The sequence below is a fragment of the Agrococcus phoenicis genome (assembly GCF_047302415.1).
In the GTDB taxonomy this organism is placed as follows: Bacteria; Actinomycetota; Actinomycetes; order Actinomycetales; family Microbacteriaceae; genus Agrococcus.
This window is the reverse complement of the sequence record NZ_CP154854.1, coordinates 1,170,522-1,280,936: the sequence shown is the minus strand read 5'-3', so window position 1 is coordinate 1,280,936 and position 110,415 is coordinate 1,170,522. Positions and strand designations below refer to the sequence as shown.

Below are 110,415 nucleotides of genomic sequence, written 5' to 3'. Positions count from 1 at the left end.
CGGCTACGTCGGCGAAGACGTCGAGAACATCCTGCTGAAGCTGATCCAGGCCGCCGACTTCGACGTGAAGCGCGCCGAGACCGGCATCATCTTCATCGACGAGATCGACAAGGTCGCCCGCAAGGCCGAGAACCCGTCGATCACGCGCGACGTCTCGGGAGAGGGCGTGCAGCAGGCGCTGCTGAAGATCATCGAGGGCACGGTCGCGTCGGTGCCGCCGCAGGGCGGTCGCAAGCACCCGAACTCCGAGTTCATCCAGATCGACACGTCGAACGTCCTGTTCATCGTGGCGGGCGCGTTCGCCGGGCTCGAGGACATCATCGCCAACCGCTCCGGCAAGCGGGGCATCGGCTTCGGAGCCCCGGTGGCCTCGCTGAAGCCCGACCTCGACGTCTTCCAAGACGTGCTGCCGGAGGATCTGCACAAGTTCGGACTGATCCCCGAGTTCATCGGCCGCCTCCCGGTCATCGCGACGGTCTCCCCGCTCGACCAGTCCGCCCTCGTCGAGATCCTGTCGGAGCCCAAGAACGCGCTCGTCAAGCAGTACCAGCGCATCTTCGAGATCGACGGCGTCAAGCTCGACTTCGAGCCCGAGGCGCTGCAGGCGATCGCCGACCTCGCGGTCGAGCGCAAGACCGGCGCGCGCGGGCTGCGCTCGATCCTCGAGACGGTGCTGGCGCCGGTGATGTTCGAGGTGCCCTCCCGCGAGGGCGTCGAGCGCGTGATCGTCACGAAGGAGTCGGTCACGGGGCAGGAGATGCCCGTCGTGCTCACCGCCGACGACATCGAGGAGCTCTCGGCGTAGGTCGCCACGCCTGCGTCGGCGATCGTCTGCTCCGAATTGCGAGGAGGCGAAGGTAAGGGTAGCCTTACCTTCGTGAACTCCGGCTTTCAGGCGCTGCGCGCGACCGACGTCTCGCTCGCCTACGGCCGCACGCCGATCGTGCACGGCGCCGACATCGCCCTGCGCGCGGGCACGGTCACCGCGCTCGTCGGCCCCAACGGCAGCGGCAAGTCGACCCTGCTGCGCGGGCTGACGGCACTGCACCGCCCCACGGGCGGCACCGTGGTGTTCGCCGACGGCGCCGACGCCTCCGCGCTGGGGGAGCGCGACCTCGCTCGTCGCATCGCGATGCTCGCGCAAGCGCACCCCGAGCCCTCCGGCGTGAGCGTGCGCGAGGTCGTGGCCTACGGCCGCTTCGCGCACCGCGGCCGGTTCCGCGCCGCCGACGTCGACGGCATCGCCGTCGTCGATCGCGCGATGGCCGCCACCGGCATCGTCGACCTCGCCGACCATGCCGTCTCGCAGCTCTCCGGCGGCCAGCGCCAGCGCGTCTGGCTCGCCACCTGCCTCGCGCAGCAGACCGGGATCGTGCTGCTCGACGAGCCCACCACCTACCTCGACCTGCGCTACCAGCGCGAGATCCTCGAGATCGTGCGCGACCTCGCCGACGAGGGCGTGGCCGTGGGCATCGTGCTGCACGACCTCGAGCAGGCCGCAGAGATCGCCGACGAGGTCGTGCTGCTCGTGCGCGGACGCATCGTCGCGACCGGCACGCCGGCGGAGGTGCTGACCGCCGAGCGGCTCAGCGCCGCCTACGAGGTCCCGGTCGAGGTCGAAGCCGTCGCCGACGGCCTGCGCATCCGGCCGACGCGACTGCGCCGCAGGCTCCCCGTCTCACGCGCCGCGTGAACCACCACCCCATCAGGCCCGCAGGCACCAGCGCCCGGGCCGAGGAAGGCTGACCATGACCGACTCCCTCCGCGCCACGGCGCGCACCCGCGCGACGCGCCCCCTCCTCGCCGGTGCCGCACTGCTGACCGCGCTGGCGCTCGCCGCCTGCGGCACCACCGAGGCCCCGGCCGAGAGCGCCGAGCCCGGCGCCGCATCCGGTGCCCCCTCCGACACCGTCACCGTGACGGACGCGCGCGGCGAGCAGGTCGAGATCCCGGCTGGGGTGGAGGACGTGGTCGCGCTCGAGTGGAACGTCGTCGAGCACCTGCAGACCGTCGGCGTCGCACCCGTCGGCGTCGCCGACGTCGAAGGCTACAGCGCCTGGGCGGGCCTCGGCGCGCCGCTCGAGGGCGAGCCGACCGATGTCGGCACGCGCACCGAGCCGTCGATCGATGCCATCGCCGGCCTCGCTCCCGACCTGATCGTCGCGACCTCCGGGCGCGACGCAGGCGCCTACGCCGACCTCGAGGCGATCGCCCCGGTCGTCGTCGTGCAGGGCGCCGACGCGGCCTCGCCCATCGAGACCATGGTCGCCGACCTGCGCCTGGTCGGCGAGGCGGTCGGCAACGAGGCGGCAGCCGACGAGGCCATCGAGGCCTACGAGGCGCACGTCGCCGAGGTCAGCGCGATGGTCGAGGAGCGCGGCCTGGCGGGCATCGAGCTCGCGCACATGGACGGCTGGGAGACCGGCGGGCAGGTGTCGATCCGCCCCTACGCCGAGGGTGCGCTGCTGCCCGCCGCGTTCGAGTCAGTCGGCTTCGTGAACGGCTGGCCGGGCGAGGGCGACCCGCAGTACGGCCTCGGCAGCACCGACGTCGAGGGCCTCACGGCGCTCGGCGACGACACCCACATCCTCTACACGACCGGCGGCGACGTGGACGTCTTCGAGACGGTGCTCGCCGACAACACGATCTGGACCGGGCTGCCGACGGTGCAGGCCGGCAACGTGCACCGCCTGCCCGACGGCATCTGGCTCTTCGGCGGCGTCGACTCGCTGACGGCCTACCTCGACGCGATCGTCACCACCCTCGCACCCACCCCGTGACGCAGGTGCGGCTGGGAGGGCTCGCGCTCGGCGCGGCCCTCCTCGTCGCCCTCGTCGTGCTCGCCGCGTGGCACACGACGCAGGGCACCACGGCGCTCGGGCTGCCCGAGCTGCTCGCCTGGCTCGGCGGCGACGCCGGCGGCAGCGCCGTCATCGTGGAGAGCCGCCTGCCGCGCGTCGCCGCGGCGATCGTCGTCGGGCTCGCGCTCGGTGCCGCCGGCTACGCCATGCAGACCCTGACCGGCAACCCGCTCGCCTCGCCCGACACGCTGGCCGTCAACGGCGGAGCGGGCGCGGCGATCGCGGTCGCCGCGGTCCTCGGCGTCAGCCTGCCCGGGATCGGCGGCGCAGGGCTCGCCTTCGCCGGCGGACTCCTCGCGGCGCTCGCCGTCGTCGCGATCGGCCGCGGTCGGGGCTCCACGACGCAGATGGTGCTCGTCGGCACCGCGCTGGCGCTCGCGTTGCAGTCGGTCACGACGGTCACGATCATCCTCGACGAGCAGGCGACCAGCGGCCTCTACGCCTGGGGCGTCGGCCAGCTCTCGCAGAACGGCATGACGACGGTCGCCCAGCTCGCGCCGCTCGTGCTCGTCGGCATCGCCGTGCTGCTGCTGCTCGCGCGCCGGCTCGACGTGCTCTCGCTCGGAGAGGAGGCGGCGACGACGATGGGCGTGAGCGTCGGGCGCCTGCGCTTCGGGACGCTCCTCGCCGCCGTCGCGCTCGCCGCGACCGCCGTCGCGATCGCCGGCCCGATCGGCTTCGTGGGCCTCGCGGCACCGATCGTCACCCGCATGCTCGTGCGGCGCATCCGCGGCGCAGCCCGCCACGTGGTCGCGATCCCGCTCTCGGCGCTCGCCGGCGCCGTGCTCGTGGTCGGCGCCGACGTGCTGCTGCGCGCCGTGCTGCCCGGTCGGGCGGCGCTGGACGTGCCCACCGGCGTCGTCACGAGCCTGATCGGCGCTGTCTGCATCATCGTGCTCGCCCGCACCATGGCCGGCGCCGCCGAGACCGAGTCGATGACGGTGCTCGGCGCCCGCACCATCGCCGCGCGCGCATGGCTCCCGATCGTCCTCGCCGCGGTGGTGCTCGCGACGCTCATGGTGGCCGCCGTGCTGCTGGGCGACCGGATGCTGCTGCTGGGCGACGTCGGCAACTGGCTGTCGGGGCGCGCGGGTGACGCCGTGCGGCTGACGCTCGACGCGAGGGCGCCCAGGGTCGTCGCCGCGGTGCTCGCGGGCGTCGCGCTCGCGCTCTCCGGTGCGCTCGTGCAGGCGGTCGCGCGCAACGCGCTCGCCGAGCCCTACCTGCTGGGGGTCGCGGGCGGTGCCGGGCTCGGCGCCGTCGGCGTCATCACGCTCGTACCGGTCGCGACCGGCTGGGTCGTGGCCGGCAGCGCGCTGGCCGGCGGCGGCCTCGCGGGCATCGTGGTGCTGCTGCTGGTCGGCTGGCGCCGGCTCGGCTCGCTGCGGCTCGTGCTGACGGGTCTGGCTATGTCGGCCGCGACCGCCGCCCTGACGAGCCTGCTGATCGTCACGACCGACCCCTTCAACCAGGGGAAGGCGATCGTCTGGCTCGCGGGCTCGACCTACGGCCGCGGCTTCGAGGATGCCGTGCCCGTCGCCGTGGTGCTCGTGGTCTCGGGGCTCGGCCTGGTGTGGCTGCATCGCGACCTCGACCTCGCGCAGCTCGACGAGTCGACGCCGCGACTGCTGGGCGTGCGGCTCACCGCGGTGCAGGTCGTCGCGCTCGCCCTCGCCGTCGCCCTCGCCTCCACCGCGGTCGCCGCGATCGGCGTCGTCGCGTTCGTCGGGCTCGTGGCGCCGCACGCCGCTCGAGCGCTCGTGGGTGCCCGGCACCGCGTGCTGCTGCCGCTCGCGGCGCTGCTGGGCGGCACGCTCACCCTGCTCGCCGACACGCTCGGCCGCTCGCTCATCGCGCCGGCGCAGCTGCCGGCCGGCATCATGACGGCGCTCGTCGGCATCCCGTACTTCATCTGGCTCGTGCTGCAGGCCGGCCGCGCCCGCTGAGGGCGCCCGCTCCAGCCGTTTCGCAGGTGATTCGGGTGCCGCGAGGGAGCATCTCCCTCGCGGTGCCCGAATCACCTGCAGAACGGGTGGTGGTGGAGGCTGTCTGCGCGCTGGTGGAGGCTGTGACTAGGGGGTCTCGAGACCGCGGCGCTCGAGCAGCGGCGCGATGTCGGCGTCGCGGCCCAGGAAGTCGCGGAAGGCCTCGAGCGGGTCCTTGGAGCCGCCGACGCCCAGCAGCCGCTCGCGGAAGCGCTGCCCCGCCTCGCGGATCGACGGCTGCTGCTTGAACCACTCGACCGTGTCGGCGTCCATGACCTCCGACCAGATGTAGGAGTAGTAGCCGGCCGAGTAGCCGCCGGAGAACACGTGCTGGAAGTAGCCGGTCGAGTAGCGCGTCGGCACCGTCTCGCTCAGCAGCCCGACCTCGGCCAGCGCATCGCGCTCGAAGGCCGCGACATCCGTCACGTCATCGCCGGCGGTGCGGGCGTGCCATGCCTGGTCGAGCAGCGCAGCCGCGAGGTACTCGCTCGTGTCGTGACCCTGGTTGAACGACTCCGACGCCTGCAGGCGCTCGATCACGTCGGCCGGCAGCGGCTCCCCGGTCTCGATGTGCTTGGCGTAGTTGTCGACGATGCCGGGCCACAGCATCCACATCTCGTTCACCTGGCTGGGGAACTCGACGAAGTCGCGGAACACGTTGGTACCGCCGAGCGAGGGGTAGGTGACCTGCGCGAACAGGCCGTGCAGGGCGTGGCCGAACTCGTGGAAGAGCGTGTTCGTCTCGTCGAAGGTCAGGAGCGTCGGCGTGCCGGCCGGGGGCTTCGGCACGTTGAGGTTGTTCATGACGACGGTCGGGTGGCCGAGCAGGGCGTTCTGCTGGATCAGCGGGTTCATCCAGGCGCCGCCGCGCTTGGAGTCGCGGGTGTAGAGGTCGAGCAGGTAGAGCCCGACCTCGCTGCCGTCCTCGTCGCGCACCTCGAACACGCGCACGTCGGGGTGGTACCCGACCAGGTCGGTGCGCTCCTCGAAGGTGATGCCGTAGACCTGGGTGGCGGCGTAGAAGACGCCGTCCCACAGCACCCGCTCGGCCTCGAAGTAGGGGCGCAGCGCGGCGGTGTCGACGTCGAAGCGCGCCGTGCGCTCCTTCTCGGTCCAGAAGTCCCAATCCCACGCCGCGAGCTCGTGGTCGTGCCCGGCGGCCTCGATCTGGGCCTGGAGCGCCGCTGCCTCGGCCTTCGCGTTGGCAGCAGCCGGTGCGGCGAGTCGCGTGAGCATCGCCATGACGCGGTCGGGCGATCCGGCCGTCTCGTCGGCGGTGACGGCGTGCGCGTGGGTGGCGAAGCCGAGCAGCTGCGCGCGCTCTGCGCGGGCAGCGGTGAGCTCCAGCACCGTCGCGCGGTTGTCGTGCTCGTTGCCACGGGTGCCGCGGGCCAGGGATGCCTCCATCACGCGGCGGCGCACGTCTCGGTCGGTGAGCGAGGCGAGCCACGGGTGGCCGGAGAACAGCGGCAGCGTGATGAGCCACGTGCCCTCGAGCCCGCGGTCGGCGGCGGCAGCGGCAGCGGCCTGGATCTCGCCGTCGGCGAGGCCGTCGAGCTGCGCGACGTCGTCGATCACGACCGCCAAGTCGTTCGTGTCCGCCTGCAGGTGCTTGTCGAAGCGCGTCGTGAGGGTCGCGATCTGCTGGTTGAGCTGCTTGAGGCGCTCGCGCGCTGCGTCGTCGAGCCCCGCGCCGGCGACCGTCATCTCGGTGAAGCGGCGCTCGACGAGGTAGCGCTGCTCCTCGGTCCAGTGCTCCTGCGGCTGCTCGTGCAGGGTGCGGATGCGCGCGTACAGCATCGGGTCGAGCGTGATGGAGTCGGCGTGGGCGGCGAAGCGCGGCGCGTAGCGCTCCTCGAGCTGCTCGAGGAAGGGGGAGGAGTCGGTCGAGGTCATGCTGAAGAAGACGTGCGCGACGCGCGAGAGGATGCCGCCGGAGCGCTCGAGCGGCTCGATGGTGTTCTCGAACGTCGGTGCCGAGCGAGCGACGACGATCGCGCGCACCTCCTGCGCCTGCTCGGCGAACCCGGCCTCGAGCGCCTCCTCGAAGTGCTCGTCGCGGATCTCTGCGAACGGGGGCAGCTGGTACGGGAGCGCGCTCGGCGCGAAGAAGGGATTGGTCATGTCGACCAGCCTAGGCGGCCAGCCGCTGCGAGCCCGCTCGTAGACTCGCCCCATGACCGCCGCCGAGTACTCCCACGGCCACCACCCCTCGGTCGTCGGCGCCCACGCCGCGCGCACGGCCGCGAACTCCGCCGCCTACCTCGTGCCGCACCTGCGGCCCGGCATGCGCGTGCTCGACGTCGGCTGCGGGCCGGGCTCCATCACGATCGACCTGGCGCGCCTGGTCGGGAGCGATGGAATCGTGGTGGGCATCGATGCGAGCGCCGAGGTGATCGAGACGGCGCGCGCGGCGGCAGCCGCGGCGGGAGTCGAGAACGTCCATCTCAGGGTCGGTGACGCCTACGACCCGTCGCCCGGGGAGCGGTGGGACGTGGTGCACGCGCACCAGGTGCTGCAGCACCTCGGCGAGCCGGTCGCGGCGCTGCGAGCGTGGCGCGCGGTGGGGGAGCTCGTGGCGGCGCGCGAGGTCGTCTACTCGGCGACCACGATCGAGCCGCTGACCGCGCCGCTGGCGCGCTGGCGAGCCCTCATGGGGCAGCTCCAGGGCGCGAACGGCGGCGATGGCGACGCGGGCGCGAAGCTCAAGCGCTGGGCGCGCGAGGCCGGCTGCGCCTCGATCGAGACCGGCGCCGAGACGTGGTGCTTCGAGTCGCCGGAGGGGCGCGCGTACTGGGGCGGCCAGTGGGTGCAGCGGGCGCTGCGCTCGGCCTTCGCCGACGGCACCGAGCGGCACGGGCTGGCGGATGCGCGAGAGCGCCAGGAGATCGCCGACGCGTGGGGAGACTGGTCGCGCGACGAGGACGGCTGGATGGCGATGCTGCACGGCTGGATCCTCGCTCGCGGCTGACCGCAGCCGGGCTCAGTCCGCGCGGGTGACCAGCACGTCGGTGCCGTCCAGGCGGATGGTCGTCCCGTCGTCCAGCTCCACGACCGGCAGGCCCTCGAGGAACGTCAGCGTCCACCGCCAGGCCGACGTGTCGGCGCCCAGCTCGACGAGGGTGCGCTCCTCGTCGTCGATCGCCGCCCGCATCTCGACCGGCACCGCGGTCGGCGGCTCGCCGCCGACCGCCCAGCGGGTGCCGATCTGCATCAGGACTCCTCGAGCACGATCTCGCGCACCGCGAGCTCGTCGGCATCGACCAGCGACAGCTCGCTGATGCGCCCGACGGCACGCAGGTCGCCCGCCGCCGCCTCGAGGTGCTCGCGCAGCGCCGACGGCACCGCGATGACCGCGGAGGCGACCGGCGTCTTCTGGCTGGCCTTCGCATCCGTCTTCGCACGGCGGATGCCGATCAGCGCCTGGCCGACCGAGGCGAGCATGCCCGTCGAGCCGATGCTGATCGCACCGGTCGCGAGCGCGCCGGCACCCATCGCGTCGCTGCCGTTGCCGAGCTCGTCGGGCGTGGGCCACGCGGCGACGTGGATCGACCCCTCGTGCGACCAGGACCAGACCTCCTCGGTGGCGAACGGGAGGAACGGCGCCAGCAGGCGCAGCTGCACGTCGATCGCCAGCCGCAGCGCGCCGATCGCGGAACCGCGGCCAGGCTCGTCACCCGTGTACGCGCGCTCCTTGACGAGCTCGAGGTAGTCGTCGCAGAAGGTCCAGAAGAAGGTCTCGGTGACCTCCAGCGCCTTCGCGTGGTCGTAGGCGTCGAACGCGCGGGTCGCCGTGCGCACCACCTGGGCGAGCTCGCCGAGCATCTCCCGGTCGAGGCGCTCGGTCACCTCGCCCGGTGCGCCCTCCATGGAGAGCACGAACTTGGCGGCGTTCAGCACCTTCATCGCCAGCCGGCGGCCGATCTTCACCATCTTCGGGTTCTGCGGGTCGAGGGTCGCGTCGACGCCGAGCCGCGACGATGCGGCCCAGTAGCGCACGCCGTCGGAGCCGTGATCCTCGAGCATGCCGAGCGGCGTGACGACGTTGCCCTTCGACTTCGACATCTTCTTGCGGTCGGGGTCGAGGATCCAGCCCGAGAGCGCGGCGTGCTTCCAGGGTGCGCGGCCGTCCTCGAACATCGAGCGCAGCAGCGTGGAGAACAGCCAGGTGCGGATGATGTCCTGGCCCTGCGGGCGCAGGTCGAAGGGCGTGATCTGCTGCCAGAGCGCCGAGTCGTCGGCCCATCCGCCCGCGAGCTGCGGCGTGAGCGACGAGGTCGCCCAGGTGTCCATCACGTCCACCTCGCCGACGAAGCCGCCGGGCTGCCCGCGCTGGGCCTCGTCGAAGCCCTCCGGAACGTCGCTCGTCGGGTCGAGCGGCAGCTGCTCGGGCTTCGGCAGCAGCACGCCGCCGGGCACGCGCTCGCCCTCGGCGTCCAGGCGGTACCAGACGGGGATCGGCACGCCGAAGAAGCGCTGCCGCGAGATGAGCCAGTCGCCGTTCAGCCCGTGCACCCAGTTCTCGTAGCGGGTGCGCATGTGCTCGGGGTGCCAGGCGATCTCGCGCCCGAGCGACACGAGCCGCTCCTGCAGCCCCTCGTCGCGGCCGCCGTTCTTGATGTACCACTGCAGCGTCGAGACGATCTCGAGCGGCTTGTCGCCCTTCTCGAAGAACTTCACCGGGTGCGTGATCGTGCGCGGCTCGCCGACCATGCGGCCGGCGGCCTGCAGCAGCTCGACCATCGTCTTCTTCGCGCTGAAGACCGTCTTGCCCGCCAGCTCCGCGTAGGCGGCCCGCGCTGCGTCGCTCTCGAGCGCGTCGGGCGCCTCGGCCACGAAGCGGCCGTCGAAGCCGATGACCGAGCGACTCGGCAGCTGCAGCTCACGCCACCAGATCACGTCGGTCACGTCGCCGAACGTGCAGATCATCGCCACGCCCGTGCCCTTGTCGATCTGGGCGAGCTCGTGCGCGACGAACGGCACCTCGACGCCGAACACCGGTGTGGTCACGGTGGTGCCGAAGAGGTGCTGGTAGCGCGCGTCGTCCGGATGCGCGACCACGGCCACGCAGGAGGCGAGCAGCTCGGGGCGCGTGGTGTCGATCCGGAGCTCGCCGTCCTCGCTCTCGAACAGCAGCGTGTGGTAGGCGCCCGGCTGCTCGCGATCCTCGAGCTCGGCCTGGGCCACGGCCGTGCGGAACGTCACGTCCCACAGCGTCGGCGCATCCGCCTGGTAGGCCTCGCCGCGCTCGAGGTTGCGCAGGAAGGCGAGCTGCGAGGTGCGACGGGCGTCGTCGGAGATCGTGCGGTAGGACTGCTGCCAGTCGACCGAGAGCCCGAGGGTGCGCCAGAGGTGCTCGAACTTCTCCTCGTCCTCCTCGGTGAGGCGCTCGCACAGCTCGATGAAGTTGCGGCGCGAGACGGGCAGCTGGTCGGCGGCCTTCGAGCCCTTGGCGTCGCCGCCCTCCTGCGGGGGCGTGAAGCCCTCCACGTAGGGAAGCGTCGGATCGACGCGCACGCCGTAGTAGTTCTGCACGCGGCGCTCCGTCGGGAGGCCGTTGTCATCCCACCCCATGGGGTAGAAGACGCGCTTGCCGCGCATCCGCTGGTATCGCGCGATGAGGTCGGTGTGCGTGTAGGAGAACACGTGGCCCACGTGCAGCGACCCGGAGGCGGTCGGCGGGGGCGTGTCGATCGAGTAGACGGCCTCGCGGTCGAGGGGGGTGCCGTGGGCGTCGGTGCCGGCGAAGCGGTAGGTGCCGGCCTCCTCCCATCGCTGGCCCCACTTCTGCTCGAGTCCTTCGAGGGCGGGGCGTTCGGGCATGGCGCTCATGGCGTCTCGCTTTCGCTGTGCGCGGCATCGTGTCTGCGCCGGTGGTTCCGGCGTGATGCCTGGTTGTGCTGGAGGAAGCCTACTCGGTGGGGCGGCGGCGGGCGGGCCGTCAGCGGTCGCGGCGCTGCATGCGCCACTGCAGCACGGCGGTGACGCCGAGCAGGACGGCGGCGACCCCCAGGAGGACGCGCGAGAGGGTGTCCGTCTGCAGTGCGGCCGCGAGGGCGAAGCAGACGGCGGCGACGATCGGCAGCCAGAGGGGCGTGGGCTTGCGGGTGCGGGCCATGCAGCCACGGTATCGGCGCGGCGCGGCTGCGCTCGTAGGCTCGGCGCATGGATGTCGAGAAGACAGGACGCGGCGGGCCCGCGGCGCTCGCGATGGAGGCGGCGGGCCTCGCGTGGCTCTCCGAGGCGGAGGCCGCGGGCGGCACGCGGATCGCGCGGGCCAGGCTGGAGGGCGAGACCCTGCGCGTCGCGCGAGTCGAGCCCGCGGCGGCGACGGATGCGCGGGCGGAGGCGCTCGGCCGCAGCCTCGCGCTGCTGCACGCGAGCGGAGCCGCCTGGCACTGCTGCCCGCCGCCGGGAGCGACCGCACCGTTCGAGGTGGGGTCGTCGCGCACACCGCTGGCACCGACGCCCGTCGGCGACGACGCCGGAGCCGGCTGGGGCCAGGCGTGGGCCGCGACCGCCGTGCGCCCCATCCTCGAGCGCTGCGCGGCGACCGGTCGGCTCGACGCCGATGACGCGCGCACCGTGCTGCGCGCTGTCGAGCGCATGGCTCGCGGCGACTTCGACGCGCCGCAGCCGCAGCTCGTCGGCGGCGGCGCCGCGCGCATCCACGGCGACCTCTGGAGCGGCAACGTGCTGTGGAGCGACGTCGACACGGGAGCCGTGCTCATCGATCCGCACGCGCAGGGCGGGCACGCCGAGACCGACCTCGCGATGCTCGCGCTCTTCGGCCTGCCGCGCCTCGAGCGCGTGCTCGCCGCCTACGACGAGCGCTCGCCGCTCGCCGACGGCTGGCGCGAGCGCATCCCGATGCAGCAGCTGCAGCCGCTGCTCGTGCACACGATGCTGTTCGGCGGCGGCTACGCCGAGCAGGCGGTCGCCGTCGCCCGCTCGCTCGCCTGAGCGGCATCGCGACGACGCCGCTATCGTGGCGGCGACAGCGCACGACGAGCGGGAGGCGCAGCCATGGCGGAGACGGCGACGAGCATCGACGAGTACCTCGCGGGCGTCGACCCCGCCTTCCGCGCCGAGCTGCAGCGCATCCGGAAGCTCGTGACCGAGCTGGTGCCGAGCGTCGAGGAGACGATCAGCTACCGCATGCCGACGCTCCGCTACCGGGGCCGCGCCCTGGTCCACTTCACCGCGTCGAAGCGGCACATGACCCTCTACCCGTCATCGTGGGCGATCGAGGAGCTCGCGGAGCGCCTGGAGCCCTACGAGACCACCGAGCACGGCATCCGCTTCACGGCGGAGCAGCCCTTGCCGACCGCGCTGATCGAGGATCTCGTGCGCTTCCACGCAGCGCAGATCGACGCCGACCGGCACTGACGCCGGCGACCCACCGAGGCCCGAGAGCGCTCCGCATGCGGTTCACCGTCTCGCTCGATCTCGCGCTGTCGCGCGAACGGGTGCTCGAGCTGCTCACGCGACCCGAGCACCGCCCCCAGTGGCTGCGCGGCCTGGTCCTGCACGAGCCGCTGCACGGCGAGGACGGGCACGTCGGCACCGCCTCGAGGGTGGTGATGGGGTCTGGGAAGCAGCGGATGGAGGCCGTCGAGACGATCACGCGCCGCGAGCCGACCGAGCTGCGCGGAGTGCCGTCGCACGTCGACGTGCGCTTCGAGCGAGAGATCGCCGCGCCAGGCATGTGGAGCGCCGCGCGCGAGCGGCTGATCGAGGTCGACCCCGGACGGACGCGGTGGGAGAGCGAGAACGAGTACCGCTTCACCGGCGCGATGCGGTTGCTCGCCCCCTGCATGCGCAGATCCTTCATCGCGCAGGCGCAGCAGCACATGCGCGACTTCCAGGCCTTCGCCGAGCACGGCGTCGACGTGCGCGAGGCGGGGCGCTGACCGATCCGTCGCGCGGAGCCCGGAGCCCGGCGCTCAGCGCGCGGGACGCTCGATCAGGCGCCCGCCGAGCGCCTCGTGCTCGACGCCCAGCTGCGCGAGCAGCGCCGTGGCGTCGCCGAGCGCCTCGTCGACGACCGTGCACCGCAGCCGGGCGCCGCTCGCGGTGTAGTCGAGCCTCGGCTCGTGTCCCGCGATGCGCAGCGCGTGCTCGACGCGCTGCGCATCGGCGAGGGGCAGGAGGCCGCGCAGCTCGCTCGCCTCCAGCCGGTCGAGCCTGCCCGCTGCGTCCAGCGCATCCGCCGCGATGCCGCCGTAGGCGCGCACGAGCCCTCCGGTGCCGAGCTTCACGCCGCCGAACCAGCGCACGACGAGCACCGCCACGTCCGTCAGGTCGCGACCGGCGATGGCGGCGAGCATCGGCGAGCCCGCGGTGCCGGCCGGCTCGCCGTCGTCGCTCGAGCGGCTCGACTCGCCGAGCGGGCCCGCGACGGCTGCGCTGCAGACGTGCCGGGCGCCCGGATGCGCGCGCCGCGCCGCGCGCACGAGCTCGGCCACGTCGTCCAGGCCGGCGATCTGGTGCGCGGTCGCCGAGAACCGGGAGCGCGCGATCTCCACCTCGGCGCTCGCGGTGCGCGCGATCGTCGACGTGGCCATGCTCCATCCTCTCGCGGTGCCCCCGGTGCCCGCGGTGCCCCCGGTGCCCGCGGTGCTCGCGGTGCCCGCGGCGCTCGCCGGCCCTGCCGCACGACGCACGCTCGCGCGGCGACCTCTGCGGCACGTCGGGCGGTCATGATCGCAGCGCCGCTGTTCGGCGTCCGCGGGCTTGCGTTGTGCGCGCCGGTGGTGGGCGTCGGCGGGTGGGAGCGTGCGGCTGCGGCGCCCGAGCTGCGGCGCCCGGGCTGCGGGCCCGGGCTGCGGGGCGGTCGTCAGGCGGGCTCTGGCACCGGCTCCCGGGTGACCGCCTGCGCGGCGTCGATGCCCTCGTCGCCGAGCCGGCGCATCCGCATCGCCATGACGGCACCGATGAGCGTGAGCGCCGACAGCGCGGCGAGCACGATGCCCGGGTGCCACCAGGCGCCGCCGGTGGCGGTGCCGAGCGCACCGGTGAGGTACGGGATGAAGCCCGAGAGCACGGCAGCGAGCGCATAGGCGACCGACAGCGCCGAGTAGGCGTGGCGGCCCTGGAAGAGCTCTTGCATCGTGCCGCCGAGCGCGGCCCATGAGGCGGTCGGCAGGATGCCGCCCACGATCATCAGCGTGACCAGCACGCCGAAGGTCGCGTCGCTGAGCAGCAGGTAGATCGGGAAGGCGATCAGCAGGGTGCCGAGCGCACCGAGGGCGACGACGCGGGCGGAGCCGATGCGGGTCGCCAGCCAGCCGAAGCCGGGCACGGTGACGAACTGCAGGAGTCCGCCGATCGTGGCGGCCGCGAGCAGCTGCATCTCGTCGAAGCCGAGCGACGCGACGCCGTAGCCCATCGTGTACGTGTTCATGAGCGAGTACGAGCCGATGCCGAGCAGCGCCACCAAGATGGCGACGCCGAAGGCGGCCGGCTGCGTGCGGATCGCGGCCCAGACCGGGTTCCGCTCTCGGGCGCCGCTGGCCTGGAGCTCCTTGAAGACGGGCGTCTCGTCGATCGACCAGCGCAGGTAGAGCGACACCGCGATCAGCGGGATCGCGAGCAGGAACGGGATGCGCCAGCCCCACGCCGCCATCGCCTCGGGACCGAGGCCGAAGAACATGATCAGCATGAGGCCGCCGGCTGCCACCGAGCCGATGGGGGAGCCCAGCTGCGGCAGCGAGGCGAAGAACGGCCGACGGCGGGCATCGGCGTGCTCGGTCGCGAGCAGCACCGCCCCGCCCCACTCGCCGCCGAGCGAGAGGCCCTGCACGATGCGCAGGATGACGAGCGCGATGCCGCCGAACAGCGCCCAGCCCTCGCCGGTCGGCAGCAGCCCGACGAGCCCCGTGGCGACGCCCATGAGCGCGATGGTGATCAGCAGGGTGGAGCGGCGGCCGATGCGGTCGCCCAGGTGCCCGAAGAGCACCGCGCCGATCGGTCGCACGACGAAGGCGATGCCGATCGTGGCGAACGACGCGAGCAGCGCGCCGGCCGGGCCGAGCGCCGAGAAGAAGAAGGGCCCGGCGAAGAAGGCCGCGAAGTAGGAGTAGGCGTAGAAGTCGTAGGACTCGAGCGCCGTGCCGACGGTCGCGGCCGCGGCGACCCGCCGGGTCGCGGTGTGCGTGCGCGGTGGCGCGGATGCCCGTGGCCCGGCCGGGGCGGGCGCAGGGTGAGTGGTCACGGTCGCTCCTCTGGTGCCTCGCACGTGCGTGCCGATCACGTGGTTGGCGATGACGGATGTGCCGGTCGCGGCGCGTGCCGCGTGTGGCGCTGTGGTGGCACGGGAATCAGTACCGAGTGCAACAATAGCTCGCGGGAGGGGATTCCATGGCGACCTCACGACGGCCCGGTCGGCCGCGAGCGTCGAGCGCCGCGACCATCCACGAGGCGGCGCTCGAGCTGTTCCTGGAGCGCGGCTACGACGCGGTGAGCATCGACGACATCGCGCGCCGAGCGGGCGTCTCCCGCGGCACGGTGTTCGCGTACTGCGACTCGAAGGCCGACGCCTTGTGGGCGAGCCTCGACGCCGCGATCGAGCGGGCGGGCGCCGCGATCGGCGCGAGCGCCGCCGACGTCGACGACGGCGACCGGGAGCGTCCTGCGCTCGGCAGGCTCGTCGACGCGCTCGCGCTCGCGGTCGAGCCCTGGGGCACCACGCCGCCGGCCGCCCTGCGCGATGCGCGCGCGATGGGCGCCGTCGCCGCGCTGCGCGACGGGGCTCCGGCGAGGCTGCAGCCGGTCGTCGACCGCGCGGCCCTCGCGCTCGCGCTCGAGCGCGACGCGCTGCCCGAGTCGGCGGATGCGTCGGTCGAGCCGATCGCGATCGTCGCGGCCGCGTGCGCTGCGCTCGTGGCGTGGACGCAGACGCCCAGGCGCCCGAGCGCGGCCAGCGCGGTGCGCGCCGCGACCGAACCGCTCGCGGCGGCGAGGCGCGCATCCCGCTCGCGCTGACGCCGCCTCGGCTCAGACGCCGAGCAGCCTCCGCAGGGTCGCATCGAGCGGCGAGACGGGCAGCTGCTGCCCGTCGACGCTCGTGATGCGCGCGAGCAGCCGGCCGGAGGAGAGCAGCCACGCGCCGTCGCTCGTGAGCAGGTCGTCGGGCCCCAGCGCGGCGAAGGCGACCGAGAGGCCCGCGGCCGGCGCCTCCTCCATGAGGTGCTCGAGGGTGATCGAGGCGAGGATCCCCTCCTGCTGGGGCGTCAGCAGGCTGCCGCCCCGGTCGATCACCAGCGTCGAGGTCGGCCCCTCGAGCAGCAGCCCTGCGGGCGAGACGAACACGACGTCGTCGAAGCCCTGCTGCGCTGCGTGACGCTTCGCCGCCATGTTGATCGAGTACGACAGGCTCTTGGCCCCCGGCAGCAGCCACGGCATCGCTGCGACCTCGTCGCCGTCGTGCCCGCGACCCAGCAGCGTGACGCTGACACCCTGCTCGCGCTCACGCACGACGGATGCGCTGAGCGCCGCCATGAGCGCGAAGGCCGTCGGCTCGCCACCGCCCTCGGGCCCGCGGGTGAGCACGAGCCGGATCACGGCCTCCGGGTGCGCGTCGAAGTCCCACGCGGCGACGAGGGCGTCGATCGCGCGGCCATAGCCGGCGCGATCCGGGGCGGGCAGCTGCAGGATGGCTGCGCTGCGCTCCAGCCGGTCGAGGTGCGACTCCCGATCCTCGACGCGGGGCGCGCCATCGCTGCCTGCACGCACGAGCGTGGCGTCGAAGACGCCGTCGCCGCGCACCACGCCCAGGTCGTCGGCCCGCACGATCGGGTGCGTCACGTCGACGATCGAACCGTCGAGGAGCGCGAGCAGGGGAGCGCTCATGCCGTGCCCGCGCAGAACTGCTGGAGGGCGGTGACCTGCTCGCCGAGGGCACCCATGGCGGTGATCGCGCGATCGATGCCGCTCGTGTCGCCCGCCTGCAGCGAGGCCTCGGCATCGGCGACGAGCGCCGCCCAGCCGGCCTGGATGGCCTCGATGCGCTCGATGAGCGCGGGATCGGTGACGCGGCCCTGCAGCTCGCCGACGCGCGACGAGATGCTGCCCAGCAGCGCGGCGCCGCCGAGCAGGTCGCCGCTGCCGAAGCGCTCGCCGAGCAGCGCGACGTCGAGCGCGATGCGCTGCACGTCGCTCAGCAGCTGCGCGCACTGCTCGGCCTGCGCGTCGCTGCCGGGCTGCGGCGCCTCGCCGGATGCGGTCGGCGCCGGCGCCTCGGTCGGAGCCGTGGCGCTCGGTGCGGGCGGCAGTGAGGGCGAGGGCATGAGGCCGCAACCGCTGACCGCGAGCCCGAGCGCCAGCACGAGGGCGGCGCCCGCCGTGCGGATGCTGCGGGCGGACGATCGCGGGGAGGGCATGCTCCCAGGGTACCGTCGGGTGCCGCGCAGCCGAGGTCGGGAGAGCGGGGGATAACCCCCGCGAGCGTTCCGGGCATCCGCCGGGTGCGGGCGCACCTCGCGTCCTAGCGTTGAGGCATGCACCGCATCCGCCCCATGCTCGCCACCGTCGCGCACCTCGCGCTCCTCGGTGCCGTCGGCATCCCAATCCTCTCCGTCATCGCCACGCTCGCCGCGACCGGCGCCGCGACGCTCATCGTGCTGATCGGCCTCCTGCCGCTCGCGCTCGCCCTGCTGTCGCTCGCCGGGCTCGCCTGGGTGGAGCGCGAGCGCATCGCCGGCCTCTACGGCGTCGACGTGCCGCGCGGGGTGCTGCGCACGTCACACCGCACCGACTGGCTGCGCCTCCCGCATCGCCTGCTGCGCATCCTCACCGATGGCCAGCACTGGCGCGCCATCCTCAGCTTCCTGCTCGCGAGCGTCTTCGGCGCCGTGACCCTGCCGCTGCTGTCGATGGTCGGCATCGGGATCCCGCTCGCGCTGGCCGGGCTGGGGGAGGCGGAGCGGATCACGATCCCGCTCACCTCCCTCTCCGTGCCCGTCGCGTGGGCGCCGCTCATCGGCCTGCTGGCGCTCGCGGCGGGCGTGGCGGGGACCATCGCCATGGCGCTCGCCCACCGCAGCGTCACCACGGGCCTGCTCGTGCCCGACGACCGGGCTCGCCTCGAGCAGGAGGCGCGCGACGAGCGCGAGCGCCGCCACGGCGCCGTGCGCGCCGCGGACTTCGACCGCACCCGCATCGAGCGCGACCACCACGACGGCGTCCAGCCGAGGCTCGTCTCGATCGCGATGCAGCTGGGCATGGCCCGCGACAAGATCGAGCAGGATCCCGCCGCGGCCCTGCGGCTGATCGACGAGGCCCACGCCTCCTCGAAGTCGGCGGTGACCGAGCTGCGGCAGGTCGCGCGCGGCATCCACGTCGCCGTGCTGGACGACCGGGGGCTCGACGCAGCGGTCTCCGCGCTCGCGGGGCGCAGCGTCGTGCCGGTCGAGGTCGACGCCCGCATCGAGGGGCGCTGCAGCCGCGACGCCGAGACCGCCGTCTACTTCGCCATCGCCGAGGCGATCACCAACGCGCAGAAGCACGCTCGCGCGAGCCGCATCCGCGTGGCGATCCGCACCCGCAGGCCCGCCGGCGGCCCCGCATCGCTCTGGGCGCGCATCGAGGACGACGGCATCGGCGGTGCCGAGCGCCAGTCCGGCGGCGGCATCGACGGCCTCGCGCACCGCGTCTCCGGCGTCGGCGGCACGCTCAGCGTCTCCAGCCCCGCCGGAGGCCCGACCGCGATCGAAGTGGACGTCCCGTGCGCATCCTGATCTGCGAGGACAGCGTCCTCCTCCGCGAGGGCATCGCCCGGCTGCTCACCGACGCCGGCCACGACGTCGTCGCGCAGCTGCCCGACGCGACCGCGCTCGAGGCCGCCATCGCCGCGCACGACCCCGAGCTCGCGATCCTCGACGTGCGCATGCCGCCGACCCGCACCAACGAGGGCATCCTCGCCGCCATCGCCATCCGATCCCGCTCCGCGCGGCTCGGCACCGGCGGCGACCGCCCCCGAGTCCTCGTGCTCTCGCAGTACGTCGAGGAGCGCTACGCGGCCGACCTCATCGCCAGCGGGCCCGCCGGCTTCGGCTACCTGCTCAAGGATCGCGTCGCCGACGTGCGCGACTTCCTGGCGGCGATCGAGCAGGTCGCCGCCGGCGGCACGGTGCTCGACCCCGAGGTCGTCAGCCAGCTGCTCGCGAGGCGTCGTCGCGACGCCCGCATGGAGCGGCTCACGCCGCGCGAGCGGCAGGTGCTCGCGCTCATGGCCGAGGGCTCGTCCAACCAGGCGATCGCCGACCGCCTCTACATCTCCGCCGGCAGCGTCGAGAAGCACATCTCTGCCGTGTTCCAGAAGCTCGAGCTCGACCCCGAGGACGGCAACCGCCGCGTGCTCGCGGTGATCGCCCACCTCGAGGCACCCACCACTCCCGACCCGACCAGCGCGCCCGACGCGACCGGAGGCATCCGATGACCACCTTCACCGATCAGCCCGCACCCGCTCCCGGCCCGCGCTCCAGCGGTCCGTCGTCCCGCCCCGGCCGCTGGATCAGCGTCCTCGTGATCGTGCTCGGCACCATCGCGGGCGTGCTCGCCCTCGGCGGCGGCGTCGTGCGCGGCGTCGCGGCGCACGCGTCGACCTCGAACGACTACGTCGCGGATGCCGCCGGGCTCGAGCAGCTGCGCATCGACAGCACCGCGGCCGCGTTCGAGGTGCGCTTCGCCGATGTCGAGCAGGCGCAGCTCGCCGTCTCCACCGACGGCGGGCCCGCGCAGGAGTGGCGCCTCGAGCGCGAGGGGTCGACGCTCGTCGTCGGCACCGACCGCCGCTGGCGCTGGTTCGGGTTCGGCTTCTCCTTCGGCGGCAACAGCGGCGAGCAGCTCGCCACCCTCACGCTGCCCGCTGCGCTCGAGCGCAGCGCGCTCGACCTCGACGTCGATGTCGCCGCCGGCAGCTTCGCCGCCACCGGAGCGTGGGGGGAGACCACCGTCGACCTGAGCGCGGGCGACGTCGACCTCGGCGGCACCGCAGCCTCGGTGGCCGTCGAGGTCTCGGCGGGGGAGGCCCGGCTCGACCTCTCGACCGACGGCGCCGTCGAGCTGGGGGTGAGCGCGGGTCGGATCCTCGGCTCGCTGACGGGCGAGCAGCCGTCCTCCATCACCGCGAGCGCCAGCGCCGGCAGCATCGACCTCGACATCCCCGACGGCGCCTACGCGGTGACGGAGCAGGCGTCCGCGGGGACCGCCGACGTGCGGGTCGTGGACGACCCGAGCGCAGCATCGACGATCGACGTCGACGTGAGCGCCGGCAGCATCACCCTCCGCCCCGCAGCGCGCTGACCCGCGCGTGACGACGGCCGGATCGGCGCGGTAGGATCGACCTACACGCACCGATCCGGCCATCACCGGGGAGCGGTCGGCAGAACGGCGGTCGAGCACCGAGAGGTGCGAGGCCGCTCAGTAGATCCGAACGGGGCAGGCCCGTCACAGCCGTTGCACGAAGCGGCGATCGCCGGGGCCACCCGGGGAGCGCAAGCGGGGTGGTACCGCGCGAGAGCGTCCCCGCATCCGAGGACCACGAGGATGCAGGAGACCCAGCGTGACCGAGACCCAGCGCTACCCGCGGAACGCCGACCGCCCCGTCGTGGCGAGCCCCGACCTGCCCGCCATCGAGACGGGCATCCTCGCCTTCTGGAAGGGCGACGACACCTTCCGCGCCTCGGTCGAGCAGCGCGAGGGCTGCCCCGAGTGGGTGTTCTACGACGGGCCGCCCTTCGCGAACGGCCTGCCGCACTACGGCCACCTGCTCACCGGCTACGCCAAGGACGTCTTCCCGCGGTTCCAGACCATGCGGGGCAAGCAGGTGCCGCGCGTGTTCGGCTGGGACACCCACGGCCTGCCTGCGGAGCTCGAGGCGATGAAGCAGCTCGGCATCACCGAGAAGGCCGAGATCGAGGAGATGGGCGTCGACGTCTTCAACGAGAAGGCGCGGGAGTCGGTGCTGCAGTACGTGGACGAGTGGCAGGACTACGTCACCCGTCAGGCGCGCTGGGTCGACTTCGACGGCGGCTACAAGACGCTCGACCTCAGCTACATGGAGAGCGTCATCTGGGCGTTCAAGGCGCTGCACGACAAGGGCCTCGCCTACGAGGGCTACCGCGTGCTGCCCTACTGCTGGCGCGATGAGACGCCGCTGTCGAACCACGAGCTGCGCATGGACGACGACGTCTACCAGGATCGCCAGGACACCACGCTCACCGTGACCTTCCCGCTCACGGGAGCGCGGGCGGATGCGCTGCACCTGTCGGGCGTCAAGGCGCTGGCATGGACGACGACGCCGTGGACCCTGCCGACGAACCTCGCGCTCGCGGTCGGCCCGGAGATCGCCTACGCGGTCGTGCCCGCGGGGCCGAGCGGCACCACTGCGCCCTCGACCGACGGCTCGCAGGGCTCGTTCCTGCTCGCCGCCGACACCGTCGCGTCGCACGCGAAGGATCTCGGCTACGCCTCCGCCGAGGAGGCCGTCGCCGCCGTCGAGCGCACGCTGGCCGGCAGCGAGCTCGCAGGCGTCACCTACGAGCCCATCTTCGACTTCTTCGCCGACGCGGCCGTGTGGGGCACCGAGCACGCCTTCCAGATCCTGGTCGACGACTACGTCGCCACCGGCGAGGGCACCGGCATCGTGCACCAGGCGCCGGCCTACGGCGAGGACGACCAGCGCGTCACGAACGCCGCCGGCATCCCGACGATCCTCTCGGTCGACGACGGCGGGCGGTTCCTCGACGTCGTCGCACCGGTGGCGGGCCAGCAGGTCTTCGACGCCAACAAGCAGCTCTCGAAGCTGCTGAAGGACGCCGGCCGAGTGCTGCGCCAGGCGAGCTACGTGCACTCCTACCCGCACTGCTGGCGCTGCCGCAACCCGCTGATCTACAAGGCGGTCTCGAGCTGGTTCGTCAAGGTGACCGACATCAAGGCCGACCTGCTGGCCGCGAACGAGCAGATCCACTGGGTGCCGGAGAACGTCAAGCACGGGCAGTTCGGCAAGTGGCTGGAGGGCGCGCGCGACTGGTCGATCAGCCGCAACCGCTACTGGGGCAGCCCGATCCCGGTGTGGAAGAGCGACGACCCGAACCACCCGCGCATCGACGTCTACGGCTCGCTCGACGAGCTGGAGCGCGACTTCGGGGTGCGCCCCACCGACCTGCACCGCCCGGCGATCGACGAGCTCACGCGCCCGAACCCCGACGACCCGACGGGGCGGTCGACGATGCGCCGCATCCCCGACGTGCTCGACGTCTGGTTCGACTCCGGCTCGATGCCCTTCGCCCAGTTCCACTACCCCTTCGAGAACGAGGGGTGGTTCGAGGAGCACAGCCCCGCCGACTACATCGTCGAGTACATCGGCCAGACGCGCGGCTGGTTCTACGTCATGCACGTGCTGTCGGTCGCGCTCTTCGGCCGCCCGGCGTTCGAGAACGTCATCAGCCACGGCATCATCCTCGGCGACGACGGCTTCAAGGCCTCGAAGTCGCGCCGCAACTACCCCGACGTGAACGAGTCCTTCGACGCCTACGGCTCGGATGCGGTGCGCTGGAACCTGATGCAGGGATCGATCCTCAGGGGCGGCAACTTCGTCGTCTCGGAGGAGGGCATCCGCGAGGCGCTGCGGCAGTTCCACCTGCCGCTGTGGTCGACGTGGTACTTCTTCGCGACCTACGCCAACCGCGCCGCCGACGGCGCGCCCTACCTCGCCAAGCGCTCCACCGCATCCGCCGATGTGCTCGACCGCTACATCCTCGCCAAGCTGCGCGAGACGGTCGAAGCGGTGACGGATGCGCTCGAGCGGCTCGACGCCACCGGCGCGACCTGGGCGGTGCGCGAGTTCCTCGACGTGCTGACCAACTGGTACGTGCGGCGCTCGCGCGATCGCTTCTGGGCGGGCGTGCGGTCGGACGGCTCGGGAGCCGAGGCGTTCGACACGCTCTTCACCGCGCTCGAGACGCTCACGCGCATCGCCGCCCCGCTGTCGCCACTGGTGGCGGAGGAGGTCTGGAAGGGCCTGACCGGCGGCCGCTCGGTGCACCTGACCGACTGGCCGGCGGTCGCCGACGGCGGCGCCGACGCGCTGCCCGCCGACCCCGAGCTGGTCGCGCAGATGGATGCCGTGCGCGCGATCGCGAGCGTCGGCAACGCCCTGCGCAAGCAGGCCCGCAAGCGGGTGCGGCTGCCGCTGCCGAGCCTCACGGTCGTCGGGGCGGTCGACGTCTCGGCCTTCAGCGGTGTGCTGCGCGACGAGCTGAACGTGCGCGACGTCGTGCTGGAGGAGGCGGGGGAGGGTGCGCTGGAGCGCTACGGCATCTCTCGCCGCCTGCAGGTCAACGCGCGCGCCGCGGGGCCGCGGCTCGGCAAGGACGTCCAGCGGGCGATCCAGGCTGCGCGCGCCGGCGACTGGTCCGTGGCCCCCGGAGCGGACGGCGAGGGCGACGCGGTGACCGCTGGCGGCATCGCGCTGGTCGAGGGGGAGTTCGAGCTCGCCCTCGAGGTCGCTGACGAGAGCGCTGCGGTCGGGTTCCTGCCGGGCGGCGGCTTCGTCGTGCTCGACACCGCGACGACGCCGGAGCTCGAGGCCGAGGGGCTGGCGCGCGATGTCGTGCGCGCCGTGCAGTCGGCGCGCAAGGACGCCGGGCTGGACGTGAGCGACCGCATCCGCCTCACTCTCGGCTCGGACGGGCACGGCGTCGCGGCGCTCGAGGCGAACGCCGCGCTCGTCACCGGCGAGACGCTGGCGCTCGAGCTGACGCTCGAGCGCATCGACGACAGCATGGGCGAGCTCGCCGACGGGCGCACCGCGCACCGCGTCGGCGACGGCTCGCCCCTCGCCATCGGGATCGAGCGGGCGGGCAGCGACCAGGAGGCAGGAGCATGAGCGACGAGCTCGCGGGCGAGGCGCCCGACATCGACGACCGCATCCTCGCCTCGCTCGAGCACGCCGACGCGGCCCAGGCGGCCTACCTGGCGCTGCTCGAGCGGGCGGGGGAGCAAGCGGTCGAGCCGCGCATCGAGGCGACCCGGCGCGCCGTCGAGCTGCTCGGCGACCCGCAGCGCTCGTTCCGCGTCATCCACATCACCGGCACGAACGGCAAGGGCTCGACCGCGCGCATCGCCGACGCGCTGCTGCGCGCGCACGGCCTGCGCACGGGCGTGCTGACGAGCCCGCACCTCGAGCGCGTCAACGAGCGCATCACGATCGACGGCGAACCGGTCTCCGACGAGGCCTTCGCGCGCGGCTACGAGGATGTCGAGCCGTTCCTCCAGATGGTCGACGCCGAGCTGGCGGAGCGGGGGGAGCGTCGGCTGACGTTCTTCGAGGCGTTCACGGTGCTCGCCTTCGCGGTGATGGCGGATGCGCCGGTCGACGTCGCGGTGCTCGAGGTCGGCATGGGCGGCACCTGGGACTCCACGAACGTCGCCGACGGCGATGTCGCGGTCATCACGCCCATCGCCCTCGACCACACGAACCGGCTCGGCTCGACGGTCGAGGCGATCGCGCGCGAGAAGGCCGGCATCATCAAGGCGGACGCGATCGTCGTCTCGGCGGCGCAGCAGCCCGAGGCGCTCGCCGTGCTCGAGGCGCGGGCCGCGGAGGTCGGCGCGCGGCTGCTGCTCGACGGGCGCGACTTCTCGCTCGAGGCGCAGTCGGTCGCCGTCGGCGGCCAGCTGATCGCCGTGCGGGGCCTCGCGGCCGAGTACCTGGACCAGCTGGTGCCGCTGATGGGCGCGCACCAGGGCCGCAACGCCGCGCTCGCGCTCGTCGCGGTCGAGGCGTTCCTCGGCGGCGGCACGCAGCCGATGACCGCGGAGGTGCTGGCCGACGGCTTCGCCGCGGCGACCTCGCCCGGCAGGCTCGACACCATCGGCGCCGAGCCGCTGGTGATCGCCGACGCCGCCCACAACCCGCACGGTGCGGCCTCGCTGCGCGCGGCGCTCGGGGAGTACTTCGGGCTCGAGCGCGTCACGCTCGTGCTCGGCGTGCTCGCCGGCAAGGACGCCGCCGGCGTGCTCACCGAGCTCGAGCCGGTGATCGACGAGGTGTTCGTGACCCAGTCGACCTCTGAGCGCGCGCTCGACGCGGACGAGCTGGCAGCGCAGGCGGTCGCGGTGCTGGGCGCCGAGCGCGTCGTGGTCGAGACCGACCTCGCGACGGCCCTGGAGACCGCGCGCGACGCCGCCGCCGACCGTCAGGGCGCCGTGGTCGTGACCGGCTCCGTGACGCTGCTCGGCGACGTGATCGGCCATGCCCGCGAAGCCGGCTGGTTGCTGCGGCCGGATGCGCGCCGCCAGGCGGCGACGGTGCAGCTGGACGCGCCGGAGCTGGAGGCCGAGGGCTTCGGCACCGCCGGCATCGATGCGGACGACGCTGCCGGCGCGCACGAGGAGGACGACCGATGAGCGACGAGAGCGCGGCACCCACCCCGGCCCGCAGACCCCGCCCGCAGCGCGGCGCGATGGAGGCGCTGCTGCGCATCGTGCACACCCTCGAGGTCTGCGCGCTCGCCTTCGGCGCGCTGGCAGCCTGGGGCGTCTCGCGCGACTGGCCGCAGCCCGTGGCCTTCGGCGCCGTCGCGCTGCTGCTCATCCTGAGCATGCGCGTGCTCGGGCGCCCCTGGGGCTGGATCGTGAGCCTCGTGGCGCAGATCGCGCTCGCCCTGCTGGTGCTCGTCGAGGTCGTGTGGGCCCTCGTCGCGCTCGTCTTCATCATCCTCTGGATCTTCTGCTTCGTGAAGGCGCGCGGCATCGAGCGCCGCCGCCGCGCGGCAGGCCTCGACCCGCGCGGCGCCCCCGGCACGTGACCCGCGCGTCCGCCCTCTGGGCCGGTGCCGCGCGCCGTCGCCCGGAACTCTTCCGGGCCTGAGCGGCGCCAGCTGGACTATCCAGCCGGCACCCCGCTCCGGCGGAGAAGTTCCGGGCGGTCGCGCGAGACGGCGCGCTCGGCCGCGGTCGGGGGCGGGTCGACGTGCTCGGTACGCTGGTGAGCATGCAGAGCACCCTCGTCCTCATCAAGCCCGACGGCGTCCAGCGACAGCTGACGGGCGCCATCCTCGCCCGCATCGAGGCGAAGGGCTACGTCATCGCCGACCTGCGCCTGGTGCAGCCGGATCAGGCGCTGCTCGAGGAGCACTACGCCGAGCACCAGGGCAAGCCCTTCTTCGAGCCGCTCGTCGAGTTCATGCTCTCGGGCCCCTCGGTCGCGATCCGCCTCGAGGGCGATCGCGTCATCGAGGGCTTCCGCTCGCTCGCCGGAACGACCGATCCGACGACCGCCGCACCCGGCACCATCCGCGGCGACCTGGGTCGCGACTGGGGCCTCAAGGTGCAGCAGAACCTCGTGCACGGCTCCGACTCCGAGGAGTCGGCGGCGCGCGAGCTCGGCCTCTGGTTCTCCTGAGCCGAGACGCGCAAGGACTCGCGGGCTGGCCTGAGGGCCGGCCCGCAGTCGTCCGCTAGAAGCCCGCGAGCAGGTAGCGGGGGATGCCCGGGAGCACGACCATGATCGTCACGACCATGATCACGGCGAGCGCGAGCGAGAGCACCCACCCCCACGACTGCACCTTCGCGAGCGAGCGGCGGAGGCCGGCAGGCGCCGGCAGCGCGCCGGAGCCGAAGCCCCAGACCCACAGGGGGAAGGCCATGGCGTACATCCCCAGCCACACGAGGAAGCACCAGGGGCACACGAAGCCCAGCACGAAGATCGACTGCTGCGCGAGCCACAGCACGAACACGAGGCCGACGAGCACGCCGATGGAGAAGACCGTCCACACCCAGCGCGGCAGCGGCACCCGCGCCAGCGCGAGCACGCCCATGAGGATCGGAGCGGGGAACGCCATGAGCCCGATGAACGGGTTGGGGAAGCCGAGGAGCCTGCCCTGCTCCGACTCCATCGCGCCCGAGCAGCTGAGGAACGGGTTCAGGTCGCAGCCGAGCGCCTCGTCGGGGTTGAGCAGCAGCTCGACGCGCTCCACCGAGAGCGAGAACGCCCCGAGCAGCCCCACGAGCCCGGTGACGATCAGCAGCACGCCGAGCCAGGCGGGCGCCGCGATGCGGGCGGGACGAGTGTCGGTCATGAGGCCTCCTGCTCCTCATCCAACCATTGCGGAGGGGGCCCGATGAGCCTCGACGGCGCGACTCTTGCCGCATTCACAGCCGGCGTGCTCGTCATCGTGCTGCTGCCGGGCGCCAACAGCCTCTTCGTCGTGACGACCTCGCTGCGCGCCGGTCGTCGCGCCGGCTTCCGCGCGACGCTCGGGGTCTTCCTCGGCGACGCCATCCTGATGGTGCTCGCCGTGCTCTCCGCGCAGGCCCTCTCGGCCAACCCGTTGGTGTTCCGCATCCTCACCTGGGCGGGCGCCGCCTACCTGTGCTGGCTGGCGCTCGGGCTCGTGCGGTCGGCGCTCGCGCGCATCCGCGCGAAGCGCCTGCGCACGGCCGAGCCCGAGCCCACCGAGAACCCGACCCACCCGCCCACGACGCCGAACCCGATCATCGCCCGGCCGAGGCTCGCGCCCTTCCGCACCGCGCTCGTCACGAGCCTGCTGAACCCGAAGGCGATCCTGTTCTTCGCCTCGTTCTTCGTGCAGTTCATCGACCCGGGCTCGCCCACGCCGCTCGCGGATCTGGTGGTGCTCATGCTGATCCTCGAGGTCGCATCGGCCGCCTACCTCACGGTGCTGGTGCTGCTCGGCTCGCGCATCGGCCGCCGCGTGCAGCCGCACGGGTGGCTCGCGATCGTCGCGACGCTGATCGCGGCGGCCGCCTTCGTCGCGCTCGCCGTGCGTGTCGTGCTCCCGTAGCGGCCCCTGCACAGGCGCCTGCGGTTCCCGAGCGCCGCGGGGTCTGTGGGGTAGACTTCCCCGCAGCGCGCCCGACGGGCGCACGCACAAGTTTCTCCAGGCGGTCCGACTGGCCTGGGCCGCCCCCGCGAGGGGGCGAGTGAAGAGGATTCGCGCCGGGGTGCGCCCCGGGCAGCGACAGATGTCGACCGGCAGCGCCGGTCGCGACAGGAGCACGCCAGCGATGGTGGAGAACACGACGACCGGCCCCGCAGCGGGCGGCGAGCAGCAGGCAGAGCACACGACGGCGGAGGCCGCCGGCGGCGCGGCGACCGGCACCGAGGCGGCAAGCACCGAAGCGGCAGGCACCGGATCGACCGGTACCGAGTCGACCGGCACCGAAGCGGCGAACACCGAGGCTGCTGCCGAGAAGCCCAAGCGCAAGCGCGTGGCTTCGCGGCGTGCGAGCTCGCAGCAGGCAGCGGATGCGTCGGTCGACGCGGCAGCGCCCGCCGCCACCGAGCACGGTGCCGAGCAGGCCGCCGCTCAGGATCCGGCCGACCAGCAGCCGACGGCTTCGCAGCCCGCCGCAGCGCAGCCGCCTGCCGCGCAGCCGCCTGGTGCGCAGCCTGCCGCGGAGCAGTCGACCGCCGAGCAGGCCGACGCAGCGCACCCCAGCGGCGAGCAGGAGCCCGGCCACGAGCCCGGCCTGGTCGACCCGGCGGCGGCAGCGCCCGGCGAGGCCGCCTCCGCCTCGACCGATCCGCTCGAGGCCGCGAAGGTGCTGCCGGTGGTGCCCAAGGGCCCGTTCGGCCTGGTCTTCCACGCCCCCGATCTCGAGAAGCTGCCGACGCTGCCCGCGGTCGATGCCTCCGACGACGACGAGGACGACGAGGACGACGACGAGTACGACGACCGCAGCAGCGGCCGCCGCTCGTCGCGCCGCAACCGCCGCACGCGCCGCCGCGAGCCCGAGGACGAGAAGCCGCTCATCACCGAGCCGCAGAAGGTCAAGGGCTCCACGCGGCTCGAGGCGAAGCGCCAGCGCCGCCGCGAGGGCCGCGACGCCGGCCGCCGCCGCACGGTGGTGACCGAGACCGAGTTCCTCGCCCGCCGCGAGGCCGTCGAGCGCCAGATGATCGTGCGCTCGAAGCACGACCGCGTGCAGCTCGCGGTGCTGGAGGACGGCGTGCTCGTCGAGCACTACGTCGCGAAGTCCTCCGAGTCGAGCCTGATCGGCAACGTCTACCTCGGTCGCGTGCAGAACGTGCTGCCGAGCATGGAGGCCGCCTTCGTCGACATCGGCCGCGGGCGCAACGCCGTGCTGTACTCGGGCGAGGTGGACTGGGACGCCGCTGAGCTCGAGGGCCAGCCGCGCAAGATCGAGCTCGCGCTCAAGCCCGGCGACACCGTGCTCGTGCAGGTGACGAAGGATCCGGTCGGCCACAAGGGCGCCCGGCTGACCAGCCAGATCTCGCTGCCCGGCCGCTACCTCGTGTCGGTGCCCGGCGGCTCGATGAACGGCATCTCGCGCAAGCTGCCCGACACGGAGCGCGCGCGCCTCAAGAAGATCCTCAAGCAGGTGCTGCCTGAGGGCGTCGGCGTGATCGTGCGCACGGCCGCTGAGGGCGCGACCGAGGAGCAGCTGACGAACGACGTCGAGCGCCTGACGCGCCAGTGGGAGCGGATCCAGCAGCAGAAGCAGTCGGGCAGCGCCCCGCAGCGCCTGCACGCCGAGCCCGACCTGCTCGTCAAGATCGTGCGCGACGTCTTCAACGAGGACTTCCACAAGCTCGTCATCCAGGGCTCTGAGGCCCTCACCACGATCCGCGAGTACCTCGAGGCCATCGCGCCGGACCTGCTCGACCGCGTCTCGGCCTACGAGGGCACCGACGACCCCTTCGACCACTTCCGCATCGCGGAGCAGATCGACAAGGCGCTCGACCGCAAGGTCTGGTTGCCCTCCGGCGGCTCGCTCGTGATCGACCGCACCGAGGCCATGACGGTCGTCGACGTGAACACCGGCCGCTTCGTCGGCGCCGGCGGCAACCTCGAGGAGACCGTCACGAAGAACAACCTCGAGGCGGCCGAGGAGATCGTGCGGCAGCTGCGCCTGCGCGACATCGGCGGCATCATCGTCATCGACTTCATCGACATGGTGCTCGAGTCGAACCGCGACCTCGTGCAGCGCCGCCTGATCGAGTGCCTCTCGCGCGACCGCACGAAGCACCAGGTGGCAGAGGTGACGAGCCTGGGCCTCGTGCAGATGACGCGCAAGAAGCTGGGCCTCGGCCTGCTGGAGTCGTACTCGGAGCCCTGCGAGGCGTGCGCCGGGCGCGGCATCATCGTGCACCACGAGCCCGTCTCCCGCTCGCAGCGCCAGAGCAGCGACCCCGGTCCTGCCGGCTCGTCGAACCGTCGCGGTCGCGGCAGGGGCGGCAAGCAGGGCGAGCCGTCGCAGCAGCCCCAGCACCAGCAGCAGCAGCAGGGCGGCAACGGCGGCACGCACGCGATCACCGACGACATGCGCAAGGGCCTCTCGCAGGTCGCGCTCGCCGCGAGGGGCAAGGCGGCGGATGCGGAGCACGCGGCAGAGGGCCAGCAGGCGGCTCCGGAAGCGGCGGATCGCCAGCCGGCCAGCGAGCGGCAGGGTGACGACGCGGAGCAGTCTGAGCACGCGCAGGCCCAGGCAGCACAGGGCCAGGCAGAGCAGGGCCAGCAGGAGCAGGGCGAGCGTCAGGGCCGTGGCCGAGGCCGTGGCCGAGGCCGCAAGGAGCGCGGCGGTCGCGATCGCGATGAGCGCGAGCCCGCGGGCGGCGAGCGGCAGAGCGGCGGCGAGCAGCAGGTCGGCGAGCAGCGCCGCGGCGAGCAGCCCTCGGGCGTCGTCCAGCCCTCGCGCGAGGCCGTGCAGGCGGTCGCTGCGGAGCCGGTCGTCTCCATCCTGGACATCCCGCTCGAGCCCAAGCAGGAGCAGCCCGCGCCGAAGGTGACGGAGAACGACCTCGACGGCCTGCTCGGTGGTGCGCTCGACGCGCTCGCGGCGCCGGCGCCCGGCACCGGCAAGGCCGCTCGCCGATCGCGCCGCGCATCCTCGGGCGTCATCACCGCGAAGCCCGATCAGACGGACTGACGCACCTCGCGCGCAGGGAGCGCGGCCGGCCAGCACCTCAGTGCGACCGGTCGCGCTCCTTCACGCGCAGGCCGCTCGCGATGAGGCGGCGCACCAGCTCCTTCGGGCTCACGTGCTCGGCGCCCATCGCCACGAGCGCATCGATGCGCTCGGCGGGCACGTCGTAGTGGTCGTGGTCGAAGCCGCACGCCGGCAGCCCCGCTCGCTCGGCGAAGTCGTGGAGCTCCTCGAGGCTCGTGTCGCTGACGAGGTGCGCCCACATGCGCTCGTGCGCGGGCCACAGCGGGTCGTCGACGAGGATCGCCATGCGGCAAACCTACTGCTCGTCGGCTGTGCGCGACGAGGCTCGAGCGCGTCCCGGCGGTGCGCGACGCGCGGTGCCGCGATGTTGCCCGAAGCTCCGATTGCCTGTATCGTTGTGCGCTGGCGCAAGTCGCATCTGTGCGCGCGCCACAAGCTTCGTCCCGGCCAAGTCGGGAGTCGTTCCAACAGTGAGGATCCAACGTGGTGTACGCAATCGTGCGCGCCGGCGGCCGGCAGGAGAAGGTCGAGGTCGGGACCATTCTCGTCGTCGATCGCATCGCCGGTGACGACAACGGCAACGTCGAGCTGGCCCCCGTGCTGCTCGTCGACGGCGACAAGGTGACGTCGGACGTTGCTGCGCTCGCCAAGGTCAAGGTGACGGCGGAGGTCGTGACCGACCTGCGCGGCCCGAAGATCCGCATCCAGCACTACCGCAACAAGACCGGCTACAAGCGCCGCATGGGTCACCGCTCGGAGCTCACGCGCCTCAAGATCACCGGCATCAAGTAAAGGGGACCGAGAGATGGCACACAAGAAGGGCGCATCGTCCACCCGCAACGGTCGTGACTCGAACGCGCAGTACCTCGGCGTCAAGCGCTTCGGCGGCCAGGTCGTGAAGGCCGGCGAGATCCTCGTCCGCCAGCGCGGCACCCACTTCCACCCCGGTGCCGGTGTCGGCCGCGGTGGCGACGACACGCTGTTCGCCCTCGAGGCCGGCGCGGTCGAGTTCGGCAAGAAGGGCGGCCGCAAGGTCGTCAACATCGTCGCGGCTGCCGAGTAGTCAGCGCACGAGCACCACGAGCATTCCGATGGACGGGGCGGGCTTCGGCTCGCCCCGTTCTCGTATCTGAAGGAGACCTCCCATGGCGACATTCGTCGATCAGGTGACGCTGCACCTGCGTGCCGGCAACGGCGGCCACGGCTGTGTCTCCGTGCACCGCGAGAAGTTCAAGCCGCTCGGGGGCCCCGACGGCGGCAACGGCGGCGACGGCGGCGACATCGTGCTGGTGGCCGACCCGCAGATCACGACGCTGCTGGGCTACCACCGCTCGCCGCACCGCTCGAGCGAGAACGGCCAGCCCGGTCAAGGCGACAACAAGTCGGGCACCACGGGCGGAGACCTCGAGCTGCCGGTGCCGATCGGCACGGTGGTGCGGGATGCCTCCGGCGAGCAGGTCGCTGACCTCACGCACCCCGGCATGCGCGTGGTGGTGGCGCAGGGCGGCCAGGGCGGCCTCGGCAACGCGGCGCTCGCCAACACGAAGCGTAAGGCGCCCGGCTTCGCGCTGCTCGGCACCCCCGGCACCGAGGGCGACGTCACGCTGGAGCTGAAGACGGTGGCGGATGTCGCGCTCGTCGGCTTCCCGAGCGCCGGCAAGTCCAGCCTCGTCGCCGCGATGTCGGCGGCGCGGCCGAAGATCGCCGACTACCCCTTCACGACGCTCCACCCGAACCTGGGCGTCGTGGAGTCGGGGCAGACCCGCTACACGATCGCCGACGTGCCCGGCCTCATCGAGGGCGCGAGCGAGGGCAAGGGCCTCGGCCTCGAGTTCCTGCGCCACGTCGAGCGGTGCTCGGCGCTGCTCCACGTCATCGACTGCGCGACGCTCGAGTCGGGTCGCGACCCCGTGAGCGACCTCCAGGTCATCCTGCGCGAGCTCGCCGCCTACCCGGTGCCCGAGGGCCAGCCGCCCCTGCTCGAGCGCCAGCAGATCGTCGCCCTCAACAAGATCGACGTGCCGGAGGCGGCAGAGCTCGCCGCCTTCGTGCGCGAGGACATCGAGGCCCTGGGCTTCCGCGTCTTCGAGATCTCCACGGTCGCGCACCGGGGCCTGCGCGAGCTGTCGTTCGCCCTCGCCGACATCGTGGAGGCCGACCGCCGCGCCAAGGCCGTCGAGCCCGAGCCCGAGCGCATCGTGCTGCGCCCGCGGGCCGTCGACGACGCTGGCTTCACGGTCAAGGTGGAGGGCACCCACGCCGGGCCGCTGTACCGGATCCTGGGCGCGAAGCCCGAGCGCTGGGTGCAGCAGACCGACTTCCGCAACGACGAGGCCGTCGGCTACCTCGCCGACCGGCTCGCGAAGCTCGGCACGGAGGAGGCGCTGCTGAAGGCAGGCGCCGTCGCCGGGGCCACGGTCGTGATCGGTCCGGGCGAGGGGATCGTCTTCGACTGGGAGCCGACCATCGCCTCGGCTGCCGAGCTCGTCGGCAATCGCGGCACCGATCCGCGCCTCGACCGCAACGACCGCCGCACCACCCAGGAGCGCCGCGAGCAGTACCACGCACTCATGGACGCCAAGCAGGCGGCCCGCGACGGCCTGGTGCAGGAGCGCGACGCCGGCATGTGGAACGACGACGAGGGCTTCGAGGTGCAGCACGGGGACGACCGCTCGTGACCGTGCTCGACCGTGGCGCCGGCGAGCTGATCGTCGTCAAGGTCGGCTCCTCCTCGATCTCGGGGGAGCGGCGCGCGCAGATCGAGTCGCTCGTGGACGGGCTCGCGAGCCTGCATCGCACGAGCCGGGTGATCCTGGTCTCCTCCGGCGCCATCGCGACCGGGATGCCGTTCCTCGGCCTCGACGACCGACCCGCCGACCTGCCCATGCAGCAAGCGGCGGCCGCGGTGGGCCAGAACGTGCTGATGAACCGCTACCAGCGCAGCCTCTCGCGCCACGAGGTGACGGCCGCGCAGATCTTGCTCACCGCATCCGACATGGACATGGACTCGCACCGGATCAACGCGAGGAACGCGCTCGGGCGGCTGCTCGAGCTGCGGATGCTCCCGATCATCAACGAGAACGACACGGTGGCGACGCACGAGATCCGCTTCGGCGACAACGACCGCCTCGCGGCGCTGGTGGCGAAGCTCATGCGCGCCGACCGCCTGATCCTGCTCTCCGACATCGCGGCGCTGCGCACGGCACCGCCCGATGAGCCGGGCTCGGAGCCGATCGAGCGCGTGCCCTACGGCGATCCGCTCGAGGGTGTGCGGCTCGGCGCGAGCGGCTCGCACATCGGCTCCGGCGGCGCGATGACGAAGGTGGATGCCGCGCGGCTCGCCGCGGACGCCGGGGTGCGCGTCACGGTGACGGCGACGCCCCTGCTCGAGCGCCTGATCGCGGGGGAGCGGCTCGGCACCGAGTTCGAGCCGAACCCTCTGCCCGCAGACGACGACGGCAGCGACGGCTGAGCGTGGCGGGCACCGATGCGCGCGCGATGCCGCAGGTCGAGCAGCTCGGCTCGGCGGATGCCGACGCGGCCATCGCCCTCTGGCACGCGACCGGCCTCACCCGGCCATGGAACCCCCCGCACGAGGACTTCGCCCGCGCGGTCGCGTCGGCCGGCTCCGCCGTGCTGGGCATCCGCGATGGCGACGAGCTGGTCGCGACCGCCATGGTCGGCCATGACGGTCATCGAGGATGGGTCTACTACCTCGCCGTCGACCCGTCGCAGCAGCGCGGTGGCCTGGGCCGAGCGCTCATGCGCGCGGCAGAGGAGTGGGTCGTCGCCGCATCAGGCGTGAAGCTGCAGCTGATGGTTCGCGCTGAGAACACCGCAGCCGTGGAGTTCTACCGGGCGCTCGGCTACGACGACCAGCAGGTGGTCGTGCTCGGCAAGCGGCTGCTCGGGCCGGCCTGACCACCATCGGCGGGAGCCTAGGATCGGGTCATGGCAGAGAACGGCACCGGTGATGACTTCGAAGCGCTGCTGCAGGGCGGGCAGCTCGCGTCGCGCGCTCTCGGTGTCGCGTCCGCCGAGCAGCGGCATGCGGCCATCCGCGCCATCGCAGACGCGATCGAGGTCGCGAGCGACGCGATCCTGGCCGCCAACGCCGACGACCTCCGGCGCGGCCGCAGCGACGGGCTCGCCGAGGGGATGCTCGATCGGCTGACGCTCGACGCCGCGCGCATCCAGGGCCTCGCCGATGCCGCGCGGGCGCTCGCGGCGCTGCCCGACCCGGTGGGGGAGGTGCTGCGCGAGCGCACGCTGCCCAACGGCATCGGGCTCACGCAGGTGCGCGTGCCCTTCGGCGTCATCGGCGTCATCTACGAGGCGCGGCCGAACGTCACGGTCGACCTGGCGTGCATCGCGCTCGGCTCCGGCAACGCTGTCGTGCTCCGCGGCGGCTCTGCTGCCGAGCGGACCAACGCCGTCCTGGTCGCCACCATGCAGGCTGCGCTGGAGGGCGCGGGGCTGCCGCGCGAGTCGGTGCAGACGATCGACGCGCACGGCCGCGAGGGTGCCGGGCGCCTCATGCGCGCCCGAGGCCTCGTCGACCTGCTCGTGCCGCGCGGCAGCGCTGCGCTCATCGAGCGGGTCGTGACGGAGTCGACGGTGCCGGTCATCGAGACGGGCGCCGGTGTCGTGCACGCCTTCGTCGATCGCGAGGCCGAGCTGCCCATGGCGGTCGACATCGTGCTGAACGCCAAGGTGCAGCGCACGAGCGTCTGCAACTCGCTGGAGACGCTGCTCGTGCACCGGGACATCGCCGAGACCGCGGTGCCGGTGCTCGCAGCTGCGCTGCGCGAGGCCGGCGTCACGATCCATGCCGAGGGCCCGCTGCCGGGCGTCGCCGACGCCGCGCCGCTCGGCGAGGCCGGCTGGGCGACCGAGCACCTCTCGATGGATCTCGCGATCGGGGTCGTCGACGGCCTCGACGCGGCGATCGAGCACATCAATCGGCACGGCACCCACCACACCGACACGATCATCACGGCCGACGAGGCCTCGGCGGCCCGGTTCCTGGCCGAGGTCGACTCCGCGGTCGTCATGCACAACGCATCCACGCGCTTCACCGACGGCGGCGAGTTCGGGTTCGGCGCAGAGGTGGGCATCTCGACGCAGAAGGCGCATGCGCGCGGGCCGATGGGGCTGCCGGAGCTCACGAGCACGAAGTGGCTCGTGCGCGGCACGGGCCAGGTGCGGCCCTGACGGCCGTGCCGCCACGGCGCCCGCCGTGGCCGCGCTAGGCTTGGTGCGATCGGAGGCCCCATGAACCTGCTTCACCTCGCTACCGCCGCTGCCGAGTCGGCCGAAGTCGAGCTCGCGCCCTACATCGCCGGTGGCATCGCCGCCGCGGTCTTCCTCATCTCTGCGATCGTCGTGCGGTCGTTCCGCGACGTGGCGCACCGCTCCGTGCGCCACGACGTGCACGGCAACGGCTGACCATCGTCGGCGCGCCCGGGCGCCGTCGCCGCCTCGGCATCATGGGCGGCACGTTCGACCCGATCCATCACGGGCACCTCGTGGCGGCGAGCGAGGTCGCGCAGCACTTCGAGCTCGATGAGGTCGTCTTCGTGCCGACCGGCGAGCCGTACCAGAAGCGCGACGTCACGCCGAGCGAGGACCGCTACCTGATGACGGTGGTCGCGACGGCCTCGAACCCGCGCTTCAAGGTCAGCCGCGTCGACGTCGATCGCGACGGTCCCACGTACACGATCGACACGCTCCGCGACCTGCGGGCGCAGCACCCCGATGCCGACCTCTTCTTCATCACGGGTGCGGATGCGTTCGCGTCGATCGTGGAGTGGAAGGACGTGGAGGAGCTCTGGCAGCTCGCGCACTTCGTCGCCGTCACCCGCCCGGGGCACCAGCTCGACATCGCGGATTACCCGAAAGAGCGCGTCTCGCTCCTGGAGATCCCCGCGCTTGCGATATCCTCGACCGATTGCCGTGCGCGCGTCCGCGCCGGCTATCCCGTCTGGTATCTCGTGCCCGACGGAGTGGTTCAATACATCACCAAGCACGACTTGTACCGGAGACTGACTGCATGACTGACGCGAACGAAGAGCGGCCGCTGACGCGGCGCGAGCTTCGCGCGCGCGAACGCGCGGCAGAGCTCGCGGCGACCGGCGGCATGCCCGCGGTGCCGACGGACGTGCCCGCGGGCGACGCGCCGAGCACCGAAGCGGTGAGCCCGGAACCGGCGAGCACCGCTCCGGCGAGCACGGCGTCGACGGAGTCCGCCGAGCAGCGGGAGGATCAGCCCGCTCGCCTCGGGCGCCACTCGACGCCCAGCGCGCCGTCCGCTCCGGCCGACCTCGACCTGCTCGAGGCCGAGCTCGCGCAGGGCGACGACGCCCTCCAGCCCGAGGCCGAGCCGGTCGCGATCGACCAGGCCGATGTCGAGCAGCCGACGACCGATCGGTCGGCCGCGGCCGCCCCCGCGGTCGCGACCCCCGCCTCCAAGCCCCTCGGCCGATTCTTCGGCCGCAAGAAGGGCAAGGCCGCGCAGGCCGAGCAGCCGGCGCAGTCCGACCCGTCGGCGACGACCGCGCAGGCCGACCTCGCAGCGCAGGCGGACGACGCCGCGGCCGCGTCGCCCGAGCCGGCCGAGACGGTGGCGATCGAGCAGGTCGAGGTCGAGAAGGTCGACGCCGCGTCGCCCGAGGCGGCGGACGCGATCGAGGCGGAGCTCGCGGAGCCCGGCCGGCCGAGCGCACCTGCGCCCGCAGATGCATCCGTGCCCGCCCCGTCCTCCGCCCGCCGCTCGAGCGCGCAGTTCGACGACGTGCAGGGCCTCGACACGGTCGACGACGCCGAGGTCGACGACGTCGAGATCGACGAGGTCGTCGTCGAGCAGCCGCGCGTCTCCTCGCGCCGCGTCGCCGAGGTCACGCCCGCAGAGCTCGAGGATCGCCGCAAGGCGCAGGAGGCGCCCGACGAGCTCATCGTCACGGGGCCCAGCCGCGGCCAGTCGCAGCGCCTGCCGGTGATCGTCAACGTGGTCTCCGACACCTCCGAGCACCACATCGCCGACCTGCGCGAGCAGGGCGTCGCCGGCAGCGGCGGCACCTCCACATCGTCCATCACGGCCAACGCGCTCGTGCTGCCCGCAGGCAGCGAGAGCCCCGAGTTCGCGCTCGAGGGCGCCGACGGGCTGCTCGTCACCGGCTCGATCGACGTGCCGGAGGGCTTCGCGTCGTCGGGCCGCGGCCGCGCGGCCATCGACGGCAACGACGTCGACGCCGACGTCGCCGAGGGCGAGGTGACGAGCCCGGAGACGGCGCCCGTCCGCGCCTCGAAGGCCGTCTCCTCCTATGCGAATGCTCGCGTGCAGATCGCGCCGAACAAGCAGCGCGCCAACGTGCTGCCTGTCGCCGTCGGTGTCGGCGCCGGCGGCGTCGCCCTGGCGATCGCGGGCTTCGTGGCTCTGGGATTCTCGCAGGGCTGGTTCTGATCTCGAAAGGTGCGCGATGAGCGCGGATGACAAGGCGATCGCGCTCGCGCGCGCTGCAGCACGGGCGGCCGACAAGGTGCTCGGCACCGATCAGGTGTGCCTCGACGTGTCTGGGCAGCTGCCGCTGACCGACGTGTTCCTGATCGTGACGGGCCGCAACGAGCGGCAGGTCAGCGCGATCGCGCGCGAGATCGAGGACGCGCTGCTGCCGGAGGGCGCGAAGCCCGTGCGGCGCGAGGGCCGAGCCGACGGCCGCTGGGTGCTGCTCGACTTCTCCGACATCGTGGTGCACGTCTTCCACGAGGAGGAGCGCACCTACTACCAGCTCGAGCGGCTGTGGCGCGACGCCGCCGTCATCGACCTGCAGCTGCCAGCGCAGCCGGCGAGCGACGCCGACGCGCCCTCGTCGCAGCGCTAGCCGCAGCTCGAGCGATCGCGCTGATGCCGCTGCGAGGCGACGGAGGCGCGGTCCGCCCCGGCTAGGAGGCGGTCGCGGGCGTGAGCGTGATGACGTTCGCCCACGGATCCTCGAAGCGCAGGCTGCGGCCGTCGTCGGCGACCGCGACGCCGCGCGCCGTGAGGCGCTCGCGCGCCGCGCCCAGCGCATCCGCCCCCTGGCCCTCCTGCGGTACCGCGATCTCGACGCGGCCGAGGCCGAGCGTGTCTGCCCGCCGCCCGGCGCCGCGGGAGTTCCAGACGTTCATCGCCATGTGGTGGTGGTAGCCGCCAGCGCTGACGAACAGCGCTGAGTCGCCGAGGGCTGCGGTCTCGGCGAACCCGAGGGCATGGACGTAGAAGGCGCGCGCCGTCGCGACGTCGCCGACCTGCAGGTGCACGTGGCCGACCTTCGCGCCGAGGGGCGCGGTGCTCGCCGTGCCGAAGGCGTCGCGGTCGAGGTGCTCCTGCACGAACCGGTTCGGATCGATGAACTCGGTGGTCATGTGCACGCTGCCGCCCTGCCAGAGCCACTGGTCGCGCGGCCGGTCGACGTACAGCTCGACGCCGTTGCCGTCGGGGTCGGCGAAGTAGAACGCCTCCGACACGTGGTGGTCGCCGGTGCCGGCGAAGCGGATGCCCGGCTGCTGCGACATGCGGACGACCGCCGCTGCGAGGGCTGCGTGCGTCGGGTAGAGGATCGCCGTGTGGAACAGGCCAGCGGCGGCCGGGTCGGGCCCGCGCAGCTCCGGCGCCTCCTCGAGCACGAGGATCGTGCGGCCGCCGACGCCGAGCTCGATCGCGCCCGGCCGCTCGGCTACGACCTCGAGGCCGGCGCCCAGGCGGTACCAGCGCTCGAGCTGCGCCAGCGAGGCCGTGCGCAGCATCACCGGACCCATGTCGGTCGCGTCGGGCAGCAGGTCGATCGGGTGCACGGTTCCTCCTGGGGTTCCCCTGGTGCAACGCGGATGCGCGGGCGGCATTCCGAGGAGCGCGGTACCGGGGCGTCCCAGGCACGGCGGCGCCCTAGGCTCGAGGCATGAGCGAGGGAGCGTCGGAGAGCCTGTGGTCGCTGCGGGTGGATGAGCTGCTGCGGCGCACCGCATCGGGCGAGCCCACACCGGGCAACGGCTCGATCGCCGCGGTCTCCGGCTCGTTCGGCATCGGCCTGGTGCTGATGGGGCTCGCGGTCACCGGTGACGCGCCGGAGCGCCTGAGTGCGCGCGGTGCAGCGCTGCTCGAGACGACCACGGCTGCGGCCGATCGCGATGTCGCGGCGTTCTCGGCACTCCTGGAGGCCCGCGGCATGCCCTCGAAGGGGGAGGAGGAGCGGCGCGCGAGAGAGGCAGCGGTGGCCGACACGACGCGGTCGGCGATCGAGGGCCCGCTGGAGCTCGCGGAAGCGCTGCGCCATGCGCTGGAGCTGGCCGCTGACGCTGAGCCGCACGTCAGGAGCGAGCTGATGAGCGATGTGCGCTCGGGCGCCGACCTCATCGCCGGTGCGGCGCGCGCCGCGCTCCGGGCGGCGGCGCTGAACGTCGAGTCGCTCGACGCGCTCGGGCGCACGGCCGACGCCGCCGCGCTGCGGGGTCGTGTCGACGCGCTGCGCGCCGCACTGCCGGGGCGCTGAGCCGCGCGCAATTCGGCGTCAGCGGCGCCCGAGGTCGCGCTCGAGCACCGGCGCGAGCCGGAAGGGGATGAGCTCGCCCATCGACAGCCACGTCTCGGTGCGCTCGACGCCGTCGCAGGCGAGCACGAGCTTGTTCACGCGGTAGAGATCCTCGGCATCGCGGCACACCACCCGCACGAGCACGTCGGCCTGGCCCGAGAGCCCGAAGGCCTGCACCACCTCGGGGATCTCGCGCAGCTGCTCGACCACCGAGTCGATGCGGGGCTGGTCGACGTGCGTCGCCATGAACACGGTCAGCGGGTAGCCGAGCGCTGCCGCGTGGAACCTGCGGTCGAAGCCCTGCAGCGCATCCGACGCCTCGAGTGCGGCGACCCTGCTCTGCACCGTGTTGCGGGCGAGGCCCAGGCGCTCGGCGATCGCGGCGTTCGTGATCCGGGGCTGCCGCGTCAGCTCGAGCAGGATCTTGCGGTCTGTGTCATCGACGATGCGCATGCTGCGCAATCTAGCGCACCGCGAGCGGGCACCGGATGCGCGCATCGCGCAGCATGCGTGTCGCTGATTGCGCGAGGTGCATTCCCGCACTAGCGTGAGACGACGATCGCGCGGCGACCAGCCACGTCGATCCGACAGGTGCCCACGAGGTGCTTCGAACAAGGAGGTTCGATCGTGTCGATCACTGTTCCCGCCCCCGACCCCGCGCTCGCCGTCGGACTGGACCACCCGCTGACCGTGCTCGACCTCGACGGCACCCGGCTGCCGAACGAGCTGCTGGATCCGCACCTGACCGACATCGACGAGTCGGCGCTCACGAACCTCTACGTCGACATGGTGCGCGTGCGCCGCCTCGACACCGAGGCCTTCGCCCTCACCCGCCAGGGCCAGCTGGTCCTGTGGCCGCCCCTGCTGGGACAGGAGGCCGCGCAGGTGGGCCCCGCCCGCGCGCTCGGCGATCGGGACTGGGTCTTCGGCTCCTACCGCGAGCACGGCTTCGCGCTGCTGCGCGGCGCCGACATGGCCGAGTTCGCGCGCATCTGGAAGGCCTACGCGCACAGCGGCTGGGATCCCCAGGAGATCCGCATGGCTCCCTCGCAGATCATCATCGGCGCCCAGTCGCTCCACGGCGTCGGCTACGCCATGGCGGCGAAGATGGATGGCGCGGACGAGGTCGCGCTCACGGCCTTCGGCGACGGCGCCACGAGCGAGGGCGACGTGAACGAGGCGCTGGTGTGGGCCTCGACCTTCCAGGCGCCCGTCGTCTTCCTCTGCCAGAACAACCAGTACGCGATCTCGGAGCCCGTCGCACTGCAGTCGGGCGTGCCGCTGGCGCTGCGCCCGACCGGCTTCGGCATCCCCTCCCTGCGCGTCGACGGCAACGACGTGCTCGCGATGCACGCCGCCGCGCGCATCGCCATCGAGCGCGCTCGCAGCGGCGGAGGCCCCACCTTCATCGAGGCCGTCACCTACCGGCGCGGCCCGCACACCACGACGGACGACCCGAAGCGCTACCGCGACGACGCGGAGCTCGAGGCGTGGGTGGCGAAGGATCCGATCGACCGGGTCGAGCGCGCCCTGGAGCGCATGGGCGCCAACATGGAGGCCGTGCGCGCGGAGGCGAAGATCCGCGCCGACGAGCTGGCCAAGGAGTTCCGCGCTGCGGCAGAGCACGCCGTGCCGCCGCGCGCGGAGGAGATCTTCGACAACGTCTACGCGCAGCCGTCGAAGCGCCTCGAGCGCCAGCGCCTCGAGCACCGCGCGTTCACGAGCAGCATCGAGGGGCAGGCATGAGCGCGACCATCACCGAGCAGGCGGCGCAGGGCACCGCGACCGAGACGCTGACGCTGGCCAGGGCCGTCAACGGCGCGCTCGCCGACTCGCTCGACGCCGACGACCGCGTGCTGCTGATGGGGGAGGACATCGGCAAGCTGGGCGGCGTCTTCCGCGTCACCGACGGCCTGCAGGATCGCTTCGGACCGCAGCGCGTGATCGACGCGCCGCTCGCGGAGTCGGCCATCATCGGCACGGCCATCGGCATGAGCTATCGCGGCTTCCGCGTGGTCGCCGAGATCCAGTTCGACGGCTTCATCTACCCCGCCTTCGACCAGATCGTCGCCCAGGTGGCGAAGCTGCGCTACCGCTCGGGCGGCCGCGTGCCGATGCCGCTGACGATCCGCGTGCCCTTCGGCGGCGCGATCGGCTCGGTGGAGCACCACTCCGAGTCTCCCGAGTCCTACTTCGCGCACACGGCCGGACTCCGCGTCGTGACGGCATCGACGCCGCAGGAGGCCTACTCGACGCTCCGCGCCGCCATCCGGAGCGACGACCCGGTGCTGTTCTTCGAGCCGAAGGGCAAGTACTACACGAAGGGCGAGGTCGACCGCTCGATCGTGCGCGACCTGGAGACGGCCAACGTCGTGGCGAGCGGTCGTGACGTGACGATCGCCGCCTACGGCCCGACCGTCGACACCGCGCTGCGCGCCGCGATCGCCGCCGCCGACGAGGGCATCGAGATCGAGGTCATCGACCTGCGCTCCATCTCGCCGCTCGACGTCGACACCGTCGTCGAGTCCGTGCGCCGCACCGGGCGCCTGATCGTCACGCACGAGGCGCCCGCCGAGTCGTCCGTCTCGAGCGAGCTCGTCGCCTCCGTCGCGGAGCGCGCGTTCCAGCACCTGGAGGCCGCTCCGGAGCGCGTCACCGGCTACGACACGCCCTACCCGCCGTCGGCCGTCGAGCACGACTACCTGCCGAGCATCGACCGCCTGCTGGACGCGGTCGATCGCACGCTCGGGCGCCGGAACTCGCGCACCGACCTCGACTACTCGAGCATCGCATCCGCCACCGACGCCGTGGGAGGCGCCCGATGAAGACCTTCCTGCTGCCCGACCTCGGCGAAGGGCTCGAGGACAGCGAGATCGTCGCCTGGCGCGTCGCCGAGGGCGATGTGGTCGAGCTGAACCAGCCGCTGGCCGACATCGAGACGGCGAAGGCCGTGGTCGAGCTGCCGAGCCCCTACGAGGGCCGCATCGCCAAGCTGCACGCCGGCGAGGGCGAGACGGTCGACGTCGGCGCGCCGCTGATCGACTTCGACCTGGGCGACGGCGGCGGCGGCGCGAGCACGGCATCGTCGGCGGATGCGTCGGGGGCCGTGAGCGAGCCGGTCACGGATGCGCGCGGCCCCGTCGGTGCAGAGCCCGACGTCGTGAGCGCGCCCGCCTCGGCGCCCGAGACGAACATCGCTGCGCAGGCGGAGGCGGCGAGCCCGAGCGCCGACGCGGCTGCCGACGCGAAGCCCGAGAAGGTCTCGGTGCTCGTCGGCCACATCACCGTGCACGGCGGCAAGCCCACGCGCGCGCGCCGCACGTGGGAGGTCGAGCCCTTCGAGCGCGCCGAGCGGCGCGGCCCCAACCGGGCGATGCCGCCGGTGCGCAAGCTCGCGAAGGAGCGGGGCATCGACCTGCAGGCGGTGCGCCCGAGCGGCGCAGGCGGCCTCGTGACGCGCGCCGACGTCGAGGCGGCGGGCACCGCATCCGCCGCCCCTGCGGCCCAGGCGGCACCGGCATCGACCCGCGAGCGGGTGACGGGCCTGCGCAAGCACACGGCCGCGGCCATGACGCGGTCGGCGCTCACGGTGCCGCACGCGGCGACATTCCACCAGGTCGACGTGACCGAGACGCTCGCGCTCGCCAAGAGCGGCGAGGCCTCGTTCCTCGCGCTCGCCAGCCGCGCCATCCTGCTCGCTGCGAAGCGCTGGCCCGACGTCACCGCGGCGTTCCACGCCGACACGAACGAGCTCGAGCGCTTCGCGCACGTGAACCTGGGCATCGCCGTCTCGACCGATCGCGGGCTCGTCGTCGCCTCCGTCGACCAGGCGGAGTCGATGGATGCGGTGGAGCTCACCGCCGAGATCAAGGACCGCGCCGCGCGTGCCCGCGAGGGCACGCTGTCGATGGCGGAGCTCAGCTCCTCGAACATCACGATCTCGAACGTGGGCGTCTTCGGCGTCGACGGCGGCATCCCCATCCTGAACCCGGGGGAGTCGGCGATCATCGCGCTCGGGGCGATCAGGAAGCTGCCGTGGAACCACGGCGGCGAGATCGCGCTGCGCGACGTGTGCACCGTGACGGTCTCCTTCGACCACCGCGTGCTCGACGGCCGCGAGGCGGCGGGCTTCCTCGCCGACATCGCCGCCGTGCTGGAGCGCCCGAGCCTCGCGCTCGCGCGCTGAGCCGGTGCGGACGACGACAGCCATCAGCATGAACGTGGCACGGTAGGGGCATGCAGCAGCTGACGACCAGCGTCGATCCGTCCTCCGAGGCGGCACGGGCCAACCGCGCCGCAATGGTGGCGCTCGTCGACGAGCTGCGCGAGCGGCTCGGGATCGCGGCGCTCGGCGGGCCGGCCAAGAGCCGCGAGCGGCACGTCGCGCGCGGCAAGCTGCTCGCGCGCGACCGCATCGACGCGCTGCTGGATCCGGGCAGCCCGTTCCTCGAGGTCGCGCCGCTCGCCGCGTGGGGCGTCTACGGCGCACCGGCCGAGGGCGAGGCGGGCGATGCGCCCTCCGCGGGCGTCGTCGCCGGCATCGGGCTCGTGCACGGCAGGCTCGTGATGGTGATCGCCAACGACGCGACCGTCAAGGGCGGCACCTACTTCCCGCTCACGGTCAAGAAGCACCTGCGGGCGCAGCAGATCGCGCGCGAGAACCGGCTGCCGTGCATCGCGCTCGTCGACTCGGGCGGCGCCTACCTGCCGATGCAGGACGAGGTGTTCCCCGACCGCGAGCACTTCGGCCGCATCTTCTTCAACCAGGCGCAGCTCTCGGCGCTCGGCATCCCGCAGCTGGCCGCCGTGCTGGGCTCGTCGACCGCCGGCGGCGCCTACGTGCCCGCGATGAGCGACGAGACGGTGATCGTGCGCGACCAGGGCACCATCTTCCTCGGCGGGCCGCCGCTCGTGAAGGCCGCGACCGGCGAGGTGATCGACGCCGAGTCGCTCGGCGGCGGCGTGCTGCACGCCGAGGTCTCCGGCGTCGTCGACCACCTCGCCGAGGACGACGCGCACGCGCTCGAGATCGTGCGCGACATGGTGGCGTCGCTGCCGCACGAGGATCGCGGCATCGCCGGCGTCCGTCCCGCCCCTCCGGCGACCCTCGGATGGACGGCCTACGCGCCGATCCCCGAGCAGGATGATCCGATCGCTCCGGCCGTGGACCCCTCGACGCTCTACGACGCCATCCCGCCTGACCTGCAGACCCCCTACGACGCGCACGAGATCATCGCGCGCATCGTCGACCGCAGCGAGTTCCACGAGTTCAAGGCCGGCTACGGCGACACGCTCGTGACGGGCTTCGCCGAGCTGCACGGCCACACCGTCGGCATCATCGCCAACAACGGCGTGCTCTTTTCCGAGTCTGCGATGAAGGGCGCGCACTTCATCGAGCTGTGCGACCAGCGCGGCGTGCCCCTCGTCTTCCTCCAGAACATCACCGGCTTCATGGTGGGCTCCGAGGCCGAGCGCGGCGGCATCGCCAAGCACGGCGCCAAGATGGTCACCGCGGTCGCCACGACGCGCGTGCCGAAGCTCACCGTCGTCGTCGGCGGCTCGTTCGGCGCCGGCACATACTCGATGTGCGGCCGGGCGTACGACCCCAGCTTCCTGTGGCTGTGGCCCAACGCGCGCGTCTCGGTCATGGGCGGGCCGCAGGCCGCCTCCGTGCTCTCGACCGTGAAGCGGGAGCAGATCGAGGCCGCGGGCGACGAGTGGTCGGCGGATGCGCAGGACGCGTTCGAGCGCCCGGTGCGCGAGCAGTACGAGCGGCAGGGCAACCCGTATTACGCCTCCGCCAGGCTGTGGGACGACGGCGTCATCGACCCGGCAGACACCCGCCGCGTGCTCGGCATGGCGCTCGACGTCGTGACCGCCGTGCCGCTGCCAGAGCCGCGCTTCGGCGTCTTCAGGATGTGATGGAGCCCGTGATGTTCACGAAGGTCATGGTCGCCAACCGCGGCGAGATCGCGATCCGCATCGCGCGCACGCTGCGCGAGCTCGGCATCGCCTCGGTCGCCGTGCGCGCCGAGGACGACCCCTCGCCCCACCCCGGGCACTTCGACGAGGTCGTCTCGCTCGGCTCCGGGCCGCTCCGCGAGACCTACCTCTCGATCGAGAAGGTCATCGAGGCGGCGCGATCGACGGGCGCGGAGGCGATCCACCCCGGCTACGGCTTCCTGTCGGAGAACGCGGCCTTCGCGCAGGCGTGCGCCGATGCCGGCATCGTCTTCATCGGCCCGCCCGCCTCGGCCATCGAGACGATGGGCGACAAGATCTCCGCCCGCCACGCCGTCGAGTCGCGCGGCGTCTCGACCGTGCCGGGCATCGCCGAGCCCGGCCTCGACGACGACGCGCTCATCGCGGGCGCCGAGCGCGTCGGCTTCCCGGTGCTCATCAAGCCGGCCGCCGGCGGTGGCGGCAAGGGCATGTACCGCGTCGACGACGCGGCGGAGCTGCCGCACGCGCTCGCCGCCGCGCGCCGCGAGGCCGCGGCGTCGTTCGGCGACGACACGCTCTTCATCGAGCGCTTCGTCACGAACCCGCGCCACGTCGAGGTGCAGGTGCTCGCCGACGGCCACGGCGGCGTCATCCACCTCGGCGAGCGCGAGTGCTCGCTGCAGCGCCGCCACCAGAAGGTCATCGAGGAGGCCCCGAGCGCCCTCCTGACCGAGGCGCAGCGCGCCGCGATCGGTGCTGCGGCGGTGGAGACGGCGCGCTCGGTCGGCTACGTGGGCGCGGGCACCGTCGAGTTCATCGTCGCGGGCGATCGCCCCGACGAGCCGTTCTTCATGGAGATGAACACGCGCCTCCAGGTCGAGCACCCCGTGACCGAGATGGTGACGGGCGTCGACCTCGTGGCCCAGCAGCTGCGCATCGCGGCAGGGGAGCCGCTCGCGCTGGCGCAGGATGCCGTGACGCTCACGGGTCACGCGATCGAGGCGCGCATCTACGCCGAGGATCCCGCGGCGGGCTTCCTGCCCACGGGCGGCAAGGTCATCGACGTCGTCTGGGCCGGCTCCGTCACCCCCGACGTCGAGGTTCGCGTCGACGCGGGCGTCGAGCATGGCACCGAGGTGGGCTCCAGCTACGACCCGATGATCGCGAAGCTCATCGTGCACGCGCCCACTCGCGAGGCGGCGATCGACGGGCTGCGCGAAGCGCTCGCCGAGTCGTCGGTCCTGGGCGTGACGACGAACCGTGCCTTCCTCCGCGCGCTCCTCGACGAGCCGAGCGTGCGGGCCGGCGAGCTCGACACGGGCTTCATCGATCGTGAGGGCGAGCGCATCGCCGCTGCCCGCGTGCCGAGCGCGGTGCTGGCCGCCGTCGCGGTGGGCGAGGTGCAGATCGGTCCGCAGCGATTCGGTGCGTGGCGGGCGGATGGCTGGCGCATCGGCGGTGCGGTCGGTCGCCGCACGCGGCTGCGCGACGGCGACGGCGTCGCCTCCGTGCAGGTGCTGGGCGATCGCACGCGCGTCGAGCGCGCCGACGGCACCGTCGACGAGCTGCGGACGCCCGCAGACGCCTGGGTGCGACCGAGCGCCGAGGGCACGTGGGTGCCAACCCGCGATGGCGACTTCCTGGTGGAGGCGCCCCCGCGCATCCGCCGAGGTCGCGGCGCGGCCGAGCCGACGCTCGCCTCGCCCATGCCGGGCACCGTCGTCGCCGTGCACGTCGCCGACGGCGACGCGGTCGCGGCGGGGCAGCCGGTGATCAGCGTCGAGGCCATGAAGATGGAGCACGTGCTGCGCGCGCCCGTCGCCGGCACCGTGCACCTGGCTGCCGCGAGCGGCGAGCAGGTCACGCGCGGGCAGGAGCTCGCGACCGTCACGCCGGAGCCCGGCGAACCGCAGCAGGAGCAGGCATGAGCGACAGCACCGCAGACCGGACGGAAGAGCACAGCGACGCGACCGAGCGCCGCATCACGCAGCGCGGCCGCTACTTCGACGAGCTCGAGGAGGGCGTCGTCTACGAGCACCGACCCGGTCGCACGATGACCGAGACCGACAACGTGCTCTTCACGACCCTGACGATGAACGCGCAGCCGCTGCACCTCGACCGCGCCTGGAGCGAGTCGAGCGAGTTCGGCGAGCCGCTCATGAACTCGATGCACACGCTCGCGACCATGGTGGGGCTCTCGGTCGGGCAGCTGACGCTCAACACGATCGTCGCGAACCTCGGCTTCAGCGAGGTGAGCTTCCCCGCCCCGGTGCGGCACGGCGACACGATCTACTGCGAGACGCGGGTGACCGGCAAGCGCGCGTCGCGGTCGCGCCCGGGGCAGGGCATCGCGACCTTCGAGCACCTGGCGCGCAACCAGCGGGGCGAGGTGGTGGCGAAGGCGGTGCGCACGGTGCTGATGCAGGTCTCGCCCGGCGCTGCCGGCGCGGCGGCGGCGACGAGCGGCGACGACGCCGCGGTCGGCGGCGAGGCGCGCGCATGAGCACCGGCGAAAGCACGGACCGTGGCACGAGCGCCGGCGCGGGGCTGGCGACGCTCGGCATGGGTCCGGCGCTGCTGTTCTGCCCCGGCGACAGGCCCGACCGCTTCCAGAAGGCTGCAGAGCGGTCGGATGCGGTGATCCTCGATCTCGAGGACGCCGTGGGGGAGAGCACCAAGGCGGCCGCCCGCGTCGCGGTGCGCACGGCCGACCTCGACCCGGCGCGCACCATCGTGCGCGTGCAGGACGCATCCGCCGCCGGGTTCGCCGACGACCTCGCCGCGGTCGCGCAGTCGGCGTTCCGCACCGTCATGCTCGCCAAGGCGGAGTCGGCGGCGCAGGTCGACCGCGTCGTCGCGGCGGTGCCCGGCGCACGCGTCGTGGTGCTCGTCGAGACCGCGCGCGGGGTGCTCGCCGTCGAGTCGCTCGTGGCGCACGACGCGGTCGTGGGCGTCATGTGGGGGGCGGAGGATCTCGTGGCCTCGCTCGGCGGCACGTCGAGCCGCGACGACGCGGGCGCCTATCGCGACATCGCCATGCACGTGCGCAGCCGGGTGCTGCTCGCCGCGGGCGCCTTCGGCGTGACGGCGGTCGACGCGATCCGCACCGACATCGCCGACGCGGAGGGCGCGCACGCCGAGGCGCTCGACGCCGCCGCGAGCGGCTTCGGCGCGAAGGCTGCGATCCACCCGAGCCACGTCGAGCCCTACCGCCGCGCGTTCGCGCCGACGCCCGCGCAGCTCGACCAGGCGCAGCGGATCCTCGCCGCGGCCGCGGCGACGCCCGGCGTGTTCTCCTTCGAGGGGCGGATGGTCGACGAGCCGATCCTGCGCCACGCGCGCAGCGTGGTGGCCAGGAGCGAGGGTGCCGCGACCGACCGCTGAGGTGCCGGGGCTCGTCGCCGACGATTGATAGCCTGGCGCTGACGAGCCTGGGAGAGGTGCAGTGGGACGACACCGGTCTGGCCCCGAGCCGGCGCAGCACCTCCGACGTGCCAGTGGCGGTGCGTCGCGGTGGCTGCCGGAACCGGATGAGGAGCTCGGCTCGGGCGTCATCGCGCGGCCCGCGGTGCGCGAGCGCGACGCGCGGCGCCGGCTCGGCGGCGGCCACGGCCACGCCCACGCCCATGGAGGAGGTGCCGACTCGCTCGTGCTCGGCGTGCGCCCGCGCCTGATGCTGTGGCTGGCGCTCGTGCCGCTGCTGCTCGTCACGGTCGTCGGGATCGTCGCGCTGTGGCCGAGCGCCGCGGCGCTGCCCAACCGCGTGCCCTACTTCGGTGAGGGCGTCAGCTCCACGCACGCCACCGCATCCGGCGTGCCCGACCCCGAGACCTCGCTCGTCGAGGCGCGGCTGGACGACGGCACGGGGATCCAGGTGGTCGTGCCGCCGGAGGCGATCGCCGAGGTGGGGGAGGGCGACCGGCTGCGCGTGTTCGACGTGCCGGAGGCCGCGGGCTACGGCAGCAGCTACATCTTCATCGACTTCGCGCGCGAGATCCCGCTGGGACTGCTCGCGCTCGCGTTCGTCGCCGTCGTGGTGCTCGTGGCTCGCTGGCGCGGCCTGGCCGCCATCGCGGGGCTCGCGGGCGCCTTCGTCGCGATCGGCGGCTTCACCTTGCCGGCGCTGCTCGCGGGGCAGCCGGCGCTGCCGGTCGCGCTCGTCACCGCATCCGTCGTGATGTGCATCGTGCTCTACGTCGCGCACGGCTTCAGCACGCGCACGACCACCGCGCTGCTGGGCACGCTCATCGGGCTGCTGCTGACCGGCGGCATCGCGTGGGCGGCGACCGCCGGCACCCGCATCCTCGGCACGAGCTCCGAGGAGTCGATGATCCTCTTCCAGCAGGTGGGGCTCGACCTGTCGGACGTGTTCGTCTGCGGCCTCGTGCTCGCCGGCATGGGCGTGCTGAACGACGTCACCATCACGCAGGCCTCGGCCGTGTGGGAGCTGCGCGCCGCGGCACCGGGCGCCAGCCGCCGCGACCTCTTCGGCCGGGCGATGCGCATCGGCCGCGACCACATCGCCTCGACGGTCTACACGATCGCCTTCGCCTACGTCGGTGCCGCGCTGCCGATGCTGCTGGTGCTGTGGATGATGGAGGCCCCCTTCGACGTGCTGCTCACGACCGGGGAGGTGGTCGAGGAGATCGTGCGCACGCTGGTCGGCTCGATCGGGCTCGTGCTCGCGATCCCGGTGACGACGGGCATCGCTGCGCTCATCGTGCCGGGCCCGAGCGAGGAGCGCGCCGGCGACGCCGAGACGGCCGCCGCGACCGCCTGAGCGCTGTGCTCAGCGCGCGGCTCGCTGCTTCGCCATCGCCGCCGCGAAGGCCTCGACCTTGCCCGTGGGCCCGTGCACGAGCACGGTGTCGCCCGGCTCGAAGCGCGTCTCGGCGTTCGCGAGCACCCAGGCGCCGTCGCGCTTGACGGCGCCGATGCCGACCCCGTGCGTCAGCTGCAGCCGCAGCTCGCGCAGCGGCACCGCTTCGAGGCTCGCGGGCATCTGCAGGCGGGCGGTGACGTACCCGGGCTCGATCTCGGTGAAGTCCTCGAGCGCGCCCCGCACCATGTGCGCGACGCGCCGGCCCATGTCGGCCTCGGGCCGCACGACGTGCGTCACGCCCAGCTGCTCGAGGATCAGGGCGTGGCGCTCGTCGCCAGCCTTCGCCCACACCTGCGCGACGCCGACGCGCAGCAGCTGGCTCGTCACGAGGATGCTGGCGGTCACGTCGCTCGAGATCGCGACGACGACGCGGTCGAAGTCGGCCAGGCCCAGCTGCTCGATCAGCTCCGGCCTCGTCGCATCGCCGGCGACGACGGCCGTGAGCCGCCCGTTCAGCTCGTGCACCACCTCCGGGTCGGTGTCGATGCCGAGCACCTCGGTGCCGTGCTGGGCGAGCTCGAGCGCGAGCGCGGTGCCGAAGCGCCCGAGCCCGATGACGGCGATGGACGCGGGGGAGCCGACCGCGGACGGGTCGAAGAGCGAGCGGAGCCTAGCCAATGACGGGCCTTTCCTTGGGCAGCTCGTACGCGAGCCTGCGCGGGCGGAGGGCGAGGGCGGTGGCGACCGTGATGGGGCCGACCCTGCCGAGGAACATGAGGAGCACGAGGATGAGCTGGCTCGGGGTGCCGACGGAGGCCGTGATGCCCGTCGAGAGGCCGACGGTGGCGAAGGCGGACACCGACTCGAACAGCACGCGGTCGAGCTCGAAGCCGCTGAGCGCCGTGATCGTGAGCGTCGCGAGGAAGACGAGGCCGACGGAGAGGAGCACGACGGTGATCGCCTCGCGGTGCACGGCGCGCGAGAGCCGCTTGCCGAAGAGCGTCACGGCCTGGTCGCCGCGCACCTCGGCGAGCACGATGGCTGCCAGCACGCCGAAGGTGGTGATCTTGATGCCGCCGGCGGTGCCCGCCGGGCCGCCGCCGATCAGCATCAGCACATCCATCACGAGCAGCGTCTCGGGCTGGAACTGCCCGATGTCGAGCGCGTTGAAGCCGGCAGTGCGGGTCTGCACGGAGTGGAAGAAGGCTTCGAGGATGCGGGTGTCGGCCGACAGCGGGCCGAGCGTGCCGGGCTGCTCCCACTCGAACAGCGCGATCGCGAGCGTGCCGACGAGCAGCAGCGTCGCGGTGCCGGTGAGCACGATCCACGTGTGCATCGAGAAGCGGCGGGGCGTGCGCGCGTGGCGCAGCACCTGGATGATGACGGGGAAGCCGAGGCCGCCGATGATGGTCGCCGCGGCGAGCGGGAGCAGGATGAGCGGGTCGTCGACGAAGCCCATCAGGTTGTCGCTGAAGAGCGCGAAGCCGGCGTTGTTGTAGCTGGAGACGGCGTGGAAGACGCCGAGCCAGAGCGCGTGCAGGGGATCCTCGCCGCGGCCGAGCCAGAAGCGCAGCCACAGCACGATCGCCACGACTCCCTCGACGACGAGCGCGATCGTGAGGATGCTCACCACCACGCGGCGCACGCTGCCGGGCCCGTCGGTGTGCGCCTCCTGCGCGGCAGCGATGCGCGAGCCGAGCGAGAGGCGTCGCACGACGAAGATGCCGACGAGGCTCGCGAAGACCATGACGCCGAGCCCGCCGAGCTGGATCAGCACGAGGATGACGACCTGGCCGAAGGGCGTCCAGTAGAGCGCGGTGTCCACGACGGTGAGCCCGGTCACGCACGCTGCCGAGACAGCCGTGAACAGCGCCTCGATCCAGGTGGCCCCGCCGTCGCCGGTGCGGGCGACCGGCAGCATCAGCAGACCCCACCCGACGAGGTTGAGCCCGACGAACCCTGCGAAGATGCGCCGAGCGGGGTGCTGTCTTCCCCAGAGGTGGATGAGCCCGTGACGGGGCCTGCGCGTCTGCACGAGCGATGAGCATACGCCTGCCGAGCGCGTGCCGCGCACAGCCTCGATGTGACAGAGCACGCTCTCGTCATGTACTGTGGTGGGGTTGCCCGGGGAGACCCGCTGGCAGCGATCTGGGTCTGTGGCGCAGCTGGTAGCGCACCTGCATGGCATGCAGGGGGTCGGGGGTTCGAGTCCCCCCAGATCCACCAGAAACCCCCGTCTGACCGGGGGTTTTTCCGGTCGGCAACTCGATCCGACGGGTGAGCGAGACCACTTTTCGGGCTCTTCTTCGAGCTCTCGTCGGTCGGGTGCCCCAATCTGCCCTAAGCGTTCCCAACGCTTCCTAAGCCTTCGCCGACGGTCCCGGGGCCCCCGCAGATGTACGTAACGTGATCAACGTTCCTGCCTCCTTGACCGAAACGACCGCCGTGCGCATCGACCTCTACGAGTGCTCCCCGGGTGTGCTGCTCGACGAGCGAGAGGTCGCGTCCGCCTTGCACGTCAGCCGGAAAACCCTCCAGTACTGGCGCGCCAGGCACCGAGGACCGCGCTTTCGCCGCATCGAGGGCCTCGTGCGCTACCGCGTCGGAGACCTCGTGCAGTGGCTGGAGGAGACCCGTGGCTAGGCGCCGCATCCCGCTCGGCACCTTCGGCGCCATCCGTTGCTACAAGACCGAGGATGGCCGCTACAAGGCACGTGGACGCTTCCACGAGCTGTCGGGCGAGTACAGCAGCCCTTCCGCGATTGCAGACACGCCGGCGGAAGCCGAGGAGCTGCTCCGTGCGCGAAAGGCCGTTCGACCGTACGGCATGGTGAGCATCCACCCGGACACTTCGGTCCTCCAGGCCTCCATCTGGTGGCTCGAAGGTTTGCGAATCTCGAACCGCGTCTCAGCCGCCACGCTCGCCAACTACAGGGGCGACGTGCAGCACGTCAACCGCGCCCTCGGGGGCGCCCGGCTGAGCGAGCTCACCGTCGCGACCGTCGACGCCATCATCCGCGCGCTTGCCGCAGACCAGCCGCAGACCGCTATCCGAGTGCGGAAGACCCTCAGGTTGATGCTCGACGAGGCCGTGCGCGTCGGCGCGATGCGCACGAACCCCGTGCACTCGGTGCGCCCTCCGCGGGTGCCCCCGAAAGAGCCGTACACCCTCGAACCAGCGCAAGCGCAATTCCTCCGCGGGGCTTACCGGGACTGGCTTGCCCAGCGGAAGAAGCCCGGGCCCGCGCCCGACCCCCGCGTCCCGGCGATGCTCGACGTGATGCTCAGTGTCGGTCTGCGCATCGGCGAGCTGCTCGCCCTGCGGCATCGCGACGTCGACCTAACATCGACGCCGCCAACGCTTGTTGTGGCGGCCACGCTAGTGGTCGACGAGAAGGGCGCGCCCAAGTGGCAGGCCAACCCGAAGGCGCGGCGTCAGCGTCGGGTGCTGGTGCTGCCCGACCTGGCAGTTGCGGCGCTGCGTCCCTACGTGCTCGACTCAGCGAGCACCGCGCCCGTCTTCCCGAATCGGCACGGCGCCTGGCTGCGGCCGGGCAACGTCCGGCGCATCCTGCACAATTTTCGAGACGAATGGAGCGCGCAGCTTGAGACAAACGGCATCGAGCACAACCGCTTCACACCACACCTTCTGCGGCGCACGCTCGCGACGATGATCGCGAACGAAGCCGGGGTGGACCGCGCGAAGGAACAGCTCGGCCATGCCTCGGTCACGACCACCGAACGCCACTACATCACGCCGCCGCGCCTGGTCGGAGAGCACACAGCAGACCTCATCGACTCCATGTTCGATGTGCTCGACGCCGCGGAGCCGCCTGACGACGAGGACGAGAGCGCGCGCAACTAGGGAAGCGAGCTAGAAGATCGCCATGGAGACCACTCGGGAACCGGAAGCTGCGTCTGGACCTGAAGCTGCGCTCTTCCTCGCGGAGCATCTCGGCCGACCCCTGCTCGCACGGACCGTGGGGGTGAAACGCCGAACCCTAGCCAACTGGCTGGCTGGTCGCGCGGACCCGTCTCCTCGGTCCCTAGAGCAGTTGCACGTCACGCTGGCGACCTGGGAAACCGTCGCCACGATCGAGGCGCCCGAGGTCGTCAGGGCATGGTTCATGACGATGCAGGACGCGCTGGACGACTACTCTCCAACGGACATCATCGCGGCTGGTCGCGGTGCCGACGTCGTTGCCGTCGCACGCGCGTACGTTCAACGCTCCTGACTCGCCGTGTTCAGTGCAACGGAGGAACCCGCTGCGCGTCGTGGTGACGCCCTATCTGGGCAACGACGGGCCACCACCGGCACCCGCCAGCGAATCGCTAATCTGAGCGGGTGTGGGAAGACAGCTGGGCACAGCCCGCGGTGGCATGGCTCGTGACGCCGACGGTCGTGACTGGCGGGCTCCTGGCGCTGACGCGCCTTTACGATCCGCCGACCCGATGGGCACGGAAGATCAAGTCAGACATCACGATCCTGAGCGGTCTCGCCGACGACGCGGAAAAGGACGCCTGGCAGGCGTCGATCGATCAGCAGGCCGCGAGAATCCGCGAGTACCGGCGCGCGTTCGTCGGTTGGACACTCTTCTGGAAATGGTTCGTGGTCGGCTGCGTAGCCATGGCTGTCCTTGGCCTCATCCTGTATCCACCAGTGAACGAGGCCGGGCAGCCCGCCGGGTGGGGGCCTGCGGATTACATAATGATCCTTGGCGGGCTCTACTTGAGCGTTATCTACGTCGTCGCAGTGAGTGCCGGGCACGACTTTCTCGGACGGTCGCCCCGCGAGCTTCTGCTCCTCCGCCGCCTGCGTCGGCACAATCGTCGTCACCGCAGGCTGCTGCGGGTGACGCGCGCGACACGTGGCCCGGTTCGACCGAGCGTTGAGCGTGGAGTCTCGTGGCTTGGGTTCAGGACTCAGGTGGATGAATTCGGGCAATGGATGAGGGATCCCGACCTGCGGGGATATGTGCGCAACGCAGGCTTCGTCTCGGCGGACATCCGTGGACGCTACTACGCAGACCTCAGGCGGCGCGGCGTGCCTATTCCCACGTGGCCCGCTGTGGGCACAAGGGGTCTGTCCGCGTCAATGCACACCGCGAAGCCGAAGGATGCACGGGGGTAGCGGAAGCTCATCAAGCGTCGCGATAGAGGTTGACGCCCGAGTACCTAGAGAATCGCGGGCGGCGGAGGCAGGTTGAGCTCCACCGGGCGGACGCGCCGCAGGGGCTGCCGCCGGAACTCGACACGTACGAATCGAAGCCACCGGAGCACGCGACGCTGTTGTCCCGCTCGGAACAAGGGATCGATGACCGCTCGCCTCGTCGGCGCCGTGCGCGGTTGCCCCAGCGAACTTCCCCGCTGCGTAGGTGGTCGCTCCTACCCTCAGGGTATGGAGCATCTCAAGAAGGATCTCGGTCAGCTGAAGAAGGGGGCGACGGTCGTCGTCACCCTGCGTCAGCAGGCTAACGTCCTGCTCATGGACGCGTCGAACTACCGCGCCTACGCCGCAAGTCGAGGCGGTAGGTTTCGATACACCGGCGGCCTCATTAAGAGGAGCCCGGCGAGACTCACGGTCCCCTCCAACGGGCACTGGTATCTCGCTATCGACCTCGGCGGAGCGAAGGGCCGCATCAACGCAACGATCGCGGTCGAGTCCCCGCCTCGCGGGAATCTCCCGGAGTACCGGACGGCACCGAAGCCAGGGGTGTCGGGGCAAGTCTCCGTTCGTCGCCCGCTTCCGCCGGAATCGGAGGACTTTTTCGACGGACGCACCTGGGACGTGTTCCTTTCGCATGCCAGCGAAGACAAGGGTGCAGTCGCACTCCCTCTCGCGCAAGCGCTTCAGGACAGAGGCGTCTCGGTGTGGTTAGACAGGGCCGAGCTGCGAATCGGCGACAGCCTCCGACGTCGCATCGACCGAGGACTCCGCAGCAGCCGGTTCGCTGCCGTGGTCCTAAGCGAGGCCTATTTCTCGAAAGGGTGGCCACAGTACGAGCTCGATGGCATCGTCACCCTGACGGTGGGCGGACAGCAGAACCTCCTTCCTGTCTGGCACAACGTCGACCACGACGCCGTCGCAGCGCACAGCCCGTCCCTTGCCGACAAGTTCGCTCGATCGACAAGCGACACCTCGATCGCTGAGATCGCGGCAGAGATTGCGGAACTGGTGATCGATGCTCGTGAACACCAGCAGACGGATTGACCCTTGCGAGTTCGGAGGGACTCGTCCGACAGGGGATTCGGCACTGATTTGAGCAGGGTTGGCCTCGGGGAGGCACGCGTGCGGTGGTAGGGGAACGAGGATTCGGTGGCAATTGGATCGGTCCGAAGTTTCGACTGCGACCATCCGGGCGCATAAACAGAAGGGCACCACACTTCATCGGGCGGACCGCGAACTGACATGTACTCGCTCTCGACCTTCCACTTCCGCGCGGTCACGAACGCAAGGAGCCAGGCGAGGACGTGCAGTGGCGCGACTAGGTGTTGCTGGCCATGACGTGGTTGACGTTTCTTGGGGTGGCGACGCAGACGGGTACGCTGAGCCGTATGTCGAGCCCTGAATCGGACACTCAGTGGCTTTCGGTCACTCCGTCAGCCCCTCACCTCCGCTGAGTCCCTAGCTCTCTACTGATCAGTGCTGCACGCAGCACGACATTCGGGTGTCCTGCGGGTGCTGACCGTGGTGACGAGACGTTCTCTTGTTCGTACTCTCGCTTCGGAGCTATCTCGATGCCTTTCGCTCTCTATCTTCTTGCCCTGGTGGTCTTCGCCATGGGTACTTCCGAATTCATGCTCGCAGGCCTCGTGCCCGACATCTCCACATACTTTGATGTTTCCGTGGGGACCGCTGGTCTCCTGACCTCGGCATTCGCCGCGGGGATCCTTTCCGTCGACGCAAGGCGATGCGATCACGTAGGTCATGGCAGACAGGCTAGACATTGAACTCGAGTTCAACGTCTAGCCTCCGAAGGTGCGGATCTCCGAGGTATCGAGGCTGAGCAGCGTGCCCGCGAGCACGCTGCGCTACTACGAGCGCATCGGGCTGATCGCGTCTGAACGAGAGCACAACGGGTACCGCGACTACGACGCGCAGGTGCTCGATCGACTGGCCCTCGTCGTCGGTGCCAAGCAGCTCGATCTCTCGCTTCCGGAGATCGCCGATCTGCTGGGCGCGGTCGAGGGCGACACGTGCACGCAGGTGCGCGATTCGCTTCGCCCCCGGCTGGCCGAGCGCCTGCGCAAGGTCGACGAGCGCCTCGCGACGCTGCAGCGCCTGCGCGGTCGGCTCGTCGCAGCATCACGCCGCGTCGACGCATGCCCCGACAGCGGCGACCGGTGCCACTCGGAATGCATGCTGCTGCGCGATCGCGCATGCGATGCGCAGCCCGGACGCTCTGGGATCGGCCGATGATCGCCCGCCTCGTCGAGGCATGGGACCGGCATCAGGTACCGCTCTACCTCGCCGCGATCGCTACAGGCGCCGCCGCAGGCCTTCTCGCACCCCACCTCGCCCCGACTCTCGAGCACGCGATCGAGCCGGTGCTGATGCTGCTGCTGTTCGCAACCTTCCTCGGCGTTCCCCTCATCGAGGTCGGACGCTCGTTCAAGGACGCCCGGTTCCTCGTCACCGTGCTGCTGACAAACTTTGTCATTGTTCCCGCGATCGCCTGGTCCCTGTCTCGGTTCGTCGCCGACGATCGAGGCCTGATGCTCGGCGTGCTGCTCGTGCTGCTCACGCCCTGCATCGACTACGTCATTGTCTTCACCGGCCTGGCCGGCGGCGCCCGGGCACGCCTGCTCGCCGCAGCACCCCTGCTGATGCTCGTGCAGATCCTCCTTCTGCCGCTCTACCTCCTCCTCTTCGTCGGCGCCGACGTGCTCGACGTGATAGACATCGCACCATTCGCCGAAGCGTTCCTGCTGCTCATCGTGATCCCGCTCGCCTCAGCCGCCATTGTCCAGGCGATCGCACGACGCCACCGCGCTGGCCGAGCGATCGAGACCGCCATGGCCGGCGCAATGGTGCCCCTCATGATGCTGACCCTGGCAGTCGTCATCAGCTCGCAGGTCGCCGCCGTCGGATCACAGCTCGGCGCGCTCGTCCGCGTCGTTCCGCTGTACATCGCGTTCGTCATCGTGGCAGTCGCGATCGGCGTCTTCGCCGGCCGCGCAGCACGCCTCGACATCCCCGCAACACGAGCGGTCGCCTTCTCGCTCGCAACCCGCAACTCGCTCGTCGTGCTGCCGCTGGCGCTTGCCCTGCCGACAAGCCTCGCGATCGCACCACTCGCCGTCGTCACGCAGACCATCGTCGAACTCATCGCGATCGTCATCCTCGTCCGCCTCGTACCCAAACTCACTCCTCACCCCACAGCATCAATCCCCACCTGAGTCAGCGCCGGCGACAGGCCTCTATCGCCGCGCCCTACGAGCACAACTGGGCATGGTGCACTGACCGGTTGAGACCGCGTTCGTTTTCGGTGGCTGTGCCGGTGGCGTCCGCTTTGTCAACGTCTGGACGTGCAGCGCGTCGGTTATGATGTGCGTTCGAGAGCGCCTGGGTCCGGAAGAAACAGCTCGAGTGTCCACGACGCCGTCATGAGAAGCGCGCCGAGGGTCCGGCTACAGCCAGGAGTGCAGCAACGAGCGCCACAGCTGCGTAAGAGCCCATGCCTAGGGCCGCAACTGGTCCGAGCGCCGGTCCGAGCGCTGCCGCCAGAGTCATGGGTGCGGCGAAGACGCCGTTGAAGGATCCGTAGTTGCGGGTGCACTCGCGCTCGCACTGCCACCGTCGCTGTCGATCGCCTCCCAGACAGTCGTCACGCAACCCAGGTCGAGCTCGTCGCTATGGTCGTGCTCGTCCGTCGAGCTCCCAGGCTCGCGCCGCAGCCACCGGTGGCTCACGACGTACGTTGAGATCGCCGATCTCCAGTCGAGTGGACACGTCTCACGAAGCGATCTACTCCTGCGTGAGTTCGCGAAGGGGTCGGGCGTCCTCACCTCATAAGCGGGGTCGCGCGCAAGCCAAGGCACCCCGGTTCGTAAGTCACTATTCAGAGGCGACCCGACTATCGCTGCAGCGCTGCTTGAATCGCCGTCTCGATGTCGCTCAGCTGCGATAGTTCGAGCCGCTCGTCGTCGATGAAGATCGTGGGCGTCCGGTCGACACCGAGTTCGATGCCGGCCTGGAAGTCCTGGTCGATGCGGTTCAGCGTCGCCGGATCTGAGACAGCGGCGTCGTACGCCGCCATGTCGAGGCCCTCGTCCTCGGCGTAGCCGCGGAACCGGTCAGCTTCTGAGGCCTGCCTCTCTCCCCATTGGGCTTGCGTCTCGAACATGCGCTGGTACATCGCCTCGAATGCGCCCTGTTGTGCAGCCGCTTCGACGGCGATGGCGGCATTGACGGAGTTCGAGTGCCCAAGTAGCGGGAAGTATCGAACAGCGAATGTCACCTCGCCGTCGTACTCCTCACGGAGCTCTTCCATCGTTGGGTACACGGCGCCGCAGACCTCACACTCGAAGTCGAGGAACTCGACTACGACCGGAGCGCCGGGGCCCGCGTCGTTCAGGATGTGCGTCGAGTCAAGTACTAGCGGTGGCAGCGCTGACGGGGTCGCGAGCGTATCGCCCGGCTCTTCGCTCGAGAGCGGCGGCTGACCGTTCCCCTCCCAAGGCCGAACGACGAGCAGCAACGCGCCGACAAGGACGGCCACGGCCGCGACGATGATCGAGACTGCGACGACGGGTCGGGTGCGCACGCGTCTCACGCTACCGTCGCCTCGTGCTTGCCCGAGGCGCAACAGGCGTCCGAGCAGCCCCCGCTATCGTCATCGCCGAGCGAGGGCGCGCAGCACAGCTCGCCACGCCACGCCTCGATACCCTCGCGCACCGCGAGCCCCGCCACGACGAGGGCAGCGACCGAGTCAGCCCACCACCAGCCGACGAGAGAGTTCGCCAGCAGGCCGAGCAGCACCGCCGCGGACAAATACGTGCACACGAGCAGCTGCTTCGCGTCGGCCCGCACGCTCGCAGAACCGAGCTCCTTGCCCGTGCGCAGCTCGAACCAGGCCAGCGCCGGCATGATGACGACGCTTAGTGCGGCAATCCCGATACCGATCGGGCTGTGCTCGACCTCAACCGCGCCCACGAGCGAGAGCACAGCGTCGATCGAGACGTAGGCAGCGAGAGCGAAGAAGGCGATCGCGACGACCTTCACCGTGACTCGCTCCCACCGCTCTGGATCCTTTCGGGTGAACTGCCAGGCGACTGCCGCCGCCGACATGACCTCAACCACCGAGTCGAGGCCGAATCCGATCAGGGCGGCAGAGGAAGCCACGGATCCCGCCCAGATCGCGACGATCGCCTCGATGACGTTGTAGGTGATCGTGAAGCCGACGATCCATCGCACTCGCCGGCGGAGGCGTGCACGCCGGTCCACGGTCGCGGCCGTAGTCATGCTGACGCCTCGCAGCAGCCAGCGACGGGGCACGCCGAGTCCATGCATGGCGCACCCTCGTTGACCGCGAGCGTCACCGCCAGTAGCGACTCGATCGCCTGCGTCAGATGCGGGTCGGCTATCTCGTAACGCGTCTGGCGTCCCTCCGGCTCCGCAACGACGATCCCGCAGTCGCGAAGGCATGCGAGATGGTTCGAGACGTTCGTGCGAGACAGGTTCAGGTTGCGCGCGAGCACGGCCGGGTATCCGGGCTGCTGCAGCAGCTGCAGCAGGATGCGAGCCCGAGTCGGGTCCGCCATCGCGCGGCCCAGGCGGTGCATTACGTCGAGGCGGTCGCGAGTAGTCAGCATGCGATGACTATACATCGACGACTGACCTGCACGTCGCTGGCCGCAAAGGACCGATTGCCAGATCAAGGCGGCGCTGCTGCGCCGAACTCAGTCGGGCGCGTGCCGGGTCCGCGCCCGCGACGCGATGCCTCTCGCAAGGAGTTTGCCTCTCCGTTACCGTTCCGTTACATTGGGCGGGATCGCGCTTGCGGCATCAACACGAGTAAGAGCAGTCGCCCTTGCGGGTTCTCGAAGCTCGATACCCCTTCATTCGACCCGAGGAAGCTTTACGTGACGCCAGATCTCGAAGGGTCAACTGGCGCACCGATCGAAACAACCTTGCAACCGCATGCGCCGCAGTTTCAGACGCGCAGCGCTCTGCGCGAATATGAGCGCACCGTGGCGAGGATCGCGAGGACCACGGGGGAGGTTCGCGCTAGCGCGAGACACACGGTCGCTGAGGGTTCCCCGCCGATCTACACGAGCCGACGGGAGATGCGCGAAGCCGCCACCCGTGCGGCGCACGCTCTCCCGGTCCAGATTGCCGAACCGACCCACATGTTCCCGCGCTTCATCGTGGACGCACCCTCGTTCGGCACCGCCGGCGAACGGGTGCCATCTACCCGGCCCGCGCGCCCGATAGCGCCTCGGCCCGCGCTCAAGTCACCGTCATCGCGCCCGTCCACCACTGTGCGGCGGGCTCGCGATGTTGTGCAGAAAGTCACCGCTGGTGCAGCCTTGCTGTTCATCGGCTCGCTCGTCGTGGTGACATCCCTGCCTGCTCAGGCGGTGCAGTCGCCGAGCGAGCTCGACCTCGAGGTCGCGCAGCTCGAGGCGGCCGTTCAATCGCTAGATTCTGTCACCGGGGATGCGACGACGCTCTTCACCCGCGACGAGATCGTGGTCAACGACCCCCTCGAGACCGCGCTGATGTCGCCCGACGAGCTCGCTGCGTTCCAGGCTGTCGCGGATTCCGAGCGAGGCGGCTCCTACTACGGCGGCGCCCCGGCCTTCCCCAGCGCGTGGGCGATGCTCGAGACCGACTATGTGCAGACGCCGTTCCCTCAGATCTCGCAGATGCCGATCTCGAGCAGCTTCGGGTACCGGGCCGGTGGCTTCCACGGCGGCACCGACCTCCCCCTGCCGCCGGGACAGGAGGTCCGCCCGATCGCGAACGGCGTCGTTTCGGCAGTCTGGCAGGGCAACAACCCCGGTGGCGGCGGCTACGCAGTCTTCGTCGATCACAACATCGGTGGCCGATTCGTCCAGTCCTGGTACCCGCACCTGCAGGCGGGATCGATCCGAGTCGAGGTCGGTCAAGTCGTCGACATCTCGACCGTCGTCGGTCAGGTGGGCAGCACGGGCCGCTCCACCGGACCGCACCTACACCTCGAGCTGAAGAACAGCGACTACGTCTCCTTCGACCCCATCCTCTGGCTGCAGTCTCGCGAGACCCGACTCGAGACCGGCTGACGCGAATCAGCTCGGATCGGCCTCACCGGTCCGGCGGTTCGAGCGCCGGTTGAGCGCGAATGCAAGCCCGGCCGCCACAGCCAGCGCGGCTACTCCTCCGCCGATGAGCAGCGGCACGTTGGAGCCTTCTGTCGGCTCGCCCGCGGCACCCGCCTCAGCCGACGCCGACGGCTGCGGCTCGCTGGACGGCGTACTGCCGGCGGTCTCCGCGGGAACGGGCTCGGCCGAAGCAGGCGTGCTTGCGCCGCACACTGGTGCGGCCTCGCTGCCCGCAGCAGTCTCAACACTCGGCGCCGGCTCGAACGCGAACTCGACCGTGCCGTCGACCGTGTGGCCGTCTGCCGACACGAGCTGATAGGTCAGGGTGTAGTCACCCGCGGTCCCGAGCTCGGCGTCGAGCGTGATGGTGTCTCCATCGACCGTGGAGCAGCCGTCACCGTAGAACAGCCCAGTAGCGTCCGTCAGCTGCATCACGTTCGTACCGCTCGCTCCTTCGACTGCAAGGATCTCCTCGTTCATTGCGACGCTGAACGTGCCTGGTTGCTCCACGATCACGTCGCCCTCCGTCGGAGTCGAGCCGATGACGGATGCGTGGGAAGGCAGGAGGATGACGGCTGCGGCGGCGGCCGCGATGAACAGCATGGGCTCATGCTAGGCCGACAGCGAGAGCCACAACATTGAGGCTGATCTGTCGCGCTCGGACAAGGCCTGGTTCAGCATCGAGCTCGAGGCGCTCGGTCGTTCGCCTCACTTTCATCCAAGTACTTGGAGATGGCGGCGAAGTCGGGGGGCGGACGGGTGCCGGTGATTCCTACGTCTTCGGCCGCCCGAAACAGATGAACGCGAAGTTCGTCACGACAGCGTGGCCCGGAGCGGTCCACGACGGCTGGGCTTTGGCGGAGCGATTCCGGGCTGCCTCGTCGCTCGATCGGTCAGGCGCTGCTGGCGAGACTCGCTTCGCTCGAAGGAGCAGGAGCGGTTACTGTCGTGCCTCCTGACTGGCGTCAGTGCGGCGCGGAGCGCCGCGCCCGTGTCGAGTGCGGTACGTCGAACGGGGTAGGACTGGAACCCCTCGCCGTGGTGGAGGGCGCTCGAGCGATAGTCGGCGACTCGGCCGCCCCAGGTGCGCATCTGGTGGTCGTCGAAGCTGCCGCTCTCGGTCTCCAGGTAGCGCGTTCGCGCCGCGCCGCGAAGAGTGCCATCGCCGCTAAGTTGAAACGATCGCAGGCTTCTGCCATAGCGCGCTTGCGGCCACCGTCGCGATCGCAGCGATGCTGGCAAGCAGCAGCGATGTCCAGCCGAGGCCGAGCGCCGCACCGAGGATGCCCGCTAGGGGATAGGTGACGAGGAAGCACGCGTGCGAAAGCGCGAACTGCGCCGCGTAGGCCGCGGGCCGCTCCTGCGTCGAGGCGTTGCGGCGCAAGAGTCGCGGCGCTGTCGTGAGGATTGCAGCATTGCCAGCCCCCAACACTGCCCACAGCGTCAACAGCAGACCCCATGCCGGCTCGGTGAACAGGGTCGCTGTGACTCCGACCAGCCCAGCGCCGACTGTCGCGGCGCCCGAGAGCATCAGCGAGCGCTCCGGGATGCGCTCGATGATGTGCGGGAGCGACAGGGCGACAACCATCGACCCGGCCCCGTAGGAAGCGAGCAGGATCGCGACATCAGCCTGTGGGCGATCGAGCTGCTGCTGTACAAGCACCACAGTATTGACAATCACCATCGCTGTCGGTGCGGCAACGGCGAGGTTCAGCGCGAGCAACGCGCGCAGTTCTACGTTGCGACCGAAGATGCGCGCGCCGCGCGTCAGGCGCTCGGAGAACGACGAGCTGGCATCGAGCTCGATCGCGGGGAACCGGGTTGCGATCACCAGCGCCGCAGACAGCAGGAAGCCAGCCACGGTGCCGAGGAAGAGGTTGGAGTACGACATGACGAGCAGTAGCGCCGCCGCAAGCGCCGGACTCAAGAGCGACTCGAGGTCATAAGCGAGCCTCGACAGCGACATGGCACGGGTGTACTGGCGCTCGTCGGGGAGGACCTCAGGGATTACCGCCTGGAAGGCTGGCGTGAACGTCGCCGACGCGCACTGCAGCACGAAGATGAGCACGTAGATCTGCCACACCTCGCCCACGAAGGGAAGCATGAGTGCGATTGCTGCCCGGACCACGTCGGCGCCAATCAGCAGTGCTTTGCGCGGCACGCGGCTCGTCGCGGCGATGAGCAGTGGTCCCGCGCCGACGTAGGCGAGCATCTTGATCGTGAGCGCCGCGCCAAGGACGACGCCAGCATCGCCACCGGCTAGGTCGAATGCGAGCAGGCCGAGGGCAATGGTCAGGAGTCCCGTCCCCAGGAGCGCCACGATCTGCGCACTGAAGAGCTTCGCGAACGCGCGGTTCCTCAACACCTCACGCATGATCCGAAGCGTTCGGCGTCGCGATCCTGATGTGCTCGGGAGCGGTGCCCAGCATGTGCTCCGCTTGATGCATGGCGACCGAGACCAACTCGCTCGCATGGTCGTCGGCGAGCCGGTAGAACACCCGCGTGCCCGCGTGACGAGCGACGACCATCCGGGCGAGCCGCAGTTTCGCGAGATGTTGCGAAACGCCGGGCGTCGGTTTCCGCACCGCGGCAGCGATGTCTCCCACAGACTGCTCGCCGTCGCGCAAGACCAGGAGAATGTTCACCCGCGTAACGTCCGCGAGCATCGAGAACACCTCGACTGCAAGTTCTACCTGCTCGTCGTTGGACTGCATACCTGCGTTCATACGCAAACAGTGACACAGCTGTTGGTGGAGGGCAACAGGCGCTGTACGCGACCCGCGCAGCGCAAAAAAGCGGATTGTCAACAATCGGCAATCTTGCTACATTGGCTCGCATGAGCGGCGAAAACCACGACCATGATCACGACCACGCACCCGGCCACACGTTTGGCGGGGCGCACCCCGCCCGCCCTGTCGCTGCCGATGGCGGCGGGCACGGACACAGCCACGGGCTCGATGGCCATGCAACGGCGACGGGCAAGCACCGCAAGAAGCTGATCATCGTCATCTGCATCACCGGCTCGATCTTCTTCGTGCAGCTGGCGGGAGCGTTCATCTCTAATTCGCTCGCGCTGCTCGCGGATGCGGGACACATGCTGACCGATGCGCTCGGCGTGACCATCGCGCTGATCGCTAGCCTGCTCGCGACGCTGCCAGCCACATCGAAGCGCACCTTCGGGCTCATGCGAATCGAGGTCCTTGCCGCGATGGCGAACGGCATCATCTTGGGCGTCATCGCGGTCGTGATCGTGGTCGAAGGCGTCCGTCGGCTAGGAACAGAGGTCGAGGTCGCTGCGGGCCCCATGCTCATCGCAGCGATCATCGGCGCGGTGGCCAACCTGATCTCGCTGCTCGTGCTCCAGTCAGGGCAGAAGGAGAGCCTGAACGTCCGCGGCGCCTACCTTGAGGTGCTCGGGGACCTGCTGGGTTCGGTCGCCGTGATCATCGCCGGCGTCATCATCCTCATCACCGAGTGGTACATCGTCGACCAACTCGCTTCGTTCGCCATTGCGCTGCTGATCGCGCCCCGCGCGTACAGCCTGCTGCGTGACGTGCTCCGGGTGTTGCTCGAAGCGACGCCGAAGGACGTGGACCTCGATCAGACGCGCGACCACCTGCTCTCAGTTCCCGGTGTTGTCGGCGTGCACGATCTCCACGCTTGGACCATCACCTCCGGGGTCAACGCGCTCTCCGCGCATGTTGTGGTCGACGAAGGGGCCGAGCGGCGCGACTTCCACGAGATCCTCGACGAATTGCACGCCTGCCTCGGCGAGCACTTCGACACTGATCACTGCACGCTGCAGCTCGAACCCGAGAAGCACGCGCACCACGAGCACGCACTCCATAGTTGAGCGCGAGCTTCTGGCGGCTATCGTAGAAATGTCGACTGTTGAGCCGGCAGAGATCCAGGCGGAGGGAAAGCATGAACGGTGTGGAGACGCTCTCGGCGATCAAGAACCGCCCGACCGCGGTGATCATCGCGGACCAGCTGCGCGAGGGGATCGTCTCCGGCACCTTCGCGTCGGGAGACCAGATCAATGAGGCGCAGCTCGCCGAACGACTGCAGGTGTCTCGGGGGCCCGTCAGAGAAGCGCTGCATCGGCTGGTCCAGGAGGGTCTGCTCGAGGGTCGACCCAACCGAGGCGTGTTCGTGAAGGAGGTCACCAGGCGCGACATCGCCGAGGTCGCTGAGGCTCGTGAGGTCATCGAGTGCGCCGCCGCCGAAGTCATCACGGGCAAAGATCAGGTATCGCGGAACCGCATCGCGGACGGCTTGGTCGAGGCTGCAGCCGGAATGACCGCAGCGCTCGCCGCCGACGACAAGGACGGCTTGCGACGCGCCGACCTTGCGTTCCATACGCAGCTCGTGCGCAGCGGCGAGAACACACGCTTGCTTCGTGCATACACGACGCTCGCTACCGAGGCGCTCATCTGCATGCTGCACTTCGGGGGCAACGAGGCTGACCAGGATCTCATCGATAGCCACGTAGCGATCGCCGAGTTGTTGCGCGCGGGCGACATGGAGGCGGTGCACCTAGCGCTGCATGATCACCTGTCGATCGATGAGCTCGACATCCACTCGCACGACGACGAGACGCTCCGCCACGGACGCGTAGAGGGCTGATTTAGGGCAGACGAGGTCAGTCGAACGGTGCCGCAAGCGCATTGCGCTGGTAGGCGAACACCACGCTCGTACGCGTTGAGGCGACGCTGTGCTGAGAGGAGAGGTGGTCGACGACGACGGTGCGCAGCTCGGACGAGTCGGCTACGGCGACATGCACGAGGAAGTCGTCGGTGCCGCCCACGAAGAACACCTGCAGCACCTGCGGGAGCGCGCCGACCTCGGCCGCGAACCGCTCGATGCTCGTCTGTCGCGATCCGGGACGCAGCGTGATGCCGATGATGGCCTGAAGCCCGCGCCCAAGCGCAGCTTGATCGACGCTGGCGTGGTACCCGCGCACGATACCCCCGCGCTCGAGCGCTCGGTGCCTGGCATGGGCAGTCGAGGGAGCTATCCCAGCATCGGCAGCAAGATGCGCGTTCGTCACCCGCGCGTTCTTGGAGAGCGCGCCGATCAGCGCGATGTCGATCGAATCGAGCCTCTTGTCCTGAACATCCTGCGTTGTCATCCGCACACTTCTCCCGATTCGCTGAAGTTCATCCCGGCTCAACGCTACTACTGCGAATCATCTGCGGACTAGTAGAGCGCACACCGAACTGAATGCGACGATGACGGCACTTCCAACGCAGACCAAAGGAGCTCTCATGCGGATCGGTATCCCCACTGAGGTCAAGAATCACGAGTATCGGGTCGGCATGACGCCCGCCGGAGTGGACGCTCTCATCGACCGCGGCCACTCGGTGCTTGTGCAAGCCGGGGCTGGCGAAGGCTCGCGGATCGGTGACGACCGCTACCGTGCGGCAGGGGCGACGCTCGTCGACGATGCAGCGAGCGTCTGGTCGGATGCCGAACTGATCGTCAAGGTCAAGGAACCGATCGCCTCGGAGTACCACTATCTGAGTTCCGATCAGACGCTCATGACCTACCTTCACCTCGCCGCTGATCGCCCGCTGACCGAGGCGCTGCTCGCGGCGGGCACGACGGCGGTCGCTTACGAGACGGTGCAACTGCCCGATCGCTCATTGCCGATGCTGTCGCCGATGAGCGAGGTGGCGGGCCGGCTATCGATAGCCGTGGGGGCGTACTCGCTGCTCCGAGCGAGTGGCGGGCGCGGCACGCTTATGGGAGGCGTCGCCGGCGCGCCGCCCGCCGATGTAGTGGTCATCGGCGGCGGTGTCGCGGGAGAGCATGCCGCAGCCAACGCCATCGGGCTCGGTGCCACGGTGACAGTCATAGATCGCTCGCTGCAGCGGCTGCGCGAGCTGCAGATACGCTATGGAACCTCCATCCGCACCCGCGCGTCGACGCGGCTCGACATTGCCGAGGCTGTCGCCGGCGCCGACCTCGTCATTGGCTCTGTGCTCGTGCCGGGGGCGGCCGCGCCGAAGCTCGTCACCGATGCCATGGTGGCAACGATGCGACCCGGCGCAGTGTTGGTCGATATCGCCATCGACCAGGGCGGCTGCTTCGAAGGTTCGCGGCCGACGACCCACGATGCGCCGACTTTCAAAGTTCACGACGCCGTGTTCTATTGCGTCGCCAACATGCCCGGCGCCGTGCCGGAGACCTCGACCCGAGCGCTTACCAATGCCACCCTGCCGTACGTGCTCGAGGTCGCCGATCGCGGCTGGGAGGCCGCGATCGCGAACGATCCGGCCCTCCGCCTCGGACTCAATACCCGGGCGGGAGCGATCACGCACGCTGGGGTCGCAGAGGCGCTTGGCCTGCGGTTCGACGGTTGACAAAAAGCGCAGGCATCAGCTTGGTCGTATCGTAAGATTGCCCTACAATCAGACTAGCCGCTCATCAGATGCGGCGTAGGACTGCGACGAAGGAGCCCGCACCGTGAACGCTTTCATCGACACCGGCTCGGCCCTGTGGAGCGCGCAGGCCCATATGCCCTCCGTGCTCGGCCGACAGCTCGTCATCACCCGAGGCGAGGGCAACTACGTCTTCACAGCTGAAGGGCAGCGCCTCTTCGACGGCACCGCGGGCCTCTGGCACGCCAACATCGGTCACGGCCGGCCAGAGATGGCGGAGACCGCCGCCACTCAGATGCGCACGCTCGAGACGTACCACGTCTTCGGCCGCTACCTGAACGACCGCGCGGTCGAGCTCGCCGAGAAGGTGGCATCGATCGCGCCCGTGGCAGACGCCAAGATCATCCTGAACAGCGGCGGATCCGACTCGATCGAGGTGGCGCTGAAGCTCGCGCGCCGCTACTGGCAGCTGAAGGGGCAGCCCGAGAAGACCATGGTGCTCAGCCGCGACCTGGCCTATCACGGGCTGCACGCCTACGGCACCAGCGTGGCAGGGCTCGACTTCAATCGCGAGGGCTATGGCACCGAGTCGCTGGTTCCCGGAACCGCGCGGTTCGACACCTACGACATCGAGGCGGTGCGCAAGCAGGTCGCCGAGATCGGGCCGAATCGCATCGCGGCGCTGATCGCCGAGCCGATCCAGGGCACCGGCGGTGTCATCCCCCCCACCCCCGGCTACCTCGAAGGGTTGCAGCAGATCGCCGATGACCACGACATCCTGCTGATCCTCGACGAGGTCATCACGGGGTTCGGCCGCACGGGGCATTGGTTCGCGGCTGAGCGCTACGGCCTGCGCCCGCACATCATTGCGATGGCGAAGGGCATCTCGTCGGGCTACTCCGCAGTCGGCGGCATCGTCGTCGCTCCCCAGGTGTGGGAGCCGTTCTACCACTCCGGCGCGCCCATTTACCGGCACGGCACCACCTACTCCGGGCACGCGACCGCGGCAGCGCTCGCGCTGAAGAACCTCGAGATTATCGAGCGCGAGGGCCTGCTGCCGAGGGTGCTCGAGCTCGAGGCGCTGCTGCAGCGCGAGCTCGACGCGCTCGACGGCGACGACCGGATCGAGGAGACGAGGGTCGGCGGGTTCCTCGGCGGCATCCAGCTGCGCCCCGAGATCTCGGCGGAGCGGGTGACGGATGCGATGGTCGAGGAGGGGTGGATCGCGCGGCCACTGCGGGGCAACGTCGTGCAGCTCAGCCCGCCCTTCACCACCACCGACGACGAGCTGCGCGGCATCGTCGCCGCAGCCGTCGCAGCCGTCGACGTCGTCGCCGCAGACCTGGCGGTGGCCCGATGAGCGCCGGCGCCGACCAGCAGCTGCAGGCGCGCACGAGCGCCGTCGCACGCGAAGTCGATCGGCAGGAGCGCGAACGCTCCGACGCCGCGCTCGCGAGCCTGGTGCTCGATCGCCTCGAGCTCGGCACCACCGAGACCTTCGAGGTGCGCGACCCGGCGACGGGCGAGGTCATCGCGACGCCGCCCGACCACTCGATCGAGGATTCCCTCGCCGCGCTCGGCCGCGCCGATCACGCGGGTCGCGCGTGGGCGCGCACCACGGCGCGTCACCGATCCGACGTGCTCCACCGCGCCTACGGCCTGCTCATCGAGCAGCGGGATCGCATCGCCCGCATCATCACGCGCGAGATGGGCAAGCCGCTCGCCGAGGCCTACGGCGAGGTGCAGTACGCCGCCGACTACGTGCGCTGGTACGCCGAGGAGGCGCTGCGGCCCGCGGGCAACTACCGCGAGAACCCAGCCGGGGGCTCGACGATCCTCACGACCCGCGCGCCGATCGGCACGACGCTCCTCATCACGCCCTGGAACTTCCCCATGGCGATGGCGACGCGCAAGATCGCGCCAGCGATCGCCGTGGGCTGCGGCGCCGTGGTGAAGCCGGCGGCGCTCACTCCCTTGACGACGCTGGTCGTCGCCGAGATCTTCGTCGAGGCGGGTGTGCCCGCCGAGCTCGTGCAGATCGTGACCACGACGGATGCGTCAGGCTTCAGCAAGGCGCTGATGGCAGACGGCCGCGTGCGCAAGGTCTCCTTCACCGGTTCGACCGGGGTCGGCAGCGTGCTGCTCGGCCAGGCGGCCCAGCATGTGATCAAGAGCTCGATGGAGCTCGGCGGCAACGCGCCGCTGCTGGTCTTCGACGACGCCGACCTGGAGCGCGCGGTGGAGGGCGCGGTGGTCGCGAAGCTGCGCAACGGAGGCCAGTCGTGCGTCGCGGCCAACCGGATCCTCGTGCAATCGGGCATCGCTGACGCCTTCGTCGAGGGCTTCTCCGAGCGGATGCGGCAGGCGGTGCTGGGCAACGGGCTCGCAGAAGGAGTGACGCTCGGGCCGGTCATCGACGATCGCGCCGTGCAGGGCTTCCGTCGGTTGGTCGACGACGCGGTGGCGAAGGGCGCAGACCTCCGCACCGGCGGTGCAGCTCCCGAGGGGAGCGGCCACTTCTTCGAGGCGACCGTGCTCGACCGGGTGCCGGACTCCGCCGAGATCGCCGGCACCGAGATCTTCGGCCCCGTCGCCGCGATCGCGCGCTTCGATGCCGAGGACGAGGCGATCGAGCGGGCGAACAGCACGCCCTTCGGCCTCGCGAGCTACGTCTTCTCCGAGAGCATCGATCGCGCCTTCGACGTGGCTGATCGGCTCGACGCCGGCATGGTCGGCATCAACCAGGGCATCGTCTCGAACGTCGCAGCGCCGTTCGGCGGGGTGAAGGCATCGGGGCTGGGCCGCGAGGGGAGCGGCGAGGGGCTCGAGGAGTACCAGGAGATCCGCTTCTACAACCTCGGGCGACGGGCCTAGACTCAGCCGCTCGGCGCCTCGTGCCTGGCGAGGATCTCGCGGATGCGCTGGTGGTTGATGCGCAGGTGCTCGACGAGCGCCGCCTCGGCGCTTCCGGGGTCGCCCGAGAGCACGGCGTCGAGCAGTCGTCGGTGGTTCGCGAGCACGGCCTCGTCGGCCCTGCCGGGCTCGTCGTCGACGTGCGACTGGATCAGGAGGTAGTAGCCCATCTCGGTCGTGACGGAGTCGAAGAAGGCGCTCAGGCGCTCGCTCTCGAGCCCGGCCACGAGCGCGGCGTGGAAGGCCATGTCGGCCTCCACGATCCCGCGCGGTTGGCCGCCCGCGGCGGCGCGCTCGAGCTCTGCGAAGGCGCCCTCGAGCGCGCTCCGGCGCTCAGAGGTGGGCGCGAGCCGCACCGCGAGGGACTCGAGGTGCAGACGAGTGCGGTAGAGGTCGTCGAGCTCTGCGATGGAGGGCGTGACGACGACGGCACCGCGGTGCATCTCGTGGCGCACGAGGCGCCCTCGCTCGAGCAGTCGGATGCCCTCGCGCACCGAGTTGCGCGAGATGCCGAGCGACTCGGCGAGCGCGCTCTCGCGCAGTCGATCGCCCGGGCCGAGCTCGCCCGCGAGGATCAGCGCGGTGAGGCGATCGGCGACCTGCGTCGCGGTGCTCGTGCGCTGGATGTCCATCGGGTGCAGTCTGCCAGTTGGCCGTGAAGAAGACGCCAGTGCTTGACTATTTGCGTATCTATGCAAACACTTGACTATGTTTAGCGCTCTCCGCCACCGCGCCTTCCGCCGCCTCTTCGCCGCGCACGTCGTCGCGCTGCTGGGCACGGGCCTGTCGACGATCGCTATCGGCTTCCTGGTCTTCGACACCACGGGCTCCGGCGCCGCCGGCGTGCTCGGAACGCTGCTCGGCATCAAGATGCTCACGTTCCTGCTGATCGGGCCCCTCGCCCCCGCGATCGCCCGCCGGGTCGGTGCGAAGCGCCTGCTGGTGCTCACCGATCTCGCGCGCGTCGGCGTCGCGGTCGCACTCCCGTTCGTCGGCGACGTCGTCACCGCCTACCTGCTGATTATCGTCCTGCAATCCGCCTCGGCGCTGTTCACCCCGACGTTCCAGGCGACGATCCCGGCGGTCGTGACCGACGAGCGGCAGTACACCGGCGCGCTCGCGCTCAGCCGACTGGCCTACGACATCGAGGCCCTCGTCTCGCCGACGATCGCGAGCGTCGTGGTGGTGATCGCCTCGTCGAACGCCCTGTTCTTCGGCACCGGCGCGGGCTTCCTCGCATCCGCGCTGCTCATCCTCTCTGCCGCACTGCCCAAGGCTCCGGCGCCAGTGCGAGGCGCCGAGAGCATCCGCCGCGAGATCACGCGAGGCTCGAAGCTCATGCTCCGTGTGCCGCGCCTGCGAGCAGTGCTCACGCTCCACCTGGCGCTCGCCGCGGTCGGAGCGATCGCCATGGTGCTGACCCTGCCGCTGGTGCTCGGCGAGCTGGGCGGCGACGAGGCGCAGGCGGCGAGCCTGCTCGCGGTCTACGGGGCCGGATCGATCACCTCGGCGATCCTGATGCCGACCATGATCGCGCGACTCGGTCTGCGCCCCTTCATGCTGGGCGGGCTCACGCTCATGTCGGCGGTGATGGCGCTCGTCTGGCCCGTGCTCGCGCTCGCGCCCGGTCAGCAGGCGCTGCCGTGGCTCTACGCGATCTGGTTCTTCGGTGGGCTCGGGTACTCCGCGGTGCTCGCGCCGATGGGACGCGTCATCCGCGAGGCGGTTCCCGACGTGGATCTGCCCGATGTCTTCGCGGCGCAGTTCTCGCTGGCTCACGGATGGTGGCTCATCAGCTTCCCGCTCGCGGGTTGGGGCGCGACGGTCGTCGGTTTCGGTCCCACGACACTGGTGCTGGCCGTCGTCGCCGCGCTGGCGCTGGGCGTCGCTGCGCACGCGTGGCGCGCGCCGTCGAGCGGAGAGATCGCATCGACACCTGGCGGCCACGCCCGCCAGGTGTAGATTGTTGACAGTCTGCAAGATCCCCGCGACGAGGAGGACGACGTGAACGAGCACGTGATCACGGTGCTGGCCGGCGACGGCATCGGCTTGGAGGTCATGCCCGTGGCGATTCAGGTGCTCGACGCGGCTGTGCGCGATCGCGATGTGCGCCTCGAGTGGCGGGAGCAGCCCTGGGGCAGCGACTACCACCGGCAGCACGGGCGCATGATGCCGGCGGATGCGATCAGCACCATGGCATCCACAGACGCGATCTTCCTCGGCGCGGTCGGGCATCCCGAGGTCTCCGACGTCGAGACGCTGTGGGGCATGCTCATCCCGATCCGGCGAGAGTTCGACCAGTACGTCAACCTCCGCCCGGTCCGCTCCTTCACGGGTGTGCGCTCCTCGCTCGCGGGCAGTCCGGAGATCGACGTGGTGATCGTGCGCGAGAACGTCGAGGGCGAGTATTCCGCCGTCGGCGGCCGCAGCTACCAGGGCACGCCCTTCGAGGCCGCGTTCCAGCAGTCGATCTTCACCCGCCACGGGGTGGAGCGCATCGCCGCCTACGCCGTCGAGGTCGCGCAGGGCCGATCCGGTCGCCTGATCTCGGCCACGAAGTCGAACGGCATCATCCACACCATGCCCTTCTGGGACGAGGTGGTCGCAGAGGTCGTCGAGCGCGAGGGGGGCGTCGAGCTGGAGTCGGTGCTCATCGATGCGCTCGCCGCGCGGGCCGTGCGCTCGCCGCAGAGCCTCGACGTCGTCGTCGCCTCCAACCTGTTCGGCGACATCCTCTCGGATCTCGTCGCCGGTGCGGTCGGCTCGATCGGCATCGCACCGAGCGCCAACCTCAACCCGGAGGGAAGGCACCCGTCGATGTTCGAGCCGGTGCACGGCTCGGCTCCCGACATCGCCGGTCGCGGCATCGCGAACCCCATCGGCCAGATCTGGGCGGGCGCGATGATGTTGCGCCACCTGGGCAGCGGCGACGTCGCCGCCAAGCTCGAGCAGGCCTTCACCGCCGTGATCGAGCGGGGCGAGGTGACGCCAGACCTGGGCGGCACCCTCTCCACGGCCGAGGTCGGCGCGGCCGTCATCCGCGAGCTCGAACTCCGGCGCATGTGACGAGACGGTAACGAAACGATTTCCGTACAAGCGGATTGTTGACAATCCACCTCACTGAGGTCTAACGTCGCCCCTAAGCCAGCAACGACGCGGGCACCGATTCTCTCGACGGGGTGAACATGCACAGTCTCGAAGTGACCGATCTGCGGATCTCGATCGGCGGGCGCACCATCGTCAACGGTACGACCTTCTCGGTCGGCGTCGGCCAGCGCGTCTGCCTGCTCGGCGAGTCGGGCTCCGGCAAGTCGCTCACGGCAGCCGCCGTGCTCGGCCGGCTCCCCTCGAACGCGGTGACCGAGGGCAGCATCAAGGTCAACGGCATCGAGGTGCTCGGGGTCCCGGCCTCGAAGCGGCCGGAGGATGCCCGCGTCGCCATGGTCTTCCAGGATTCCGCGGTCGCGCTCAACCCGCTCGTCCGCATCCGCGAGCAGATCATCGAGCCGCTGCGTCGCCACCGGGGCCTCTCTCGCGAGGATGCGCTTGCAGCCGCGATCGAGCTCGCCGAGTCGGTCGGCCTCCCCGACCCCGCGGCGCTCCTCGAGCGTTTCTCGGCCGAGCTCTCCGGCGGCCAGCGCCAGCGCGTCTGCATCGCCCTGGCCCTGGCCTGCAACACGCGCCTGATGGTGGCGGATGAGCCCACCACGGCACTCGACGTCGTCACGCAGAAGCGCGTGCTCGACGTGCTGAAGAAGTACACGGCGGGGCAGCGCACGCCGGCCCTGCTCTTCATCACGCACGACTTCGCCGTCGCCTCGGAGCTGTGCAGCGACTCCGTCGTGATGAAGGACGGCGATGTCGTGGAGCAGGGCCAGGTGCACTCGATCTTCGCGGCGCCCAAGGAGCCGTACACCCGCGAGCTGATCCGCGCCGCTCGCTCGGCGACGGTCGAACCGCACGTCGAGCGGTTCCGCGCCGAGCTCGCCGAGCTGCGTGCGGGGGCAGCCGAGGCAGGGGAGGCGCCGACGGCTCGCGCACCCTTCTTCGACATCGGCGAGGTCAGCCGCGCCTACGCGATGCCGCGCAAGGGTCTGTTCGGCAAGCGAGAGGTGAAGCCCGCGCTGCATCCCACCACGCTCACCGTGGGTGCGGGGGAGCGCGTGGGCATCGTCGGCGTCTCCGGCTCCGGCAAGACCACGCTCCTGCGGCTCATGCTCGCCCTCGAGACGACGGACACGGGAGCCGTGACCTGCGAGGGCAGGGGGGTGCACCCTGCCAGCGTCCGCCAGCTCAAGTGGTACCGCCGCAAGGTGCAGTACGTGCCGCAGGATCCCGCCAGCACCCTCGACCCACTCATGACCGTCGGCAAGCTCGTCCGCGAGCCGCTCGTGCGCCTCGGTGTCCCCGGCGACCACGACTCGCTCGTGCGCGAGGCGCTCGACTCCGTGGGCCTCGACGCGACCTTCATGCAGCGACGCGCCAACGAGCTCTCCGGCGGTCAAGCGCAGCGGCTCGCGATCGCGCGAGCGATCGCCACCCGGCCCGACTTCCTCCTCGCCGACGAGCCGGTCAGCGGTCTCGACCTGCCGATGCGCGAGTCGATCGTCGCGCTGCTCCGCGAGGTCTCCGAGCAGCGGGGCACCGGGATCGTGGTCGTGTCGCACGACCTCTCGATGGTCGCGAGCCTGTGCGAGCGCACGGTGGTGATGCACGGCGGCGAGATCGTCGAGGATCGCCCGACGAGGCGCCTGCTCACCGATCCCCGCCACGAGCGCACCAGAGAGCTGCTCGACGCCATCCCCACGCTGCACGTGCTGCCGCAGGACATGCAGATGACTGCCGGCGAGGTGCTCGCATGAGCACCGCGACCCAGGCCGTGCCCATCCTGCACGCCCAGCGCAGATCGCCGATCTCGAGCGGCTCGCTCGCGGTGCTGATCTCGACGATCTCGCGCATCGCCACGATCCTGCTGGTGATCTTCCTCCTCGGCATCCTGCCGCTGCTCTCCGGGCGCGACATCGCCGCATCCATCTTCCGCACCCGCTACGCCGAGGGAGAGATGACCCCGGAGGCGCTCGAAGCGATCCGGGAGGAGATCGGGCTCGACGGCGGCGTGCTCGGTGCCTTCTTCTCGTGGGTCGGCAACGCCGTGCAGGGTGACTTCGGCATCTCCTGGACGAGCCGCCAGCCCGTGATGCCCGTCATGCTCGATGCGCTCGGCACCTCGCTCGTGCTGATGCTCGCGGCTCTCGCGGTCGCCGTCGTCCTCGCTGCCCTGCTCACCATCCGCACCTTCCGCCGCGGGCTCGCCGGACGCTCGGACCGCACCGGAGGCGGCCTCGCGGCAGCGTTCACCGCGCTGCCCGAGTTCCTGCTCGCCTCCGTGCTGCTCGTCGTCCTCGCGGTCTGGCTCGGCTGGTTCCCGCCGTTCGGTTGGCGAGGCATCGAGTATGCCGTGCTGCCCGCCCTCTCGATGGGGCTGCCCGCGGGCGGCTTCCTGGGGCGCCTGCTCTCCGATGCGCTCGCCAGCACCTTCAGCGAGCGCTGGGTCGCGACCTGGCAGGTCGCCGGGTTCTCCAAGTGGCGCATCATCGGCGCGGTGATCCGTCGCACGCTCCCGGGTGTCACGGCGCCAATGTCGCTGATCCTCGTCGGCATCACCGCTGGCGCGGTCGTGATCGAGCAGGTCTACGCGATCCCCGGGATCGGCCGGGCGACCCTCGCGGCGGCGCAGTCGCAGGATCTGCCGATGCTCCAGGCCGGCGTGATCCTGCTCATGCTCCTCGCCGTCGCGCTGGGCATCGGCGCCACGATCGTGCGCCGGGTGCTGCTCGGCCCCGCGCTGCGCTCCAACTCGCTGCCCGCGGCGGTGCCCAAGACGCCGAGCTCGAAGTGGGCGCTGCTGCTGCCGGCCGCGATGCTCGCCCTGCTCATCATCCTCATCGTCTCCGGGCTGCCACGCGACCCCTTCGCACTCGACTACGAACGCTTGCAGGCACCGAGCTGGCAGCTGCCGCTGGGTGCAGATGCGAGCGGGCGCGATGTGCTCGCGCGCATCTCTCACGGCGCGCTCTCGACCATCGGGGTCGGCGCGATCGTCGCGGCGGTCTGCCTGGTGCTCGGCCTGCTGGTGGGGCTGTTCCCGAACGTCGGAGCGGGCCCCATCGAGGTCACGAACGCGGCCCCGCCCATCCTCGCCGGCCTGATCGTCGCCGCTGTGCTGGGGCCGTCGTCCTTCGGTGCAGCCATCGCCGTCGCCGCCGTGAGCTGGGCGCCGCTCGCGGCGCACACCGCCGCGCTCGTCGCAGAGGTGAAGGCGCAGCCCCATGTGAAGATCGCGCCGGTGCTCGGCGTCGGCCCGGTGCGGATGCTGCTGCGCTACGTGCTGCCGAGCGTCGTCGGACCGGTCTTCAGGCACGCGTGCCTGCGCCTGCCCGGCATCGCGCTCGCGCTCGCCGCGCTGGGCTTCCTCGGCCTCGGGCCGCAGCCGCCGCAGTCCGACTGGGGCCTTGTGCTCGCAGAGGGCCTGCCCTACGTCGAGCGCGCCCCGCTCGTCGTGCTCGTGCCCGCCGGCGCGCTGATCCTGCTGTCGATCTTCGCGGTCTCGCTCTCGAGCCTCAGCATCGATCTGCGCGGCGGCAGGGCGCGGGTGAGCCGGCGCAGGAAGCCGCTCCGCAACATCAACGACCAGCGCACCGGCCTGATCCCGACGACCACGGCCCGCACCGACATCCCCTCCAACGCACCGTGACCTTGCACGCACCGTGACCTCCCTCCCGACCGCTCACCGAAAGGCGCTCATGTCCATCGAACTGCCCCGCCCGAAGTACATCTCGTTCGACGTCATCGGCACACTCATCCACTTCGAGATGCGCAAGACGGTCGAGCCCACTGTGGCCGACCGCCTGCAGGGCGACCGGCTCGAGGCGTTCTTCGCCGACTTCAGCTTCATCCGCTACGACGAGATCCTCGAGTACCGCCCCTACGACGAGGTGCTCGAGCGCTCCTACCGCCGCGTCTGCGCCCGCTACGGCCTCGAGGTGCGCGACGAGGATGTCGCCGCGATCCAGCGAGACGTGCTCGAGTGGGGTGCGCACCCCGACGTGCCGGAGCCGCTCGCGAGGATGGCGGAGCACTTCCCGCTCGTGGCGCTCTCGAACGCCGACGACCGGCACCTGAACGCGTTCATCCCCCGGCTCGGCGCACCCTTCCATGCCGTCTACACCGCTGAGCAGGCCGGCGCCTACAAGCCCCGTGTGCAGGCCTTCGACTACATGCTCACGCAGCTCGACGCCGAGCCCGAGGAGTTCCTCCACATCTCCTCCCATCAGCTCTACGACCACATCCCCATGGCCAAGCTCGGCTTCACCAACAAGGTGTTCCTCGATCGCGGCTACGACCCCGACCTGCCCGCCTACGGCGGCGTCCGGATGACCTCGCTCGATGAGATCAACCGAGCCCTCGGCATCGCGTAGTCCGCAGGCATCCGCACCGAGTTGCAGAGGAAACCATCATGAAGAAGACACTCAAGGGCAGGATCGCCGCTGCGGTCGCCCTGTCGGCATCTGCCGCGCTGCTGCTGGCCGGCTGCGCCGGCGGTGACGAGCCGACAGGTGACGGCGGCCCGGCCGCCGAGGGCACGAGCGACCAGCGCATCCGCGTCGCCATGCTGCAGCCGCCGCAATCCGGCTTGAACCCGTTCAGCGACGACGCGGCGAAGCTGTCGCGCTGGAGCACGGGGGAAACCCTGGTGCGGCTGAACGAGAGCATCGAGATCGAGCCGCTCCTGGCGACCGAGTGGGAGCAGGTCGACGACCTCACCTGGGTGTTCACGATCCGGGAGGGCGTGACCTTCCACGACGGCGCCGAGCTCGATGCCGAGGCCGTCGTGAACACACTCGACCAGGCGGTCGGCTACTCGCCGCCGCCGCGTGCGCTCAACGGCGTCTCCATCTCAGCGGAGGCGACGGGCGACATGGAGGTCACCATCACGACCGAATCGCCCGACCCGCTCCTGACGAACCGCCTCGCGAGCCCGCAGATGTCGATCCTGTCGCCGGCCGCGTACCTCGACGACGGCACGATCTCGCCTGTCGGCACCGGCACCGGGCCGTTCGAGCTGATCGAGCTCAACGGCACGACGACCGCGACCCTCGACCGCTACGAGGGCTACTGGGGCGAGGTGGCGATCGCCGCCGGCATCGACGCCTCCTACGTGCCCGATGGTGCAGCACGGGCGGGCGCGATCCGCGCAGGCGAGGTCGACCTCGCCGAGACCGTGCCCGTGTCGCAGGCGGGGCTGCTCGACGAGGCGATGGTCAACGAGGTGCAGCAGACGCGCATCACCTACCTCGCCCTCAACAGCGAGAGCGGGCCCTTCACCGATCCGGCGCTGCGCGCCGCTGCCGTGGCCGCGATCGATCCGCAGACCATCGTCGACACCATCTACGAGGGCAGCGCCGACCTCGCCGAGGGACTCCTCGGGCCGGCCATCCCGTGGACGGCCGAGCTGCGCGGCGACGTCGAGCCGACAGAGGCGCCCGCCGATGTCGACGGCGTCGAGATCGTGCTGGCGACCTACACCGATCGCGCTGAGCTGCCCGAGATCGCCGTGCGCCTCGAGCAGCAGCTCGAGGCGGCAGGGTTCGTCGTCACGCAGGATGTGCGCGAGTACATCAACATGGAGAACGAACTGCTCTCGGGCGGCTTCGACTCGGTGATCATCTCGCGCAACACGGGCCTCGACACGGGCGATCCGCTCTCGTGGATGGGCCAGGACTTCACCTGCGAGGGCGGCTTCAACATCGCGCGGCTGTGCGATGCCGACGTCGACCAACTGATCGCGGATGGGCAGCAGCTGCCCGTCGGCGAGGAGCGGCAGCAGGCCACGATGGCTGTCGAAGAGGCCATCCTGCAGTTCGGCGCAGCGGTGCCGCTCGTGCACGACCGCGTCGTGCAGGGCGAGGCCGGCACCTGGGTCGACTTCGTGCGCGACCCCCTCGAGCGCCGCCTGATCACCGAGTTCACGCGGCCGGCTGAGTGATCGCTCCGCCGAGCATCCGACCAGCGGAGTGATCCGCTGACAGCTCTGCGCTGAGCAGCAGGGCGGGCGGGCTGCGCGCCGCGTGACCCGCCCGCCCCCGGCACGACACGACCATGACTAGAGAAACGACGGAGCACACCACCGTGAAGATGCACTCGTACTGGCTCGACACCTCGACCCCGAGCGGCGACTACCGCGAGACCCCGATCCCCAAGGAGGTGGATGTCGCGGTCGTCGGCGGCGGCTTCACCGGCCTTTCGACCGCCTTCCACGCAGCACAGGCCGGCAAGTCGGTCGCGCTGCTCGAGGCCAAGACCGTCAACTGGGGCGCGTCGGGCCGCAACGGCGGCATGGCGACCACGGGGCTCGCCATCGGCTTCCGCAACGCGATCAAGCGCTACGGCGAGCAGCGCGCGGTGGGGTACTTCAAGGAGTACAACAAGGCCATCGACCTGATCGAGAGCCTCGTGCACGACAACGGCCTCGACGTCGACTACCAGCGCTCGGGCAAGATGAACCTCGCCTGGAAGGAATCGCACTGGGCGGGCATGCAACAGACCGCAGAGGCCCTCAAGCGACTCGTCGACCAGCCGGTCGAGCTCGTCGACCGCGCGAACATCCGCAGCGAGATCGGCTCCGACGTCTACCACGGCGCACTGGTCGACCCGCTCGGCGCGGGCATGCACGTGGGCAAGTTCGGCCACGCGCTCGCCGGCCTCGCGGTCGATGCAGGAGCGACCATCCACGAGAACGCCGAGGTGGTCGACGTCGAGCGCATCGGCAGCTCGACGATCCACGACCTCCGCACCAATCGCGGCACCGTGCGCGCAGGCAGCGTGGTGCTCGGCACCAGCGGGTACACCGGCAAGCCCTTCGGGTGGCAGCAGCGCCGCATCATCCCGGTCGGCAGCTTCATCGTCGTCACCGAGCCGCTGCCGCAGGATCTCGTCGACGAGCTGCTGCCGAACCGGCGCATGGCCTCGGACAGCAAGAACTTCATCTACTACTTCCGCATCACGCCCGACAATCGGCTGCTGTTCGGCGGACGAGCGCGCTTCGCCCTCTCCGATCCCTCACAGGATCGACAGAGCGGCGAGATCCTGGAGAAGGCGATGCACCACATCTTCCCCCAGACGCGGGATGCGCGCATCGACTACATGTGGGGCGGCCTGGTCGACATCTCGATGGATCAGATGGTGCACGCGGGTGAGCACAAGGGCATCCACTACTCGCTGAACTACTCCGGGCACGGCGTGCAGATGGCGAACTACATGGGCAAGGTCATGGCTGACGTCGTCTCCGGCAAGCCTGAGGCGAACATCTGGCGCGACCTGAAGAACCCGTGGATCCCCGGCTACTTCGGGCAGCCGTGGCTGCACCTGCGAGCAGGCGGGGCGTACTACGGCCTGCAGGACAAGCTGAGCTGAGCAGCGAGGAGCTGGAGAGCATGCAGACGATGGATGCGGATGTGCGCGATAGCGCGACGATCGACCAGGAGGCCGGGGACTGCGGCCTCGATGCCCTGGGGCTCCCGGGCGGAGGCTACGTGGACGGGCAGTGGATTACGAGCGAGCTCTCGCTCGAGGTCACCGACCCGGAGGACGATGCCGTCATCGCACGCGTCCACGTGGGCGGTACCGAGACGATGGATCGTGCGATCTCGGGGGTCGAGCGCAGCCTGCGCGAGGATCGATGGGAGCTGTGGGAGCGGCGCGAGGCGCTCGAGCGCGCTGCCGCGCTGCTCAAGGAGGAGGCCCCGCGGCTCGCACGCATCATCTCTGCCGAGAGCAGCAAGACCATCACGGAGGCGACCCGCGAGGCCGCCCGCGCAGCAGAGACCATCCGGCTCTCGGCAGCTGCCGGGCACCTGCTGGAAGGCGAGACGCTCGCCCTTGCGGACACGCCGCGCGGCGCAGGTCGATTCGGCTGGAACCGCCGCTCGCCGCTCGGTGTGATCGCGGCGATCACCCCCTTCAACGACCCGATGAACCTGGTCGCCCACAAGGTCGGTCCTGCGCTCATCGCGGGCAACGCGATCGTGCTCAAGCCAGCCAAGGCGACGCCGCTGTCGGCGCTCGCGCTGCTCGACATCCTCCTGCGAGCCGGGGTGCCCGCGGGACGGATCGCGGTGCTGGTGTCCGAGCGGGAGGCGGGCACGGCCCTGGTCGGCGATCCGCGCGTGGCAGCGGTCTCGTTCACGGGTGGGCCGGTGACCGGTGACGCGCTGGCCAGGGCCGCCGGTGCGCGCAAGATCCTGATGGAGCTCGGTGGGAACAACGCGGTGGTGGTCTGCGAGGACGGTGACACGGATGCGGCGGCCGCCGGCATCGTCGACGGCGCCTTCGGCGTGGCGGGGCAGAACTGCCTGTCGGTGCAGCGCGTCTTCGTGCACGAGAGCCGCTACCGCGAGCTCGTCGACGCGGTCGTCGAAGGGACCGCGAGGCTCGTGGTCGGCTCGAAGCGCGACAGCGCCACCGACGTCGGTCCGCTCATCGCAGAGCGAGAGGCGATCCGGGTCGAGCAGTGGGTCGACGAGGCGGTCGCCGAAGGAGCAGAGGTCGCCGTGGGCGGCGCCCGGCGCGGCGCCTTCTATGATCCGACCGTGCTGCTCAAGGTGCCCGAGCACGCGAAGGTCCTGCGCGACGAGGTCTTCGGCCCCGTGGTCTCGATCGTGCGCTTCACCGATCTCGACTATGCCCTCAACCGGGTCGACGACACCGAGTTCGGCCTGCAGACGGGGATCTTCACCGCCTCCATGGCGACCGCGATGCACGCGGTCGATCGGCTGCACGTCGGCAGCGTGCTCGTCAACGAGACGAGCGACTTCCGCATCGACTCGATGCCGTTCGGCGGGTCGAAGCGCTCCGGCATCGGTCGCGAAGGCGTGGCGAGCGCCGTGCTCGAGATGAGCGAGCCCAAGAACGTGATTGTCAGCCTGCTCGGGTAGTCGGCGCACCGCGATGGGAGTGCTGGAGCCGTTCACGGCGGTGCTTCGGTCGCTCGGCGATCGCGTGAGCACGCCCGCGCCCGTGGTGCTCATCGACGTCGTCGAGGAGAACATCCGCCGCATGCAGGCCTTCGCCGATGCGCACGGCAAAGCGCTGCGACCGCACGTGAAGACGCACAAGAGCGTCGAGATCGGCAGGATGCAGCTCGAGGCCGGTGCCATCGGCCTGACCGCTGGCACACTCAGCGAGGCCGAGATCTTCGCAGAGGCCGGTTGCGACGACATCTTCCTGGCGTACCCGCTCTGGGCCAGCGGCACCAAGGAGCGTCGCCTGCTGCGCCTGGCGCAGGAGACGAGCCTCAGTGTCGGCGTCGAGAGCGCGGCCGCGGTCGACCGGCTCGCCGACGGGATGGGCGAGCTCGCTGCATTGCTCGGCGTGGTCGTCGAGGTCGACTGCGGCGCTGCGCGATCCGGCGTCCGCCCGGCGGAGGCCGGTGCGCTCGCCGCGCGCGCGAGGGATCGCGGCCTCGTGCCGCTCGGCATCTACACCTACCCCGGGCACGGCGGCACGGTCGGCGCTCGCGAGAGCGCGGCGCAGGATCAGGCAGTGGCGCTTCGCGAGGCGCTCGCCTCGTTCGCCGAGCAGGGCATCGAGGCACGCACGGTGAGCGCCGGATCGACACCCACCGCGGCGTTCAGCACCGACCCGGTCATCACCGAGCTGCGGCCCGGCGAGTACGTCTTCAACGATCACGACAACCTGCGGCTCGGCGACTGCGCGCCCGACGACATCGCGCTCTTCGTCGCGGCCACCGTGGTGAGCGACCAGGGGCATCCGCACGTCATCGTCGACGCGGGCACGAAGGCGCTGGCGCGGGAGGGCAGCCCAGAGCGCGGCTACGGCCAGGTGCCCGCGCACGGCGGCATCCTGCAGCGGCTGAACGAGTACCACGGCTACCTTCAGCTGCCGGAGGGCGGAGCCCGACCGGCGGTGGGCGAGCGGATCGCCATCGTGCCGCACCACGTGTGTCCTGTCGTGAACAGCTTCGAGTCGCTGCTGATCAGCAACCGCGCTGGCGAGCTGCTGGGCTCCTGGCCCGTCGACGCGCAGGGCCAGCTGAACTGATCACGAGAGAGAGGCGTCGAGATGCGACTGCACACGATCACGGACACCGAGACCGAGCCCGCCGAGGCGCTGCGCGCGCTCGGCCTCAAGCTGCCCGAGGTGCAGGACGACCCGAAGTACCCGGGCTGGCGGCGTGCGGCGGCGGGGTCGATCCACGTCTCTGGCCAGCTGCCCTACCGTGACGGCGCGCTGCCGCTGACCGGCGCGGTCGGCGACGCGGTCGACGTCGAGGCTGCCCGCGAGCTGATGGTGCAGGCGACGCTCAACGCACTGGCGGTCGCCACCGCAGCGGCGGGCGGCCTCGAGAGGGTGCGGATCGTGCAGCTGCTCGTCTTCGTGCTGAGCGCCCCGGGCTTCGAGGAGCAGTCGCGGGTGGCCGACGCAGGCAGCGAGCTGCTGGTGCAGGTGCTCGGCGAGCACGGGCGGCATGCGCGCACGGCGATCAGCGTCGCAGGGCTGCCGCGCAGCAGCCCTGTCGAGGTCCAGATGGTGTGCGAGGCCCGAGCGTGATGCCGCGCGAGGCGGTGGGCGGCGACGCCCCCATGCATGTGCTCATCACCGGCGCATCCAGCGGCATCGGTGAGGCCGTGGCCGAGCGCTACCGGCGCGCGGGCGCCCGACTCCTCCTCACGGGTCGGCGCGCCGAGGCCCCCGAGTCGCTCCGCGAGGGCGAGCGATACCTTGCGGGCGACCTCGGCGACGAGCGCTTCGTCGAGCACCTCATCGAGCAGGCTGTCGAAGGGCTCGGAGCCCTCGACACCGTCGTCGCCGTCCACGGCATGCAGGCCGAGGGCCCCATGACCGAGATGCCGCTCGAGCAGGCCGCGCAGCTGCTCGACGCCAACGTGCTCAGCGTCTTCAGCCTCCTCAAGCACGCGGTGCCTGCGATGCGCTCCGATGGCAGCCAGATCGTGCTGGTCAGCTCGCGGCTCGGCATCGTCGGCATCGCCGAGCAGGTCGTGTACACGGCAGCGAAGGGCGGGCTCATCATGCTGGGCAAGGGCGCCGCGGTCGAGCTCGCGCCTCGGGGCATCCGGGTGAACATCGCTGCACCGGGGCTCACCGAGACTCCGGTGATCGAGTCCTGGTTCCAGCGCCGACCCGACCCTGAGGCCTACAGGGCGGAGCGAGCCGCCACGATCCCGCTCGGCAGGCTCGCTCGGCCCGAGGAGGTCGCCGAGGCGATCTACTTCCTCGGCTCACCCGCGTCGTCGTACGTCACCGGGGCCGTGCTGCCCATCGACGGCGGGTACACGGCGGCCTAGGACCAGTGTGTGGGGGAGCCGCGTGTCAGCCCTCCGTTACGTCGCCTCTGTGTCGGAGCGCGCTCTCGTCATCGCTGGTGCGCAGCTGATAGGTGCTGAGCGTGAGGTGCTGGTGCAGCGTGCGATTGAGCGCATCCATGTCACCTGCGGTCAGCTGCTCGACGATCGTGCGGTGGCTCGGGAGCACGCGGTCGGGCTTGGTGTAGGCGTCCCTGAAGTGCGTCAGGCAGATGAGCGCTTCCGTGGCGAGCGTGGCGTACGCCCGTTCGAGTCGACGGTTTCCCGCGGACCTCACGAGTGCTAGGTGGAACTCGAGGTCAGCCCGACCGAGGAGGATCCAGTCGTCTGCGTCGAAGGCGCGCTGCATGCGATCGACGATCGTCTCCAGCACTGCTGAGACCGTCGCGCGCTCCTCGCTGCTGCGCTTCGTGACGATCTCTGCGGCAGCACACTCGACGACCTCCCGCGCTTCGTAGATTTCGGCGACATCGCGCATCGTGAGTTCTTGCACGAACACGCCCCGGTTGGGCCGCGAGAGTAGCAGTCCCTCTTGCACGAGGCGGTGCAGTGCTTCGCGCACGGGCCCGCGGGAGACCCGCAGCTGGCTCGCGACCTGCGCCTCGTGAATCTGATCCCCGGGCGAGAATCCGCCGTCGATAATCCGCTCGCGCAGCTGCTCGGCGATGAGGACCGCTGTCGGCTGGCTGTTGACGACCGTCAGGGCTTGATGACCGCTCATAACGCTCCTGTGCTCGTTCGTGGTGCCTACTCGACGGCACCTGCTCAAAATGTAGACAATCCACTTGGCACCTCGTCTTGGAGAGGCGCAAGTCGAAACTATGATTGTTGACAATCCCGAATGCTGGCTCAAGACTGGAGAAGCGCGCACGATCGTGCGCGCTCCGAAGCAGCGAGGAGAGTGCGCACTCATGACCAAAGCCATCGTCATCACCGACGTCGTCACCACCGACGCCGGCGAGCACCACGAGAAGGCGACCGCCGAGCAGGCGGGGCAGACGGAATCCTCGCGCACGGTTTGGGAGTCTGCGGAGGGCATCCGATCGGGAGTCTGGGAGGTCACTCCGGGCTCGTTCAGCAGCACGCGCCCGGAGTACCACGAGATGTGCCAGATCGTCTCCGGGAGCGCGACCATCATCGAGGACGACGGCACGGAGTTCGATGTGCAGGCCGGCTCGCTCTTCGTCACGCCGGAGGGGTGGAAGGGTCGCTGGATCGTGCACGAGACGCTGCGCAAGGCCTGGGTCGTCATCCCGTTCGCAGCGCTCGCTGACCCACGGCGCAGCGCCGAGTAGCGCCGCCCGAACGCTTCGAGGCGCCTCCCTACACGGGAGGCGCCTCGCTCGTGGTGCGGGAGCTACGCCGCAGCGGCGTACTTTGTGGGATCGGCGTCGAACAGGGGTCCGCACGCGGCGCAGCACAGGTAGTACTTGGTGCCCTCGTGCTCGCGGACGAGTCCGGCGGCCTCCGCCTCGGCCTTGTCGACGTAGTTGCCGCGCATCACCAAGCATTCGGCGGTCTCTGAGTCGACGACCGCGACGTCGTGGTCGTGGGCGCCGGCGGCCGTGCCGTGGTCGTGGGTGCCGTGGTCGTGAGCGCCGCTCTCGTCGGCCGGCTCAGCTGCGTCGTGGTTGTGGGCTTCGCACATCGTGGTGTTCCTTTCGGAGAGGACAGGACAGGCGCCGTCGTCGATCACGCCGCGGTCGCGGCAGACGGCTGGGTATCCACCGCGCGACTCGTGAACGAGCGCAGGCGGAGGCTGTTGCCGACGACGAAGACGCTCGAGAACGCCATCGCCGCACCGGCGAGCATGGGATTGAGCAGACCGAAGGCGGCCAGCGGGATCGCGGCGACGTTGTAGGCGAAGGCCCAGAAGAGGTTGCCCTTGATCGTGCCGAGCGTGCGGCGCGCGAGGCGGATGGCGTCGGCGGCGCTTCGCAGGTCGCCGCGCACCAGGGTGATGTCGGAGGCCTCGATCGCCGCGTCGGTGCCGGTGCCCATCGCGAGGCCCAGATCGGCCTGGGCCAGCGCCGCCGCGTCGTTCACGCCGTCGCCGACCATCGCGACGACCTTGCCGCCGGCCTGGAGCCGCGTGATCACCTCGGTCTTGTCGCTCGGCAGTACCTCGGCGATGACCTGCTCGATGCCGACCTCCGAAGCGATCCGGCGCGCGACCGTCTCGTTGTCGCCGGTGAGCAGGATCGGCGTCAGACCGAGATCGCGGAACTGCTGCACGGCCTCGGCGCTCGTCGGCTTCACGGCATCGGTGACCACCAGCAGCCCCCTGACCTCGCCGTCCCACGCGACCAGCACGGCGGTCTTGCCCGCCGCATCCGCCGCCCGCTTGCGCTCGTCGAGCTCGGCATCGGGCGCGACTGCCCAGTCGTCGAGCAGCGACTGGCGGCCGACGAGCATCGCGTGCCCCTCGACCACGCCGCTGACGCCCTTGCCCTCGGTGTTCTGGAAGCCTTCGACCTCTGGCAGCTCGATCTCGAGCTCCTCCGAGGCACCCTTGGCGATCGCCTGCGCGATGGGGTGCTCCGAGGCGTCCTCGATGGCGCCCGCCAGTCGCAGCAGCTCGCTGCGCTCAGTGCCGGCGACCGTGACGACCTCCGTCAGCGTCATCCTGCCGGTGGTCACGGTGCCTGTCTTGTCGAGCACGATGGTGTTCACCCTGCGCGTCGACTCCAAGACCTCGGGCCCTTTGATGAGGATGCCCATCTGGGCGCCGCGGCCGGTGCCGACCAGGAGGGCTGTGGGAGTCGCGAGGCCGAGCGCGCAGGGGCAGGCGATGATCAGCACGGCCACGGCCGCGGTGAAGGCACTCGCAGCGGGGAAGCCCGCGCCGAGCCATGCTCCGAGCGCGACGACGGCGATCGCGATCGCGATCGGCACGAAGATGCCGGAGACTCGGTCGGCGAGGCGCTGCACCTCGGCCTTGCCCGACTGGGCATCCTCGACGAGGCGGGCCATCTGCGCCAGCTGCGTGTCGGAGCCCACGCGCGTCGCCCGCACGAGCAGGCGCCCGCTCGCGTTGACGGTCGCACCGGTCACGGCGTCGCCGGGCCCGGCCTCGACCGGCACCGACTCACCCGTCAGCATCGAGGCGTCGATGGCCGACATGCCGGTCACGATGACGCCGTCGGCCGCGATCTTCTCGCCCGGTCGCACGACGAAGGTGTCGCCCACCTCGAGCTGCTCGATGGGGATCCGCACCTCGGCGCCGTCGCGCATGACCGCGACGTCCTTCGCGCCGAGCTCGAGCAGCGCGCGGAGCGCCGCACCTGCCTGGCGCTTCGACCGCTTCTCGAAGTAGCGCCCCGCGAGGATGAACATCGTGACGCCGGCGGCGACCTCGAGGTAGATGTTGGCCGCGCCGTCCGTCGGCGCGATCGAGAGCTCGAACGGGTGCGTCATCCCGGGCTCGCCCGCCGTGCCGAGGAACAGCGCGTAGATCGACCAGAGGAACGCGGCGCCGGTGCCGACCGAGACGAGCGTGTCCATGGTCGCCGCGCCGTGCCGCACGTTCATCCAGGCGGCGCGATGGAACGGCCATGCCGCCCAGATCACGACGGGGGCGGCCAGCGCGAGCGAGAGCCACTGCCAGTACACGAACTGCAGCGCAGGGATCATCGCCATGAGGATGACGGGCACCGACAGCACGATCGAGCCGATGAGCCGCTGGCGCAGCGACACGAGCTCGTGGTCCACGGGCTTGCCCTCATCGGCATCCTCGGACGTCGCGTGCTTCGGCTTCGGCAACACCGCTGAGTAGCCGGTCTTCTCGATCTCGGCGATCAGCAGCGCCGGGTCGAGGTGCTCCGGCGCCGTGACCTTCGCCTTCTCGGTCGCGTAGTTCACCGATGCCTCGACGCCGTCGAGCTTGTTGAGCTTCTTCTCGATGCGCATGGCGCACGACGAGCACGTCATGCCGCCGATCTCGAGCTCATAGCTCCTGGCGGGGGTCTCTTGCGTCGCTTCGGAGGTCGACATGATGTGCGTCCCTTCTCATGGAGCGCTGAGCCGACAGGCTCAGTGCTCCCCGGAGTCGTCGTGGCCGTCCGAGTCGTCGTGCTCGTCGGCCGGCGCCTCATCGAGGCTGACCTCGCCCGGCGCCTGCTGCGGAGCATCCCCGGTGGCACTGCCGCTTGCCGTAACGACAAATGACGCGGTGTGCACCTCGCCGTCGACCTGGAAGTCGAAGTACAACAGGTAGCGGCCGGCGGTCGGCGCTTCAGTGGCGAACTCGACCGTGGGGCCAGAGCTCTGGCCCGGCTCAGGCTCTGCGCCCTCAGGGTGCACGTGCAGGTAGGCGAGGTCGCCGTCACGTAGGGCGACGAGGTGGCCGAAGGCACCCAGGTAGGGCTGCATCGTCGTCACCGCTTCGCCGTCCCTCGTCACTTCCAGGGTCAGCGTCGAACTCTCGCCAGCTACGAGCTCGCCTGAGAGCGTGACGTCGAAGTCGGCGGCGCGCGCCTCGCGTGCATCATCAGCGAGGTTGACAGGGGTGAGCTGGCCAGCAACACTGACGCTCCGGGTCAGTGTGACGCCTGAGTCAGCGTCGCCGGGGCTGAAGTCAGCGAACACCCTGTAACTGCCCGCCGCGTCCCAGCTCCACGGAATCGACCACGTGCCGGCCGCATCGACTTCGGGGTGGACGTGGCGGAACTCGCTGCCATCTTCTCGCACGACGATGAGATGCAGCTCCTTCTCGTGCACCTCGGTGTACTCGAGCACCGGCTCGCCGCTCACATCGAGCACCGAGAAGCTCAGCTCGCCAACCTCGTCGACGGTGCTCGGGCCCTCGACGGGGGTCAGGATGTAGCCGTCGGCCTCGAGGGACAGTCCGGGCATTGCGGCCGCCCCCGTCTCGGATGCAGTGCTCTCGACGTGCGCGCCGTGATCTTCCTCGGTGGCGCTGAGCCGCGCGTCGACCGCGTCGTCGGGAACGATGGCGCCGGAGAGCAGGAAGGCGGCACCGAACGCGCCGATGAGGCCGAGGCCGTACAGGCTGAGCCGAGCTGGAGTATTCATCGCGTCCTCTGCAGTGTGTTGTCGGTAGTGAGCGCTGGTGAGACCGAACCGACCCCGGTGTGCATCAGGAGACGCGCGCCTCGTAGCCGGCCTCTTCGACGGCTGCGAGCACGGCTGCGTCGTCGACCGGGGTGGCGCCCGTGGTCGACACCGTGAGACGGCCCGTCACGGCGCTGACGTCGATGCCCGCGATGCCGTCGATCTGACCAACCTCGGTGCGGATCGCACCCTCGCAGTGCCCGCAGGTCATTCCGGTCACCTGGTACTCCGTCGTCGCCATGGTCATCTCCACTCGTCGGTTCCGAGCGCTCCGCTCGGTTGCTGATACCGTGCACTGTATACCCCCGTGGGGTATCAGGGCAAGCATGACAGACGAGCGGAGTCGAGTGGTGCAGGAGCATGAGGGCGTGGTCGTTGTCGGTGCAGGGGCAGCGGGGCACGGGTGCGCGAGAGCGCTGAGCGAAGCGGGGTTTCCGGGTCGGATCCGCGTCGTGAACGGCGAAGGCGGGCACCCTGTCAATCGCACGCTGGTCGACACTGGGATCCTGCCGGGACTACTGACGAGCGAGCAGATCGCGCTGCCTCCGGTGGCGGACGTCGAGGTGATCGATGGGCGTGCAATTCGACTGAGGCCCAAGGTGCGGTCAGTCGTGCTCGAGGACGGACGCACGATCGCCGGTGACGCGATCGTGCTGGCATGCGGCGCCGTTCCGCGCACGCTCGACCGGCAGATCGAGGTGGAGCATGGCGTGCAGCAGCATCTCCTGCACGGCGTCGACGACGCCGAGCGACTGCGTCGGGCGCTCCCCGAACCCGCAGGAACCCCGATCGTCGTGCTCGGCGCAGGGTTCATCGGTGCAGAGGTCGCCAGCCACTACGCTGCCGCCGGAGCGCGCGTCACCTTGATCGGGCGCTCGCCGCTACCGCTGCGAGCCGCCGTCGGCGCTGTCATCGCATCGCGCCTCGCGGTTCTCCACGCCGAGCGCGTGGATGCGCGGCTGGGAGTCGGGGTCAGCGCGATACGCACGAGGGATCGCCGATCAAACGAGGGAAGCGGTGTCGTGGTCGAGCTCGACGATGGAACGGCGGTCACGGGCGACGTGCTCGTCATCGCGCTCGGCTCCCGACCGGCGGCCGCCTGGGCTGGGTTCGCAGACGCGATTCCCGTCGACGACCGCTTCCGGGTACAGGCCCACCCCGGGCTCTACGCCGCGGGCAGCGCCGCCGCGCCCCTGCTGCCCTGGGGCCGAGTGCGCACAGACCATTGGGATGCGGCCGCGGCACAGGGGGCGCACGCGGCGCGGGCGCTCCTGCACGATCTGGGCCTTGAGTCCGACCCGGGCCCGTGGGCTCCAGTCCAGGGCTTCTCGCTCATGGTGCACGGGTCGGTCCTGGCCGCGTGTGGCGTGTTCCCTCCCGACGCCGCGGAGGCCAGTGTCGAGTTTGAAGGCGGCGGGCTCGTGACGGAGTTTCGTGCGGGTGGCGTGCTCAACGGTGTTGCCGGCTGGAACGCAGGCGCGCACCTCGTCCATGCTGCGGCGCGGTTGACTCGCGGAGGCTGATGCCGTGCGAGCCGATGCGCCTTCGAGTCGGCAGGAAGCCACCTCATAGCTCACGCACTGAAGTCACCGAGCGGTCGCTGCATGACGGCCGGGCCACGAGAGCCGCGATGGTGAATGCGATCGCGACCGCCGATCGACCGCCGACGTCGCGCATCGCGATCGCGCCGTGCGAAGCAGCACAGCGACGAGTCGGCCGCCAGCGCCCACCGCGAGGTCCGTTGCCGCGACCTCGAAGAGGGGGACAGCACACTCACCCCATTGAAGATTTCGAGCGTGGGATGGGCGAAGCGGCGGTATCCGGCGCAGCCTGACAGGCCGCGCTCGATAACTGCGGCGATTGCATCTAACGGCTCGGGGCGCAGGTACAGACGCGCACGATCTCACGCGCTGCCGCAGCGGGTACGCCCTGGAGGCTGTCACTCTTGCGCAAATGCACCGTTCGAAGATTGCAGCATCAACGAGCCGTCGGAAGTCGCCTCGGAGTCGCAGCGCGCCAGCTGTCCAAGAATGCGTCCAAGAACACAGCGACACGGTGGGACCTGCAGGGTCGAGAGGGGCTTGCCGAGGCGGAGTTGCGGCTGCGTGCAGCGGAGTTCGGTCCGTGAGGTCGACCCGCCCGAGATCAGAAGGTTGGGGGGTTCGAGTCCCTCCGGGCGCGCACTGTGTTGAGACAGTAGAAGGCCACCTGCGGAGCAGGTGGCCTTCGTGGTTCCTGGAAGTGTCCACGAACGCGTCCGAGAATGCTTGCGGGGCGTGACCGGCTGACAGCGTCCCTGGTTGTCCACCGAGGTCCCAGGCGCGTGCCCGAGTGTGTGCGTTAAACGAGGAGCCGATCGAGATGGTGCGGAGCTCTCCGGCAAGCGCTAGCTGCTCGGTCGCAGCTATTGCGCGTTCCCGGTGCCATGCGACGAGCACGACGCGTCAACAGGGGAACGCGTCGCAGTCGCGTCGGTCCTAAACCCTCGTGCGCCCGCGGTGAGCCGTGATCGTCGACGGATCAGCGCGCCGACCCCGGGGCGTTGGCATTGGTGTGGAGACGGGAGGCCGGCGGAGGACTTCAAGCGGAGCAGAGCTCGGCACGACCGCAACCAAGTTCCAACTGAATTGTGCGTGGGGGCCGCATCTTCGAGATGAGCCCGTACAGACGCGCGGAAGGCCGAGGAGGCCGCCAGTGCCGGCACGCTCGCGTCAAGGTCAGGGGATGACTCGCGCCAAGTGCGTCAACCCCCAGCGAGAAGATCGTTCGCGCGCCGCCTGACGCGCTCCGCGTCGATCAGGGAGTCGACACTGTTAGACCGCAGATCCAACTCGATCGAGTCGGCATCCTTCAATCCGTGGCCCCGAGCAGTATCCGCGAGGCCGCGGGCCATCTCCTCGTGCGCATCATCCGACGCCTGCCGCATGACGTCGTCGAACATGCCGTCGAATCCGTCACCAGAGATGTTGATCATGGTGCGAGCGTAGCGGGCCGTTCCGAGCGCCCGATGCGAAAAGGACTCTCAATCCGGGCTGCGCACAAAGGACTCCGTGAGCCCTCATACCGCTTCGCGAACCGAACAGGTCAGTCACGAACAACTGGATCGGTCACTCACATCTCCACCCTCCGCCGCGTGGCCAACCTGCCTTCGCGGCCGTCAGCGAGAAGCTTCAACTTGTGGACTAGATTGCCATAATGGCAAGACGAGGGCGGGCGGGCAGCCGCGACCGGAGCAAGATCCTGATCGCGGAGCGGACGTGGCACGAGGTATGACAAGCAACTGGGCTCGTTTCTGGGCAGTCGATCTCCATGTGCATACGCCGGGGTCGGGCGATGCGAACGACGAAGACTTCGGATCGGCTGCCGACGTCGTCAGGGCGGCGCTGACAGCGGGCCTTGATGCCATCGCTGTGACGGACCACAACACTGCCGCTTGGTGTGGACAGATTGCCGAGGCTGCAAAGGGCACGAACCTCGTTGTGCTGCCAGGCTTCGAGCTGAGTACACAGCAGGGACATCTCTTGGCAATCTGGGAGGAGGGCACTGCGCCATCAGCGCTCGAAGACGTCCTCATTCGGCTTGGGTTCCAGCGAGGGCAACTTGGGAGCACTGACGTGGTCGCCTCTAAGGGCATGGCCGACTGTGCGGCGGAGATCGTGGCGGCGGGTGGCTTGGCGATCGCTGCTCACATCGATAAGGAGAAAGGCATCCTCAAGCAGCCAGTCCAGACGCACGTCAACCAGTTGCTGGCGGACTCGAACATCTCGGCGTTCGAGTATGTCTTCTCGGAGACTCCTGGGAAGGTCGCGGCGAAACTCGGCGATGTGCGGCACCCAGCGCTTGTTCAGAGCTCTGACGCCTACGACGCATCCCTCAGTCGGCACTCCGCAACGGGAATCGGCGTGCGGCGCAGTTGGATCAAGGCCGCTCGCCCTGACCTATGTGGACTTCGCTACGCGCTAGAGGATCACGAGCTGCGGGTGCGGCTCACTACCGACCCGTCGACGGCGGACCCGCACCCGGCCATCGACCGTATCTCGGTGTCGGGGGGTTTCCTGGCAGGCACATCGATCGAGCTCAGTCCAGACCTGAACTGTCTCCTCGGCGGTACCGGGGCCGGCAAGTCGCTCGTGCTGGAGGCCATTCGGTTTGCGCTCGACCAGCAGGTCGACAAGTCGGTCTTCGGTCCGATCCGGAGCGAAGTCGATCGTCGGTTGGAGTCGGCGTTGCGCGAAGGTACGACGGCGAGTGTTGAGATCAGCACCACTACTGACAGCTATCGAATAACCCGTACGTATCGCGCGACCGGGTCAATGCCGGTAGTGGAGCACATCATCGAAGGTGAGTGGGTCCAGGTGGACCACGCTCCATCGAGTTTGCTGAGCATCGCGGCCTTCTCCCAGGGCGAGATCCTCGAGTACGCGCGACAGCCCGTCGGTCGGGTTGGACTCGTAGATGCGCATCTTGACCTGACCGAGATAGAGGGGCGGATCTCCGACCGAACCGCCAGACTGAAGGCCAACGGGACCAACCTGATTGCGGCACGTGATCGGGTCCAGACGCTGGCTGAGCAGGCTGCTGAGGTCGCGGCCCTCAAGGAGCGCGAGCGTGAACTGTCTACCTTGTTCGACGGTGAGCTGGTCATGGCTCAGGGGAGGTGGACTGCCGAACAGGCGGCCATAACCACTCTTGCCACGGCTGTGGATGGTGTCAAGTTCCCCAGACCGGCGGTACCGCAGGCGGCCACCGCCAAGATGTCACCCGAGCACGACGCCCACTACGCAAGAATCAGCGCGGCTCAGTCTGCCCTCAAGAACGTGATCGACGAGGCGGAGGAGCAGGTTACCGACAGTCTGACAAAACTGAAGGACGTAGTTGGTGCGGTGAAGGGCGAGTTGGATACTGAGTTCTCCGACTTCAAGGAGCAGCTCGATGAGGCGCTGGCGAAGACCGGAACCGGCACGCTACCGGTGCTGCGCCGAGAGCTTGAGACGGTGCAGACGAAGCTCAGTACGGCTGAAGCTGCGTCCAGCGAGCTGAAGAACATGGCTCAACCGACGCTGGAGCAGTGCATTGCCGATCGCGAGGCGCTCCTCGCGGAGCTGAAGCAGGCGCGTGATGACCGGCGCGCACTTCGGCGCACGCGCGTCGACGAGTTGAACAAAAAGACGAAGACGTTCGTAAAGATCGACATCCCAGCCAAGGGCGACACGACGGGTTTTCGTCGGGTGCTCGGCTCACTGAGGGTCGGATCGCACGTTCGAGACACCGTCCTCGACCTGATTGCCGACAACGTACATCCGTACCGTTTCGCTCGCACGCTCTGGAGCGGGGATATCACGAAGCTCGGGAAGCTGCCCGAAGGGGTCCAGGCGGCAGACATCTCGCGGCTCATCACGACCGTCGCTGATCGCGGCCTGTGGCAGGAGCTGCTCGATGGCCAGCTCGTAGATTCACCAGACGTGCTCGACGTGAAGTTCCGTAAGCCCGAGGGCAACGACTACGCGAGCATCGAAGACCTCTCGCACGGGCAGAAGTGCACCGCGATCCTCGTGATCTTGCTCGCGGATGGGGAGAGCCCTGTGCTGATTGACCAGCCCGAAGATGCGCTGCATGCGCCGTGGATCGAGGAGTACTTAGTTGACCGCTTGCGCGATCTCAGGGGTACGCGGCAGTACATCTTTGCCACCCGTAGCCCCGGGCTTGTGGTCAGTGCCGATTCGGAGCAGCTCATCACGATGAAGGCGACCGCTGGCAAGGGTGAGGTTGAAGCCTGCGGCTCGCTCGAGCGATACGACCTGAACAAGTTGGCATTACACCACCTCGAGGGTGGCAAGACGCCATTCGCACGTCGCACACGAAAGCTGCACTCGTCGCTCCGCGTCACCTCATGAGATCGGACTTGCAAGCCGTGGCCCGCGCGGGCTAGCGTGTTGTAGCCGGGGGCCTTGCCCTGTGGGATGACGTAGGTGCCGTCGACGGGCGATCTGCTGAGTATGAGCTCGGCATGGACCGTTTGCGCGACGAGCCGCATGGCCAGCGACGAGTGCCGTCAAGGATGCTACGGTGCCGCCATCCAAGCGTTGAGGCTCGCGGCTAGATGCGCGAGGTTGCCGTTGGTCTGCTCGACAAGTTCATCCACGTCCTCGGGCACATCAGCCATGGCGATGATGCCGCCCAGTAGCCGCTCGCGATCGAACTTGCCGACATCAGCCTTAGCGTGCGGCTCGTAGTGGACCAGCAAGTTCCGCAGCCACACCCGCTTCAGAGCACTCGGATGCGGCAAGCCTTCAACGACGTCGCGCAGAGCCGAGGCACTGCCTTTCGCGAACTCGTGACGACCGGACTCGGCGAGCTTTGCTAGCGATCCCGCGACGTGCGTAGTCACCAAGTAGCGCATCTTGAAGATGGCGTACTCGTCGCTCTCCAGATCGAATAGCATCGGGAACATCAGATGCGCAGTGTTCACCATGCCGAGGTAATGCAGCAGGACGGCATTAAACGCCATGAAGGACGATCCGGCGAAAACCGAGCCGTAGTAGTTGGAAGCCACAACGTCGTTACTCTTGACCGACCGCAGGTCCCACCCCTGAACGATCAGCGGCGGAGGCCCATCGACGGCCAGCGCTGCCATCGCGAATGACTGTCCGCCTTCCTCCCAAAGACTTCGTAGCCTCGTGCCCATGTTCTTGTCGAGAAGAGCCATGGGCTCGAGTCCCGTCGCAAAGGCGGCGCCATGCGTTGTGAGAATCGGCTGGCTCTCGTAGGTAGTGACACCGAGGTCCTTCGCAAGCGGCCGTAGCCAAGGATTGACGGTCGAAAGGAAACGCTCCCGATGCACCGCCGCGATGTCGTCGAAGTAAGCCTCGTACGCCCCGATGTTCCGCTTTGAGTCAAGGAACATCTTCACGCCATGCCGCGCATGTTCGAAGACCGCGGAAGCTTCCTTGCTCATAGGCGTGACGAGTTGCGGGAGACGCTTGCCGAGCACACGACGACTCTCATGCAGGTACGTCGACCACCACGGAGCCATCACCAGAGCAAGGGCACCGCCAACCGATCCTGCTCCGTTCAGGTGTCGGAGGAGGCGCACTGCAAAATACGCGTCCGCCTGGATTCCGCGGAAGCTGATGCCGGTCCGTGCGCGCTCTACCTCGTCCATTGAGGCCATCATGACTCTCCACTCAAGCGTGGAGTGCGCACCGCGCCGCTCGCGCAGGTCCGCGCGGCGACCTGCACGCCCTGCTGACGCAAGACCTGGCAGATCGACTCGACCGCGCGGCCCTTGACACGTCGCTCGACGATGAACGCGACGATCAGCGGCGTCGGGGGTCGAGTTCCCCGGCAAAGAAAACCGCCGCGTCCCGCAGGATCGCGTTCGCCTCGCGCAGCTCGCGATTCTCTCGATCCAGGCGGCGCATCCGCTCCGACTCGCTGGTGGAGGCGCCTTGCCGGTCGCCGGCGTCGACCTGCGCCTGCCGCACCCAGCGGCGCAGCGACTCGGCACCGAAGCCGCGCCGCTTCGAGACCGTCTCGCACGCGGTCGTCGAGTTCGGGTACTCATCGAGGTGGTCGAGCACGAGCCGGATCGCTCGCTGCTTCGTCTCCGCCGGGCTCTGCTTCGGCATGATGACCATCCTCCTTCCAGGCTCGAAAGGAGACGGCATCAAACCGGGGACGGTTTAGAGTTCTGATTCCTGCGCGGGAACGCCAGAAACGGTGGCGATCTCAACCGATCAACGCATCACGAGCCAAGCCTCGAGCGCTCGGACACGACGCAGTCAGGCCTGAACTGCGTCCGACCGCGGTCACGTCACGCGGGAGGGCTGAGGCCATCATCCGGAGCGCTCGTCGCGAGCAGGAGTGTGTCGCCGGAGCGGAGGTAGTCGAGCCAGAGCAGCCACTGTGGGCATTCGCCTGTGCGGCTGTAGTCACCCTGGTGCGCCGGGAGCAGCAGCCGCACCCGAGGTTGTGAGCGCTATTGCGATGCTTGCCTGACTGCTCCGTGCTGATCGACGACGAAGACGCGGATGTTGAGCTGGGCTAGCGCCGGAGTCACCCGCTCGATCTCGCGGGCATAAATCTCGTCGTCCGGCAGCGCGATCGCTGCGGTGGACGATCCCTCGGAGACCACCCGAAGGCAGCGAAGTACTGCGACTCCGACGTGCGTGGCTGCCTGTCCTCGGTTGAAGGGCTGGCCGTAGCGGCGCGTGTGCGGCTTCGAGCTGCCCTGACCCTTCGCCTCGACGACGAGCCGCTCGTCCCCTCGCACGGCGACGATGTCGTCGCCGTGCTGGGTTGCGAGCGCCGTGCTCTCGATGGTCCAGCCGTCGGCGCGCAGCTGCGCGGCTACGGCCGTCACGACGTCGTCCTCGAAGATCATCTGTCGACGATAGCGAGCCGCTCTCACCGACGGGCGTCGGGCAAGCCGGGAGAGTCGAAGTGGCGCTGAGCGGGGCTTAGATGGCGGCGCCAACCCTGCGTGGGCGCTGGCGATTCCCACGCAGGTGTCGGCGAGCACGGCGGCACCGTGGCCGGGCTGCGAGCCCTCCGCGAAGCCAGTGAGTTGCTACGCGGTCTCCTCGTTGTCGCTTGCGACGTAGGCTCCGTACATCAGACGTGCTCGGACCGAGCGCGTCAGTTGTTCTGTGGAGGTCGCGCTCACTCACCCGCCTTCGACGAAGTCCCCTGCAATCGACATCACAGCACCCGCTCGGTCCGACGCGATCGCTTCGGCGGGGGAGAGGTCGCCGAGCTGCTCCTCAATTCCCATCCACCACGCCCTGGTTGTCTCGATCGATTCGACCGACACGACAAGTTGCCACACCTGCAAAGCGTCTCGGAGGCGGCGCTCCTCGGCGGCTGGGACTTGCAGTTCGCCACTGATCCAACTGGCGAGCGCCGTGGGAGTCGCCCCAAGGGTGATGGCCATTAGCTCGCGGCCGAGGTTGTTCTCGAGCATCGTTAAGGCTTCAGCAGTGGACATGTCTGCGGGCACTGGATGCGTCGGTTCGCCACGCGCGAGCACTGATGGGTGGCTGAGAAGGCGAGCAAGCCCCTCGTTCATCCGACCCGGATGCGCGATCGCATCAGCGAACTCGTCCCACTCTTCAGCGGGAAGCTGAAGAGGCTGGGTAGAGGAGATGCCCTGAGCGGCACGCAGCGCCGTCTCGCGAACGTAGTTGGCCGGTGACGTCCCCGCTCGTCGCGCGGCGTCTTCGACCAGCTGGAGCTCGGACGGGGTGAATTGGATGACGATCCGCGCGGATGCTTCAGACATGGCCTGAGTGTAGATGGGCATCTGGCCGGCGGTCCTCCGCAGGTTGTCAAGGGCTTCGAGTCACGCTTCATCGGCGGAGCTGCGTTGAGTACGTCGACGTTCTGCGTTCGTCCACGCCGAGCTCGGACCACGCCGAAGCACCGGAGGCGCTGGTTGACGTCCTCGAGAAGGTCAAGGGATCCGCGAGAACGAGTAGGACGAGGCCCGTTTGGCCTGCGAACGTCCGCGAGTCCGATAGGTAGAGGTGTGTGGCACACGGCGGCTCGCACTACGAACGGGTAAAGGGTACGGTCAAGAGTGGATGTCGTAGGCCCGCGTAAGTGGGCGTACCAGGAGGGGTCAGCGCGTGGGATTTCAGGCCAAGAACAGGCGGAAATTCGGTGAAAGCGCAGCCGGCATGGCACGCAGGGGGTCGGGGGTTCGAGTCCCCCCAGATCCACCAACGTCTTCGAGAGATGTTCCGCGACATCGTGGTGAACAGAGGAGCCCCGGCCATCGGCCGGGGCTCCTCTGTTCGTGGTGCCGGGAGGTGCGGCGCGGCCCGGCCGCACCTGCGAGGCCGATCGAGCCATGCTCGCTCGAGCGCGCTCGGCGTCGCGGATGCGTCGGCGTCCAGGTCGTGCGGCGTCGCGCCTACATCGCGACGGGGAGACCCGCGGGAGCTCGTTGCACGTCGGCCGCATCGTGGTCGGGTTCGCAGGCTTCGAGGCGGTCGTTCACGATCGCCTCGATCTCGTCGCAGACGTCGATCTGATGCTGACACCCGGGTTCGGAGCGCCCGCTGGTCGCCGCGCCCTCGACCTCGCTGAGCAAGCTGCGGAGGCGCTGAGCAGCGGCTCTCATGTCGGCTTCTCGGCCATAGGGCGCGCTCATCCGCTCACGGTAGACCCGTGAGCGGCGCGTTCCCCTGGCTCGACCGAGTCGCGGTCTGCTGGGGCGCTCGAGACAGCGGCGCCAGCGTGCTCCGCGTGCCGGGGTGGGGCGCCGCGGGCTGCCTCGTCGAAGGCTTCATCGATGAGGGCGGCGAGGCTGGAGGTGTCGTCGGGCATGTTCTTCCAGCGGCCGGTCGCCGCCTTCAGGATGATGACCGTGATCCCAGCTGCGAGCTGGGAGGTGAGGTCGGAGTACGGGTCGACGCCCTTGCGCGTGGCCAACGTGGCCCGCAGCACGCCGCCGAACTGCTCGAGCTGCCTGAGGCGGAGCGCTGCGACGGTGGGATACAGCGCGAGCGTCGTCTCTCGGTCTCTCACGAGCGCGAGTCGCGTCTCGTCCCAGCTGCGCACGTCCGCGGTCATCGTTGCCTGGATCGAGCGCAGCGGATGCTCGCCGGCCGGACGACTGGCGAGCATGGCGAAGAGGTTCTCGCATTCCGTGTCGAAGGCGGCGAGGAGCGCGGCTTCCTTCGAGGGGAAGTAGTTCGTGACGGTGCGGGGCGAGATGAAGGCGCGCTCGGCGATGTCGTCGAGGGTCACCTTGGAGAAGCCGCGCTCCTTCGCGAGCGTCAGCGCCGCGTCCGCGATCGAGCGGTATGTCATCTGCTTCTTCCGGACCCGAAGGCCCTGCGTTGACGGAACACGGTCTGGGGGAAGCACTGCCATCAGGGTCGCTCGTCTCGGTGGATCGCACTGCGATCGCGCAGCTTCGGCAATTCTGCGCCGTCGCGTGACGCGGATGGAGACGGCTCGCCGTCGTGGATGTCCCGCGGTTCGACCGGCGCTCGCTCAGCGCGGGTGACGATCCTGGTCATGCAGGACGCGGATGCCGGTCGAGCGTTCCTCGGCGTGCACGTCGGAGCGCGGTGGCCGACGGACGAGCACGCCTCCCGCTCGGGAACGCGCCGCCGTCCTCACCTACTCCGCCCCTCGCGCCCGGCGCCTCGCCTGCACGATGGCCTGGATCTCCTCGCAGAGCGCGACCTCCTCGGCGTCCGGTGCCGCGACGCCTGCGCCCGTGGGGTACGTCGCGAGCTCGTCCAGGAGCTCGCGGAGTCGCATCGATTGGTCACCCCCGCCGGCCTCCACCCCGCGGTCGCTCATCGCGCTCGTGCCTCGCGCTCAGCGGATGGAGGAGGGGCGCAGCGGTGCGAGCCGCGCCGACCCCTCACAGCGCCCGCTCCCAGATGCCGTCGAGCAGCATCACGACGACCGGGATGCGGTCGGCGTCGTGCTGCGCGAGCCGGATGTACGTGAGCTCCGGCATGTTCACGACGCGGGCCGTCTCCACGACGGATCGATCGAGCCACGGCTGCAGCTGCAGGTGGTCGCGCACGTGCACGTTCAGGTCGGCGAGCAGCGCGCCGATGGCGAGGTCGGAGTGGAGCGCCGCCTCCGGCGGGGGGTCGCGCGGTTCGCGACTCACATCGCTCGGGCTGGGATCGGGCATGTGCGCTCGTCTCGCTCACCGCTGGAGAGAGCTGCGGCCTGCGGTGCTGGGCGCGGAGGTGCGTGCATCGCGAAACTCAGTCGGAACCCGTGTACCGCTGAGGCTACGCGCTCCCGCGCGAAGCGCAAGGCCCGCGCTGGCCGCTCGCAGCGGACGGGCAGGACGAGGGGGGAGCACCGTGCTACTGTGCTGCTGTTTACATACAGTTGCTGCGAGAGGGGGATGGGCATGCGCATCGTGCTGTCGACGAGCGCGTCGACCCCGATCTACCAGCAGATCAAAGAGCAGGTGCGGGCCGCGATCCTGTCCGGGCTCGCGGCGCCCGGCGACACCCTGCCCTCCTTGCGGCAGCTGGCTGCAGACCTGCGCATCAGCGTCATCTCCGTGACGCGCGCCTACAACGACCTGGTGGCTGAGGGGCTCGTGCGCAACGAGCACGGTCGCGGCTTCGTCGTGCTCGAGGTCGATCAGACCGCGGCACGCGCAGCGCTGGCTGCTCGCGTCGACGAGGCGCTGCGAGCCCTCGCGACCGCCGCTCGGAACGCCCACATGACGAAGGAGGAGATCCATGACCGGTTCGATGCCATCTGGAACGATGCCGAGTGAGAGGGTCGTGCACATCGACGACCTGCGCGTGCAGCGCGGCGACTTCGCGGTCGAAGGGGCGACCTTCGCGGTCGAGCCCGGCAGCGTCGTCGGCCTCGTCGGCCCCAACGGGGCGGGCAAGACGACCATGATCCGCGCCATGCTCGGTCTCGTGCGCGCCGACGGCGGCACGGTCGAGGTGCTCGGCCAGCCGGCGGGGTCGCCCGCCGCGCTCGCGCAGGTCGGCGTGGTGCTCGACCGACCGACGGCTGCGGCCGAGTGGCGGGTGAGCTCGATCGGCTCGCGCTTGGCCCCGTTCTACCCCGCGTGGGATGACGATCGGTTCGCCGCGCTGCTGGATCGGCTCGGCGTCGGTGCGCAGCAGCGGGTGGGAGAGCTCTCGCGGGGGCAGGGCGTGAAGCTGGCGCTCGCCTCGGCGCTCGCCCAGTCGCCCCGGCTGCTCGTCCTGGACGAGCCCTCGAGCGGACTCGATCCCGCCTCGCGTCGCGTGATCGCGACGCTGATCCGCGAGTTCATGCTGGACGAGCAGCACGCCGTGCTCTTCTCCACGCACATCACCGAAGAGCTCGACGAGCTCGCGGATGCGCTCGTCATCGTCGCGCACGGTCGCGTCGCCCGGCAGGGGCCGCTGCCGGACGTCGTCGAGTCCTACGCGGTGGTGCGCGGCAGCGGATCGATCCCGTCGGCACCGCTCATCGGGCTCGAGCGATCCGGCGAGCACTGGTCGGCACTGATCGAGGTCGCCGACTCGGCGAGCTTCGGGCCCGAGGTGGTGATCGATGCGGCGCGCATCGACGACATCGTCGTCCACCTCGCCGCCGACCGCCAGGCGGTGCGCGCATGATCGCCGCGTTCACCCGCTTCGACCTCCGCTCCTGGGTGCCGCGCACGCAGACCCTGCTGCCGCTGGCCGCCATCGTCGTCGCCGGCATCGTGCTGCCGGTGCCCGGCATGGCCATCGTCGCCGCAGCCTTCATCGCGTCGCTGACGGTCTCCACCCCGTTCCTCGGCGATGAGCGCGGCCAGCTCGACACCCTCTACGGCGTCATGCCGGTCTCGCGGCGGACGGTGGTCGTGGGGCGGGCGCTCGCGGTGCTCGCCTTCACCCTCGCCGCCTTCGCGCTCGCGCTCGTCGTCACGCTCGCCGTGGCGGCGACCCGGGGCTCGATGCCGGCGGCGGAGATCCTGATCCTCGCCTTCGCCGTGGCCTTCGCCTTCGTCGGCCTGTCGATGAGCATCCAGCTGCCGGTGCTCTTCCGCCTGGGCTACACGCGCGGTCGGCTGATCGCGTATGCCCCTGCCCTCGCGGTCGCCGCGGTGGCATGGTTGGCGCAGGCGACCGGGGCGCTCGACGGTGCCTCACCGCTGCTCGAGGGTGTGCCGGTCGCCGTCGTCGCGGCGGGAGGTGCGCTGGTCGGCGTCGTCGGCATCGTGGTGGGAGTGCTCGCCGCTGCGCCGATCTACGCGCGTCGGCAGATGTGACCGGTGCTGCGCGGGATGCACCGCCGAGCGCGCCGGTGCGGGCCCTCGATCGCCCGCGAGCCAGCGACGACGCATGCCGATAACTTTACCGGCGAGCGCGAACGGCGATAAAGTTATCGGTATGCGTGATGCTCGAGACAACCCGTTCAGCCCCGGCGCCGACATCGTGCCCGAGATCTGGGCGGGCCGGACCGAGCAGCTGAGCGACTGGCGCGACGTCGTGCGGCCCCGGCTGCTCGCGGGCCTGCCCGAGCGCGGCCGCACGATCCTCGGAGAGCCGGGGCTCGGGAAGTCGTCGCTCGTGCGTCGCATCGCTCAGCAGGCGGCCAGCGACGGCGACTGGGTCACGCCGCAGCTGCGCATCCCCTCGGGCGCCGACCCCCTGAAGCTCGTCGCCGCCGCCGTCCTGCAGCTCGCCCGCCAGGCTGGACTGCCGGCGTCGCGCGAGCAGCGCATCGCGCAGGCGCTCAGCCGGGTCGAGACGGTGGCGGCGAGCGGCCTGTCGCTCTCGCTGCGCGCGCAGCAGGGGCCGGAGCCGCACACCGCCCTGACCGAGCTGCTCGTGGAGGTCGGCCGCGCCGCCATCGCGCGCGACAGCGTCGCCCTCATCCACATCGACGAGGTGCAGAACATCGCCGACGAGCACGCGCTCTCGCAGCTGCTCATCGCCCTCGGCGACGCGGTCACGCACGAGGAGCCCGTCGCGCTGCCCGGCGGCGCGAGCGTGCGGCGCTCGCTGCCGCTCGCGGTCTACCTCACGGGACTGCCCGACTTCGAGGATCGCGCCGGCGCGCACAAGGGCGCGACCTTCGCGCGCCGCTTCAAGACCACCGTGCTCACCGCGATCGACGACGAGGACATCGCAGCGGCGCTGCAGACGTTCGTGCTGCCGGGGTGGCAGGTGCCGGATGCGGTCGGCGGCACCACGCGCATCCGGATGGAGGACGCGGCCGCCGCCACCATCGTCGACCTCTGCCGCGGGGAGCCCTTCCTGTTCCAGCTCGCGGGGGAGCGCGCCTGGTACGCCAGCCGCGAGGCGGTGATCACGCGCGAGCACGTGGTCAGCGGATGGCGCGGTGCGCAGCGCGAGGCCGCCGCGCACGTCGAGCGGATCCTCGCCCGGCTGCCCGAGCGCGAGCGCGCCTTCCTCGAGGCGATGGCGGCACTGCCCGCGAGCGAGCGCAGGCTCAGCCGCATCGCTGCGGATGCGGGCTACACGAAGGCGACGGACGCGGGCCCCACCTCGCAGCGCCTCGACACCGTGCGCGGGATCATCGACCGGGGCTCGCGCTACGCCTTCCGGCACCGCGCCGTCGAGGCCTACCTGACGAGCGACTGGCCCCGGGCCGTCTGAGCGAGCGGGCGGCGCCCGCCCAGGCGGCCGCGCCCTGGCGCTGCGCTCAGCCCTCGCCCATGAGCGAGAGCCCGGCGGCGACGGCGAACCCGACCACGGTCGCGAGCCCGGCGCCCTCGCGCGCCTTCTCGCGCGCCTCGGGGATCATCGCGTCGATGAGCATGACGAGCAGGGCGCCCGCCGCGACGCCGTCCACGAGGGCGACGGCGAAGCCCGAGGCGGCATCGGCGACCGCGCGGCCGGCGAGCGCGGCGACGACGCTCACGAGCGCGACCCCTGCCCAGAGCAGCAGCACGAAGCCCCTCGAACGACCCGCGCGCAGCATGTCGGCCGATGACCCGATGGACTCGGGGAGGTTCGACACGAAGATCGACACGAGCAGCGCGATGCTCACGCCGCCGCCGGTCGCGAGCCCGATGCCGAGCACCGCCTGCTCCGGCACGCCGTCGAGCAGCGCACCGATCGCGAGCGGCAGCCCCGCGGCGCCGCCGCCGCGCCGGCCCGACCACCGCTCGACCAGGCGATCCGCGGTGAAGTACGCGAGCGCGCCGATGGCGAGCCCGATGCCGACGCCCAGCGGGCCGCCCTGCTCGAACCCGGCCTCGGCCAGCTCGAACGAGACCGACGCGATCAGCGCGCCGGCGCCGAAGGCGAGCACGAGGCCGATCGCGCGATCCGACCAGGATCGTGCGATCGCCAGCACGGCGCCGAGCACGAGCGAGCTCGCGGCGATGCCGCCCCAGAGCAGTGCGTCGAGCACGCGACCTGCTCAGCGTCCGTCTGGCTCGGTGCCCTCGCCCTGCTCGCGCAGGCGCTTGAGCTTGGACCACGGGACGACCGAGATCCACACGACGGATGCGATCGAGGCACCCATGATCATCGAGACGATGTCCATGCGGTGATCCTAAGCGGGCGTGGTGGCGGCGCGCTGACCATCGCGGCTGCCCGATGTCTCCTTGGCCGGGGCATCCGCGTGGTTCACCGTGGTCGGGTCGGCGTGCACCATCGTGGTCTGCGCGATCCAGCTGCGGGCGATCCGTCGAGCGGCTGCCGCGAGACGCGCGCCGGGGGAGCGCCCGGCGGGAGAGCCCGAGCGACCCTGAACGCCTGAGCCTGCGCTGCGCGGGTGTCGACGCGGGTCTCGACCTGGAGCGCTCAGCGATATATCGTTGAGTATCGCCGAGCGGTTCCGCCCGGCGTGGTCGTGGAGCGAGGGAGACACCATGCACGGCACGTTCGACGCAGGATCCGGTGCGCACTGGCCCGATGGCGCGGGGCCCGAGGGCGCAGCTCCCGGCACCCAAGGCTTCGGGTGGCCCAAGGACGGCTTCGGCCAGGGCGGCCCGCGCCGTCGGGGCCCCGGCCGCGGGGATCACATGTGGGATGCGATGGAGCAGTTCCGCGAGGCGTTCATGCCGCCCCGCCCGCCGCGCCCGCAGAGGATGGGTCGCGGCGACGTGCGCGCGGCGGTGCTCGCGCTGCTCGACGAGCAGCCCATGCACGGGTACCAGATCATCCAGCAGATCGAGGAGCGCTCGGGCGGCGCCTGGAAGCCGAGCCCCGGCTCGGTGTACCCGACGCTGCAGCTGCTGACCGACGAGGGCCTGCTCACGGCGACCGAGGCCGACGGCCGCAAGACCTACGCGCTCACCGAGGGCGGCCGCGCCGAGGCCGACGCGGCGAAGGAGCGTCACGCGCCCTGGCTCGCCGGCGAGCCCGAGCAGCCGCACCAGGGCCGCCGCGACGTCGCGAAGTCGGGCTTCGAGCTCGCGCAGGCTGCCGCGCAGGTGGCCCGCTCCGGCAAGCCCGAGCAGGTCGAGCAGGCCATCAGCGTGCTCGACGAGGCGCGCCGTAGGCTCTACAGCATCCTCGCCGAGGGCTGAGCCGGGTGCCGACGGCACGTCGGGCACCGGCTCATCGCACAGAAGGAGCGCCGATGCCCGACGATCCGCGCACGCGCGCCCGCTACCGGCGCATCGTGCGCTTCGCAGCGGCCCAGCTCGCGCTGCTCTGGTGGTGCGAGGTGGCGCTGCCGCGCATCGGGCTGGGAGCCCTGGCCGCGCGTGGCCGCAGCGCGCGGCTGCAGCGCCTGGCCCGGCGCTTCCACGTGCTCGCCGCCGATCTCGGCGGTCTCATGATCAAGGTCGGTCAGTTCTTGTCGTCGCGCCTCGACGTGCTGCCGCCCGAGATCACGGAGGAGCTGGCCGGACTGCAGGACGAGGTGCCGCCCGTGCCCTTCTCCGAGGTGCGAGCGCTCGCCGAGGCCGAGCTCGGCATGCCGCTCGAGCGGGCCTACGCGTGGGTCGAGGAGCAGCCGCTCGCAGCCGCGTCGCTCGGGCAGGTGCACCGCGCCCGCCTGGTCGAGCTCGACGCCGAGCACCTCGGCTCGGCGGATGCGGTGGTGAAGGTGCAGCGCCCGGGCATCGCCGCGATCGTCGACGTCGACCTGGCGGCGCTCCGCCGGGTCGGCGGCTGGCTCAGCCACGTGCGGCTCGTGTCGCGGCGCGTGGATGCGCCCGCGCTCGTCGAAGAGTTCGCTCGCACCAGCCTCGAGGAGATCGACTACCTGCACGAGGCGGCGAGCGCGGAGCGCTTCGCGACGGCCTTCGAGGGCGATGACCGCGTGCGCGCGCCCGAGGTCATCTGGGAGCGCACCACCCGCCGCGTGCTGACGCTCGCCGACGTCGCCTCCATCAAGATCACCGACGTCGAGGCGCTGCGCGCGGCGGGCATCGACCCCTCAGCCGTCGCGCATGCCTTCGCCGCGGTGATGTTCGACCAGCTCTTCACCCACGGCTTCTTCCACGCCGACCCGCACCCGGGCAACCTGTTCGTGACCCCGCTGGGCGCAGCGCACGGCCGCGCCGCATCCGACACCGCTGTCCGCGATCGGTCCGCTGGAGGCGGCTGGCAGCTGACGTTCATCGACTTCGGGATGATGGGGCAGGTTCCGGCGAGCACGCGCAGCGGGCTGCGCCGACTGCTCATCGCCGGCTCGCAGCGCGATGGCGCCGGGCTCGTCGACGCCATCACCGAGCTCGGCGCGCTGCTGCCGACCGCCGACACCGTCGCGCTCGAACGGGCCATGACGCAGGCCTTCGCGCGATTCGGCG

108 protein-coding genes, 1 tRNA gene and 1 pseudogene (2 of these 110 running past the window's edge) are annotated in these 110,415 nt (G+C 70.6%); 72 read left to right on the top strand and 38 right to left on the bottom strand.

Features of this window, described 5'->3' with window-relative positions; genetic code table 11:
- The 4 genes from clpX to AA0Z99_RS06190 all read left to right on the top strand — a co-directional run.
- Nucleotides 1-805 carry the 3' portion of an ATP-dependent Clp protease ATP-binding subunit ClpX gene (gene clpX, locus AA0Z99_RS06205; protein ID WP_413320472.1) on the top strand. The gene continues 473 nt to the left of window position 1, outside the view, so the window shows 805 of its 1,278 coding nt (coding positions 474-1,278); the start codon falls outside the window, past its left edge; its stop codon occupies nt 803-805.
- A gap of 72 nt (nt 806-877) precedes the next feature.
- Nucleotides 878-1,693 carry an ABC transporter ATP-binding protein gene (locus tag AA0Z99_RS06200; RefSeq protein WP_413320470.1) on the top strand — a complete coding sequence of 272 codons (816 nt, stop codon included), beginning with the start codon at nt 878-880 and terminating at the stop codon, nt 1,691-1,693.
- 55 nt (nt 1,694-1,748) lie between these two features.
- Entirely contained in the window at nt 1,749-2,780 is a 1,032-nt protein-coding gene (locus tag AA0Z99_RS06195; protein ID WP_413320468.1) for an ABC transporter substrate-binding protein, read from the top strand.
- The gene (locus AA0Z99_RS06190) at nt 2,777-4,807 is read left to right on the top strand and encodes an iron ABC transporter permease (RefSeq protein ID WP_413320466.1); all 2,031 of its coding nucleotides are present in this window, start codon (nt 2,777-2,779) and stop codon (nt 4,805-4,807) included. The genes AA0Z99_RS06195 and AA0Z99_RS06190 overlap by 4 nt, the downstream gene beginning before the upstream one ends.
- A gap of 126 nt (nt 4,808-4,933) precedes the next feature.
- Here the strand turns inward: AA0Z99_RS06190 and AA0Z99_RS06185 are convergent, their stop codons facing one another.
- The gene (locus AA0Z99_RS06185) at nt 4,934-6,970 is read right to left on the bottom strand and encodes a M3 family metallopeptidase (protein WP_413320464.1); all 2,037 of its coding nucleotides are present in this window, start codon (nt 6,968-6,970) and stop codon (nt 4,934-4,936) included.
- A 52-nt stretch (nt 6,971-7,022) separates the two neighbouring features.
- Here AA0Z99_RS06185 and AA0Z99_RS06180 point away from each other — a divergent pair, with 52 nt between their 5' ends.
- On the top strand, nt 7,023-7,817 hold the full coding sequence (locus AA0Z99_RS06180; RefSeq protein WP_413320462.1) for a class I SAM-dependent methyltransferase: 795 nt from the start codon (nt 7,023-7,025) through the stop codon (nt 7,815-7,817).
- A gap of 12 nt (nt 7,818-7,829) precedes the next feature.
- On the opposite strand, the gene AA0Z99_RS06175 is transcribed toward AA0Z99_RS06180, so the two are convergent.
- The 3 genes from AA0Z99_RS06175 to AA0Z99_RS06165 form a co-directional block, all read right to left on the bottom strand.
- Nucleotides 7,830-8,060, bottom strand: a complete 231-nt coding sequence (locus AA0Z99_RS06175) for a hypothetical protein (protein ID WP_413320461.1) — start codon at nt 8,058-8,060, stop codon at nt 7,830-7,832.
- Nucleotides 8,060-10,678, bottom strand: a complete 2,619-nt coding sequence (gene valS / locus AA0Z99_RS06170; RefSeq protein WP_413320460.1) for a valine--tRNA ligase — start codon at nt 10,676-10,678, stop codon at nt 8,060-8,062. The genes AA0Z99_RS06175 and valS overlap by 1 nt, the downstream gene beginning before the upstream one ends.
- Nucleotides 10,679-10,787: 109 nt before the next feature.
- The gene (locus AA0Z99_RS06165) at nt 10,788-10,964 is read right to left on the bottom strand and encodes a hypothetical protein (protein WP_413320459.1); all 177 of its coding nucleotides are present in this window, start codon (nt 10,962-10,964) and stop codon (nt 10,788-10,790) included.
- 47 nt (nt 10,965-11,011) lie between these two features.
- On the opposite strand from AA0Z99_RS06165, the gene AA0Z99_RS06160 reads away from it, so the two are divergent.
- From AA0Z99_RS06160 to AA0Z99_RS06150, 3 genes are all read left to right on the top strand, one after another.
- On the top strand, nt 11,012-11,809 hold the full coding sequence (locus tag AA0Z99_RS06160; protein WP_413320457.1) for a fructosamine kinase family protein: 798 nt from the start codon (nt 11,012-11,014) through the stop codon (nt 11,807-11,809).
- Between the two features lie 63 nt (nt 11,810-11,872).
- Nucleotides 11,873-12,235 carry an iron chaperone gene (locus AA0Z99_RS06155; protein ID WP_413320455.1) on the top strand — a complete coding sequence of 121 codons (363 nt, stop codon included), beginning with the start codon at nt 11,873-11,875 and terminating at the stop codon, nt 12,233-12,235.
- Nucleotides 12,236-12,270: 35 nt separating this feature from the next.
- Nucleotides 12,271-12,759 (top strand): SRPBCC family protein, encoded by a 489-nt coding sequence (locus tag AA0Z99_RS06150; RefSeq protein ID WP_413320454.1) that lies wholly within the window; start codon nt 12,271-12,273, stop codon nt 12,757-12,759.
- Between the two features lie 33 nt (nt 12,760-12,792).
- Here the strand turns inward: AA0Z99_RS06150 and AA0Z99_RS06145 are convergent, their stop codons facing one another.
- Together AA0Z99_RS06145 and AA0Z99_RS06140 are read right to left on the bottom strand one after the other, a co-directional pair.
- Complete coding sequence (locus AA0Z99_RS06145; protein WP_413320452.1) at nt 12,793-13,413, bottom strand: IMPACT family protein; 621 nt, start codon at nt 13,411-13,413, stop codon at nt 12,793-12,795.
- Nucleotides 13,414-13,685: 272 nt separating this feature from the next.
- Complete coding sequence (locus tag AA0Z99_RS06140) at nt 13,686-15,062, bottom strand: MFS transporter (RefSeq protein ID WP_413320450.1); 1,377 nt, start codon at nt 15,060-15,062, stop codon at nt 13,686-13,688.
- 146 nt (nt 15,063-15,208) lie between these two features.
- On the opposite strand from AA0Z99_RS06140, the gene AA0Z99_RS06135 reads away from it, so the two are divergent.
- Nucleotides 15,209-15,832 (top strand): TetR/AcrR family transcriptional regulator, encoded by a 624-nt coding sequence (locus AA0Z99_RS06135; protein ID WP_413320448.1) that lies wholly within the window; start codon nt 15,209-15,211, stop codon nt 15,830-15,832.
- A 12-nt stretch (nt 15,833-15,844) separates the two neighbouring features.
- Here the strand turns inward: AA0Z99_RS06135 and AA0Z99_RS06130 are convergent, their stop codons facing one another.
- Both AA0Z99_RS06130 and AA0Z99_RS06125 read right to left on the bottom strand, forming a co-directional pair.
- Nucleotides 15,845-16,699 carry an aminotransferase class IV gene (locus tag AA0Z99_RS06130; protein WP_413320446.1) on the bottom strand — a complete coding sequence of 285 codons (855 nt, stop codon included), beginning with the start codon at nt 16,697-16,699 and terminating at the stop codon, nt 15,845-15,847.
- Nucleotides 16,696-17,229, bottom strand: coding sequence for a hypothetical protein (locus AA0Z99_RS06125; protein WP_413320444.1), 534 nt, complete (start codon nt 17,227-17,229; stop codon nt 16,696-16,698). The genes AA0Z99_RS06130 and AA0Z99_RS06125 overlap by 4 nt, the downstream gene beginning before the upstream one ends.
- 117 nt (nt 17,230-17,346) lie before the next feature.
- Here AA0Z99_RS06125 and AA0Z99_RS06120 point away from each other — a divergent pair, with 117 nt between their 5' ends.
- The 7 genes from AA0Z99_RS06120 to ndk all read left to right on the top strand — a co-directional run bounded on the left by AA0Z99_RS06120 (nt 17,347) and on the right by ndk (nt 26,258).
- Nucleotides 17,347-18,585 (top strand): sensor domain-containing protein, encoded by a 1,239-nt coding sequence (locus tag AA0Z99_RS06120; protein ID WP_413320442.1) that lies wholly within the window; start codon nt 17,347-17,349, stop codon nt 18,583-18,585.
- Nucleotides 18,573-19,286, top strand: a complete 714-nt coding sequence (locus AA0Z99_RS06115) for a LuxR C-terminal-related transcriptional regulator (protein WP_413320440.1) — start codon at nt 18,573-18,575, stop codon at nt 19,284-19,286. The genes AA0Z99_RS06120 and AA0Z99_RS06115 overlap by 13 nt, the downstream gene beginning before the upstream one ends.
- A complete protein-coding gene (locus AA0Z99_RS06110; RefSeq protein WP_413320438.1) occupies nt 19,283-20,152 on the top strand; it encodes a hypothetical protein in 870 nt (289 codons plus the stop codon). The genes AA0Z99_RS06115 and AA0Z99_RS06110 overlap by 4 nt, the downstream gene beginning before the upstream one ends.
- Nucleotides 20,153-20,411: 259 nt before the next feature.
- Nucleotides 20,412-23,738 carry an isoleucine--tRNA ligase gene (gene ileS / locus AA0Z99_RS06105; RefSeq protein ID WP_413320436.1) on the top strand — a complete coding sequence of 1,109 codons (3,327 nt, stop codon included), beginning with the start codon at nt 20,412-20,414 and terminating at the stop codon, nt 23,736-23,738.
- Nucleotides 23,735-25,261, top strand: coding sequence for a bifunctional folylpolyglutamate synthase/dihydrofolate synthase (locus tag AA0Z99_RS06100; protein ID WP_413320434.1), 1,527 nt, complete (start codon nt 23,735-23,737; stop codon nt 25,259-25,261). The genes ileS and AA0Z99_RS06100 overlap by 4 nt, the downstream gene beginning before the upstream one ends.
- Nucleotides 25,258-25,662, top strand: a complete 405-nt coding sequence (locus AA0Z99_RS06095; RefSeq protein ID WP_413320432.1) for a DUF4233 domain-containing protein — start codon at nt 25,258-25,260, stop codon at nt 25,660-25,662. The genes AA0Z99_RS06100 and AA0Z99_RS06095 overlap by 4 nt, the downstream gene beginning before the upstream one ends.
- Nucleotides 25,663-25,847: 185 nt before the next feature.
- Nucleotides 25,848-26,258 carry a nucleoside-diphosphate kinase gene (gene ndk, locus AA0Z99_RS06090; protein WP_413320430.1) on the top strand — a complete coding sequence of 137 codons (411 nt, stop codon included), beginning with the start codon at nt 25,848-25,850 and terminating at the stop codon, nt 26,256-26,258.
- Between the two features lie 55 nt (nt 26,259-26,313).
- Here ndk and AA0Z99_RS06085 read toward each other — a convergent pair whose 3' ends face one another.
- Nucleotides 26,314-26,934: a vitamin K epoxide reductase family protein gene (locus AA0Z99_RS06085; RefSeq protein WP_413320428.1), complete on the bottom strand. Its 621-nt coding sequence runs from the start codon at nt 26,932-26,934 to the stop codon at nt 26,314-26,316.
- Between the two features lie 42 nt (nt 26,935-26,976).
- On the opposite strand from AA0Z99_RS06085, the gene leuE reads away from it, so the two are divergent.
- On the top strand, nt 26,977-27,660 hold the full coding sequence (gene leuE / locus AA0Z99_RS06080) for a leucine efflux protein LeuE (protein ID WP_413320426.1): 684 nt from the start codon (nt 26,977-26,979) through the stop codon (nt 27,658-27,660).
- Nucleotides 27,661-27,883: 223 nt separating this feature from the next.
- The gene (locus tag AA0Z99_RS06075) at nt 27,884-30,769 is read left to right on the top strand and encodes an Rne/Rng family ribonuclease (protein WP_413320424.1); all 2,886 of its coding nucleotides are present in this window, start codon (nt 27,884-27,886) and stop codon (nt 30,767-30,769) included.
- A gap of 37 nt (nt 30,770-30,806) precedes the next feature.
- On the opposite strand, the gene AA0Z99_RS06070 is transcribed toward AA0Z99_RS06075, so the two are convergent.
- Nucleotides 30,807-31,076, bottom strand: coding sequence for a DUF4031 domain-containing protein (locus tag AA0Z99_RS06070; RefSeq protein ID WP_413320422.1), 270 nt, complete (start codon nt 31,074-31,076; stop codon nt 30,807-30,809).
- A gap of 197 nt (nt 31,077-31,273) precedes the next feature.
- Between AA0Z99_RS06070 and rplU the strand changes: the two genes are divergently transcribed.
- From rplU to rsfS, 10 genes are all read left to right on the top strand, one after another.
- Nucleotides 31,274-31,582 carry a 50S ribosomal protein L21 gene (gene rplU / locus AA0Z99_RS06065; protein WP_347753826.1) on the top strand — a complete coding sequence of 103 codons (309 nt, stop codon included), beginning with the start codon at nt 31,274-31,276 and terminating at the stop codon, nt 31,580-31,582.
- A gap of 13 nt (nt 31,583-31,595) precedes the next feature.
- The gene (gene rpmA, locus AA0Z99_RS06060; RefSeq protein ID WP_072313359.1) at nt 31,596-31,853 is read left to right on the top strand and encodes a 50S ribosomal protein L27; all 258 of its coding nucleotides are present in this window, start codon (nt 31,596-31,598) and stop codon (nt 31,851-31,853) included.
- A gap of 82 nt (nt 31,854-31,935) precedes the next feature.
- A complete protein-coding gene (gene obgE, locus AA0Z99_RS06055) occupies nt 31,936-33,468 on the top strand; it encodes a GTPase ObgE (protein WP_413320419.1) in 1,533 nt (510 codons plus the stop codon).
- The gene (gene proB / locus AA0Z99_RS06050; RefSeq protein ID WP_413320417.1) at nt 33,465-34,262 is read left to right on the top strand and encodes a glutamate 5-kinase; all 798 of its coding nucleotides are present in this window, start codon (nt 33,465-33,467) and stop codon (nt 34,260-34,262) included. Before obgE ends, proB begins: the two co-directional genes overlap by 4 nt.
- 2 nt (nt 34,263-34,264) lie before the next feature.
- Nucleotides 34,265-34,711: a GNAT family acetyltransferase gene (locus tag AA0Z99_RS06045; RefSeq protein ID WP_413320415.1), complete on the top strand. Its 447-nt coding sequence runs from the start codon at nt 34,265-34,267 to the stop codon at nt 34,709-34,711.
- Nucleotides 34,712-34,741: 30 nt separating this feature from the next.
- Nucleotides 34,742-36,004, top strand: coding sequence for a glutamate-5-semialdehyde dehydrogenase (locus tag AA0Z99_RS06040; protein ID WP_413320413.1), 1,263 nt, complete (start codon nt 34,742-34,744; stop codon nt 36,002-36,004).
- A 60-nt stretch (nt 36,005-36,064) separates the two neighbouring features.
- On the top strand, nt 36,065-36,238 hold the full coding sequence (locus tag AA0Z99_RS06035) for a hypothetical protein (RefSeq protein ID WP_413320411.1): 174 nt from the start codon (nt 36,065-36,067) through the stop codon (nt 36,236-36,238).
- Nucleotides 36,235-36,846 carry a nicotinate-nucleotide adenylyltransferase gene (gene nadD, locus AA0Z99_RS06030; RefSeq protein ID WP_413320788.1) on the top strand — a complete coding sequence of 204 codons (612 nt, stop codon included), beginning with the start codon at nt 36,235-36,237 and terminating at the stop codon, nt 36,844-36,846. Before AA0Z99_RS06035 ends, nadD begins: the two co-directional genes overlap by 4 nt.
- Nucleotides 36,843-38,252 (top strand): hypothetical protein, encoded by a 1,410-nt coding sequence (locus AA0Z99_RS06025; RefSeq protein WP_413320409.1) that lies wholly within the window; start codon nt 36,843-36,845, stop codon nt 38,250-38,252. The genes nadD and AA0Z99_RS06025 overlap by 4 nt, the downstream gene beginning before the upstream one ends.
- A 16-nt stretch (nt 38,253-38,268) precedes the next feature.
- Complete coding sequence (gene rsfS, locus AA0Z99_RS06020) at nt 38,269-38,670, top strand: ribosome silencing factor (protein ID WP_413320407.1); 402 nt, start codon at nt 38,269-38,271, stop codon at nt 38,668-38,670.
- Nucleotides 38,671-38,731: 61 nt separating this feature from the next.
- On the opposite strand, the gene AA0Z99_RS06015 is transcribed toward rsfS, so the two are convergent.
- Nucleotides 38,732-39,586: a VOC family protein gene (locus AA0Z99_RS06015; protein ID WP_413320786.1), complete on the bottom strand. Its 855-nt coding sequence runs from the start codon at nt 39,584-39,586 to the stop codon at nt 38,732-38,734.
- A gap of 140 nt (nt 39,587-39,726) precedes the next feature.
- On the opposite strand from AA0Z99_RS06015, the gene AA0Z99_RS06010 reads away from it, so the two are divergent.
- Nucleotides 39,727-40,317: a cyclodeaminase/cyclohydrolase family protein gene (locus AA0Z99_RS06010; RefSeq protein WP_413320405.1), complete on the top strand. Its 591-nt coding sequence runs from the start codon at nt 39,727-39,729 to the stop codon at nt 40,315-40,317.
- 18 nt (nt 40,318-40,335) lie between these two features.
- Here AA0Z99_RS06010 and AA0Z99_RS06005 read toward each other — a convergent pair whose 3' ends face one another.
- Entirely contained in the window at nt 40,336-40,809 is a 474-nt protein-coding gene (locus tag AA0Z99_RS06005) for an Lrp/AsnC family transcriptional regulator (RefSeq protein ID WP_413320403.1), read from the bottom strand.
- Nucleotides 40,810-40,983: 174 nt separating this feature from the next.
- Here AA0Z99_RS06005 and AA0Z99_RS06000 point away from each other — a divergent pair, with 174 nt between their 5' ends.
- The 8 genes from AA0Z99_RS06000 to AA0Z99_RS05965 all read left to right on the top strand — a co-directional run bounded on the left by AA0Z99_RS06000 (nt 40,984) and on the right by AA0Z99_RS05965 (nt 51,079).
- Nucleotides 40,984-42,102 (top strand): thiamine pyrophosphate-dependent enzyme, encoded by a 1,119-nt coding sequence (locus tag AA0Z99_RS06000; protein WP_413320401.1) that lies wholly within the window; start codon nt 40,984-40,986, stop codon nt 42,100-42,102.
- Nucleotides 42,099-43,181 (top strand): alpha-ketoacid dehydrogenase subunit beta, encoded by a 1,083-nt coding sequence (locus AA0Z99_RS05995; RefSeq protein WP_413320399.1) that lies wholly within the window; start codon nt 42,099-42,101, stop codon nt 43,179-43,181. The genes AA0Z99_RS06000 and AA0Z99_RS05995 overlap by 4 nt, the downstream gene beginning before the upstream one ends.
- Entirely contained in the window at nt 43,178-44,542 is a 1,365-nt protein-coding gene (locus AA0Z99_RS05990; RefSeq protein ID WP_413320397.1) for a dihydrolipoamide acetyltransferase family protein, read from the top strand. Before AA0Z99_RS05995 ends, AA0Z99_RS05990 begins: the two co-directional genes overlap by 4 nt.
- A 50-nt stretch (nt 44,543-44,592) precedes the next feature.
- On the top strand, nt 44,593-46,278 hold the full coding sequence (locus AA0Z99_RS05985; protein ID WP_413320395.1) for a carboxyl transferase domain-containing protein: 1,686 nt from the start codon (nt 44,593-44,595) through the stop codon (nt 46,276-46,278).
- Nucleotides 46,278-48,227: an acetyl/propionyl/methylcrotonyl-CoA carboxylase subunit alpha gene (locus AA0Z99_RS05980; RefSeq protein ID WP_413320393.1), complete on the top strand. Its 1,950-nt coding sequence runs from the start codon at nt 46,278-46,280 to the stop codon at nt 48,225-48,227. Before AA0Z99_RS05985 ends, AA0Z99_RS05980 begins: the two co-directional genes overlap by 1 nt.
- Nucleotides 48,224-48,802, top strand: coding sequence for a MaoC family dehydratase (locus AA0Z99_RS05975; protein WP_413320391.1), 579 nt, complete (start codon nt 48,224-48,226; stop codon nt 48,800-48,802). Before AA0Z99_RS05980 ends, AA0Z99_RS05975 begins: the two co-directional genes overlap by 4 nt.
- Complete coding sequence (locus AA0Z99_RS05970; RefSeq protein WP_413320389.1) at nt 48,799-49,683, top strand: HpcH/HpaI aldolase/citrate lyase family protein; 885 nt, start codon at nt 48,799-48,801, stop codon at nt 49,681-49,683. The genes AA0Z99_RS05975 and AA0Z99_RS05970 overlap by 4 nt, the downstream gene beginning before the upstream one ends.
- 61 nt (nt 49,684-49,744) lie before the next feature.
- Complete coding sequence (locus AA0Z99_RS05965; RefSeq protein WP_413320387.1) at nt 49,745-51,079, top strand: YibE/F family protein; 1,335 nt, start codon at nt 49,745-49,747, stop codon at nt 51,077-51,079.
- A 9-nt stretch (nt 51,080-51,088) separates the two neighbouring features.
- On the opposite strand, the gene AA0Z99_RS05960 is transcribed toward AA0Z99_RS05965, so the two are convergent.
- Nucleotides 51,089-51,799: a potassium channel family protein gene (locus AA0Z99_RS05960; RefSeq protein WP_413320385.1), complete on the bottom strand. Its 711-nt coding sequence runs from the start codon at nt 51,797-51,799 to the stop codon at nt 51,089-51,091.
- On the bottom strand, nt 51,792-53,156 hold the full coding sequence (locus AA0Z99_RS05955; protein ID WP_413320383.1) for a TrkH family potassium uptake protein: 1,365 nt from the start codon (nt 53,154-53,156) through the stop codon (nt 51,792-51,794). The genes AA0Z99_RS05960 and AA0Z99_RS05955 overlap by 8 nt, the downstream gene beginning before the upstream one ends.
- 115 nt (nt 53,157-53,271) lie before the next feature.
- On the opposite strand from AA0Z99_RS05955, the gene AA0Z99_RS05950 reads away from it, so the two are divergent.
- The 9 genes and pseudogenes from AA0Z99_RS05950 (at nt 53,272) to AA0Z99_RS05910 (ending at nt 59,521) form a co-directional block, all read left to right on the top strand.
- Nucleotides 53,272-53,347, top strand: a tRNA-Ala gene (locus AA0Z99_RS05950).
- Nucleotides 53,348-53,548: 201 nt separating this feature from the next.
- Nucleotides 53,549-53,764 carry a helix-turn-helix transcriptional regulator gene (locus AA0Z99_RS05945; protein WP_413320381.1) on the top strand — a complete coding sequence of 72 codons (216 nt, stop codon included), beginning with the start codon at nt 53,549-53,551 and terminating at the stop codon, nt 53,762-53,764.
- Nucleotides 53,757-54,986 carry a tyrosine recombinase XerC gene (gene xerC / locus AA0Z99_RS05940; protein ID WP_413320379.1) on the top strand — a complete coding sequence of 410 codons (1,230 nt, stop codon included), beginning with the start codon at nt 53,757-53,759 and terminating at the stop codon, nt 54,984-54,986. Before AA0Z99_RS05945 ends, xerC begins: the two co-directional genes overlap by 8 nt.
- A 22-nt stretch (nt 54,987-55,008) precedes the next feature.
- Nucleotides 55,009-55,356 (top strand): helix-turn-helix domain-containing protein, encoded by a 348-nt coding sequence (locus AA0Z99_RS05935; protein WP_413320377.1) that lies wholly within the window; start codon nt 55,009-55,011, stop codon nt 55,354-55,356.
- A 152-nt stretch (nt 55,357-55,508) separates the two neighbouring features.
- Nucleotides 55,509-56,252 carry a hypothetical protein gene (locus AA0Z99_RS05930; protein WP_413320375.1) on the top strand — a complete coding sequence of 248 codons (744 nt, stop codon included), beginning with the start codon at nt 55,509-55,511 and terminating at the stop codon, nt 56,250-56,252.
- Between the two features lie 267 nt (nt 56,253-56,519).
- On the top strand, nt 56,520-57,332 hold the full coding sequence (locus AA0Z99_RS05925; RefSeq protein ID WP_413320373.1) for a DUF1883 domain-containing protein: 813 nt from the start codon (nt 56,520-56,522) through the stop codon (nt 57,330-57,332).
- 527 nt (nt 57,333-57,859) lie between these two features.
- A pseudogene (locus tag AA0Z99_RS05920) lies at nt 57,860-58,015 on the top strand (Cmx/CmrA family chloramphenicol efflux MFS transporter); the annotation flags it as partial.
- Nucleotides 58,016-58,100: 85 nt separating this feature from the next.
- The gene (locus tag AA0Z99_RS05915) at nt 58,101-58,541 is read left to right on the top strand and encodes a MerR family transcriptional regulator (RefSeq protein ID WP_413320371.1); all 441 of its coding nucleotides are present in this window, start codon (nt 58,101-58,103) and stop codon (nt 58,539-58,541) included.
- The gene (locus AA0Z99_RS05910) at nt 58,538-59,521 is read left to right on the top strand and encodes an arsenic resistance protein (protein WP_413320369.1); all 984 of its coding nucleotides are present in this window, start codon (nt 58,538-58,540) and stop codon (nt 59,519-59,521) included. The genes AA0Z99_RS05915 and AA0Z99_RS05910 overlap by 4 nt, the downstream gene beginning before the upstream one ends.
- Nucleotides 59,522-60,198: 677 nt before the next feature.
- On the opposite strand, the gene AA0Z99_RS05905 is transcribed toward AA0Z99_RS05910, so the two are convergent.
- The 3 genes from AA0Z99_RS05905 to cmtR are packed head-to-tail and all read right to left on the bottom strand — an operon-like array spanning nt 60,199 to nt 61,936.
- Nucleotides 60,199-60,888 carry a DsbA family protein gene (locus AA0Z99_RS05905; protein ID WP_413320367.1) on the bottom strand — a complete coding sequence of 230 codons (690 nt, stop codon included), beginning with the start codon at nt 60,886-60,888 and terminating at the stop codon, nt 60,199-60,201.
- 5 nt (nt 60,889-60,893) lie between these two features.
- On the bottom strand, nt 60,894-61,586 hold the full coding sequence (locus AA0Z99_RS05900) for a cation diffusion facilitator family transporter (protein ID WP_413320365.1): 693 nt from the start codon (nt 61,584-61,586) through the stop codon (nt 60,894-60,896).
- Entirely contained in the window at nt 61,583-61,936 is a 354-nt protein-coding gene (gene cmtR / locus AA0Z99_RS05895) for a Cd(II)/Pb(II)-sensing metalloregulatory transcriptional regulator CmtR (protein ID WP_413320363.1), read from the bottom strand. Before cmtR ends, AA0Z99_RS05900 begins: the two co-directional genes overlap by 4 nt.
- Nucleotides 61,937-62,206: 270 nt before the next feature.
- On the opposite strand from cmtR, the gene AA0Z99_RS05890 reads away from it, so the two are divergent.
- On the top strand, nt 62,207-63,388 hold the full coding sequence (locus tag AA0Z99_RS05890; protein ID WP_413320361.1) for a M23 family metallopeptidase: 1,182 nt from the start codon (nt 62,207-62,209) through the stop codon (nt 63,386-63,388).
- A gap of 6 nt (nt 63,389-63,394) precedes the next feature.
- Here AA0Z99_RS05890 and AA0Z99_RS05885 read toward each other — a convergent pair whose 3' ends face one another.
- The 3 genes from AA0Z99_RS05885 to AA0Z99_RS05875 form a co-directional block, all read right to left on the bottom strand.
- A complete protein-coding gene (locus AA0Z99_RS05885; RefSeq protein WP_413320359.1) occupies nt 63,395-64,030 on the bottom strand; it encodes a copper resistance protein CopC in 636 nt (211 codons plus the stop codon).
- Between the two features lie 565 nt (nt 64,031-64,595).
- The gene (locus AA0Z99_RS05880; RefSeq protein ID WP_413320357.1) at nt 64,596-65,801 is read right to left on the bottom strand and encodes an MFS transporter; all 1,206 of its coding nucleotides are present in this window, start codon (nt 65,799-65,801) and stop codon (nt 64,596-64,598) included.
- Nucleotides 65,794-66,141: an ArsR/SmtB family transcription factor gene (locus tag AA0Z99_RS05875; RefSeq protein WP_413320355.1), complete on the bottom strand. Its 348-nt coding sequence runs from the start codon at nt 66,139-66,141 to the stop codon at nt 65,794-65,796. The genes AA0Z99_RS05880 and AA0Z99_RS05875 overlap by 8 nt, the downstream gene beginning before the upstream one ends.
- Before the next feature lie 122 nt (nt 66,142-66,263).
- Between AA0Z99_RS05875 and AA0Z99_RS05870 the strand changes: the two genes are divergently transcribed.
- Nucleotides 66,264-67,280, top strand: coding sequence for a cation diffusion facilitator family transporter (locus AA0Z99_RS05870; RefSeq protein WP_413320353.1), 1,017 nt, complete (start codon nt 66,264-66,266; stop codon nt 67,278-67,280).
- Between the two features lie 71 nt (nt 67,281-67,351).
- Nucleotides 67,352-68,053: a GntR family transcriptional regulator gene (locus AA0Z99_RS05865; protein ID WP_413320351.1), complete on the top strand. Its 702-nt coding sequence runs from the start codon at nt 67,352-67,354 to the stop codon at nt 68,051-68,053.
- A 16-nt stretch (nt 68,054-68,069) separates the two neighbouring features.
- On the opposite strand, the gene AA0Z99_RS05860 is transcribed toward AA0Z99_RS05865, so the two are convergent.
- Complete coding sequence (locus AA0Z99_RS05860; protein ID WP_413320349.1) at nt 68,070-68,558, bottom strand: Lrp/AsnC family transcriptional regulator; 489 nt, start codon at nt 68,556-68,558, stop codon at nt 68,070-68,072.
- 136 nt (nt 68,559-68,694) lie between these two features.
- Between AA0Z99_RS05860 and ald the strand changes: the two genes are divergently transcribed.
- The 3 genes from ald to AA0Z99_RS05845 all read left to right on the top strand — a co-directional run bounded on the left by ald (nt 68,695) and on the right by AA0Z99_RS05845 (nt 72,684).
- The gene (gene ald, locus AA0Z99_RS05855; protein ID WP_413320347.1) at nt 68,695-69,792 is read left to right on the top strand and encodes an alanine dehydrogenase; all 1,098 of its coding nucleotides are present in this window, start codon (nt 68,695-68,697) and stop codon (nt 69,790-69,792) included.
- A gap of 103 nt (nt 69,793-69,895) precedes the next feature.
- Nucleotides 69,896-71,170, top strand: coding sequence for an aspartate aminotransferase family protein (locus AA0Z99_RS05850; RefSeq protein ID WP_413320345.1), 1,275 nt, complete (start codon nt 69,896-69,898; stop codon nt 71,168-71,170).
- On the top strand, nt 71,167-72,684 hold the full coding sequence (locus AA0Z99_RS05845; protein WP_413320343.1) for an NAD-dependent succinate-semialdehyde dehydrogenase: 1,518 nt from the start codon (nt 71,167-71,169) through the stop codon (nt 72,682-72,684). Before AA0Z99_RS05850 ends, AA0Z99_RS05845 begins: the two co-directional genes overlap by 4 nt.
- A gap of 2 nt (nt 72,685-72,686) precedes the next feature.
- On the opposite strand, the gene AA0Z99_RS05840 is transcribed toward AA0Z99_RS05845, so the two are convergent.
- Nucleotides 72,687-73,355: a GntR family transcriptional regulator gene (locus AA0Z99_RS05840; RefSeq protein ID WP_413320341.1), complete on the bottom strand. Its 669-nt coding sequence runs from the start codon at nt 73,353-73,355 to the stop codon at nt 72,687-72,689.
- A gap of 76 nt (nt 73,356-73,431) precedes the next feature.
- Between AA0Z99_RS05840 and AA0Z99_RS05835 the strand changes: the two genes are divergently transcribed.
- The 11 genes from AA0Z99_RS05835 to AA0Z99_RS05785 all read left to right on the top strand — a co-directional run bounded on the left by AA0Z99_RS05835 (nt 73,432) and on the right by AA0Z99_RS05785 (nt 87,107).
- Nucleotides 73,432-74,685 carry an MFS transporter gene (locus AA0Z99_RS05835; protein WP_413320339.1) on the top strand — a complete coding sequence of 418 codons (1,254 nt, stop codon included), beginning with the start codon at nt 73,432-73,434 and terminating at the stop codon, nt 74,683-74,685.
- Between the two features lie 42 nt (nt 74,686-74,727).
- Nucleotides 74,728-75,789, top strand: a complete 1,062-nt coding sequence (locus AA0Z99_RS05830; protein WP_413320337.1) for an isocitrate/isopropylmalate dehydrogenase family protein — start codon at nt 74,728-74,730, stop codon at nt 75,787-75,789.
- A 134-nt stretch (nt 75,790-75,923) separates the two neighbouring features.
- Entirely contained in the window at nt 75,924-77,585 is a 1,662-nt protein-coding gene (locus tag AA0Z99_RS05825) for an ABC transporter ATP-binding protein (protein WP_413320335.1), read from the top strand.
- Entirely contained in the window at nt 77,582-79,477 is a 1,896-nt protein-coding gene (locus AA0Z99_RS05820) for an ABC transporter permease subunit (RefSeq protein WP_413320333.1), read from the top strand. Before AA0Z99_RS05825 ends, AA0Z99_RS05820 begins: the two co-directional genes overlap by 4 nt.
- 49 nt (nt 79,478-79,526) lie before the next feature.
- Nucleotides 79,527-80,201, top strand: coding sequence for an HAD-IA family hydrolase (locus tag AA0Z99_RS05815; protein WP_413320331.1), 675 nt, complete (start codon nt 79,527-79,529; stop codon nt 80,199-80,201).
- A 38-nt stretch (nt 80,202-80,239) separates the two neighbouring features.
- Nucleotides 80,240-81,769, top strand: coding sequence for an ABC transporter substrate-binding protein (locus AA0Z99_RS05810; RefSeq protein ID WP_413320329.1), 1,530 nt, complete (start codon nt 80,240-80,242; stop codon nt 81,767-81,769).
- Between the two features lie 113 nt (nt 81,770-81,882).
- Nucleotides 81,883-83,196 carry an NAD(P)/FAD-dependent oxidoreductase gene (locus tag AA0Z99_RS05805; RefSeq protein ID WP_413320328.1) on the top strand — a complete coding sequence of 438 codons (1,314 nt, stop codon included), beginning with the start codon at nt 81,883-81,885 and terminating at the stop codon, nt 83,194-83,196.
- A 20-nt stretch (nt 83,197-83,216) separates the two neighbouring features.
- Nucleotides 83,217-84,716: an aldehyde dehydrogenase family protein gene (locus AA0Z99_RS05800; RefSeq protein ID WP_413320326.1), complete on the top strand. Its 1,500-nt coding sequence runs from the start codon at nt 83,217-83,219 to the stop codon at nt 84,714-84,716.
- Nucleotides 84,717-84,729: 13 nt separating this feature from the next.
- On the top strand, nt 84,730-85,842 hold the full coding sequence (locus tag AA0Z99_RS05795; protein WP_413320324.1) for an alanine racemase: 1,113 nt from the start codon (nt 84,730-84,732) through the stop codon (nt 85,840-85,842).
- A 21-nt stretch (nt 85,843-85,863) separates the two neighbouring features.
- On the top strand, nt 85,864-86,352 hold the full coding sequence (locus AA0Z99_RS05790) for a RidA family protein (protein WP_413320323.1): 489 nt from the start codon (nt 85,864-85,866) through the stop codon (nt 86,350-86,352).
- Nucleotides 86,352-87,107, top strand: coding sequence for an SDR family NAD(P)-dependent oxidoreductase (locus AA0Z99_RS05785; protein ID WP_413320784.1), 756 nt, complete (start codon nt 86,352-86,354; stop codon nt 87,105-87,107). Before AA0Z99_RS05790 ends, AA0Z99_RS05785 begins: the two co-directional genes overlap by 1 nt.
- Nucleotides 87,108-87,132: 25 nt before the next feature.
- Here AA0Z99_RS05785 and AA0Z99_RS05780 read toward each other — a convergent pair whose 3' ends face one another.
- Nucleotides 87,133-87,846: a GntR family transcriptional regulator gene (locus AA0Z99_RS05780; protein WP_413320321.1), complete on the bottom strand. Its 714-nt coding sequence runs from the start codon at nt 87,844-87,846 to the stop codon at nt 87,133-87,135.
- Between the two features lie 190 nt (nt 87,847-88,036).
- On the opposite strand from AA0Z99_RS05780, the gene AA0Z99_RS05775 reads away from it, so the two are divergent.
- Complete coding sequence (locus AA0Z99_RS05775; RefSeq protein WP_413320319.1) at nt 88,037-88,420, top strand: cupin domain-containing protein; 384 nt, start codon at nt 88,037-88,039, stop codon at nt 88,418-88,420.
- Between the two features lie 62 nt (nt 88,421-88,482).
- Here the strand turns inward: AA0Z99_RS05775 and AA0Z99_RS05770 are convergent, their stop codons facing one another.
- The 4 genes from AA0Z99_RS05770 to AA0Z99_RS05755 all read right to left on the bottom strand — a co-directional run bounded on the left by AA0Z99_RS05770 (nt 88,483) and on the right by AA0Z99_RS05755 (nt 92,439).
- On the bottom strand, nt 88,483-88,773 hold the full coding sequence (locus AA0Z99_RS05770; protein ID WP_413320317.1) for a hypothetical protein: 291 nt from the start codon (nt 88,771-88,773) through the stop codon (nt 88,483-88,485).
- Between the two features lie 44 nt (nt 88,774-88,817).
- A complete protein-coding gene (locus tag AA0Z99_RS05765) occupies nt 88,818-91,118 on the bottom strand; it encodes a heavy metal translocating P-type ATPase (protein ID WP_413320315.1) in 2,301 nt (766 codons plus the stop codon).
- Between the two features lie 39 nt (nt 91,119-91,157).
- Entirely contained in the window at nt 91,158-92,159 is a 1,002-nt protein-coding gene (locus AA0Z99_RS05760; RefSeq protein WP_413320313.1) for a heavy-metal-associated domain-containing protein, read from the bottom strand.
- 64 nt (nt 92,160-92,223) lie between these two features.
- On the bottom strand, nt 92,224-92,439 hold the full coding sequence (locus AA0Z99_RS05755) for a heavy-metal-associated domain-containing protein (protein ID WP_413320311.1): 216 nt from the start codon (nt 92,437-92,439) through the stop codon (nt 92,224-92,226).
- On the opposite strand from AA0Z99_RS05755, the gene AA0Z99_RS05750 reads away from it, so the two are divergent.
- A complete protein-coding gene (locus tag AA0Z99_RS05750; protein ID WP_413320309.1) occupies nt 92,438-93,721 on the top strand; it encodes an FAD-dependent oxidoreductase in 1,284 nt (427 codons plus the stop codon). The genes AA0Z99_RS05755 and AA0Z99_RS05750 overlap by 2 nt on opposite strands.
- 1,220 nt (nt 93,722-94,941) lie before the next feature.
- Here AA0Z99_RS05750 and AA0Z99_RS05745 read toward each other — a convergent pair.
- A complete protein-coding gene (locus tag AA0Z99_RS05745) occupies nt 94,942-95,172 on the bottom strand; it encodes a hypothetical protein (RefSeq protein ID WP_413320307.1) in 231 nt (76 codons plus the stop codon).
- Between the two features lie 295 nt (nt 95,173-95,467).
- Here AA0Z99_RS05745 and AA0Z99_RS05740 point away from each other — a divergent pair, with 295 nt between their 5' ends.
- Nucleotides 95,468-98,092, top strand: coding sequence for an AAA family ATPase (locus tag AA0Z99_RS05740; protein ID WP_413320305.1), 2,625 nt, complete (start codon nt 95,468-95,470; stop codon nt 98,090-98,092).
- 167 nt (nt 98,093-98,259) lie between these two features.
- Here the strand turns inward: AA0Z99_RS05740 and AA0Z99_RS05735 are convergent, their stop codons facing one another.
- The 8 genes from AA0Z99_RS05735 to AA0Z99_RS05700 form a co-directional block, all read right to left on the bottom strand.
- Nucleotides 98,260-99,360 (bottom strand): hypothetical protein, encoded by a 1,101-nt coding sequence (locus AA0Z99_RS05735; protein ID WP_413320304.1) that lies wholly within the window; start codon nt 99,358-99,360, stop codon nt 98,260-98,262.
- A gap of 154 nt (nt 99,361-99,514) precedes the next feature.
- Entirely contained in the window at nt 99,515-99,826 is a 312-nt protein-coding gene (locus tag AA0Z99_RS05730; protein ID WP_413320302.1) for a transposase, read from the bottom strand.
- A gap of 350 nt (nt 99,827-100,176) precedes the next feature.
- Nucleotides 100,177-100,581: a hypothetical protein gene (locus tag AA0Z99_RS05725; protein WP_413320300.1), complete on the bottom strand. Its 405-nt coding sequence runs from the start codon at nt 100,579-100,581 to the stop codon at nt 100,177-100,179.
- A gap of 282 nt (nt 100,582-100,863) precedes the next feature.
- On the bottom strand, nt 100,864-101,478 hold the full coding sequence (locus AA0Z99_RS05720; RefSeq protein ID WP_413320298.1) for a DUF1778 domain-containing protein: 615 nt from the start codon (nt 101,476-101,478) through the stop codon (nt 100,864-100,866).
- A gap of 633 nt (nt 101,479-102,111) precedes the next feature.
- Nucleotides 102,112-102,351 carry a hypothetical protein gene (locus tag AA0Z99_RS05715; RefSeq protein WP_413320296.1) on the bottom strand — a complete coding sequence of 80 codons (240 nt, stop codon included), beginning with the start codon at nt 102,349-102,351 and terminating at the stop codon, nt 102,112-102,114.
- A complete protein-coding gene (locus AA0Z99_RS05710) occupies nt 102,348-103,013 on the bottom strand; it encodes a TetR family transcriptional regulator (protein ID WP_413320294.1) in 666 nt (221 codons plus the stop codon). The genes AA0Z99_RS05715 and AA0Z99_RS05710 overlap by 4 nt, the downstream gene beginning before the upstream one ends.
- A 315-nt stretch (nt 103,014-103,328) precedes the next feature.
- A complete protein-coding gene (locus tag AA0Z99_RS05705) occupies nt 103,329-103,514 on the bottom strand; it encodes a hypothetical protein (protein ID WP_413320292.1) in 186 nt (61 codons plus the stop codon).
- Nucleotides 103,515-103,578: 64 nt separating this feature from the next.
- Nucleotides 103,579-103,860 (bottom strand): hypothetical protein, encoded by a 282-nt coding sequence (locus AA0Z99_RS05700; protein WP_413320290.1) that lies wholly within the window; start codon nt 103,858-103,860, stop codon nt 103,579-103,581.
- Between the two features lie 228 nt (nt 103,861-104,088).
- On the opposite strand from AA0Z99_RS05700, the gene AA0Z99_RS05695 reads away from it, so the two are divergent.
- The 4 genes from AA0Z99_RS05695 (at nt 104,089) to AA0Z99_RS05680 (ending at nt 107,302) form a co-directional block, all read left to right on the top strand.
- On the top strand, nt 104,089-104,466 hold the full coding sequence (locus AA0Z99_RS05695; protein ID WP_413320288.1) for a GntR family transcriptional regulator: 378 nt from the start codon (nt 104,089-104,091) through the stop codon (nt 104,464-104,466).
- 7 nt (nt 104,467-104,473) lie between these two features.
- Nucleotides 104,474-105,310, top strand: coding sequence for an ABC transporter ATP-binding protein (locus tag AA0Z99_RS05690; protein WP_413320287.1), 837 nt, complete (start codon nt 104,474-104,476; stop codon nt 105,308-105,310).
- Nucleotides 105,307-105,948, top strand: a complete 642-nt coding sequence (locus AA0Z99_RS05685) for an ABC-2 transporter permease (RefSeq protein WP_413320285.1) — start codon at nt 105,307-105,309, stop codon at nt 105,946-105,948. The genes AA0Z99_RS05690 and AA0Z99_RS05685 overlap by 4 nt, the downstream gene beginning before the upstream one ends.
- A 121-nt stretch (nt 105,949-106,069) precedes the next feature.
- Nucleotides 106,070-107,302: an AAA family ATPase gene (locus AA0Z99_RS05680; protein ID WP_413320283.1), complete on the top strand. Its 1,233-nt coding sequence runs from the start codon at nt 106,070-106,072 to the stop codon at nt 107,300-107,302.
- Nucleotides 107,303-107,348: 46 nt separating this feature from the next.
- Here the strand turns inward: AA0Z99_RS05680 and AA0Z99_RS05675 are convergent, their stop codons facing one another.
- On the bottom strand, nt 107,349-108,062 hold the full coding sequence (locus AA0Z99_RS05675) for a ZIP family metal transporter (RefSeq protein WP_413320281.1): 714 nt from the start codon (nt 108,060-108,062) through the stop codon (nt 107,349-107,351).
- 9 nt (nt 108,063-108,071) lie between these two features.
- A complete protein-coding gene (locus AA0Z99_RS05670) occupies nt 108,072-108,197 on the bottom strand; it encodes a hypothetical protein (protein ID WP_413320279.1) in 126 nt (41 codons plus the stop codon).
- A gap of 328 nt (nt 108,198-108,525) precedes the next feature.
- On the opposite strand from AA0Z99_RS05670, the gene AA0Z99_RS05665 reads away from it, so the two are divergent.
- On the top strand, nt 108,526-109,185 hold the full coding sequence (locus tag AA0Z99_RS05665) for a PadR family transcriptional regulator (RefSeq protein WP_413320277.1): 660 nt from the start codon (nt 108,526-108,528) through the stop codon (nt 109,183-109,185).
- 53 nt (nt 109,186-109,238) lie between these two features.
- A protein-coding gene (locus AA0Z99_RS05660) for an ABC1 kinase family protein (protein WP_413320275.1) crosses the window boundary here: on the top strand, nt 109,239-110,415 show its 5' portion. 545 nt of this gene lie beyond the right edge of the window; 1,177 of the gene's 1,722 nt are visible here — the first part of the coding sequence; it begins with the start codon at nt 109,239-109,241; its stop codon lies beyond the right edge, outside the window.

What these genes read in the sequence shown, in the direction of transcription:
- AA0Z99_RS06195 (WP_413320468.1), top strand. Translation starts at nt 1,749, where the DNA reads ATGACCGACTCCCTCCGCGCCACGGCGCGCACCCGCGCGACGCGCCCC.
- AA0Z99_RS06185 (WP_413320464.1), bottom strand. Translation starts at nt 6,970, where the DNA reads ATGACCAATCCCTTCTTCGCGCCGAGCGCGCTCCCGTACCAGCTGCCC.
- AA0Z99_RS06180 (WP_413320462.1), top strand. Translation starts at nt 7,023, where the DNA reads ATGACCGCCGCCGAGTACTCCCACGGCCACCACCCCTCGGTCGTCGGC.
- AA0Z99_RS06175 (WP_413320461.1), bottom strand. Translation starts at nt 8,060, where the DNA reads ATGCAGATCGGCACCCGCTGGGCGGTCGGCGGCGAGCCGCCGACCGCG.
- valS (WP_413320460.1), bottom strand. Translation starts at nt 10,678, where the DNA reads ATGAGCGCCATGCCCGAACGCCCCGCCCTCGAAGGACTCGAGCAGAAG.
- AA0Z99_RS06165 (WP_413320459.1), bottom strand. Translation starts at nt 10,964, where the DNA reads ATGGCCCGCACCCGCAAGCCCACGCCCCTCTGGCTGCCGATCGTCGCC.
- AA0Z99_RS06160 (WP_413320457.1), top strand. Translation starts at nt 11,012, where the DNA reads ATGGATGTCGAGAAGACAGGACGCGGCGGGCCCGCGGCGCTCGCGATG.
- AA0Z99_RS06155 (WP_413320455.1), top strand. Translation starts at nt 11,873, where the DNA reads ATGGCGGAGACGGCGACGAGCATCGACGAGTACCTCGCGGGCGTCGAC.
- AA0Z99_RS06150 (WP_413320454.1), top strand. Translation starts at nt 12,271, where the DNA reads ATGCGGTTCACCGTCTCGCTCGATCTCGCGCTGTCGCGCGAACGGGTG.
- AA0Z99_RS06145 (WP_413320452.1), bottom strand. Translation starts at nt 13,413, where the DNA reads ATGGCCACGTCGACGATCGCGCGCACCGCGAGCGCCGAGGTGGAGATC.
- AA0Z99_RS06135 (WP_413320448.1), top strand. Translation starts at nt 15,209, where the DNA reads ATGGCGACCTCACGACGGCCCGGTCGGCCGCGAGCGTCGAGCGCCGCG.
- AA0Z99_RS06130 (WP_413320446.1), bottom strand. Translation starts at nt 16,699, where the DNA reads ATGAGCGCTCCCCTGCTCGCGCTCCTCGACGGTTCGATCGTCGACGTG.
- AA0Z99_RS06125 (WP_413320444.1), bottom strand. Translation starts at nt 17,229, where the DNA reads ATGCCCTCCCCGCGATCGTCCGCCCGCAGCATCCGCACGGCGGGCGCC.
- AA0Z99_RS06120 (WP_413320442.1), top strand. Translation starts at nt 17,347, where the DNA reads ATGCACCGCATCCGCCCCATGCTCGCCACCGTCGCGCACCTCGCGCTC.
- AA0Z99_RS06110 (WP_413320438.1), top strand. Translation starts at nt 19,283, where the DNA reads ATGACCACCTTCACCGATCAGCCCGCACCCGCTCCCGGCCCGCGCTCC.
- AA0Z99_RS06100 (WP_413320434.1), top strand. Translation starts at nt 23,735, where the DNA reads ATGAGCGACGAGCTCGCGGGCGAGGCGCCCGACATCGACGACCGCATC.
- AA0Z99_RS06095 (WP_413320432.1), top strand. Translation starts at nt 25,258, where the DNA reads ATGAGCGACGAGAGCGCGGCACCCACCCCGGCCCGCAGACCCCGCCCG.
- ndk (WP_413320430.1), top strand. Translation starts at nt 25,848, where the DNA reads ATGCAGAGCACCCTCGTCCTCATCAAGCCCGACGGCGTCCAGCGACAG.
- AA0Z99_RS06085 (WP_413320428.1), bottom strand. Translation starts at nt 26,934, where the DNA reads ATGACCGACACTCGTCCCGCCCGCATCGCGGCGCCCGCCTGGCTCGGC.
- leuE (WP_413320426.1), top strand. Translation starts at nt 26,977, where the DNA reads ATGAGCCTCGACGGCGCGACTCTTGCCGCATTCACAGCCGGCGTGCTC.
- AA0Z99_RS06075 (WP_413320424.1), top strand. Translation starts at nt 27,884, where the DNA reads ATGGTGGAGAACACGACGACCGGCCCCGCAGCGGGCGGCGAGCAGCAG.
- AA0Z99_RS06070 (WP_413320422.1), bottom strand. Translation starts at nt 31,076, where the DNA reads ATGGCGATCCTCGTCGACGACCCGCTGTGGCCCGCGCACGAGCGCATG.
- rpmA (WP_072313359.1), top strand. Translation starts at nt 31,596, where the DNA reads ATGGCACACAAGAAGGGCGCATCGTCCACCCGCAACGGTCGTGACTCG.
- obgE (WP_413320419.1), top strand. Translation starts at nt 31,936, where the DNA reads ATGGCGACATTCGTCGATCAGGTGACGCTGCACCTGCGTGCCGGCAAC.
- AA0Z99_RS06040 (WP_413320413.1), top strand. Translation starts at nt 34,742, where the DNA reads ATGGCAGAGAACGGCACCGGTGATGACTTCGAAGCGCTGCTGCAGGGC.
- AA0Z99_RS06035 (WP_413320411.1), top strand. Translation starts at nt 36,065, where the DNA reads ATGAACCTGCTTCACCTCGCTACCGCCGCTGCCGAGTCGGCCGAAGTC.
- AA0Z99_RS06025 (WP_413320409.1), top strand. Translation starts at nt 36,843, where the DNA reads ATGACTGACGCGAACGAAGAGCGGCCGCTGACGCGGCGCGAGCTTCGC.
- rsfS (WP_413320407.1), top strand. Translation starts at nt 38,269, where the DNA reads ATGAGCGCGGATGACAAGGCGATCGCGCTCGCGCGCGCTGCAGCACGG.
- AA0Z99_RS06015 (WP_413320786.1), bottom strand. Translation starts at nt 39,586, where the DNA reads ATGGGTCCGGTGATGCTGCGCACGGCCTCGCTGGCGCAGCTCGAGCGC.
- AA0Z99_RS06010 (WP_413320405.1), top strand. Translation starts at nt 39,727, where the DNA reads ATGAGCGAGGGAGCGTCGGAGAGCCTGTGGTCGCTGCGGGTGGATGAG.
- AA0Z99_RS06005 (WP_413320403.1), bottom strand. Translation starts at nt 40,809, where the DNA reads ATGCGCATCGTCGATGACACAGACCGCAAGATCCTGCTCGAGCTGACG.
- AA0Z99_RS05995 (WP_413320399.1), top strand. Translation starts at nt 42,099, where the DNA reads ATGAGCGCGACCATCACCGAGCAGGCGGCGCAGGGCACCGCGACCGAG.
- AA0Z99_RS05990 (WP_413320397.1), top strand. Translation starts at nt 43,178, where the DNA reads ATGAAGACCTTCCTGCTGCCCGACCTCGGCGAAGGGCTCGAGGACAGC.
- AA0Z99_RS05985 (WP_413320395.1), top strand. Translation starts at nt 44,593, where the DNA reads ATGCAGCAGCTGACGACCAGCGTCGATCCGTCCTCCGAGGCGGCACGG.
- AA0Z99_RS05980 (WP_413320393.1), top strand. Translation starts at nt 46,278, where the DNA reads ATGGAGCCCGTGATGTTCACGAAGGTCATGGTCGCCAACCGCGGCGAG.
- AA0Z99_RS05975 (WP_413320391.1), top strand. Translation starts at nt 48,224, where the DNA reads ATGAGCGACAGCACCGCAGACCGGACGGAAGAGCACAGCGACGCGACC.
- AA0Z99_RS05970 (WP_413320389.1), top strand. Translation starts at nt 48,799, where the DNA reads ATGAGCACCGGCGAAAGCACGGACCGTGGCACGAGCGCCGGCGCGGGG.
- AA0Z99_RS05935 (WP_413320377.1), top strand. Translation starts at nt 55,009, where the DNA reads ATGGAGACCACTCGGGAACCGGAAGCTGCGTCTGGACCTGAAGCTGCG.
- AA0Z99_RS05925 (WP_413320373.1), top strand. Translation starts at nt 56,520, where the DNA reads ATGGAGCATCTCAAGAAGGATCTCGGTCAGCTGAAGAAGGGGGCGACG.
- AA0Z99_RS05910 (WP_413320369.1), top strand. Translation starts at nt 58,538, where the DNA reads ATGATCGCCCGCCTCGTCGAGGCATGGGACCGGCATCAGGTACCGCTC.
- AA0Z99_RS05900 (WP_413320365.1), bottom strand. Translation starts at nt 61,586, where the DNA reads ATGACTACGGCCGCGACCGTGGACCGGCGTGCACGCCTCCGCCGGCGA.
- cmtR (WP_413320363.1), bottom strand. Translation starts at nt 61,936, where the DNA reads ATGCTGACTACTCGCGACCGCCTCGACGTAATGCACCGCCTGGGCCGC.
- AA0Z99_RS05885 (WP_413320359.1), bottom strand. Translation starts at nt 64,030, where the DNA reads ATGCTGTTCATCGCGGCCGCCGCCGCAGCCGTCATCCTCCTGCCTTCC.
- AA0Z99_RS05880 (WP_413320357.1), bottom strand. Translation starts at nt 65,801, where the DNA reads ATGCGTGAGGTGTTGAGGAACCGCGCGTTCGCGAAGCTCTTCAGTGCG.
- AA0Z99_RS05875 (WP_413320355.1), bottom strand. Translation starts at nt 66,141, where the DNA reads ATGCAGTCCAACGACGAGCAGGTAGAACTTGCAGTCGAGGTGTTCTCG.
- AA0Z99_RS05870 (WP_413320353.1), top strand. Translation starts at nt 66,264, where the DNA reads ATGAGCGGCGAAAACCACGACCATGATCACGACCACGCACCCGGCCAC.
- AA0Z99_RS05865 (WP_413320351.1), top strand. Translation starts at nt 67,352, where the DNA reads ATGAACGGTGTGGAGACGCTCTCGGCGATCAAGAACCGCCCGACCGCG.
- AA0Z99_RS05860 (WP_413320349.1), bottom strand. Translation starts at nt 68,558, where the DNA reads ATGACAACGCAGGATGTTCAGGACAAGAGGCTCGATTCGATCGACATC.
- ald (WP_413320347.1), top strand. Translation starts at nt 68,695, where the DNA reads ATGCGGATCGGTATCCCCACTGAGGTCAAGAATCACGAGTATCGGGTC.
- AA0Z99_RS05845 (WP_413320343.1), top strand. Translation starts at nt 71,167, where the DNA reads ATGAGCGCCGGCGCCGACCAGCAGCTGCAGGCGCGCACGAGCGCCGTC.
- AA0Z99_RS05840 (WP_413320341.1), bottom strand. Translation starts at nt 73,355, where the DNA reads ATGGACATCCAGCGCACGAGCACCGCGACGCAGGTCGCCGATCGCCTC.
- AA0Z99_RS05835 (WP_413320339.1), top strand. Translation starts at nt 73,432, where the DNA reads ATGTTTAGCGCTCTCCGCCACCGCGCCTTCCGCCGCCTCTTCGCCGCG.
- AA0Z99_RS05820 (WP_413320333.1), top strand. Translation starts at nt 77,582, where the DNA reads ATGAGCACCGCGACCCAGGCCGTGCCCATCCTGCACGCCCAGCGCAGA.
- AA0Z99_RS05815 (WP_413320331.1), top strand. Translation starts at nt 79,527, where the DNA reads ATGTCCATCGAACTGCCCCGCCCGAAGTACATCTCGTTCGACGTCATC.
- AA0Z99_RS05810 (WP_413320329.1), top strand. Translation starts at nt 80,240, where the DNA reads ATGAAGAAGACACTCAAGGGCAGGATCGCCGCTGCGGTCGCCCTGTCG.
- AA0Z99_RS05805 (WP_413320328.1), top strand. Translation starts at nt 81,883, where the DNA reads ATGACTAGAGAAACGACGGAGCACACCACCGTGAAGATGCACTCGTAC.
- AA0Z99_RS05800 (WP_413320326.1), top strand. Translation starts at nt 83,217, where the DNA reads ATGCAGACGATGGATGCGGATGTGCGCGATAGCGCGACGATCGACCAG.
- AA0Z99_RS05795 (WP_413320324.1), top strand. Translation starts at nt 84,730, where the DNA reads ATGGGAGTGCTGGAGCCGTTCACGGCGGTGCTTCGGTCGCTCGGCGAT.
- AA0Z99_RS05790 (WP_413320323.1), top strand. Translation starts at nt 85,864, where the DNA reads ATGCGACTGCACACGATCACGGACACCGAGACCGAGCCCGCCGAGGCG.
- AA0Z99_RS05785 (WP_413320784.1), top strand. Translation starts at nt 86,352, where the DNA reads ATGCCGCGCGAGGCGGTGGGCGGCGACGCCCCCATGCATGTGCTCATC.
- AA0Z99_RS05780 (WP_413320321.1), bottom strand. Translation starts at nt 87,846, where the DNA reads ATGAGCGGTCATCAAGCCCTGACGGTCGTCAACAGCCAGCCGACAGCG.
- AA0Z99_RS05775 (WP_413320319.1), top strand. Translation starts at nt 88,037, where the DNA reads ATGACCAAAGCCATCGTCATCACCGACGTCGTCACCACCGACGCCGGC.
- AA0Z99_RS05770 (WP_413320317.1), bottom strand. Translation starts at nt 88,773, where the DNA reads ATGTGCGAAGCCCACAACCACGACGCAGCTGAGCCGGCCGACGAGAGC.
- AA0Z99_RS05765 (WP_413320315.1), bottom strand. Translation starts at nt 91,118, where the DNA reads ATGTCGACCTCCGAAGCGACGCAAGAGACCCCCGCCAGGAGCTATGAG.
- AA0Z99_RS05760 (WP_413320313.1), bottom strand. Translation starts at nt 92,159, where the DNA reads ATGAATACTCCAGCTCGGCTCAGCCTGTACGGCCTCGGCCTCATCGGC.
- AA0Z99_RS05750 (WP_413320309.1), top strand. Translation starts at nt 92,438, where the DNA reads ATGGTCATCTCCACTCGTCGGTTCCGAGCGCTCCGCTCGGTTGCTGAT.
- AA0Z99_RS05755 (WP_413320311.1), bottom strand. Translation starts at nt 92,439, where the DNA reads ATGGCGACGACGGAGTACCAGGTGACCGGAATGACCTGCGGGCACTGC.
- AA0Z99_RS05745 (WP_413320307.1), bottom strand. Translation starts at nt 95,172, where the DNA reads ATGATCAACATCTCTGGTGACGGATTCGACGGCATGTTCGACGACGTC.
- AA0Z99_RS05740 (WP_413320305.1), top strand. Translation starts at nt 95,468, where the DNA reads ATGACAAGCAACTGGGCTCGTTTCTGGGCAGTCGATCTCCATGTGCAT.
- AA0Z99_RS05735 (WP_413320304.1), bottom strand. Translation starts at nt 99,360, where the DNA reads ATGGACGAGGTAGAGCGCGCACGGACCGGCATCAGCTTCCGCGGAATC.
- AA0Z99_RS05730 (WP_413320302.1), bottom strand. Translation starts at nt 99,826, where the DNA reads ATGCCGAAGCAGAGCCCGGCGGAGACGAAGCAGCGAGCGATCCGGCTC.
- AA0Z99_RS05725 (WP_413320300.1), bottom strand. Translation starts at nt 100,581, where the DNA reads ATGATCTTCGAGGACGACGTCGTGACGGCCGTAGCCGCGCAGCTGCGC.
- AA0Z99_RS05720 (WP_413320298.1), bottom strand. Translation starts at nt 101,478, where the DNA reads ATGTCTGAAGCATCCGCGCGGATCGTCATCCAATTCACCCCGTCCGAG.
- AA0Z99_RS05715 (WP_413320296.1), bottom strand. Translation starts at nt 102,351, where the DNA reads ATGAGCGCGCCCTATGGCCGAGAAGCCGACATGAGAGCCGCTGCTCAG.
- AA0Z99_RS05710 (WP_413320294.1), bottom strand. Translation starts at nt 103,013, where the DNA reads ATGACATACCGCTCGATCGCGGACGCGGCGCTGACGCTCGCGAAGGAG.
- AA0Z99_RS05705 (WP_413320292.1), bottom strand. Translation starts at nt 103,514, where the DNA reads ATGAGCGACCGCGGGGTGGAGGCCGGCGGGGGTGACCAATCGATGCGA.
- AA0Z99_RS05700 (WP_413320290.1), bottom strand. Translation starts at nt 103,860, where the DNA reads ATGCCCGATCCCAGCCCGAGCGATGTGAGTCGCGAACCGCGCGACCCC.
- AA0Z99_RS05695 (WP_413320288.1), top strand. Translation starts at nt 104,089, where the DNA reads ATGCGCATCGTGCTGTCGACGAGCGCGTCGACCCCGATCTACCAGCAG.
- AA0Z99_RS05685 (WP_413320285.1), top strand. Translation starts at nt 105,307, where the DNA reads ATGATCGCCGCGTTCACCCGCTTCGACCTCCGCTCCTGGGTGCCGCGC.
- AA0Z99_RS05680 (WP_413320283.1), top strand. Translation starts at nt 106,070, where the DNA reads ATGCGTGATGCTCGAGACAACCCGTTCAGCCCCGGCGCCGACATCGTG.
- AA0Z99_RS05670 (WP_413320279.1), bottom strand. Translation starts at nt 108,197, where the DNA reads ATGGACATCGTCTCGATGATCATGGGTGCCTCGATCGCATCCGTCGTG.
- AA0Z99_RS05665 (WP_413320277.1), top strand. Translation starts at nt 108,526, where the DNA reads ATGCACGGCACGTTCGACGCAGGATCCGGTGCGCACTGGCCCGATGGC.